This is a genomic window from Marivibrio halodurans (genome assembly GCF_017963645.1).
GTDB classification, from domain to species: domain Bacteria; phylum Pseudomonadota; class Alphaproteobacteria; order UBA8366; family Aestuariispiraceae; genus Marivibrio; species Marivibrio halodurans.
Window position 1 is genome coordinate 746502 of the sequence record NZ_JAGMWN010000001.1, and the last position, 114474, is coordinate 860975.

At 65.3% G+C, this 114474-nt stretch carries 101 protein-coding genes (1 of these 101 cut by a window edge); 46 read left to right on the forward strand and 55 right to left on the reverse strand.

The window, feature by feature from the left end; all coding sequences use genetic code 11:
- A protein-coding gene (locus KAJ83_RS03355) for an MMPL family transporter (protein ID WP_210680582.1) crosses the window boundary here: on the reverse strand, nucleotides 1-1155 show its beginning. It extends 1431 nt beyond the left edge of the window; only the first 1155 of its 2586 coding nucleotides appear in the window; it begins with the start codon at nucleotides 1153-1155; the stop codon falls past the left edge of the window.
- 236 nt (nucleotides 1156-1391) lie between these two features.
- On the opposite strand from KAJ83_RS03355, the gene KAJ83_RS03360 reads away from it, so the two are divergent.
- The 4 genes from KAJ83_RS03360 (at nucleotide 1392) to KAJ83_RS03375 (ending at nucleotide 4812) form a co-directional block, all read left to right on the forward strand.
- Complete coding sequence (locus tag KAJ83_RS03360) at nucleotides 1392-2054, forward strand: MlaC/ttg2D family ABC transporter substrate-binding protein (RefSeq protein ID WP_210680583.1); 663 nt, start codon at nucleotides 1392-1394, stop codon at nucleotides 2052-2054.
- A gap of 47 nt (nucleotides 2055-2101) precedes the next feature.
- On the forward strand, nucleotides 2102-2953 hold the full coding sequence (locus KAJ83_RS03365; RefSeq protein ID WP_210680584.1) for a hypothetical protein: 852 nt from the start codon (nucleotides 2102-2104) through the stop codon (nucleotides 2951-2953).
- A gap of 74 nt (nucleotides 2954-3027) precedes the next feature.
- A complete protein-coding gene (locus KAJ83_RS03370) occupies nucleotides 3028-4320 on the forward strand; it encodes an MFS transporter (RefSeq protein ID WP_210680585.1) in 1293 nt (430 codons plus the stop codon).
- A 3-nt stretch (nucleotides 4321-4323) separates the two neighbouring features.
- Nucleotides 4324-4812, forward strand: a complete 489-nt coding sequence (locus KAJ83_RS03375) for a GNAT family N-acetyltransferase (protein ID WP_246484172.1) — start codon at nucleotides 4324-4326, stop codon at nucleotides 4810-4812.
- A gap of 8 nt (nucleotides 4813-4820) precedes the next feature.
- On the opposite strand, the gene KAJ83_RS03380 is transcribed toward KAJ83_RS03375, so the two are convergent.
- Together KAJ83_RS03380 and KAJ83_RS03385 are read right to left on the reverse strand one after the other, a co-directional pair.
- Nucleotides 4821-5315: a GNAT family N-acetyltransferase gene (locus KAJ83_RS03380; protein WP_210680586.1), complete on the reverse strand. Its 495-nt coding sequence runs from the start codon at nucleotides 5313-5315 to the stop codon at nucleotides 4821-4823.
- Nucleotides 5312-6166, reverse strand: a complete 855-nt coding sequence (locus tag KAJ83_RS03385; protein WP_210680587.1) for an AAA family ATPase — start codon at nucleotides 6164-6166, stop codon at nucleotides 5312-5314. Before KAJ83_RS03385 ends, KAJ83_RS03380 begins: the two co-directional genes overlap by 4 nt.
- Before the next feature lie 225 nt (nucleotides 6167-6391).
- Between KAJ83_RS03385 and KAJ83_RS03390 the strand changes: the two genes are divergently transcribed.
- Nucleotides 6392-6991 (forward strand): tetratricopeptide repeat protein, encoded by a 600-nt coding sequence (locus tag KAJ83_RS03390; RefSeq protein ID WP_210680588.1) that lies wholly within the window; start codon nucleotides 6392-6394, stop codon nucleotides 6989-6991.
- Here the strand turns inward: KAJ83_RS03390 and KAJ83_RS03395 are convergent.
- From KAJ83_RS03395 to KAJ83_RS03430, 8 genes are all read right to left on the reverse strand, one after another.
- On the reverse strand, nucleotides 6961-7677 hold the full coding sequence (locus tag KAJ83_RS03395) for a hypothetical protein (protein WP_210680589.1): 717 nt from the start codon (nucleotides 7675-7677) through the stop codon (nucleotides 6961-6963). The two genes, KAJ83_RS03390 and KAJ83_RS03395, sit on opposite strands and share 31 nt — an antisense overlap.
- Nucleotides 7678-7721: 44 nt before the next feature.
- Nucleotides 7722-8537 (reverse strand): ABC transporter permease, encoded by an 816-nt coding sequence (locus KAJ83_RS03400; protein WP_210680590.1) that lies wholly within the window; start codon nucleotides 8535-8537, stop codon nucleotides 7722-7724.
- A gap of 55 nt (nucleotides 8538-8592) precedes the next feature.
- Complete coding sequence (locus KAJ83_RS03405; protein ID WP_210680591.1) at nucleotides 8593-9630, reverse strand: ABC transporter permease; 1038 nt, start codon at nucleotides 9628-9630, stop codon at nucleotides 8593-8595.
- Nucleotides 9623-10717, reverse strand: coding sequence for an ABC transporter ATP-binding protein (locus KAJ83_RS03410; RefSeq protein ID WP_210680592.1), 1095 nt, complete (start codon nucleotides 10715-10717; stop codon nucleotides 9623-9625). The genes KAJ83_RS03405 and KAJ83_RS03410 overlap by 8 nt, the downstream gene beginning before the upstream one ends.
- Before the next feature lie 88 nt (nucleotides 10718-10805).
- On the reverse strand, nucleotides 10806-11921 hold the full coding sequence (locus KAJ83_RS03415; RefSeq protein ID WP_210680593.1) for an extracellular solute-binding protein: 1116 nt from the start codon (nucleotides 11919-11921) through the stop codon (nucleotides 10806-10808).
- A 245-nt stretch (nucleotides 11922-12166) separates the two neighbouring features.
- Nucleotides 12167-12700, reverse strand: a complete 534-nt coding sequence (locus KAJ83_RS03420; RefSeq protein WP_210680594.1) for a hypothetical protein — start codon at nucleotides 12698-12700, stop codon at nucleotides 12167-12169.
- Nucleotides 12701-12750: 50 nt separating this feature from the next.
- The gene (gene mobA / locus KAJ83_RS03425; protein WP_246484173.1) at nucleotides 12751-13392 is read right to left on the reverse strand and encodes a molybdenum cofactor guanylyltransferase MobA; all 642 of its coding nucleotides are present in this window, start codon (nucleotides 13390-13392) and stop codon (nucleotides 12751-12753) included.
- 53 nt (nucleotides 13393-13445) lie between these two features.
- Nucleotides 13446-14432, reverse strand: a complete 987-nt coding sequence (locus KAJ83_RS03430; protein WP_210680595.1) for a diguanylate cyclase — start codon at nucleotides 14430-14432, stop codon at nucleotides 13446-13448.
- Nucleotides 14433-14890: 458 nt separating this feature from the next.
- Between KAJ83_RS03430 and moaA the strand changes: the two genes are divergently transcribed.
- The 3 genes from moaA to KAJ83_RS03445 all read left to right on the forward strand — a co-directional run bounded on the left by moaA (nucleotide 14891) and on the right by KAJ83_RS03445 (nucleotide 17588).
- The gene (gene moaA, locus KAJ83_RS03435; protein ID WP_246484233.1) at nucleotides 14891-15883 is read left to right on the forward strand and encodes a GTP 3',8-cyclase MoaA; all 993 of its coding nucleotides are present in this window, start codon (nucleotides 14891-14893) and stop codon (nucleotides 15881-15883) included.
- Nucleotides 15884-16002: 119 nt separating this feature from the next.
- On the forward strand, nucleotides 16003-16647 hold the full coding sequence (locus KAJ83_RS03440) for a pyridoxamine 5'-phosphate oxidase family protein (RefSeq protein ID WP_210680597.1): 645 nt from the start codon (nucleotides 16003-16005) through the stop codon (nucleotides 16645-16647).
- A gap of 14 nt (nucleotides 16648-16661) precedes the next feature.
- Nucleotides 16662-17588 carry a ketopantoate reductase family protein gene (locus KAJ83_RS03445; RefSeq protein WP_210680598.1) on the forward strand — a complete coding sequence of 309 codons (927 nt, stop codon included), beginning with the start codon at nucleotides 16662-16664 and terminating at the stop codon, nucleotides 17586-17588.
- Between the two features lie 6 nt (nucleotides 17589-17594).
- On the opposite strand, the gene KAJ83_RS03450 is transcribed toward KAJ83_RS03445, so the two are convergent.
- Nucleotides 17595-18470: a phytoene/squalene synthase family protein gene (locus KAJ83_RS03450; RefSeq protein ID WP_210680599.1), complete on the reverse strand. Its 876-nt coding sequence runs from the start codon at nucleotides 18468-18470 to the stop codon at nucleotides 17595-17597.
- The gene (locus KAJ83_RS03455; RefSeq protein WP_210680600.1) at nucleotides 18467-19444 is read right to left on the reverse strand and encodes a squalene/phytoene synthase family protein; all 978 of its coding nucleotides are present in this window, start codon (nucleotides 19442-19444) and stop codon (nucleotides 18467-18469) included. The genes KAJ83_RS03450 and KAJ83_RS03455 overlap by 4 nt, the downstream gene beginning before the upstream one ends.
- Before the next feature lie 259 nt (nucleotides 19445-19703).
- On the opposite strand from KAJ83_RS03455, the gene KAJ83_RS19595 reads away from it, so the two are divergent.
- Nucleotides 19704-21212, forward strand: a complete 1509-nt coding sequence (locus KAJ83_RS19595) for a PAS domain-containing sensor histidine kinase (RefSeq protein ID WP_210680601.1) — start codon at nucleotides 19704-19706, stop codon at nucleotides 21210-21212.
- A gap of 62 nt (nucleotides 21213-21274) precedes the next feature.
- On the opposite strand, the gene KAJ83_RS03465 is transcribed toward KAJ83_RS19595, so the two are convergent.
- The 4 genes from KAJ83_RS03465 to yajC all read right to left on the reverse strand — a co-directional run bounded on the left by KAJ83_RS03465 (nucleotide 21275) and on the right by yajC (nucleotide 24840).
- Nucleotides 21275-21649 (reverse strand): Mth938-like domain-containing protein, encoded by a 375-nt coding sequence (locus KAJ83_RS03465; protein ID WP_210680602.1) that lies wholly within the window; start codon nucleotides 21647-21649, stop codon nucleotides 21275-21277.
- Nucleotides 21650-21724: 75 nt separating this feature from the next.
- Nucleotides 21725-22675, reverse strand: a complete 951-nt coding sequence (gene secF / locus KAJ83_RS03470) for a protein translocase subunit SecF (protein WP_210680603.1) — start codon at nucleotides 22673-22675, stop codon at nucleotides 21725-21727.
- Nucleotides 22676-22712: 37 nt separating this feature from the next.
- Entirely contained in the window at nucleotides 22713-24287 is a 1575-nt protein-coding gene (secD, locus tag KAJ83_RS03475) for a protein translocase subunit SecD (protein ID WP_210680604.1), read from the reverse strand.
- A 67-nt stretch (nucleotides 24288-24354) separates the two neighbouring features.
- Nucleotides 24355-24840 carry a preprotein translocase subunit YajC gene (gene yajC / locus KAJ83_RS03480; protein ID WP_210680605.1) on the reverse strand — a complete coding sequence of 162 codons (486 nt, stop codon included), beginning with the start codon at nucleotides 24838-24840 and terminating at the stop codon, nucleotides 24355-24357.
- Between the two features lie 338 nt (nucleotides 24841-25178).
- Between yajC and KAJ83_RS03485 the strand changes: the two genes are divergently transcribed.
- Nucleotides 25179-26060, forward strand: coding sequence for an ATP-binding protein (locus tag KAJ83_RS03485; RefSeq protein WP_246484177.1), 882 nt, complete (start codon nucleotides 25179-25181; stop codon nucleotides 26058-26060).
- A 22-nt stretch (nucleotides 26061-26082) separates the two neighbouring features.
- Here the strand turns inward: KAJ83_RS03485 and KAJ83_RS03490 are convergent, their stop codons facing one another.
- Both KAJ83_RS03490 and KAJ83_RS03495 read right to left on the reverse strand, forming a co-directional pair.
- Nucleotides 26083-26487 (reverse strand): hypothetical protein, encoded by a 405-nt coding sequence (locus KAJ83_RS03490; protein ID WP_210680606.1) that lies wholly within the window; start codon nucleotides 26485-26487, stop codon nucleotides 26083-26085.
- 120 nt (nucleotides 26488-26607) lie between these two features.
- Nucleotides 26608-27183 carry a tetratricopeptide repeat protein gene (locus KAJ83_RS03495; protein WP_210680607.1) on the reverse strand — a complete coding sequence of 192 codons (576 nt, stop codon included), beginning with the start codon at nucleotides 27181-27183 and terminating at the stop codon, nucleotides 26608-26610.
- A gap of 145 nt (nucleotides 27184-27328) precedes the next feature.
- On the opposite strand from KAJ83_RS03495, the gene KAJ83_RS03500 reads away from it, so the two are divergent.
- From KAJ83_RS03500 to KAJ83_RS03510, 3 genes are all read left to right on the forward strand, one after another.
- Nucleotides 27329-28336 carry a DUF2817 domain-containing protein gene (locus KAJ83_RS03500; protein ID WP_210680608.1) on the forward strand — a complete coding sequence of 336 codons (1008 nt, stop codon included), beginning with the start codon at nucleotides 27329-27331 and terminating at the stop codon, nucleotides 28334-28336.
- A gap of 127 nt (nucleotides 28337-28463) precedes the next feature.
- Nucleotides 28464-29375 carry a bifunctional 5,10-methylenetetrahydrofolate dehydrogenase/5,10-methenyltetrahydrofolate cyclohydrolase gene (locus KAJ83_RS03505; protein ID WP_210680609.1) on the forward strand — a complete coding sequence of 304 codons (912 nt, stop codon included), beginning with the start codon at nucleotides 28464-28466 and terminating at the stop codon, nucleotides 29373-29375.
- A 44-nt stretch (nucleotides 29376-29419) separates the two neighbouring features.
- Nucleotides 29420-30121 (forward strand): SDR family NAD(P)-dependent oxidoreductase, encoded by a 702-nt coding sequence (locus tag KAJ83_RS03510; protein ID WP_210680610.1) that lies wholly within the window; start codon nucleotides 29420-29422, stop codon nucleotides 30119-30121.
- Nucleotides 30122-30163: 42 nt separating this feature from the next.
- On the opposite strand, the gene KAJ83_RS03515 is transcribed toward KAJ83_RS03510, so the two are convergent.
- The 3 genes from KAJ83_RS03515 to fliI all read right to left on the reverse strand — a co-directional run bounded on the left by KAJ83_RS03515 (nucleotide 30164) and on the right by fliI (nucleotide 33369).
- The gene (locus KAJ83_RS03515; protein ID WP_210680611.1) at nucleotides 30164-31417 is read right to left on the reverse strand and encodes a M24 family metallopeptidase; all 1254 of its coding nucleotides are present in this window, start codon (nucleotides 31415-31417) and stop codon (nucleotides 30164-30166) included.
- 124 nt (nucleotides 31418-31541) lie between these two features.
- Nucleotides 31542-31967 carry a flagellar FliJ family protein gene (locus KAJ83_RS03520; protein ID WP_210680612.1) on the reverse strand — a complete coding sequence of 142 codons (426 nt, stop codon included), beginning with the start codon at nucleotides 31965-31967 and terminating at the stop codon, nucleotides 31542-31544.
- A 13-nt stretch (nucleotides 31968-31980) separates the two neighbouring features.
- Nucleotides 31981-33369 (reverse strand): flagellar protein export ATPase FliI, encoded by a 1389-nt coding sequence (gene fliI, locus KAJ83_RS03525; RefSeq protein WP_210680613.1) that lies wholly within the window; start codon nucleotides 33367-33369, stop codon nucleotides 31981-31983.
- A gap of 179 nt (nucleotides 33370-33548) precedes the next feature.
- Between fliI and ctrA the strand changes: the two genes are divergently transcribed.
- Nucleotides 33549-34262 carry a response regulator transcription factor CtrA gene (gene ctrA / locus KAJ83_RS03530; protein WP_210680614.1) on the forward strand — a complete coding sequence of 238 codons (714 nt, stop codon included), beginning with the start codon at nucleotides 33549-33551 and terminating at the stop codon, nucleotides 34260-34262.
- Nucleotides 34263-34355: 93 nt separating this feature from the next.
- Here the strand turns inward: ctrA and KAJ83_RS03535 are convergent, their stop codons facing one another.
- The 5 genes from KAJ83_RS03535 to KAJ83_RS03555 all read right to left on the reverse strand — a co-directional run bounded on the left by KAJ83_RS03535 (nucleotide 34356) and on the right by KAJ83_RS03555 (nucleotide 40712).
- On the reverse strand, nucleotides 34356-35195 hold the full coding sequence (locus KAJ83_RS03535; protein ID WP_210680615.1) for a CheR family methyltransferase: 840 nt from the start codon (nucleotides 35193-35195) through the stop codon (nucleotides 34356-34358).
- Nucleotides 35192-36379, reverse strand: a complete 1188-nt coding sequence (locus KAJ83_RS03540; RefSeq protein WP_210680616.1) for a protein-glutamate methylesterase/protein-glutamine glutaminase — start codon at nucleotides 36377-36379, stop codon at nucleotides 35192-35194. The genes KAJ83_RS03535 and KAJ83_RS03540 overlap by 4 nt, the downstream gene beginning before the upstream one ends.
- Nucleotides 36376-36744: a response regulator gene (locus KAJ83_RS03545; protein WP_210680617.1), complete on the reverse strand. Its 369-nt coding sequence runs from the start codon at nucleotides 36742-36744 to the stop codon at nucleotides 36376-36378. The genes KAJ83_RS03540 and KAJ83_RS03545 overlap by 4 nt, the downstream gene beginning before the upstream one ends.
- A 255-nt stretch (nucleotides 36745-36999) precedes the next feature.
- Entirely contained in the window at nucleotides 37000-39885 is a 2886-nt protein-coding gene (locus KAJ83_RS03550) for a hybrid sensor histidine kinase/response regulator (protein ID WP_210680618.1), read from the reverse strand.
- Nucleotides 39886-40049: 164 nt separating this feature from the next.
- Complete coding sequence (locus tag KAJ83_RS03555) at nucleotides 40050-40712, reverse strand: histidine phosphotransferase family protein (protein WP_210680619.1); 663 nt, start codon at nucleotides 40710-40712, stop codon at nucleotides 40050-40052.
- Nucleotides 40713-40822: 110 nt separating this feature from the next.
- Between KAJ83_RS03555 and KAJ83_RS03560 the strand changes: the two genes are divergently transcribed.
- Complete coding sequence (locus KAJ83_RS03560; RefSeq protein WP_343221928.1) at nucleotides 40823-41035, forward strand: DUF3553 domain-containing protein; 213 nt, start codon at nucleotides 40823-40825, stop codon at nucleotides 41033-41035.
- Nucleotides 41036-41199: 164 nt separating this feature from the next.
- Nucleotides 41200-42681 (forward strand): sensor histidine kinase, encoded by a 1482-nt coding sequence (locus tag KAJ83_RS03565; protein ID WP_210680620.1) that lies wholly within the window; start codon nucleotides 41200-41202, stop codon nucleotides 42679-42681.
- A gap of 35 nt (nucleotides 42682-42716) precedes the next feature.
- Here KAJ83_RS03565 and recJ read toward each other — a convergent pair whose 3' ends face one another.
- The 4 genes from recJ to KAJ83_RS03585 all read right to left on the reverse strand — a co-directional run bounded on the left by recJ (nucleotide 42717) and on the right by KAJ83_RS03585 (nucleotide 48345).
- Nucleotides 42717-44552: a single-stranded-DNA-specific exonuclease RecJ gene (gene recJ / locus KAJ83_RS03570; RefSeq protein WP_246484178.1), complete on the reverse strand. Its 1836-nt coding sequence runs from the start codon at nucleotides 44550-44552 to the stop codon at nucleotides 42717-42719.
- Nucleotides 44545-45504 carry a class II fructose-bisphosphatase gene (glpX, locus tag KAJ83_RS03575; protein WP_210680828.1) on the reverse strand — a complete coding sequence of 320 codons (960 nt, stop codon included), beginning with the start codon at nucleotides 45502-45504 and terminating at the stop codon, nucleotides 44545-44547. The genes recJ and glpX overlap by 8 nt, the downstream gene beginning before the upstream one ends.
- Nucleotides 45505-45631: 127 nt before the next feature.
- Entirely contained in the window at nucleotides 45632-46930 is a 1299-nt protein-coding gene (locus KAJ83_RS03580; protein ID WP_210680621.1) for a homoserine dehydrogenase, read from the reverse strand.
- Nucleotides 46931-47097: 167 nt separating this feature from the next.
- Nucleotides 47098-48345, reverse strand: a complete 1248-nt coding sequence (locus tag KAJ83_RS03585) for an LL-diaminopimelate aminotransferase (RefSeq protein WP_210680622.1) — start codon at nucleotides 48343-48345, stop codon at nucleotides 47098-47100.
- A gap of 350 nt (nucleotides 48346-48695) precedes the next feature.
- Here KAJ83_RS03585 and KAJ83_RS03590 point away from each other — a divergent pair, with 350 nt between their 5' ends.
- The 3 genes from KAJ83_RS03590 (at nucleotide 48696) to KAJ83_RS03600 (ending at nucleotide 52888) form a co-directional block, all read left to right on the forward strand.
- The gene (locus tag KAJ83_RS03590; RefSeq protein ID WP_210680623.1) at nucleotides 48696-48989 is read left to right on the forward strand and encodes a circadian clock KaiB family protein; all 294 of its coding nucleotides are present in this window, start codon (nucleotides 48696-48698) and stop codon (nucleotides 48987-48989) included.
- 62 nt (nucleotides 48990-49051) lie between these two features.
- Nucleotides 49052-50797 carry a circadian clock protein KaiC gene (kaiC, locus tag KAJ83_RS03595; protein ID WP_246484181.1) on the forward strand — a complete coding sequence of 582 codons (1746 nt, stop codon included), beginning with the start codon at nucleotides 49052-49054 and terminating at the stop codon, nucleotides 50795-50797.
- A 90-nt stretch (nucleotides 50798-50887) separates the two neighbouring features.
- Complete coding sequence (locus KAJ83_RS03600) at nucleotides 50888-52888, forward strand: adenylate/guanylate cyclase domain-containing protein (protein ID WP_246484235.1); 2001 nt, start codon at nucleotides 50888-50890, stop codon at nucleotides 52886-52888.
- Nucleotides 52889-53122: 234 nt separating this feature from the next.
- On the opposite strand, the gene KAJ83_RS03605 is transcribed toward KAJ83_RS03600, so the two are convergent.
- Entirely contained in the window at nucleotides 53123-54286 is a 1164-nt protein-coding gene (locus KAJ83_RS03605) for an OmpA family protein (protein WP_210680626.1), read from the reverse strand.
- A 313-nt stretch (nucleotides 54287-54599) separates the two neighbouring features.
- Between KAJ83_RS03605 and KAJ83_RS03610 the strand changes: the two genes are divergently transcribed.
- From KAJ83_RS03610 to KAJ83_RS03620, 3 genes are all read left to right on the forward strand, one after another.
- Nucleotides 54600-56429 carry a PHA/PHB synthase family protein gene (locus KAJ83_RS03610; RefSeq protein WP_246484182.1) on the forward strand — a complete coding sequence of 610 codons (1830 nt, stop codon included), beginning with the start codon at nucleotides 54600-54602 and terminating at the stop codon, nucleotides 56427-56429.
- Nucleotides 56430-56849: 420 nt separating this feature from the next.
- Nucleotides 56850-57869, forward strand: coding sequence for a hypothetical protein (locus KAJ83_RS03615; protein ID WP_210680627.1), 1020 nt, complete (start codon nucleotides 56850-56852; stop codon nucleotides 57867-57869).
- Nucleotides 57870-57878: 9 nt separating this feature from the next.
- Nucleotides 57879-58451 carry a hypothetical protein gene (locus KAJ83_RS03620; RefSeq protein ID WP_210680628.1) on the forward strand — a complete coding sequence of 191 codons (573 nt, stop codon included), beginning with the start codon at nucleotides 57879-57881 and terminating at the stop codon, nucleotides 58449-58451.
- Between the two features lie 332 nt (nucleotides 58452-58783).
- On the opposite strand, the gene KAJ83_RS03625 is transcribed toward KAJ83_RS03620, so the two are convergent.
- The 14 genes from KAJ83_RS03625 to KAJ83_RS03690 all read right to left on the reverse strand — a co-directional run bounded on the left by KAJ83_RS03625 (nucleotide 58784) and on the right by KAJ83_RS03690 (nucleotide 74306).
- On the reverse strand, nucleotides 58784-59323 hold the full coding sequence (locus tag KAJ83_RS03625; RefSeq protein ID WP_210680629.1) for a gamma carbonic anhydrase family protein: 540 nt from the start codon (nucleotides 59321-59323) through the stop codon (nucleotides 58784-58786).
- A gap of 72 nt (nucleotides 59324-59395) precedes the next feature.
- Nucleotides 59396-60322 carry a glutamate racemase gene (locus KAJ83_RS03630; protein WP_210680630.1) on the reverse strand — a complete coding sequence of 309 codons (927 nt, stop codon included), beginning with the start codon at nucleotides 60320-60322 and terminating at the stop codon, nucleotides 59396-59398.
- Nucleotides 60323-60334: 12 nt separating this feature from the next.
- Entirely contained in the window at nucleotides 60335-61318 is a 984-nt protein-coding gene (argC, locus tag KAJ83_RS03635; protein ID WP_210680631.1) for an N-acetyl-gamma-glutamyl-phosphate reductase, read from the reverse strand.
- An 88-nt stretch (nucleotides 61319-61406) separates the two neighbouring features.
- Nucleotides 61407-61904, reverse strand: a complete 498-nt coding sequence (locus KAJ83_RS03640; RefSeq protein ID WP_210680632.1) for a GNAT family N-acetyltransferase — start codon at nucleotides 61902-61904, stop codon at nucleotides 61407-61409.
- A 143-nt stretch (nucleotides 61905-62047) separates the two neighbouring features.
- A complete protein-coding gene (locus tag KAJ83_RS03645) occupies nucleotides 62048-62365 on the reverse strand; it encodes a DUF2061 domain-containing protein (protein WP_210680633.1) in 318 nt (105 codons plus the stop codon).
- A 102-nt stretch (nucleotides 62366-62467) separates the two neighbouring features.
- Nucleotides 62468-63175, reverse strand: a complete 708-nt coding sequence (locus tag KAJ83_RS03650) for a GNAT family N-acetyltransferase (RefSeq protein ID WP_210680634.1) — start codon at nucleotides 63173-63175, stop codon at nucleotides 62468-62470.
- Nucleotides 63172-64032: a class I SAM-dependent methyltransferase gene (locus tag KAJ83_RS03655; protein ID WP_210680635.1), complete on the reverse strand. Its 861-nt coding sequence runs from the start codon at nucleotides 64030-64032 to the stop codon at nucleotides 63172-63174. Before KAJ83_RS03655 ends, KAJ83_RS03650 begins: the two co-directional genes overlap by 4 nt.
- Nucleotides 64033-64321: 289 nt before the next feature.
- On the reverse strand, nucleotides 64322-65077 hold the full coding sequence (locus KAJ83_RS03660; RefSeq protein ID WP_210680636.1) for a formyltransferase family protein: 756 nt from the start codon (nucleotides 65075-65077) through the stop codon (nucleotides 64322-64324).
- Entirely contained in the window at nucleotides 65068-66189 is a 1122-nt protein-coding gene (locus KAJ83_RS03665) for an N-acetyl sugar amidotransferase (protein WP_210680637.1), read from the reverse strand. The genes KAJ83_RS03660 and KAJ83_RS03665 overlap by 10 nt, the downstream gene beginning before the upstream one ends.
- A gap of 22 nt (nucleotides 66190-66211) precedes the next feature.
- A complete protein-coding gene (gene asnB, locus KAJ83_RS03670; RefSeq protein WP_210680638.1) occupies nucleotides 66212-68050 on the reverse strand; it encodes an asparagine synthase (glutamine-hydrolyzing) in 1839 nt (612 codons plus the stop codon).
- A 40-nt stretch (nucleotides 68051-68090) separates the two neighbouring features.
- Nucleotides 68091-69107, reverse strand: a complete 1017-nt coding sequence (locus KAJ83_RS03675; protein WP_210680639.1) for an N-acetylneuraminate synthase family protein — start codon at nucleotides 69105-69107, stop codon at nucleotides 68091-68093.
- Between the two features lie 14 nt (nucleotides 69108-69121).
- Nucleotides 69122-71110 (reverse strand): motility associated factor glycosyltransferase family protein, encoded by a 1989-nt coding sequence (locus tag KAJ83_RS03680; protein WP_210680640.1) that lies wholly within the window; start codon nucleotides 71108-71110, stop codon nucleotides 69122-69124.
- On the reverse strand, nucleotides 71107-73068 hold the full coding sequence (locus KAJ83_RS03685) for an O-linked N-acetylglucosamine transferase family protein (RefSeq protein ID WP_210680641.1): 1962 nt from the start codon (nucleotides 73066-73068) through the stop codon (nucleotides 71107-71109). Before KAJ83_RS03685 ends, KAJ83_RS03680 begins: the two co-directional genes overlap by 4 nt.
- 323 nt (nucleotides 73069-73391) lie before the next feature.
- The gene (locus tag KAJ83_RS03690) at nucleotides 73392-74306 is read right to left on the reverse strand and encodes a flagellin N-terminal helical domain-containing protein (protein ID WP_210680642.1); all 915 of its coding nucleotides are present in this window, start codon (nucleotides 74304-74306) and stop codon (nucleotides 73392-73394) included.
- A gap of 287 nt (nucleotides 74307-74593) precedes the next feature.
- On the opposite strand from KAJ83_RS03690, the gene KAJ83_RS03695 reads away from it, so the two are divergent.
- From KAJ83_RS03695 to KAJ83_RS03705, 3 genes are all read left to right on the forward strand, one after another.
- The gene (locus KAJ83_RS03695; protein WP_210680643.1) at nucleotides 74594-75646 is read left to right on the forward strand and encodes a flagellin; all 1053 of its coding nucleotides are present in this window, start codon (nucleotides 74594-74596) and stop codon (nucleotides 75644-75646) included.
- 245 nt (nucleotides 75647-75891) lie between these two features.
- Nucleotides 75892-76431 (forward strand): flagellar biosynthesis regulator FlaF, encoded by a 540-nt coding sequence (locus KAJ83_RS03700; protein ID WP_210680644.1) that lies wholly within the window; start codon nucleotides 75892-75894, stop codon nucleotides 76429-76431.
- Nucleotides 76432-76440: 9 nt separating this feature from the next.
- Nucleotides 76441-77109 carry a formyltransferase family protein gene (locus tag KAJ83_RS03705; RefSeq protein ID WP_210680645.1) on the forward strand — a complete coding sequence of 223 codons (669 nt, stop codon included), beginning with the start codon at nucleotides 76441-76443 and terminating at the stop codon, nucleotides 77107-77109.
- Here the strand turns inward: KAJ83_RS03705 and KAJ83_RS03710 are convergent.
- Complete coding sequence (locus tag KAJ83_RS03710; RefSeq protein ID WP_210680646.1) at nucleotides 77106-77525, reverse strand: flagellar biosynthesis repressor FlbT; 420 nt, start codon at nucleotides 77523-77525, stop codon at nucleotides 77106-77108. The two genes, KAJ83_RS03705 and KAJ83_RS03710, sit on opposite strands and share 4 nt — an antisense overlap.
- A 320-nt stretch (nucleotides 77526-77845) precedes the next feature.
- Between KAJ83_RS03710 and KAJ83_RS03715 the strand changes: the two genes are divergently transcribed.
- From KAJ83_RS03715 to KAJ83_RS03790, 16 genes are all read left to right on the forward strand, one after another.
- A complete protein-coding gene (locus tag KAJ83_RS03715) occupies nucleotides 77846-78274 on the forward strand; it encodes a hypothetical protein (RefSeq protein ID WP_210680647.1) in 429 nt (142 codons plus the stop codon).
- A 125-nt stretch (nucleotides 78275-78399) separates the two neighbouring features.
- On the forward strand, nucleotides 78400-80292 hold the full coding sequence (locus tag KAJ83_RS19600; RefSeq protein WP_210680648.1) for a flagellar hook-length control protein FliK: 1893 nt from the start codon (nucleotides 78400-78402) through the stop codon (nucleotides 80290-80292).
- Nucleotides 80293-80311: 19 nt separating this feature from the next.
- The gene (locus KAJ83_RS03725; RefSeq protein ID WP_210680649.1) at nucleotides 80312-80989 is read left to right on the forward strand and encodes a flagellar hook assembly protein FlgD; all 678 of its coding nucleotides are present in this window, start codon (nucleotides 80312-80314) and stop codon (nucleotides 80987-80989) included.
- Nucleotides 80990-81129: 140 nt separating this feature from the next.
- Nucleotides 81130-82629, forward strand: coding sequence for a flagellar hook protein FlgE (locus KAJ83_RS03730; RefSeq protein WP_210680650.1), 1500 nt, complete (start codon nucleotides 81130-81132; stop codon nucleotides 82627-82629).
- Between the two features lie 720 nt (nucleotides 82630-83349).
- Nucleotides 83350-84993 carry a flagellar basal-body MS-ring/collar protein FliF gene (fliF, locus tag KAJ83_RS03735; RefSeq protein WP_210680651.1) on the forward strand — a complete coding sequence of 548 codons (1644 nt, stop codon included), beginning with the start codon at nucleotides 83350-83352 and terminating at the stop codon, nucleotides 84991-84993.
- Between the two features lie 220 nt (nucleotides 84994-85213).
- Nucleotides 85214-86230, forward strand: a complete 1017-nt coding sequence (gene fliG, locus KAJ83_RS03740) for a flagellar motor switch protein FliG (RefSeq protein ID WP_210680652.1) — start codon at nucleotides 85214-85216, stop codon at nucleotides 86228-86230.
- A gap of 153 nt (nucleotides 86231-86383) precedes the next feature.
- Nucleotides 86384-87325 carry a FliH/SctL family protein gene (locus KAJ83_RS03745; RefSeq protein ID WP_210680653.1) on the forward strand — a complete coding sequence of 314 codons (942 nt, stop codon included), beginning with the start codon at nucleotides 86384-86386 and terminating at the stop codon, nucleotides 87323-87325.
- A gap of 180 nt (nucleotides 87326-87505) precedes the next feature.
- Nucleotides 87506-87775, forward strand: a complete 270-nt coding sequence (gene fliN, locus KAJ83_RS03750) for a flagellar motor switch protein FliN (RefSeq protein ID WP_210680830.1) — start codon at nucleotides 87506-87508, stop codon at nucleotides 87773-87775.
- Nucleotides 87776-87824: 49 nt separating this feature from the next.
- Nucleotides 87825-88655 (forward strand): motility protein A, encoded by an 831-nt coding sequence (locus KAJ83_RS03755; protein WP_210680654.1) that lies wholly within the window; start codon nucleotides 87825-87827, stop codon nucleotides 88653-88655.
- Between the two features lie 23 nt (nucleotides 88656-88678).
- Nucleotides 88679-90079 (forward strand): sigma-54-dependent transcriptional regulator FlbD, encoded by a 1401-nt coding sequence (flbD, locus tag KAJ83_RS03760; RefSeq protein WP_210680655.1) that lies wholly within the window; start codon nucleotides 88679-88681, stop codon nucleotides 90077-90079.
- Between the two features lie 26 nt (nucleotides 90080-90105).
- On the forward strand, nucleotides 90106-92250 hold the full coding sequence (gene flhA / locus KAJ83_RS03765) for a flagellar biosynthesis protein FlhA (RefSeq protein WP_210680656.1): 2145 nt from the start codon (nucleotides 90106-90108) through the stop codon (nucleotides 92248-92250).
- Between the two features lie 59 nt (nucleotides 92251-92309).
- Nucleotides 92310-93497, forward strand: coding sequence for a flagellar biosynthesis protein FlhF (locus tag KAJ83_RS03770; protein ID WP_210680657.1), 1188 nt, complete (start codon nucleotides 92310-92312; stop codon nucleotides 93495-93497).
- 39 nt (nucleotides 93498-93536) lie between these two features.
- Nucleotides 93537-94322: a MinD/ParA family protein gene (locus KAJ83_RS03775; protein ID WP_210680658.1), complete on the forward strand. Its 786-nt coding sequence runs from the start codon at nucleotides 93537-93539 to the stop codon at nucleotides 94320-94322.
- Between the two features lie 186 nt (nucleotides 94323-94508).
- Entirely contained in the window at nucleotides 94509-96179 is a 1671-nt protein-coding gene (locus tag KAJ83_RS03780) for a hypothetical protein (RefSeq protein ID WP_210680659.1), read from the forward strand.
- Nucleotides 96176-96592, forward strand: coding sequence for a hypothetical protein (locus tag KAJ83_RS03785; protein ID WP_210680660.1), 417 nt, complete (start codon nucleotides 96176-96178; stop codon nucleotides 96590-96592). The genes KAJ83_RS03780 and KAJ83_RS03785 overlap by 4 nt, the downstream gene beginning before the upstream one ends.
- Before the next feature lie 159 nt (nucleotides 96593-96751).
- A complete protein-coding gene (locus KAJ83_RS03790; protein WP_210680661.1) occupies nucleotides 96752-97552 on the forward strand; it encodes a GGDEF domain-containing protein in 801 nt (266 codons plus the stop codon).
- Between the two features lie 96 nt (nucleotides 97553-97648).
- Here the strand turns inward: KAJ83_RS03790 and KAJ83_RS03795 are convergent, their stop codons facing one another.
- Nucleotides 97649-98245, reverse strand: a complete 597-nt coding sequence (locus KAJ83_RS03795) for a superoxide dismutase (RefSeq protein WP_210680662.1) — start codon at nucleotides 98243-98245, stop codon at nucleotides 97649-97651.
- A gap of 190 nt (nucleotides 98246-98435) precedes the next feature.
- A complete protein-coding gene (gene aspS, locus KAJ83_RS03800) occupies nucleotides 98436-100223 on the reverse strand; it encodes an aspartate--tRNA ligase (RefSeq protein WP_210680663.1) in 1788 nt (595 codons plus the stop codon).
- A gap of 169 nt (nucleotides 100224-100392) precedes the next feature.
- Between aspS and rnd the strand changes: the two genes are divergently transcribed.
- Together rnd and KAJ83_RS03810 are read left to right on the forward strand one after the other, a co-directional pair.
- On the forward strand, nucleotides 100393-101589 hold the full coding sequence (gene rnd / locus KAJ83_RS03805) for a ribonuclease D (protein WP_210680664.1): 1197 nt from the start codon (nucleotides 100393-100395) through the stop codon (nucleotides 101587-101589).
- A gap of 107 nt (nucleotides 101590-101696) precedes the next feature.
- The gene (locus tag KAJ83_RS03810; RefSeq protein ID WP_210680665.1) at nucleotides 101697-103073 is read left to right on the forward strand and encodes a M23 family metallopeptidase; all 1377 of its coding nucleotides are present in this window, start codon (nucleotides 101697-101699) and stop codon (nucleotides 103071-103073) included.
- Nucleotides 103074-103122: 49 nt separating this feature from the next.
- On the opposite strand, the gene KAJ83_RS03815 is transcribed toward KAJ83_RS03810, so the two are convergent.
- Both KAJ83_RS03815 and KAJ83_RS03820 read right to left on the reverse strand, forming a co-directional pair.
- Nucleotides 103123-104652, reverse strand: a complete 1530-nt coding sequence (locus KAJ83_RS03815) for a Ppx/GppA family phosphatase (protein ID WP_210680666.1) — start codon at nucleotides 104650-104652, stop codon at nucleotides 103123-103125.
- A gap of 52 nt (nucleotides 104653-104704) precedes the next feature.
- Nucleotides 104705-107101: an RNA degradosome polyphosphate kinase gene (locus tag KAJ83_RS03820; RefSeq protein ID WP_210680667.1), complete on the reverse strand. Its 2397-nt coding sequence runs from the start codon at nucleotides 107099-107101 to the stop codon at nucleotides 104705-104707.
- Between the two features lie 196 nt (nucleotides 107102-107297).
- Here KAJ83_RS03820 and KAJ83_RS03825 point away from each other — a divergent pair, with 196 nt between their 5' ends.
- The gene (locus tag KAJ83_RS03825; RefSeq protein ID WP_210680668.1) at nucleotides 107298-107846 is read left to right on the forward strand and encodes a SixA phosphatase family protein; all 549 of its coding nucleotides are present in this window, start codon (nucleotides 107298-107300) and stop codon (nucleotides 107844-107846) included.
- A 20-nt stretch (nucleotides 107847-107866) separates the two neighbouring features.
- Here KAJ83_RS03825 and KAJ83_RS03830 read toward each other — a convergent pair whose 3' ends face one another.
- From KAJ83_RS03830 to KAJ83_RS03845, 4 genes are all read right to left on the reverse strand, one after another.
- Nucleotides 107867-109456, reverse strand: coding sequence for a CYTH and CHAD domain-containing protein (locus tag KAJ83_RS03830; RefSeq protein WP_210680669.1), 1590 nt, complete (start codon nucleotides 109454-109456; stop codon nucleotides 107867-107869).
- Nucleotides 109457-109543: 87 nt separating this feature from the next.
- Nucleotides 109544-110323 (reverse strand): SDR family oxidoreductase, encoded by a 780-nt coding sequence (locus KAJ83_RS03835; RefSeq protein ID WP_210680670.1) that lies wholly within the window; start codon nucleotides 110321-110323, stop codon nucleotides 109544-109546.
- A gap of 79 nt (nucleotides 110324-110402) precedes the next feature.
- Nucleotides 110403-111116: an HdaA/DnaA family protein gene (locus KAJ83_RS03840; protein WP_210680831.1), complete on the reverse strand. Its 714-nt coding sequence runs from the start codon at nucleotides 111114-111116 to the stop codon at nucleotides 110403-110405.
- 11 nt (nucleotides 111117-111127) lie between these two features.
- Nucleotides 111128-112483: a DUF2066 domain-containing protein gene (locus tag KAJ83_RS03845; RefSeq protein ID WP_210680671.1), complete on the reverse strand. Its 1356-nt coding sequence runs from the start codon at nucleotides 112481-112483 to the stop codon at nucleotides 111128-111130.
- A 76-nt stretch (nucleotides 112484-112559) separates the two neighbouring features.
- On the opposite strand from KAJ83_RS03845, the gene purM reads away from it, so the two are divergent.
- Together purM and purN are read left to right on the forward strand one after the other, a co-directional pair.
- A complete protein-coding gene (gene purM / locus KAJ83_RS03850) occupies nucleotides 112560-113693 on the forward strand; it encodes a phosphoribosylformylglycinamidine cyclo-ligase (protein WP_379786871.1) in 1134 nt (377 codons plus the stop codon).
- A gap of 11 nt (nucleotides 113694-113704) precedes the next feature.
- Nucleotides 113705-114376: a phosphoribosylglycinamide formyltransferase gene (gene purN, locus KAJ83_RS03855; protein WP_210680673.1), complete on the forward strand. Its 672-nt coding sequence runs from the start codon at nucleotides 113705-113707 to the stop codon at nucleotides 114374-114376.
- The last annotated feature ends 98 nt before the right edge of the window (nucleotides 114377-114474 follow it).

Consider the following 114474-nt stretch of genomic DNA (forward strand, 5'->3'; position numbering starts at 1 on the left):
CCCGACCGCCGAGGTGACCGCGCATAGGCCGAGCGCCGAAAGGCACGCCCCTCCCGTCCGCGACAGCGCCCGAACGGCGCCGTCGCCGAACGCCGCTTCCTCGCGGAACCGCAAGGCGAAGTGGATCGCGAAGTCGATACCGAGCCCGATGAACAATACCGCGAAAACCGCGGACAGAAGGTTGAGGCTGCCGACGGCCAAGGCCGCGAACCCGGCGGTCCAGGCAAGGCCCGTCAACAATGTCGCGACCCCGATCGCGATCAACCGGAACGACCGGAAGCCGAGCCACATCACGACGGCGACGAGCGCGAGCGAGATCAGCCCCGCGCGTTGAAGGTCCGCGGTAAGACCGTCCACCTCCTCGGCCGAGAGCGGCCCCCTGCCGGTCAATCGCACGCGATAGCCGTTCTCCGCCGTCAGGCCGAGGCCGCGCGCTTCCTCGCGGATCACGCGGCTGGTATCGCCACCGACCGCCTGCTCGTCGCCATCGAGCCGCCCCTGTACCAAAATCAGGCGCCGCGAGGGCGCCGCCTCCGGCCCCAGAAGCAGACCGGACCATGAAGCCGCCGGCGGCGCGCCGTCCCGGGCCCGCACCGCGCTCTCCGCGAGGAAATCGGCGAGCGACCTGGCGGCTTCCGGGTCATTCTGAACGGCGAGGAGATAGACCTCCGCCACGCCGCGCAGACTCGGATCGCGGGCAAGCTCTGCGATCGCGGGTTGCGCGGCGAGCAAGCGTCCGCTTACCGCCTCCAGCCGTTCGACGGATAGATAGAGCAACCCGTTACGCCGCATGAAGGCGGTGTCATCAGGGGTACGGACCGCGTTGAAGAAACGCTCGTGTCCCGCCAATGCCCGCGCCAGCGCACGTTGCGCATCCGCCGCCTGGTCCGCGCCCGGGGCATCGATCACGACGATGTTGACGCGACGATCATAGGGAAAAAGCCGCTTGTACCGCTCATAGGTTTGGAGAAACCCCGTATCCGCCGGTATCAGGGCGGTCGCGTCGGTTTCGAAAGTGAGGCGTGCGTCGGCTACCGCCAGCGATCCCGCCGCCAGGGCCAGCGCCAACCCCAGACATGCGACCGGCCGCCGCGCGCAGGACCGGACCCAGGCGGCACCAAATCGCTTCAAGGGGGTCGCCAGACGGTCGAGCACGCGAAACATCGCTCCAAGCCGGGAAAATTCGGCGAATTCGTGTAACAGAGGGCTTTAAGATAGCGTCTGGTTGAGCTAAATCCCACAGTTAGCGTCGGTGATGGGACGCGATAAAGCGCAATTCGTCACATCAAGCGGGGGATAACGGTCCGGCATCGCGGTCGCCGATTGGCGATGGCGCCGGAACCGTCTGTTCATGGACGATGCCCTGTGCGCGGCATCAAGGAGGATTGGAAATGTTGACCCTCGTCCGGTCGAGCCTGACCCGGTCGATCCTGGCCGGCCTCGCGATCGCCATGGCGATGTCCTTGACCCTGGGCTTGGAAGCGCGCGCCGCGACCGACACGGAACGATCGGCCGCGCGCGCCCGGGTCGAAAGCCTGGGCGCGGATCTGGCGCGGCTATCGGAACGCGCCCCCACGCTATCCAACGAGGAAGCGGTCAAGGCCGGCGCGGAAATCGTCCGCGAGAATTTCGACCTGCCCGCGATCGCCGCCGCGACGGTCGGCCATGGCGTCTATGAGAAATGGACACCGGACCAGCGGGAGGAATATGTCGATGTCTTCATCCGCTACACGATCGCCTCGCAATCGGACGCGCTGACGATGTATGAGGGCGACAAGCTGGAAATCACCGGCGTGGAGGACGCGCCGAGCGACCTCGTCATGGTCCGCACACGCTACGAAGGCGATAGTGGTGAGCCGTCCAGCGTCGATTTCATGCTCTCGAACGATTCCGGAGACGGCTACAAGATTGTCGATCTGATCGTCGACGGCTCGGTCAGCCAATTGAAATTGCGGCGCGCCGAATTCTCCTCGGTCCTGAAATCCAAGGGCTATGAAGGGCTGATCGAGATCCTGCGCGACAAGGCGGATCAACTCATGGCCCGCAACGACTGACCCTCGGGCGGCGGGAAGCCAGCCATGACGCCCAGGGCCTGAAGCCGATGCCGCTCGATCCATGCTACCGAACGATGCTGTGGGGCGGGTTCGTGCTCATCCTCGTTGCATCGGCCGGCATCGTCCTGCCGGTCGAGGACGCCGCGATCGGGCGCCTGATCGACTGGATCCGGCCGACCAATCGCTATTACGATCCGCTACGGCTCGAAATCTCGCTGGCGATCGCGGGGCTGTTCCTGATCTGGGGCGCGCATGAACTTTCGACGCGCTTCCCGAACCCGGCCAACCTGCCACCTTTCCACTGGTACGGGCATTTCACCGCCGGCGCGGCGATCGTTCCCTTCTTCCTGATCGGCCACCATGAATTGTTAGGCATTCCGCCAGGAATCTGGGCGGAGGACGGGCCGATGGAGTATCTGACGGTCCTGCTCCTGGTCCTGTCGGCGGCGCTGGCGATCCGCGCCACCTCGCGGCCCGGGAAGGCCTTCGGGCGGGAAGAACGTCTTGTGCTTTGGCTTTTCGCAATCGGCCTCCTGTTCCTGGCCGGCGAGGAAATCAGTTGGGGCCAACGCATCCTGGGAATCGAAACCCCCGCGGCGCTGAAGGCAAACAATGTCCAGGGCGAACTCAATCTGCACAATCTGACCGTCGGCTGGAACGAGGTGGCGCGGATGATCATCGCCTGCCTGCTCTCGGCGCTGATCTGGCTGAACGAAAGTGACCGCCTCCCCCTACCGCGCGGCTGGCTGGACGGGCTGCGGCCGCCGCCGGCCCTTTTCTTCTGGCTGCCGCTATTGCTGATCCCCGGCCATCTTTACGACGAGTTGTTCGAGCAAATCGTCTCCTTCGCGATCCTTGCCTATGCCCTGACGATCGACCGGCGCGCACGGGGTGATTAGTGACTGATGGTCAAAGCTATTCCGAGAAAAACGCCCCTGCACGCTCCCGCGACGAGCCACTAGACTGCCGTTTCATGAGCCTGCGTTCCCCCGCCTATGACCAGACGAACGGCGCGTCCACCTTGCGCCCGCCGAGGCGGGCGGTCTTCGCCTTCGCGCTCGGATGCTTGGTCTTCGGCTATGCCTTTCTGCAACGGGTGGCGCCAAGCGTGATGACGGAGGAGTTGATGCGCGCCTTCTCCGTCGGCGGGGCGGCGCTGGGCTCGGTTTCCGCCTTCTATTTCTACGCCTATGCCGGCATGCAACTACCCGTGGGGCTGCTGATCGACCGGTTCGGACCGCGCCGCATGATGGCCGGCGCCATGGCGACCTGCATGATCGGCAGCGTGCTCTTCGCAACCAGCGAATCGCTCGCCATCGCCGCGATCGGGCGGGCATTGATCGGCGGGGCCGTCGCCTTCGGCTATGTCGGCACCATGACCATCGCCGCGCACTGGTTCCCGGCCGGCCGCTTCTCGCTCCTCGTCGGTATCCTGCAGGCGGTCGGCATGACGGGCGCGATCAGCGGGCAGGCGCCGCTTCGCCTCGTCGTCGACGGCACCGGGTGGCGGGACGCGATGATCATGGTGGGGGCGCTCGCCGCGCTGCTGGCATTGGCGATTTTCCTGGTCGTGCGCGACCGGCAGGACATGCGCAAGACGTCTGGCGGCATGCTGTCCGGCATGGGACGGATGCTGCGCCGCGCGGACAGTTGGGGCAATGCGGTTTGCGGCCTGACCCTGAGCGCGCCGATGCTGGCCTTCGCCGGCCTCTGGGCCGTGCCCTGGCTCGTCCAGGTGCATGGCTATAGCAAGGCCGAGGCGGGCGCGACCACCTCCATAATCTTCATCGGCTGGGGCATCTCGGCCCCGGTCTATGGCTGGTTGACCGACCGGATCGGACGACGCAAGCCTTTGCTCTATTCGGGTTACGCCTTCGCGGTCATGGGGCTGGTCGGGGTGGTCTACATCCCGGAACTCTCGCCGCCGGCGATATCCTTCCTGCTGGCCCTGATCGGAATTGGCGGCTGCTCGATGGTGCTGAACTTCACGTTGGCGCGCGAGACCAATAGTCCAAGCGACACCGGCGTGGCCCTCAGTTTCGTCAATATGTGCGTCGTCGGCGCGGGCGCGATCTTTCAGCCCCTGATCGGCTATCTGCTTGATCTCGGCTGGGATGGGACCGAGATCGAGGGCGTGCGGATTTATTCCGAGGCCGCCTACCGCATCGCCTTCAGCGCGATGATCGTCGGCTATGCCATTGGGCTGGCGGCATGTTTTTTCGCGGTGCGCGAGACGCACTGCCGTCAACTGGTGGAGGATCGATAAAGGATGGGAACCGCGCGTTGCTCGGCCGATGCCGTGACGATCCAGGTGGAGCCGCCCGACCAGGGCACGATCCAATGCATGATGGCGGACAGCGACCGCGTCTATGCCGACCTCTATCCAGTGGAGGAGAACCATCTGCTCGACCCCGCCGCTTTGATCGATCCCGATATAACCTTCCTCGTCGCGCGGTGCGACGGGGTGGTGGCGGGCTTCGGCGCACTCGCCATTCGGCGGGACGAGAATGCGGCCTATGGCGAATTGAAGAGGATGTATGTCGCCCCGTCCCTGCGCGGCATCGGCCTCGGACGCCGGCTCCTCCAGGCGCTGGAGGATCGCGCGCGCGCGGACGGCATGGCGCTGCTGCGCCTGGAAACCGGCAACCGCCAGCCGGAGGCCATCGGCCTCTATCGCGCCGCCGGCTTCACCGAGCGCGGCCCCTTCGGCCCCTATGCCGAGTCCGAGCACAGCCTCTACATGGAAAAGCGGCTATAGGGGCCGGCCTACAAATCCCGTCGCAACAGGACCACGGCCTTCTTGCCGCCCTCGGTACGCTGTTCGCCCACCGGCTTGAAGCCGAGGCGCTCGTGGAAGCGCATGGAATGGGGATTGGGCGGCTCGCTATTGACCTCGCAGCCGACGAAGGGAAAGCGACCCTCCATCGCCTCGAACAGGTCGCCATAGAGCAACGCGCCGACGCCGCGCCCGCGCGCGCTCTCGCTTACCATGACGCGGTCCATATAGACGAAATCCGTGAAGTTCTGCCGGAACCACAGGAAATTCAGGCTGTCGTAATCGGCCGGCGGCCCGAAGGCGATCATCACGCCGACCGGATCACCGTCGATGCAGGCGACGCGGGCATAGGCGCTCTCCGCGATCAGGTCGGCCAAGCGCGTCTTGGGCAATGAGTTGACCGCCGGCACGCAGGCCTCGTTCAGCGCGTAATACCAGTCGATATCATGCTCGGGGTCGAGCGGGCGGATGTCGATCGCGCTCATTGCCCCCGCCCCGCCTCGCGCCGGGCCATGAAGGCCAGCCGCTCGAACATGTGCACGTCCTGCTCGTTCTTCAGCAATGCCCCGTGAAGCGGTGGGATCACCTTCGACGGGTCGCTTTCCCGCAGCATTTGCGGGTCGATATCCTCCACCATCAGCAACTTGATCCAATCCAGCAATTCGGAGGTCGAGGGCCGCTTCTTGAGCCCGCGGACCTCGCGCAGCTGGAAGAACAGCGTCAGGGCCTCCTTTAAAAGCCGTGGCTTCAGGTCCGGGAAGTGCACCTTGACGATAGCCTCCATCACCTCCGGATCGGGGAAGCGGATGAAGTGGAAGAAACAGCGGCGCAGGAAAGCGTCCGGCAGTTCCTTCTCGTTGTTCGAGGTGATGATGACGACGGGTCGGTTGACGGCGCGCACCACCTCCCCCGTCTCATAGACGTGGAACTCCATGCGGTCGAGTTCGAGCAACAGATCGTTCGGGAACTCGATATCCGCCTTATCGATCTCGTCGATCAGAAGAACGGGCGCGGGATCGGTCGTGAAGGCCTGCCAAAGCTTTCCCTTCACGATATAGTTGGAGATGTCGTGCACCCGCTCGTCACCAAGCTGGCTGTCCCGCAGCCGGCTGACCGCGTCATACTCATAGAGGCCCTGCTGCGCCTTCGTCGTCGATTTGATGTGCCAGGGGATCAGCGGCCGGTCGAGCGCGCGGGCCACCTCCTCGGCGAGTTGCGTCTTGCCCGTGCCCGGTTCGCCCTTGACCAGCAGGGGCCGCTCCAGCGTCACGGCCGCGTTGACCGCGGCCGATAGATCGTCGGAGGCGACATAGCTCTCGGTTCCGGTGAAACGCATGGGCTCGGCGTCCTCTCGCAACTGTTCAAAGGGTCGTCATGGGCGAGTGCCCGGGACGATAGGGGGTCGCGCGGACGGCGGCAAGGTCGGCTTCCCGATGGCGCCCGCCCGGGCTATGATCCGACCATGATGGCTTCCCGACGCGCCCCCGATCCCCCTACACCCCCTGTTCCCTCCGCGCCCCCTGTTCCCTCCGCGAAGGTGAAGCGCCTGATCGCGGAAGCGATGGCCGCCTATGGCGCCGGCGACGCGCGCAAGGCGGAGGCGGGCCTGCGTCAGGCGGCGCGCCTGAAGCCCTTCTTCCCGCCCGCCGCCTATAATCTGGCCGTCCTGCTGCGGCGCGAGGGGCGCGCGGCGGATGCCGTCCGCGCGCTGGAGACGGTGGTCGAGCGGGCGCCGGACTATCTCGCCGCGTGGATCGAACTCGCCCTCGCCCGGCAGGAGACGCGCGCGACGGCCGGGGCCCGAGCGGCTGCGGACCGCGCCCTCGCGCTCGCGCCGTCGGACGGGGACGCGCGACGGGCGGCCGCGGGCGCCGCCTTCGCCGATGGCGACTGGCGCGCGGCGGCGGATCATTCGGCCGCGCTCGCCGCGCCCGGGCCGGAAGACCGACTGCTGCACGCCCGGGCGCTGCTGGAATGCGGGGAGAAACAGGCGGCCCAGGAAGAGCTGCACGCGCTGGCCACGTCAGAGCCCGCACGCATCCCCGATATTTTGAAGGTGCTGACCCATCGCGGGTCCGGCGGCTTTCCCCTCGACGAGCGACGCTTGATGGCGGCGTTGGGGCTGGACACTCAGTCGGCCGAGCGGCCGCCGACGCGATAATGCTTGCGATAGCCGCCGGGGGCCTCGGCGATCGCCTCCTGCGTTTCCTCGAACCGCGCGCCGTCGCCGCCGTCGAGCGTGCCGAACCTGGCGCCGACGCCGCGCGGCACCGGGATCAGTTGCGCGACCGGCGTGCCGGCGGGCAGGCGGCCCACGAACCCCTCCCCCGTCCAGATCGCCGGGAAATGCACCAGCCCATGGCTGAACCGGTCGCAATCGACCAGCCCGCTCAGGGTGCGGAAAGGCAGGTCCGTCCGGCTCGCCGGGTGGGTGAAGAGCACGGACCAGCCGGGCGGCGTCTCCACCGTCCAGAAATTCATGAATTTGAGGAAGAGCTGGCCCGGCTTGCCGATCGGGCTTCCGGCCGCCTGGGCCGAGACATGAAGGCCGAGCGGCGCGCGCGTCAACCGCTCGAACCGGGTCGGCGGCGGCGACCAGTTCCAGTCGAAACGGCCGTCGGCCGAGACCTCGACATCCGCGGCCAGCGGCATCAACCATCCCGCCCCCATGGCGTCGATCAAGGGCGGGCAGTGCTTCAACGTGCGCACCGGCGCGCCGAGCAGGTCGCTGTCCGCCGTCGCCGGCATGGTGCGAAGCCATTCCGGCAGCGCTTCCGTCCCGCGCACCGGCCGGGGCAGGATATCGACCCATTCGGGGGGGCAGCGAAAGGTGATCTCGATGCTCAACGCGGGGCGGCCTTAAAGCGGATTGACGGGGAATCGGACCGGGATTACCGCGCGAGCTTGCGCTTACGCTCCCGTTCCTTCTGCAGGACATAGACGCTGGCCGCGATCACGGTAAAGACGACGAAGATGACGCCGATCACGTTGATGACCGGCGACAGACCGAAACGGAAGCGCGAGCCGATCTCCGTCACCAGGGTCCAATCGCCGCCGATCGCGAAGACGGTGGTGTTGTAATTCTCGATCGATTGCAGGAAGGCGATCACGGCGGCCGTCAGGATCGTCGGCATCAGGAAGGGCACGGTGATCCGCCGGAACATGAAGAAGCTGGAAGCGCCGAGATCGAGGGCCGCCTCCTCCAGCCCCCGATCCTGACGCTGCAGGCGCGCCATGAAAAGCAGCATGGAATAGGCCGCGATGAAGCTGCCTTGCGCCATCACCGTCAGGAACAGGCCGCCCGGCACGTCCACCCGCCCCCAGAAGATCAGAGTGGAGATACCGAGCACGATCCCCGGGATCAGCAAGGGCGATACCAGGATGGCGTAGAGCAGATTATTGTAGCGGCCGCGCAGGCGGGTCAGGATGAAGGCGCCCGAAAGCCCGAGCGGCAATGCCACCAGGATCACGCCCAGGGCGACGATCAGGGAGTTCACGACACCCTGCAGGATTCGGTCGTCCCGCGCCAATTCGCCGAACCATTGCAACGTCCAGCCGCGCCATTGCGTGACCGACGGATACTCATAGGCGTTGAAGGCCGCCAGCGACATCACCAGCAGCGGCGCGAAGAGATAGACGAAGAAGACCACGACATAGATGTCGAGGACGAGAGTGGACCAATCGCGGCCCTGGCGTTGCGTGCTCATCGATTCTCTCCGCTCAAGGCCCCGGTCGCCGCGCATCCCATGATTTTGCGCCCCGTCATTTCGCGATATCGCGGATGCCAACCTTGAAGACCTTCATCATGATCAGGATGAAGCCCAGGCAGACGAGCACGAGCGAGAAGCTGTAGGCGGCGCCGCTGTTCCAGTTCTGGCTTTCGAAGAATTGGCGATAGATCAATTGGCTGAACCAATCGCCGGATTTGCCCCGTGTCATGATCTGCGGCACCGAATAGGACCCGACGGACAACATGAAGGTCATGATGCACCCCACCGCGATGCCGGGCTTGGCATGCGGAATGACGACGCGCAGATGCGTGCGGATGACGCCCGCGCCCAGATCCTCGCTCGCCTCCAACTGATTGCGGTCCAACGTCTCGACCGTGTTGTAGATCGGGAAGATCATGAAGAGGACATAGGCGTAGATCAGCGCCACGAAGACGGAGCCGGAATATTCCAGGAAGGGAACCCAGCTCTTATCCTCGAACGAGACCAACCCCAGCCAAGCCAGCAGGCTGTTGATAACCCCCTGATAGTCCAGGATCATCAGCCAGGCATAGACGCGCAGCAACTCGTTGATCGCATAGGGCACGATCAGCCCCAGCATCAGCAACGCCGCCTTGTTCGGCGTCGACAGCTTGGCGATCGTGAAGGCGATCGGATAGCACACGATCAAAGCCAGAATCGTGACCGCCAGCGAATAGCCGATGCTCTTCAGGAATATCTCGAAATGCAGGGCCGACATCTTGGTGTAATTGTCGAAGCCGTAATGCTTCGGCGGCGCGGTCTCCTCCGCCTCCATAGCGGCGATGTCGGCCTTAAGTCCGTCGATCCGTTCCTGGATATCCGCCTTTCCCTCCGGCGTGTCAGCCTGCCCGAGATCGAATTCCAGGAGCCCCATGTCGGAATAGGCCCGGTCGATCCTCATGCCCAGTTGGTCGTCGCGATCGATCCACCAGAGCGAATGCTCGATCATGAAGGCCTGCGGCAGCAGGATCATGATCAACATCCAGAAGGCCGTCAGCGTGATGAAGACACCCGTCAGCGTGCGGCCGTAGCTGCGCAGAAGTTCATGCATCGTCCGCCTCGGCCTCGATCTCGCCGGCGCGCATGACGACCGCGTCGGCGGCGTTGAAACCAACCTTCACCGCGCCTTCGAGCCCGCCATGGCCGCCCCGGTTCGCCTCATGCACGATGAAGCTGTCCGCACCGGCCTTGAAGAACAGATTGACGAAGGACCCTTCGAGGTCGCGACGCTCGAACCGCGCGTCGAAGACGTTGTCGGGGGCCACGCCATTGACGCGCGCGCTGCGCTCCGGCCGCACGAAAAGCATCGCGCGCTCCCCGACCGACAGGCGGTCCTGATCGCGCCCGCGCAGCATGCCGTGCGGCGTCTCGACCGTGGCGAAGCCATCGCCCGTTGCCGTGACCCGCCCCTCGATCACATTGTTCTCGCCGACGAAGGTGGCCACGAACGGGGTGCGGGGATTGTCGTAGATGGTATCGACGTCGCCGACCTGCTCGACCACGCCGGCCTTCATCACGGCGATCCGGTCGGACATGGTCAGCGCCTCGCCCTGATCGTGGGTGATGAAGATGAAGGTAACGCCGGTCTTGCGTTGGATGTCCTTCAGTTCGGCCCGCATGTACTGGCGCAGCTTGAGGTCGAGCGCGGAGAGCGGCTCGTCCAGCAGCAGGACCGCCGGTTCGACGGCGAGCGCGCGGGCGATCGCCACGCGCTGCTTCTGGCCGCCGGACAGTTCGTTCGGGGATTTCTCCTCATGCCCTTGCAGCCCGACCAGGGCGAGCAGGTCGAAGGCCCGATCGCGCCGCGTCTTCCGGTCGACGCCGCGCGCCTCCAGCCCGAAGGCGACATTCTCCCAATTGGTCATCAGCGGGAACAACGCCAGATTCTGGAAGATCAGTGCCGTCGGCCGCCGCGCCGGGCCCAGGGCGCCCATGTCCTGGTCGCCGATCAGCACCTTGCCCTCGCTCGGCCGGATGAAGCCGGAGACCATGCGCAGGATCGTCGTCTTGCCGCATCCCGACGGCCCCAGAATGGAAAAGAACTCGCCCGCATTGATCGTGAGCGTCGTACGCTCTACCGCCGTGAACCCGCCGAAGCGCATCACGACATCCTGAAGCCGCACGTCCTTGCCGCGCATGGCCCGCCCCCTTTTTCGAACCCAGACGTCGCGATCGGCGTGAGCGGACGGGGAATTGCCCCGTCCGCCCCACCGTCACCCTCGCCGATCAGGCGTTGGTGATCTTCTCGACATATTCCTGGCGGAGTTGCGCGAAATAGGGCGTATCCGCCTGCCACCACCACAGATTCGCGAGGTTCTCCTCATTGTAGACCTCGTCGAACTGCTGCTTGTATTCGGTGCCGGCATGGTCGGCGGCGCCCTTCACGGCCGAGTTATAGCCGGTATTCTTGGAGAACATGCCGGCCATCCGGGGCTCGAGCATCGCGTTGATGAAGGCATAGGCCTGATCGATATTCTCCGCGCCCGCGGTGACACCCATCGAGTCCATCCAGGTGATGCCGCCTTCCTTGGGCATGCGGTATTTCCACTTCGCATTCTCGCGATTGAGCAGAAGACCGGTCGTGTCCCAGGTCTGGCCGATCGTCGCGCCGGCGTCGGTGAAGGCGGCGGTCGCCTCGGTCGCGTTGTTCCAGAAGGCCGCGATATTGTCCTTGCGCTCGATGATGAAGGCCGCGCAAGCATCCCACACGCGGCGCGCCTCGTCCTCGGACTTATAGATGTCGAGGGCGCGGTTCGACGGCACCTCGCCGGTCGCGTCGAGATAGAGCGCCACGCCCATGATGACCGACTTCTGACGGAAGGCGGCGGAACCCGAGGCCTCCGGCGCCCAGAGCGAGCCGAAGGAGACCGCCTCCGCGTCCATCGGCATGGCCTCGCTGTCATAGGTGATGGCTTCCGTGCCCCAGTCGAACGGCAGCAGATAGCGCTTGCCGCGATAGGTCGCGCCGAGATTGATCGAGTCGCGGACCATGGAGGGGATCAGGCGGTCCATCGCCACCTTGCTCTCGTCAAGCGGGGCGATCAGGTCGTACTGATAGTAGTTCGGCCCGTTGGTGATCGAGGGGAAGATAACGTCGAATCCCTTGCCGCCCGCGGCGCGCAGCTTGTTCTCCGCCTCGTCGTTGGAGCCGTAGGTCGACAGATTGACCGTGATGCCGGTATCGCCCTCGAACTTCTTGATCATGTTCTCTTGGATATAATCGCCCCAGGCATAGACATTGACCTGCCCGCTCGAGGCGAGCGCGTCATGGGCCTTCAGGATGACGGGCGCGACGGCGGCGGCGGCCACACCCTTCAGCATGGATCGACGGGAAAAGCGCATGGTCTCGAAACCCCTTGGTTGGCCGATCGGTTGGCACGATCGGTTGGCATGATGGGCCACGGCGGTTCCACCGGGTCGCATCGCACGGAGCGACCCGGCCGCATATCGCCGCGACCGGCAGGCCTATGCTGATAGGGAGAAAGCGAGACCGAACCGTTGCCGGCCGGTGAATATTTGATGGCCGTGACATTGCACCGGCATGACGTCGCCGCCGTGATGGTCACCCCCTGAAGAGGCATCGCGGCTCAGCGCGCGGACATCTCCCGGCAGCGCGCCTCGACCTCTTCCCGGGCGGCATCCTCGAGGTCCGAGGCGAGACGGGTTTCGAGCATGCCCAAAACATCGGCCTTGAAGCCGAGACCTTGCAGAAAATCGACGAGACTGGTGGCGATCCGCCCGCCAAGCTCGCTCACCCGCGCGTCGACCGACGTGACACGGCACCGGGCGAGATCGGCCGTCAGATCGATCGCGACACGGCCGCCGAGGTCGCCGCTCATCGAGGCGTCCGGCCCCGCCTCGCAATAGAGCGTCGCATCGATCGCGGCCGAAAGCGCATCGTTTTCCATGTTGAGCGCGACATCATGCACCGTCAGGCTCTTGAAGCGGTCGACGGCGATCGTCACCAACTTGAAATCGTCGATCCGAAGGGCGGAACACGGCTCGGCCTGTCGGATCGCGTTTTCCACCATGGCGTTCGCCCGCGCCTCGCCCGGCACCGTCAGGACCGCGACGAGGAGAAGAGCGACAAGGCGGAACCCGGTGAAGACATGATAACGCATGGATGATCGGTCCCTGGCTGGGGATCTCGACGGCCGATACGGCCGGCCGCCTATCTGCTGCGGCGTAGAAGGCGCTCCGCCGCCTCGATGTCGCCGGGGGCATTGGCGTTGAAGAAGGGGTCGACAGGCTCCGCCGCGAACTCGACCTGGATCAACTTGAAACGGCGGGTCCAGCGGTCGACCTTCCGGATATCCTCCTCCAGCATGGTCTGGCGCAGATCGTCGGCCAGCCGCACGGGCCAGAGGCCGACCACCGGATGCGCCCGGCCGTCGGAGGCGGCGCAGGCCATGTCCGCCTCCGCGCGCTCGACCGCCTGCATCAATCGCGGCACCAGATTGCGCGGCAGGAACGGTGCATCGCCCGGGAAGGTCGCGAGCCATTCGGCCCCGCGATGGTGGCGCCGCGCCCACTCCAACCCCGCCAACACGCCGGCCAGCGGGCCAGGCTGCCCATCCATCGTATCGGCCAGGACATCCATGCCGGTGACCTCGAAACGCTCCGGGTCGCCATTGGCATTGAGGGCAAGCTCGTCGACCTGGGGCCGGACGCGTTCGATGATATGATCCAGGATGGGACGGCCGCCCAGGAGGCGCAGGGATTTGTCCCCACCGCCCATGCGCGACGACAAGCCGCCCGCGAGCACGATGCCCACGACGCCCGTGGAGACCGGCGCCGTCTTGGTTACATCCAAGTTCTCGTTAACACTCAATGGCGTGCCTTGCTTCGTTTCTGGGTCCCTCACCATCATCTCATGCTTCTCCCGCCTTCCTTCGAGAATTCTGGCGACAGGTCGGACGACAAACCCGGTCTCCAACAGGTTATCCTGTTCCGTCCCGTATCCTTCGATCGGTATAGCGCTTCGTCCGCACGCTCAATCACGGTCTTCAACGGTGCCGCGCGATCCGCCACGGCGAGGCCGAAGGAGGCCCGAACCTCGATCGCCCCTCCCTTGTCCAAGCCGATTGGGCGTTCCTCCAGGGCGCGCCGCAAACGCTCCAGCACATCCCGTGCCGTTTCCTCGCCGGCATTGGGCAGACAAACGAGAAACTCCTCGCCGCCATAGCGATAGATAGTGTCCGTCGGCCGCAAACGCGAGACGAAGCGACCCGCGACGGCCCTCAAGACCTCATCCCCGACACCATGACCGTGGGCATCATTGATCGCCTTGAAATGATCGATGTCGCAGAGCCCGATCGCGAGCCCCTTGCCGCCATGCCCCGTGTCGGTACCCCGGCGGTACGCTGTCTCGACTTCCGCCATCATCCCGGCGCGCGTACTGAGGCCGGTCAGCGGGTCGAGGGTCGAAACCGCCTTTCCGAAGGCATCGCGCAACCGGCGCGCGCGCCCCCGGAACGCATCCGCGCGGGCGACCAGCTCGTCATATTCGCCGACAGGAACCGGACGGTCGGCGCGCGCGCGTTCCGCCAGGAGGCGCGCCAGTTCATGAAGGCTTCGATAGCTTTTCCAAAGTTCACTGACCGCCGATTGGCGCAACAGCGGGTCATCCGCATGCGCCAGATACCACATGCCGAAACGGCTGTAGAGAACCCGGTCCTCGTCCAGTAAATCCGGTTCCGGCTCGATACGGCAGACAAGCGCGCGATGCCATCGATTCAACCATCGCGCATGCTCGTCCAGCGCATCGTCGACCGCCGCAAGGACATCATTCGCGTCGAGATCCTCCGGCCGCGACTGATCGGCGGGCTGACAGCCCTGTTCGCGCTTATTCATCACCAAACGCTCGCTTCGCCGGACGCTCGTATCGCCGGAGTCCAACCCTTGCGCCATGCATACCCCTAAAATCGGGACAAACCCCCAGCAAGTGGGGCGACTTGGCCCTTATAGCCCATGCACGCGCCCTTACACGCCCCGAAAGTACTATGGATACTCCTCTCGAAGTGGGCAAGTCGTCGCCATGCCATGCATGGACCGGGGGTGTTGGTGCGTGCATCAAGAGCCTATATAGTCACGTGTTAGCCATCGGCAAATCGCGGCACGCGGCCGATGGGCCATGCCCGACGGCAACGCGAAAGCACGGTGAACCGTCGGTGCATGACGAGTGAACGCGGGCAACACGCGTGAACGATCACGGGATAGTGGGAAACGCATTCATGCATGGGTCGAAGGAACAGGAAGTCACGGCCGTCTTGGACGATGCCGCGCGAATCGCGAGCGACCAGCAGGCGCCGATGATCGACCCGTTCGGCCGGGCGATCAGCTATCTGCGCGTCTCGGTCACGGATCGCTGCGATTTCCGATGCGTCTATTGCATGTCGGAGGACATGACCTTCCTGCCGAAGAAGGACGTACTGTCGCTGGAGGAGCTGGACCGCGCCTGCTCCGCCTTCGTGCGCCTGGGCGTGCGAAAGCTCCGCCTCACGGGCGGGGAACCGCTGGTTCGCCGCAATATCATGTGGCTGATCGAACGGCTGGGCCGTCATCTGGATAGCGGCGCGCTGGAGGAATTGACCCTAACCACGAACGGCAGCCAGCTCGCCCGCTACGCGGAGGACCTCTATCGCTGCGGCGTTCGACGGGTGAACGTTTCGCTGGACACCCTCGATCCCGGGAAATTCCTGGAGATCACGCGCTGGGGCAAGTACGACAAGGTGATGGAGGGGCTGGAGGCCGCGAAGCGCGCGGGCCTGCAGGTCAAGATCAACTGTGTCGCGCTGAAGGGCGTCAATGACGACGAGATTCACCGCATCGTCGAATGGTGCGGCGAAGAGGGGTTCGACCTGACCTTCATCGAGGTCATGCCGATGGGCGATATCGGCAATGAGGAGCGGCTGGATCAGTACTGGCCGCTGACCATGGTGCGGGCGGAGCTTGCCCGGCGCTGGACCCTGACGGACAGCGACTACGTCACCGGCGGGCCGGCGCGTTACGTCCACGTCGCGGAGACGGGGCGGAAGATCGGCTTCATCACGCCGCTCACCCATAATTTCTGCGAAAGCTGCAATCGCGTGCGCTTCACCTGCACGGGCATGCTCTATATGTGCCTCGGCCAGGACGACTCCGCCGATCTCCGCCCCGCGCTGCGCGAGCGCGAGGATGACGGCGCCCTGGAAGACTCGATCCGCGAGGCCATCGGCCGCAAGCCCAAAGGGCATGATTTCGTTATCGACCGGCGCCGGGGCGCCAAATCGGTCGCCCGGCATATGAGCGTCACCGGCGGATAGCGCCCTCCTCGGACGGGTGGCCGCCTCCCCTCCTTCCCCGTCGCGCCGCAAGGCGATTGCCCGGTCGGCGTGGCGGGCGTACCGTCGCCCCGACGTCAATCGACGGAGCCCGAGATTCCATGCAGACGATCCGCAGCGAGGAGGAACTCGCCGCCCTTTACGACGCGCCGGGACGCGCGTCCCTGGTCAAGGAAGCCGTTAGGCTGACGCCGGAATATCGCGCGCTGCTCGCGGCGTCCCCCTTCTTCGCGCTGGCGACCGTCGGGCCGGAGGGCCTCGATTGCTCTCCGCGCGGCGACCGGGGTGCCGCCATCCATATCGAGGATGACGAAACCCTGATGCTGCCCGACCGGCGCGGCAATAATCGTATCGATTCCCTGCGAAATATCGTCCGCGACCCGCGCGTGGCGCTGCTGTTCCTGATTCCCGGTTCAGGCACGACGGTCCGGGTCAACGGGCATGCCTCGATCACGACCGATGCCGCGCTGCTTGAGCGTTTCGCGGTCGAGGGCAAGAAGCCGCGCAGCGTCCTCGTGATCGGCATCGACCGGGTCTATTTTCAATGCGCGCGCGCCGTGCTGCGCGCCGGTTTGTGGGACGAGGCCGCACGGGTCGATCCCGCCGACATCCCGACCCCCGGGAAACTGTTGCAGGCGATGACCGAGAAGCCGCAGATGCCCCGGAACGATTCCGGCGAGGCCCCCATCGACGGCGCCGCCTATGACGCCGACTGGTCGGGGCGAGCCAAGAAAAGCCTATGGTAGGGAGTGGACGTAGCATGAAGATGGCGGTAATGGGGGCCGGTGCGCTCGGTTGTTATTTTGGGGGCCGAATCGCGGCCGCAGGCGGCGATATCGCCTTCATCGCGCGCGGCGCGCATCTCGAAGCCATGCGGCGCGACGGCATTCGGATCGAGAGCCCGCTCGGCGACAGCCATATCGAAAAGGTGACGGCGAGCGACGATCCGGCCGAAATAGGCCCCGTCGATTGCGTCTTCTTCCTGGTAAAGCTTTTCGATATCGAGGCGGCCGCCCATCAAATGGCGCCCCTGATCGGCCCCGGGACCACGGTCGTCACCTTCCAGAACGGCGTCGAGGGCGCGGAGCGGATCGGCGCGATCGTCGGCGCGGAACGTGTCCTGGACGGAATCGCCTATATCCCCGCCCATATCAGCGCGCCGGGAACGGTCCATCATGGTGGCACGCTGGCACGCCTGCTGTTCGGGGAGACGGATGGCGGGCCGAGCACACGTACGGACGCGCTGCTCGACGTCATGAAGGCGGCCGGCATCGACGCCGAGATCGTCTCGGACATCCGGGTGCGCAAATGGCAGAAATTCGTGATGCTGAGCGCATTGAGCGCCACCACCGCGCTGACCCGGCTGCCGATCGGCCCCATCCTGGCCGATCCGGAGGGTGCGAAACTGTTCAAGGCGGCACTTGACGAAACCGTGGCCGTCGGCCGTGCCGAATGTTCCGGTCTCGCGGCCGATGCGGCGGATCAGGCGTTGGAGATCGCACGCGGCTTCGCGCCCGGCGTCCGCGCCTCCATGGCCGAGGATCTCAACCGCGGCAAGCGGATCGAGCTTCTCGATCTGAGCGGCGCGGTCGTGCGCCTGGGCGAGAAGCACGGCATCGACACACCGACACACCGGGTCGTGCTGCGGGCGCTGCACCCTTTCGTCGCGGGCTCACCCGCCGACTAGGCCCCTTTACCAGCGTCCCGTGCGCGCCGCCCAGGCGACCCGGAGCGCGCGGCTCACGGGCGGGTTGGCGAGCCGCCCGTCGAAGGGATCGCCGCCCGCCCGGCGAAGCTGCTTCAAATGCGCCGCCGCGATCGGCGCGGCAAGGAAGGCGGGCGTGGCCTCACCCGGCACGGACCGCCGCAGGGCGCGCGCCTCGCGCAGGTGCCCTTCCGCGCGCTCAAGCAAGGGCGCGACCGCCCTCGCGATGGCTTCATGCGGTTTCGCGGCGAAGAGGATGTCCTCCGTCGCGCCGGCCTCCTCCAGCACCGCCCGGGGCAGCATCATGTGCTTTCCCGCCAGGTGGAACGGCAGCGCGCGTACCTGCCCGACCAACGCGTGGGCAATGCCGAGCGCATCGGCGGCCGCCCGGCTCGCCGCCGTCTCCGGCACGCCCATCATCTGTTGGGCAAGGCGGATCAGCCCGCCGTTGGTCGCGCGGGCATAGTCCTCGAAATCCTCCAGCGTCTCGATCGTCCCTTCGTCCAGATCGCGGGCCCGGGCATCGATCAGCGCATCGAACAGGGCACGGTCCGGCCGCATGGCGTCGATCGCCCCGGCCAGCGGCAGGACCACCTCATGGCGGCGCGGATTTCCGTCCTCGATCCCGTCCAGCGCTTCCCGCCACCATTGCAGGCGAATCTCGCCCAGCATCGCCTCGCTTACCACCTCGCGGGTCTTCGCCACCTCCGCGTTGAAGGCGTAAAGCGCGAACAGCGCCGGCCGATGCACCGCCGGCGCGGCGATGGCCATCATGTAGCGATCCGCATCCTGCCGCCGGACGAGACGCGCGCAGGGGCCGTCGCCCGCACGCTCGGCCTCCGGATCGACGATATCCTCGCTCATTCCGTCCCGTGCTCCGGTCCGACGTCGCCCAGGGCATCCAGCCCACTTTCCGTGAAAGCCCCAGCCACCACGCCCTTCGCGATACGCTCGGGCGCGTCGATAACCGCCCCCGGGTCATCGGCCATCCGATCATGCAGACGTTCATAGACACCGATCAAGGTGGTCAGGATCGCACGTTCGCGCCGGCCGAGCGACGGCGCCACCCGGTCCCGGGCGGCGCGTATCGCCGCCCGATAGTCGCCCGCGCGCCGATGAATCTCAGCCGCGAGCGATAGGACACCCGGTTCCCGTGCCGCCATGGCCTCGGCCAGGCCGGCGCGGGTCAGCCCATGGACCGCCAGCCGATCCGCCGGCAGGGTCACGAGTTGTCCCCCGCGCGCCGTATCCTTGGCGAGATCGCGCTGGATATGGACAAGATAGCAGAAGAGGGCCATAGGCCGCGCCGCCGCGAAAAGTGTATCTTCCGACAAGGTCGGAACGAGGCGCCCCCTCTCCTCCCGCATCGTGAGCACATGCAGGAAGACGGCCGCCGGCGCGACCGTGGCCCCCTCGCAATAGGCATCGAAATCGGCCCAACCCGCGATCGCTCGCTCAGCGACATCGCGGGCCATCGCCTCGGCCAGCGCGCGCCAAGCACGCGATCCCGGCGCACCGGTAGAAGCCGCGGCCAGCAGCGCGTCATGCACCGGCGCGGCGCCGGCGGCGAGCAATGGATCGCCCATATCCTCCGCGTCGGCCGACCGCCAGTCCCGGCCCGCCAGCGCGGCCTCGCACCGCGCGCACCAACGAGCCACCGCGCGAATAGCCAAGGGCCGCGCGGCGGCACGTGCCGTTTCGTCCATTGCCAGAAAACCGTCGTCGACGAAATCATCGACGATGCGCATGCTGGCATAGCAGGCCTCGAACAAGGCGCGCTTGCGCCCCGGCAGGAAGCGCCCGACCGCATCCAAATTCGAACCGCTGTCCCGCGTCACCGCGCGCGCGGCCTCATGCGGGGCCTGATCCGACAGGCAAGCGACCCTAAACCCGGCGAAGAAATCCTTTCGGGGGGCGGCGGATCGGCGAAGATCGGATGAATCGCTATGCGCTGGCATGCGGGGAGTTGAAGGCTATCATATCCGGGAATGCAACCATTGGCTCGTTGATATCCCCTTAACCAATACGTATTAGCATTCTCCATGAGCACGGTCAGGATGGAAACCGGTGCCGCACGTCGATCTACGGGTAACTACAGTGTCTCAACTCGTTGCCAAGGCCAAGGGATGGACGATCGAGACCTATCGCGAGGTCATCGACAATGCCGGCGTGGGATTATTCCAAACCCGGCTGGACGGCACCTATGTGTTCGCGAACGATACGCTCGCCCGCATGCTGGGCTATTTGGATGCCGATGCGTTGTTTCGCGATAACCCGAAGGTGGGGGATCGCTTCTACGCCAACCGGACCCAACGGGACGAGTTCCAGGCCCTCATGGCGCAGGACGGCCATGTCCGCGACTATCTGATCCAATGCCGCAAGATCGACGGCACCGGGTTCTGGGTCAGCGAGACATCCAATGCCATGCATGACGTGCACGGAACGTTGATCGGCTATGTCGGGGCGCTGATCGATGTCACGGCACGTGTCCAGGCGGAGGACAGCTTCGCCCAACTATTCGACAACATGACCGAGGGCGTGTGCCGCACGACGCCCGACGGTCGGCTGGTACGGGCCAATCCCGCCCTGGTGCGCCTAATGGGCTTCGAGACGGAGCGGGCACTGATAGAAAGCATCTCCGATCTCGGTCAACAAGTCTATGTCGACCCGTCGCGACGGCAAACCCTCGTCCAACTCATGACCGCTCGCGGCGAGGTCGCCGGCTTCGAGAGCGAAGTTCACCGGGTCGGAACCGGCGAAACGATCTGGATCAGCGAGACCCTGAGGGTACTGCGCGACGAGCACGGCGTGATTCGCTATTACGAAGGGACCGTGCGCGATATCACGGAACAACGCGCGTCCTATGAGCAACTTCGCATCGCCAAGGAGGCCGCGGAGAACGGTCACCGGTCCAAGGCGCGATTCCTCGCCAATATCAGCCACGAACTGCGCACGCCGCTCAACAGCATCATCGGCTTCTCGGAGGTCATGCGCACGGAACTGTTCGGCGCGCTCGGTTCCGAGAAATATCGCGGCTATATCGAGGACATGCACAACAGCGCATCGATGCTGCTGAGGCTGATCGACGACATCCTCGAGATCGCCAAGCAGGAGGCGGGGCAGACCGCCCTTTCCCCGGAAAGCATCGAGCTGCCCGACGCCCTGGACCGGGCGATACGTGTCCTTCGGCCACGCGCCGAGGCACGCGGTGTCATCCTGGGCTATATGGCGCCGCCGCCTGCCGTTACCTTCAACGCGGACCCGAACCGCCTCAATCAGATCCTGGTGAATCTCGCCGGAAACGCCATCAAGTTCAACCAACCGGGCGGGCATGTCCGTTTCGCCGGCCATGTCCACGACGATCGGCTGGAGATCAAGGTCATCGACGATGGACCGGGCATCGACCCCCGTGACGTAGAGCGCCTGTTCCAACCGTTCGAACGCAGCCGCGACGCGCAGGCCCGCGCGGTCGAGGGCACGGGCCTCGGCCTTCCACTCGCGCGCGATTTGGCGCGGCTGCATGGCGGCGATGTCCTGTTGACGGGCGAATTGGGCAAGGGCACGACCGCGACGGTGATCCTCCCGCTCCCGAAACGAACCCTATAGCCTCCACAGGCGTGGCGGATCGGTTCACCCGCCTCGCTCGAAGCGCTTCACACGGGGATGCTTCACACGGGGATCAAGGCCGCCGCGACAGGGCGCGCCTCCGCCAGAAGCACATTGAAGGTTCGGCACGCCGCGCCCGTGGCCATGAAATCCACGGCCACCCCACGATCCTTCAAGGCCGCGCGAAGATCGGACGAAACCAGCCGCATCGACGGCCCGGTACCGATCAATAGCAGTTCGACCGGCTCCTCGGCGCTCAGAACCGGAGCAAGGGATTCGAGCGTCAAGACCTCGAGCCGATCGACGGTCCAGGCGGCGACCCGCATCGGAAAGACGATGACGGGTCCCTCATAAGGCGTCTTGGCGATCTTGAAGCGCCCCGGGCCGTAGCTGTCGATGACCTGCCGGTCCTCGGGGATGGCGGGCGTTATCTCCATCCGGATAGCCCTCCCTGAACGGTCCGCGCATATGCCGGTGGGCGGGGCCCCGCGCACATCGTCGATTGAGTGATCTCAGCCCTTGGCAGCTTGCGGGCCGGAACCGCTGCCCTCGCCCGGCGCGATCTCCTCGTCGCCGCGCCTCGGCCGGAGATAAAGCAGCAACGGCACCGCCACGAGGACCGAGGAATAAGTTCCGATCACGATGCCCCAGATCAAGGCGATCGAGAAGCCACGGATCACCTCGCCGCCGAAGAAGACGAGCGCGAACAGCGCGATCAACGTGGTCAAGCTGGTCATCACGGTACGCGACAATGTCTGATTCAACGCGCCGTCGAATAACTCCGCCAGCGGCATGCGCTTATACTTCCGGATGTTCTCGCGCACGCGGTCGAACACGACGACCGTATCGTTGATCGAATAGCCCGCGATGGTCAGCACCGCCGCGACGGTCGACAGGTTGAATTCCAGTTGCAGCAGCGCGAACAGCCCCATCGTCGCGATGACGTCATGGGTGAGCGCGACGATGGCGCCAAGGCCGAACTGCCATTCGAAGCGGAACCAGATATAGATCATGATCGCGGCCAGCGCGCTCAGCACCGCGTAGATCGCCGCTTCCTGCAGTTCGGAGCCGATCGTCGGGCCGACGAACTCCTGCCGACGATACTCGACCACCCGCTCGTCGATCGCGGCCTTCGCGACCTCCAGCGCCGCGCGCTGGGCCTCTTCCTCGCCGGGCTGGCGTTGGATGCGGATCAGAACGGTGTCCGGCGCGCCGAATTCCTGCAAGGCCACCTCGCCGAGCCCGAGGCCGTTCAGGTCCGCGCGCATTCCCGACAAATCGGCCGGACCATCCGTCTGAACCTCGATCAGCGTACCGCCCAGGAAATCGATACCGAGGTTGAGGCCGCGCCCCGCGACAAGCGCGATCGAACCAAGGATCAGCAAGGCCGAGAAGGCGAAGCCGATCTTGCGCCAGCGCATGAAGCCGATCGTCGTTTCGGCCGGGATCAGTTTGAGCAGCATGGGTCTCGCCTTCCCTTGGGCAGGATGCGGTCGGTCGTCAGATCGGCAGCGTCTGCGGCCGCTTCGCGCGCAACCAACTGACGACGAAGAAACGTGTCACCATGATCGCCGTGAACATCGAGGTCACGATGCCGATCGACAGCGTCACGGCGAAGCCCCGGATCGGCCCCGACCCGAAGGCAAAGAGTAGAACGGCCGCGATCAATGTCGTCAGATTGGCGTCGATGATGGTGGAAAGCGCGCCGCGATAGCCCGCGTCGACCGAGGATATCGGGTTGCGGCCATTGCGCGCCTCCTCCCGAATCCGCTCGAAGATCAGAACGTTCGCGTCGACCGCCATGCCGACGGTCAAGACGATGCCCGCGATACCGGGAAGTGTCAGCGTCGCCTGCAGCGCGCTCAACAAAGCCAGGATCAGGGCCAGATTAACGACCAGCGCCAATACCGTCATCAGCCCGAAGAGGCCGTAGCTCGCGGCCATGAAAGCCGCGACGGCGACGAAACCGATGATCGAGGCGAGCTTCCCGGCCTCGATCGAATCCTGGCCGAGGCCCGGTCCGACGCTGCGCTCCTCTATATAGGTCAGCGGCGCGGGCAAGGCGCCGGCGCGCAGCAGAATCGCCAGATCCTCCGTCTCCTGGAGCGAGAAGTCCCCGGTGATGATACCGTTGCCACCCAGGATCGGCTCGTTGATGCGCGGGGCGCTCACCACCTCGTTATCGAGCACGATGGCGAGTTGCTCGCCCGTATTCTCCGTCGTCGCCTCACCGAAGCGCTGGGCCCCCCGGCTGTCGAAGCTGAAGGAAACGACGGCACGGCCCTGCTGGAAGGTGGATTGCGCGTTGGTCAGATTCTCGCCGCTGACGATGACCCGGCGCTCGACCAGATAATATTGGACCGGCTCGCCATCCGGCCCGGTCTCGCGCGAGGGCATGAGGTCGAGGCCCGGCGGCACACGGCCCTGACGCGCCTCCTGCACCGACTCGGACCGGTCCACCAGATGGAAGGTCATCTTCGCCGTGGTGTTGAGGACCTCCTTCAGGCGCGCCGTATCCCCGATGCCCGGAACCTGGACCAGAATCCGATCCTCGCCCTGGCGTTGGATCGTGGGTTCGGTCGTCCCGAATTCGTCCACGCGGCGCCGAACGATCTCGATCGACTGATCGATCGCGTTGCTGATCAACTCCTCGCGCGCCGAGTCCGGCAAACCGAGACGGAACGAACCGGTCTCCGTCGCATCGACCGTGATTTCGTCATCGAGGTCGCGGACGATATCGCGAACCTCATCCACCTTGTCCGGATCGGCCAGCGTGAAGGTTACGGCCCCATTGGTGACGCCCAAGCCCCGGGCGCGCACCCGCGCCTCGCGCAGCGCGCCGCGCACCGCCTCCTCCGTCGATTGCAGCCGCTCCGCGATCACGGCTTCCGTCTCGACCTGCATCAGAAGATGCGCGCCGCCCTGGAGATCGAGGCCGAGATTGACCGTCTTGCTAGGCGCCCAACTCGGCAGATCCTTGAATGCGGAGGGCGCGAAGTTCGGCAGGGCATAAATCAGCCCCAGGGCGCAAACCGCCGCGATCAGGATCTTCTTCCAAAGCGGAAACTGAAGCATCTAATCCTCGAGGCAGACGACAGGGAAAAGGGTGGATCGGCGTGGGAACGAGCCGGACAGCGGGCGACTACTTCTCGTCGCCCTTCTTCGTATCGTCCTGTTCGGCGTCGCCCTTATTGTCGCCGTCCTTGTCGGCCGGCGCGGGCGAGGCCGCCGCCTTTTGCCCACCGAGCAGACCGCCGAGCAATCCGCCCTTCTTCTCCGTCGCGTCATTGGCCGCGGCCGCGCCGCCCTTGGCGGGCTCGGTCTTGTTGATCACATCCGCGACCATGGCGCGGGAAACGCGGACCTTCACGCCGTCCGCGATCTCGACCTGCAATTCCGTCTCGTCGATCACCTTGGAAACGGTGCCGAACACGCCGCCCCCGGTCAGGATCTTGTCGCCACGGCGGATCGCCTGCAGCTTCTGCTGATGCTGCTTCTGCCGCTTCTGCTGGGGACGGATCAGCAGGAAATAGAAGATCACGAAAATCAGGATCAGCGGCAGGAAGCCGACGAGCGCGCCCCCACCATCCGCGCCGCCACTCTGGGCCCAGGCGGTCGAAATCAGCATCGGAGTCTCCTCGGGGCCGCCGGTCCGATCCGCCCTTGTTCGGCGTTGGTCGGGCCCGGCCGGCCCGGCATTCGGTTGCTCGGGTCGGGGCGCCCATCGGCCCCCGGCGAAATCCGCGCGGGACTATACCTGCCAAAAGCGGGAATGCAACGCCGCACGGTGCCGCACGCGCGGCGATTCACGGCACGGGCGCGCACCTCCATCCGGGCGTCCCGGGATTGACCGGCAAGACCTCTCTGCTATCGTCCCGCTGATTTCCGGCACGCTGCCTTTCGCCCCGCCGGATTTTGGGACGCCCCCGCCAAACAGTACCCGCCAACAATAATGGACATGCACTCATGAGCGCGCCGACCGGCCCCGGCCAGCAGGAAGATATGACGGCCTATCTGGCCCGGATCGCCGATGCGCTGGAACGCCTCAGCCCCCCGCCCCCGCCGGCGCCGGACGCACATGCCGCCGATGCCTTCGTCTGGCAGCCCGGGGACGGCCAATTGGTGCCGATCGCGGCCGTCAACCGCGTGCCGATCGACCTGCTTCAAGGCGTGGAAAGCCAGCAACGCCAGCTTCACGACAATACCAAGCGCTTCGCCGACGGCCTACCGGCCAACAACGCGCTGCTCTGGGGCGCGCGCGGCACGGGCAAGAGTTCCCTGGTCAAGGCGGTGCACGCCGCGATCAACGAGGATCATCCGGGCGCGCTGGCGCTGGTCGAGATTCATCGCGAGGATATCCCGACCCTGCCGACGCTGCTCGGCCATCTGAAGGCGATGGAACGGCGTTTCGTGCTGTTCTGCGACGACCTCAGCTTCGACGGCCAGGACGCGGCCTATAAGTCGCTGAAGGCCGTGCTGGAAGGCGGGGTCGAGGGCCGGCCGGAGAATGTGGTGTTCTACGCCACCTCCAACCGGCGCCACCTGATGCCGCGCGACATGATCGAGAACGAGCGCGGCACCGCCATCAACCCCTCCGAGGCGGTGGAGGAGAAGGTCTCCCTCTCCGACCGCTTCGGCCTCTGGCTCGGCTTCCACAACACGGATCAGAAGACCTATCTCGCCATGATCCGGGGCTATGTCGCCGCCTATGAAATCCCGGCCGAGGAGGAGGAATGGAAGCCACAGGCGATCGAATGGTCGGTCACGCGCGGCGCGCGCTCCGGCCGCGTCGCCTGGCAGTTCATCCAGGATCTCGCCGGACGCCTCGGCGTCCCGCTATCGGGATAAAGCAACCGCGAGGCGGACGCCGTCAATCGCCGCCCCGCCCTTGCGCCTCTTCCTCTTCCTGGTTCGCTTTCCGCGTAGCCACCGCCTTGCGCGCGGCCGCGCGGCGGCGTCTGGTTTTGCCGGCCTTCTCACCCGCGTCCTTCATGCGTAGCGAATGATCGATTGGTTTGCCCGCGTCATTCCAGCGTTGCCAATTATCGCGCAGCAGCTTGACCGCGTCGATCGGGTAGAGACCGCAATCGACCATCCAGTGATGGGTCTTGCAGAGGAAGGCGAGATTGTCCGGCGCGTCGTTCGCCGAATCCTGATCCAGATGCGCGACATCCAGAACCGGACGCAAGGCGATCCCACAGACGGCGCAGCAGGCATAGGGATAGGCTTCCTCCGCCACCTTCACCGATTTCGAGGATCGTTTGCGCCGTGCCATGCCGCCCTCCCCTTCCCGTCTCGCACTTCGGGGTTCGGCCAAATCGTCGCAGCGCGCTATTTCAAAGGCAAGTTTGACGCCCCGCGTTCATCCGACGGCTATCGCGCCGCCGCTCCCCGTTCAGATCTTCTTCTCTTCCATCTGCTGGCGAAGGATACCGAGGCGCTGGGCGATACTCGGCATATAGGGGTTGAGTTCGAGCGCCTTGGCATAGGCGGCGGCCGCCGACTCCCGGTCACCGAGCGCGTCATGAACGAGACCAAGGCCCGACATCGCGCCGAAATGGCGTGGCTCCAGCGCCAGCGTACGCTCGATATCATCGAGCGAGGCGCCGTACTTGCCCATGTGATAGCGCACCGTCGCGCGCTTGTTCCACCCTTCCGCATAGTCGGGCAGAAGGCCGGTCAGGGCGGTGAAGCTCTCTTCCGCGCGGGCGAGGTCGTGCTCGCTCATCGCCTGCAGGCCGTCCTTCATCAGGATATCGCCGCCGGCGCTCTCCGCATCCATCCAGTGGCCCCAGATGCGCACCTCGATCCCCTTCGCTTCCCCGAAGGAAAGCTCTCCCGATTGCAGGGCGGTGAAGAGATCGTCAAGCTCCGGCGCGTCCTGATCCGCCCCGGCGATCACCGGCGCCGCCAGCAGCCCTATCAGGATGATCAACGGCGCCAAAACCCGGCGCGCCGCGGCATGGTGCATTGCCGGGCCGGCCGTGACTGCGATATGGAAAGCCGCGTTCCGCATGATCAGGAACTATGGGCGCGGTTGCTTGGCGCGGCAAGAGGCTCACCGTATCGTGACCGATCCGCCGGATGCCGCCTTATCTTGAGGGAAGAGACCTGTCATGGCCGAGGGGGCCAGTTTCTTCAGCGACGATGTCGCGACCGCGCGCGCCGGATTCCTGGCCGCCTGCGACCGCATCGGGCTGCGCGTCGATTCCTTCCCCGGCCATGATCCGGCGGATGGAAGGGCCGGCACGGGGGGCGCGTCCGCCCCCGTCCGCGCGCCCTTCTTCTGCGACGTCGCGCGTCTCGGCTCGCCCGAGGCAACGCGAATGCTGGTTCTGTTTCCCGCGGCCGGCGGCGGGGCCGGCTTCGCCGGGGCGGGCGTCGTGCGGGGCGTTCTGGCCGGGGGGCTGATCCGCGACCTGCCGCGCGAGGTGGCCTGCCTCCTGGTCCATGCGGTCAATCCGACCGGCCCGGCCTGGCCGCCGGCCGAGGATATGCCCGCCCAGCCTCAGCGGCCCGGGGGCGCGGCGCCACGCGCCGATTGGTCGGATGGGATGTTGAGCGCGGCGGAACGGCGCTTCGCCGCCTATGAACAGGCGCAACGCTTCGACCGGGAGCGGCTGGCGGGGCGCACGCTCGCCTCCCTCGCCCCGCCCGCCTGGGGCCGGGACGTGTTGGAGGCCATCGCGGCACGTCATCTGGCCGGGCGGGAGCGTCTGCTGTTCGTCGATGTGCGAACCGGTCCCGGCCCGTTCGGGGAGATCGAGCGGATCGCACCGCGCGGCGGCGGCAGCGCGGAAGCCGCATCGCGCTGGACCGGGCTGACCCTGCCGGGCGGCACGTCCGCCGCCTCGACCGCTGCCGCGCCGTCGGGCGGGCTTCCCGCCTATGTCGAGGGGCCGGGCCGCGAGAAGGCGACGGTGATGCTGGAGGCCGGTACCTATTCCATGGCCACTCTGTTGCAGGCGAGCGGTCCGATCTCGGAAGGACGCCCGCGCGATCTCGGCGCGGACGGGCCGGCCATCGCCGCCTATCCGCGCGAAATCGACTGGCGCGAGGGGCTGTGGCGGGCGGCGAGCGACCTGATCCGGCGCGGTTTCAAGGGCCTCGCCGAGGATAAATAGGTCGGACGGCGGATCGGTCGCGGATCGGCCGATCCTGGTCGCGCCCGCGACGGGGTGCTTGGGTCCATGCGCGCTACATCCCCGCGCGTGGAGTGGGAACCGGCGATCGAAACGAAGGAGCGAGCGAATGGGCGACCGGGATTTGCGTGGCAAGCCGGTGGCGGACCGGCTGATCGCCGAAACGAAGACCGAGATCGAGGCGATGGTGGAAGCGGGCTGGAGCCCGCGCCTCGTCTCCATGACCGTGGGCGACGTGGCGGCCGTCGACGTCTATGTCCGCAACCAGCGCCGCGTGGCGGAGCGTGCCGGCATCGCCTTCGAGGAACGGCACTACCCCCAGGACGTGACCCAGGCCGAACTGGAGGTCGCGATCGAGACCATGAATGTCGATCCCCGCGTGACCGGCATCATCATCCAGCGCCCGGTGCCGCCCCAGATCTCGATCAAGGCGTTGCAGACGGCCGTCCACCCCCATAAGGACGTGGAGGGGATGAACCCCACCTCGATCGGTAATATCGTCTATAATGAGCTCGATCTAGCACCCTGCACGGCCGCCGCCTCGGTCGAACTGCTGAAACATACGGGCCTGCCGCTCCAGGGGTTGGAGGTCGTCGTGATCGGCCATTCGGAGATCGTCGGGAAGCCCATCGCCTTCCTCGCCATGGCGGAGGGGGCGACGGTCACTGTGTGCCACCACATGACCCGTGCGGTCAGCGTCCATTCGCGCCGCGCCGACGCCATCTTCGTCGCGGTGGGAAAACCGAACCTGGTCACCGGCCAGATGATCAAGCCCGGCGCCGCCGTGATCGATATCGGCATCAACGCCGTCACCGACGCCGACGGGACGGAACGGATCGTCGGCGATGTCGATTACGACAGCGTCAGCGAGGTCGCGGGCTGGATCACCCCGGTGCCGGGCGGTGTCGGCCCGGTCACGGTCGCCATGCTGATGCGCAACACCCTGACCGCGCTGAAGCGCCAGAAACAGGTCTATGACGCCCAGTTCAGCCGGCGGGAGGTCGCCACGGACCAGCCGTGAACGGGCCCCTTGCCCCGGTCGCGGCTTTCGGCGACCCTCATGGTATGAGCGAGTCGGAGACAGCCCTTATCGTCGGTGCCGGACCGGGCCTGAGCGCGGCCTGCGCCCGGCGCTTCGCCGCCGACGGCATGGCGGTGCATCTGGCCGCGCGGGCTCCCGGCAAGCTCGACGAGCTATGCGCGGAAATCGGGGCTAAGGCGCATCGCTGCGATGCGACCGATCCGGCCCAGGTGGCCGATCTGTTCGCGGCCCTGCCCCGCGCCCCGGACCTCGTCGTCTATAACGCCAGTTACCGGGTTCGGAAGCCCTTCGTCGAGGTCACGGCGGAGGAGGCCGCCCAGGCGATCGCCGTTTCCTGCACCGCCGGCTTCCACGTGGCGAGCGAGGCGGCGAAGCGCATGGTCGATCGCGGCAGCGGCACCATCCTCTTCACCGGCGCCTCGGCCAGCGTGAAGGGCTTCCCCCAATCCGCGACATTCGCCATGGGGAAATTCGGGCTGCGCGGCCTGGCGCAATCCATGGCGCGCGAACTGGCGCCGCGGAATATCCATGTCGCGCATTTCGTGATCGACGGCGCGATCAGCGATCCGGAGAACGCGCGCAAGGCCGCGCTGGAGGCGGAATGGGGGCCGGACAGCATGCTGAACCCGGACGAGATCGCGCGGACCTACCTCTTCACCCACCGCCAGCACCGAAGCGCCTGGACCTGGGAGATCGAGTTGCGGCCCTGGGTCGAGCGATTCTGAGGGCCGTGCCCTCATCCTCCTCTCCGCGCCGCGAGGGCGCGATCAGACCTCCCGGCCCAGCATGTCCTCGTCGAAGGGGAAGCGGCTCATCAGGCGCCAGCCGGTCTCCGTGATCTCGATCTGCTGTTCGAGCTTCACGCCCTCGCCGCCGTCCTCCGCGCCGATGAAGCTCTCGACGCAGAGCACCATGCCGGGTTCGATCACGCCGTCGTACCCGCCGGCCTCGAAATCCTTGCGATAGAGGATATAGGGATATTCCCCGGTCATCCCGATGCCGTGGGCGAGGAGATAGTAACGGTTCCTCTCGTACCGTTCCGGGATGACCCAGCCCTTTTCGCTGATTTCCCGGAAGCTCATGCCCGGGCGAATCAGGTCCATATTGGTGTGTACTTGCTCATGGGCGAGCTTATAGAGGGTTCGTTGATGGGCGCTCGGCCGGCCGTCGCCGACGATCCAACTACGGGAGAAATCGGCGTAATAGCCATGCCGCCCGACGACGTCGGTATCCAGGCAGACCATATCCCCGGCGCGCAGCACGCGCTCCCCGCTCTCCTGATACCAGGGGTTGGTGCGCGGGCCGGAATTCAGCAGCCGGGTTTCCACGTAATCCGCGTCATGCGCCATCACATGGGACCATAGCTCCGTCCAGACCGCGTTCTCCGTGACACCGGGGCGGATCGCGGCGCGCAACTTCGCCACCCCTTCCTCCACCGCCGCGATGGAGGACCGCATCATGCGGATTTCATGCGGCACCTTGATGGCGCGCGCCCGTTCCACCGGGGCCTGGGCATCCACCACCTCGACCCCCCGGGCGCGGAGGGCGAAGGCCACCTCGGGCGCGAAACGCTCGATCCCGACGCGCCGGGAACCGCCGCCATGGGCGCGCATCAAATCCGCGATCTCCGCCGCCCAGGCGTCGACCACGCCCTCCTGCAGATGGGCTTGCGAGACATAGGAGGTGCTCTTGGCGGTGCGTATCTCGTCGATCGTCTCCAGGCCGACCGTCAGATGCTCCGCGCCCGCGAAATCGAACATGATCGCCGGACCGTCGGCCGCGATGAAGACATAGCGGGCCGGATTGCGCGCGGTGAATATCTGCATGTTCCGCGCGTCGCAGGCATAGCGCACATTGACCGGGTCGGTCAGCACGAGTCCCCCGATATCGTGCGCCACCATCTGCGCGCGCACCCGGGCGAGCCGGCCGAGGCGCACGGCGGAAAGTTCCGCCACGCTCAAGCTCAGATCGGCCTCGGAGAAAGGCTCCGCTTGCCGTCCCCCCGTCTCTATCCCTTCCATGCGCCCGTCCCCTGGGATGGCTTGATCGACGCATCATGATGCGCGTTTTCGTCTTCCGGGCCCTGGAACACGACCCATTCCCGCCGATCCGCGTCACGATCCCACGGGCACCATGGGCAGGGGCTTATTCCCGGCGACGATGCGCGCTCAACCCCAATTCGTCGAGGTCCTGGGTTTCTTGGCGGTTTTCCGCCGCCGCCTCCGCCTCGGCGCGATTGGCGGCCGCGATCTCGTATTTCTTAAGGGCGCCGAAGGCATCGGCGAGCGCGGCGCGCGCCTGCTCGATCTCGGGATAAAGCTCGGCGAGCTTGTCCAGTTGCGCGACCTTCCGCTGCTTCACCGCGGCCGCGAAGGCACCATAGGACTGACCGGGCAATTGGTCGCGCATGGTGGCGGCCACCGATTGCTCCTCGCGCAACTCCTCGTTGAGGCGGCGGATCGTCTCCTTCATCTCCGCCTCCCGGTCGAGCAGACGGCCGAGGTCCCGGCGCTTCTCGTCCACCTCGAACCGGCCGAGGCGGATCAGGGTCTCAAGCGTTCGGCGCGCCATGGCTCACCCCCGCCTAATCCGGTTCCTCGCCGCCGTCGTCCACGTCCTCCGACGGGTCGCTCGGCGCGCCATAGTCCATATCCAGCACCTCGGCGAGCGCGCGATATCCCTCCTCCAAGCTCGCGCGTTCGTTCTTGCCCTGGGCGATGAAGCCCTCGATCGCGCCGTTATACTTGATGGCCTCGTCCACCTGCGGGTCGGACCCCCGACGATAGGCGCCAAGCCGGATCAGCTCCGCCATGTCGTCATGGGCGGAGAGCAGTTGGCGCGCGCGATCGACGATCCGGTTCTGCGCCGCATCGTTGCAGTCCGGCATGGTGCGCGAGACGCTGCGCAGCACATTGACCGCCGGGTAGCGGTTGCGATGGGCGATCGTCCGGTCGAGCACGATATGCCCGTCGAGGATACCGCGCACCGCGTCCGAGACCGGCTCGTTATGGTCGTCGCCTTCCACCAGAACGGTGAAAAGGCCGGTGATCGATCCGCTGTCCGGCCCCGCGCCCGGGCCCGCGCGCTCCAGCAGGCGCGGCAATTCGGCGAAGACGGTCGGCGTATAGCCCTTGGTCGCCGGCGGCTCGCCCGCGCTCAACCCGATCTCGCGCTGGGCCATGGCGAAGCGGGTGACGCTGTCCATCAGGCAGAGCACATCGAGCCCCCGGTCGCGGTAATATTCCGCCACCGCCAGCGTCAGATGCGCGGCCTCGCGGCGCATCAGGGCGCTTTCGTCGGAGGTCGCGACCACGACGACGGAACGCGCCAGGCCTTCCTCGCCCAATTCGTCCTGGATGAACTCCTGCACCTCGCGACCGCGCTCGCCGATCAGGCCGATGACAATCACCTGCGCCTCGGAGAAGCGCGCCATCATCGACATCAGGATCGATTTACCGACACCGGAACCGGCGAAGATGCCCATGCGCTGCCCACGGCAACAGGTGGTGAAGGTATTGAGGACACGGACGCCCAGGTCGATCTTCCCCTCGATCCGATTGCGCGCATGGGCCGAGGGAGGCGCGCTGCGGATCGGCACCGCCTCGTCCCCCTGCGGCAACGGCGCGCCGCCGTCCACCGGCTCCCCGAAGGCATTCACGACACGGCCGAGCCAGGCATCGGTCGGCCGCACCGCCGGCTCCGCCGGCAGGGCCTCCGCCCGCGCGCCCAACGCCACCCCCTCCAACGCCTGATAAGGCATGACGAGCGCGCGGCGATCGCGGAACCCGATGCACTCGCAGACCACCAGCCGCTGTCCGCGCGCCGCGATACGACAGCGGTCACCGATCGAGAGATGCCCTTGCAGCCCCTCGACCTCCACCAGCATGCCTTGTACCGCCGCCACGCGTCCATGAACACGGCGGTTTGAAATCCGTCGTAAATTTCCGTGAAGATGATCCAGGACGTCGGACATGATTCCATAATCTAGCCGAGGATTCGCACGCCGTGCAGGGCAAATTCCCAAGTCGGCGCTACACGCTCTCTTTTTCTTGAACCCATGGACGCAACCGCGCAAGATGTTAACCATTGTGGCAAGGTCGGCTTCCGGGTGATTACGGGGTGGGGACGCCGTTCCACGAAGGAGCATCAGCCATGCGCGTACTGCTTGTTGAAGACGACGATTTGACCGCGCGTAGCGTCGAGATGATGCTACAGTCGGAAGGCTTCGTCGTCGACACCTCGGATATGGGCGAGGACGGGCTGGAGATCGGCAAGATCTACGAGTACGACCTCATCATTCTCGACATCATGCTGCCGGATATCGACGGCTACGAGGTTTTGCGACGCCTGCGCGATAGCCGGGTCGAGACACCGGTGCTCATCCTTTCCGGCCTCAGCCAGATGGACGACAAGATCAAGGGGCTCGGCTATGGGGCGGACGATTATCTGACCAAGCCGTTCGACAAACGCGAACTGGTGGCGCGTATCCAGGCGATCGTGCGCCGATCGCGCGGACATTCCCAATCGAAGATCCAGGTCGGGCGCCTCGGCGTCAATCTGGAAAGCCGCACGGTCGAGATCGACGAGCGGCCGGTCCACCTCACCGGCAAGGAATATGGAATCCTCGAACTGCTGGCTCTGCGCAAGGGAACGACCCTGACCAAGGAGATGTTCCTCAATCATCTCTATGGCGGCATGGACGAGCCCGAGGCGAAGATCATCGACGTTTTCGTCTGCAAGCTGCGCAAGAAACTGGCCGCCGCCGCCGACGGCTCCAATTTCATCGAGACTGTCTGGGGCCGCGGCTATGTGCTTCAGGACCCGGAGGCGGCATCGGCGAAACCGCCGCGCAAGAAGGCCAGCTAGCTTCGCCTCATATCGGGAAAGCCGCATATCGGGAAAGCTGACGAACCGAAAGACCGTGAGGGGCCGGCGGCGCGGAGTAATCAGCCGTCCGCGCTATGCCATTTTCACCGCCGGCTCCCCATCGCTGCGCTGATAGATACCGCGCAGCCCCGGGATCGGCTTGAATCGATCGGTGACGCCGAGCACGGTTTCCGCACCGCCGAGATAGAGCACACCGTCCTTCGGCATGATGTCGGCAATCCCCTCCAGCACCTTTTTCTTGGTCGGTTGATCGAAATAGATCAGAACGTTACGGCAGAAGACGATATCGAACTGACCGAGCGAACGGGGATGGGTCAACAGGTTGAATTCCCCGAACTGAACCATCGAGCGCAACCCCGCGTCGATCTGCCATTTGTCGCCCGTCTGGCGGAAATATTTCACCAGAAGCTGAATCGGCAGGCCGCGCTGTACCTCGAACTGGGTATAGAGACCGGCCTTGCCCTTATCGACGATCTCCTTCGACAGATCGGTCGCGACAATGTCGAAGCGCCAGCCGGAAACCTTCGCCTGATTCTCCTTCAACAGGATGGCGAGCGAATAAGGCTCCTGGCCGCTGGAGCAGGCAGCGCTCCAAATTCGGATTTTCCGCTGACCGCCCCTGGCCTGCATCATGCCCGGCAGGACATGATCGCGAAACAGGTCGAACGGGCGCGTGTCACGGAAGAACAGCGATTCGTTCGTCGTCATCGCCTCGGTCACGTCGACCATGAGCTTCTCGCCGCCGCTGCCGCTGCGCAACTTCGGGATCAACTCGTCCAGCCCCTTGAGGCCGTGACGCCGCGCGACCGGCATCAGCCGGGTTTCCAGCAAATAGACCTTGTCCTTGCCGACGATAAGACCAGACCGGTCCTTCAGCAGCTTCGCCAGATACTCGAAATCCTCGACCCTCATGGCCGCCCTCCGACGGCGACCTGCCTAAGGCTCTTGCCGATCGTTCCGACGGGAAGAACCTGCATCGCGGCGCCGCGATGCGCGGTCGCCCCCGGCATACCCCAGACCACGCTGCTCGCCTCGTCCTGCGCCAGCACGACGCCACCGGAATCGGCCACGAACTCGGCACCCTTCGACCCGTCGGCCCCCATGCCGGTCAGGATGGCGCACAACACCTTCCCGCCATAGGCCTTGACCAGACTGCGCAACATCGGATCGACCGCCGGCTTACAGAAATTTTCCGGCGGGCCGTCATCGAGTCTGAGGATCTTGGACGCGCCCTTGGCCTCGATCAGCATATGCTTGCCGCCGGCCGCGACATAGAGGTGCCCTGGCCGGACCGTCTCGCCATCGCGTGCCTCGGTGCAATCGCGTCCGGTCGCGCGCGCGATATGCTCGGCCAGGATACGGGTGAAGGTCGCCGGCATGTGCTGGGTGATGAAAATCGGAACATCGACCGCCCCGACGTCCTTCAACACCGTGAAAAGCGCTTGGGGACCGCCGGTCGAGCTGCCGACAGCGATGCAATGCGGCCGAAAGGCGGCCGGAAAGCGCCGCAGCGTGATCTCCCTCGTCGAGGGCTGCGCCGCCGCGCGGACGCCCCCCTGCGCGCCGCCCTGATTCTGGGGCGCCGGAGTGCTCGCGCGTCCGACACGGCGCTTGGCTACCCGGCCAAGCGCGCGCACCTTGGCCACCAGATCATGCTTGAAATCGTCGGCGGAGCGCAATTCGGTGCTGCTGCTGGGTTTCGCGACATAATCCGCCGCACCCAACTCCATCGCCTTCAAGGATATCTCGGCATTGCGCTGGGTCAGGGTGGAAGCCATGACCACCTGCACGCGCGGATGTTTGGCGACGATCTGAGGCAGCGCCTCCAACCCGTCCATCACCGGCATCTCGACATCCAGAACCACGACATCGACCACGTTGCGGTCCAACAAATCCAAGGCTCGGCGACCATCGGCGGCGGTGGAGACCACCTCGATGCCACCAGCGGATTCGAGCATCCGCCCGATCAGCCCGCGAATCACCAGCGCGTCATCAACGACCAGAACACGAATGGGATCGCCGGAATCCTGGCCGCCGCCCCTCGATGCCGAGGTTGTCGAGCCCGATGCGGCCGAATGCGGCGCGCTCTCGATCATGCGGTCAGTCCCAGCATCTCGAATTTGGTCTTCACGATCTCGGCGTCGAAGGGCTTCATGATGTATTCGTCCGCGCCGGCGGCCAGCGCCTCCTGGATATGCCGCATATCGTTCTCGGTGGTGCAGAAGACCACCGACACCTTATCGCCGCCGGGAAGCTGCCGCAGCGCGCGCAGATATTCGAGGCCGTCCATATTGGGCATGTTCCAATCGAGCAGGACGCCGTCAGGCAGCCTCTCCTCGCTTTTTTCGAGTGCGACCTTGCCGTCCTCGGCCTCAATCACCTCGAACCCCAATTCCTCGATGATCTTGCGCGCAACCGTGCGGATGACACGGGAATCATCGACAACGAGACAGGTTTTCATCGGAAGCTACCCTCGAAGCTATTCTTCGGCGTCCGCCCATGTCGCGACGGCCCCCCATGAGCCGTCCGGCCGGCGGGGTCGCCCCCTTGATCACGACCCATTCGGAACCGACCCGCGGGCCGTCTCGAATGCTCGGAGCGAGCTTACTCCCCGCGATATCGCCCTGCAACGTATAGGCGTTCCCGCCTCGGGGCGATGGAAGCGAGAATCTCCATCACCGATCCGGAACGACCTCCGAACCGACAGCGGCGCATCTCAACCGTGGCGTGAACCGCTATCATAACCCGATCCGGCCGCGCTTTCCTCCAACGCCGCCAGCAGACCATCGCGATCATGCTTGGCGACATAATCGGTGAAGCCCACGGCATGGCCCCGCTCCAGATCCTCCCGCTCGGTGTGGGAAGAGACGGCGACGATCGGCACATTGGCCCAGCGGCCGCCGGCGCGCAGCTTCTCCACGAGGTCGAAACCGCTCATGCCCGGCATCTCGATGTCGGAGACGATGGCGTCGAACATATCGCCCCGCTCATAGAGTTCCAGCGCCTGCTCGGCGCTCTCCACCGAAGTCACCGCATAGCCGGCGACCGACAACATCGGCGTCAACAGATTGCGGAAGAAAGCGCTGTCATCGACCAACAGCAACCGTGAGCGCTTCGCCTTGCCGGACTCGATCGCCTTGCGGTCGGCCGCGAACCAATCCGGGAAAGCCTTGGTGAGGAAGAAGGTCGTATCCAGTATCTCGGTCGCCTTGCCGGCCACGATCGCGCTGCCCAGCATACCGTCGGTCTTGTCGCTGAGTTCGACCGACAGACGATCCTCGACGATATCCAGGATTTCGTCCACGACGAGACCCATCGAGCGCTCGCGGTCCGTGAAGACGAGCGTCGGGCGCTTACCCTCCTTGGGAAACTCGATCCCGTCCCGGATCGGCACCAGAGGCATCAGTACGCCGCGATACTGGATCATGGCCCGGCCGTTGGAATACTCGACGGAGCCGAAATCGACCTCCTCCAAGCGGGCGACGAGGCCGAGCGGCACCGCCTTCGGCGCCGCGCCGCCGGCCCGGAACAGCAGCAACGCCACGCGATCCTCCTCGACCAGATCCATGTGCTCGTCACGAGCCTCGCCACGCTGGTCCGCGACCGCGATCTCGCCCGTCGTCTGGGCGATGCCGTTGGGGTCGAGGATCATGATCACGCTGCCGTCGCCCAGGATCGTGTTGCCGCCGAAGATCGGCAGGTTACGCAGGATACTCGCGGTCGGCTTCACCACGATCTCCTCGGCGTCGTATATGCGATCGACGATAATGCCGAACGTATAGGCACCGACCTGGCTGACCACGATATAGGCTTCGCGGGCATAGGCGCCGTCGTCACCTTCCATGTCCAGGAGCTTGCGCAGCGTCACCAACGGCAACAGCTTATCTCGCAGGCGCAGAACGGGTGTGCCGTGAATCCGCTCGATCTTGTGCTCGCCGTCGTTCGAGGCACGGACGAGTTCCACGACGCTGATCTGCGGGATCGCGAAGCGCTCGTTCGAGCATTCGACGATCAACGCGTTCACGATCGCCAGCGTCAGCGGAATCTTGATGGTGAAGGTGGTGCCCTGCCCTTCGACCGAGGTCAGTTCGACCGTGCCGCCGATCTTGTCGATATTGCTCTTCACCACGTCCATGCCGACGCCGCGTCCGGAAACGGAAGTAACGGAAGCGGCGGTGGAGAAGCCGGCGGCGAAGATGAACTGCTGAACCTGATGCTCGGTCATCCCCTCCAGTTCGGATTCGGTCGTCAGCCCATTGTTGAGCGCCTTCTCCTTGATCTTGGAGAGTGCCAGACCCTTACCGTCATCCTTGATCTGGATCAGGATGTGCCCGCCTTCGTGATAGGCGTTGAGGGTGATGGTGCCGGTCTCGGACTTGCCGGCGGCGGCGCGCACATCCGGCGTCTCGATCCCATGATCGGCGGAATTGCGCACCATGTGGGTCAGTGGATCGCGGATGATCTCCAGCACCTGACGGTCCAACTCCGTCTCGGCGCCGATCATCTGCAGGTCGATCTTCTTATGCAGTTCGACCGACAGATCGCGCACGATGCGCGGCAGCTTCGCCCAGGCATTGCCGATCGGCTGCATGCGCGTCTTCATGACGCCTTCCTGCAACTCCGACGTGACGTGGCTGAGACGCTGCAGCGGCGCGCCGAACTCGCTCTCCGACTGGCTGCGCAGGATCTGCAGAAGCTGGTTACGGGTGAGCACCAGTTCCGAGACCATGGTCATCAGGTTTTCGAGCAGATCCACATTGACGCGGATCGTCTGAATGACGCCGCCGCCTTCCTTGCGCTCGACCGGGTGGTCGTCCCGCTTATCCGTCTCGGCGGGTGCCGGCGCATGATCGCCGGTCCTGGCGGGTAGGCCGGAAGCCGACGCGCGCGGGGCCGCTTTATGGGCCTCCGCGTGATCGGCGGACGCCGCCGCGTCGGCCTGCTTCTTCGCTGCCAACGGATCGCCCGGCCCCTTGTATTCCGTCGCGTCGAAAATGGCCTGCAGGGCGTCGTTATCCTCCGCCACGGGGCCATCGTCCGCGTCCGCGCCGGACGCCGCCGCGTCGGCTATCTTCTTGGCCGCCAGCGGATCGCCCGGCCCCTTGTATTCCGTCGCGTCGAAAATGGCCTGCAGGTCATCGCTGTCCTCGGCCGGCGCTTCTTCCTCCGCCCCCGTTTCCGGTTCCGGCTCGGCCGCGGGCGTGTCGGGCGCGCCCGGAACCTCGCCGGTTTCGGCCAGGTGATTCAAGCGCGCGATCAGATCGGTATCCTCGCCTTCCGGCTCCGCCTCCGTCGCCTCCAGCGCGGCCAACAGCGCCTTGATCTGGTCTAGCGATTCCAGGACCAGGGAAATCCGGTCCGCCGTCACCTCCAGCTCGCCGTCCCGGATCTTGCCGAGCACGTTCTCGGAAGCGTGCGCCACGGATTCGAGCCGGGGCAGACCAAGGAACCCGCAGGTCCCCTTGATGGTATGAACCATCCGGAAGATGCTGCTCAGTATCTGCTGGTCGTTCGGATTCTGCTCAAGCTTGACCAGTTCGACGTCGAGCTGATCCATGCTCTCCGCGGTTTCGGTTAGAAACTCATTCAGCAAGTCGTCCATGGATCGTCCCTTGTCATGATCCGGCGCCGGGGATGTCGCGTGCCCCGTGCGACCCGTTTCCTCTCACGCGACCGATCTCCCGGCGCGACCGCACCCTCGCGCGTCGTACCATGATGGTCGCTCAACCGGGGCGCAACCTACAGAAACAATGGTTAAGAAACGTTTTATCGTAAGCGACCCCCGCTCGCCTCCCTCTCCGCGGCTACCGCCATCAGGGCGAGCCTGTCCGCCGACTGCCGTTGCAACACCGCGGAACGCCCGCTTTCCGCGCACAAGACGGCCGTCAGATAAGCATGCACGGTGCGCGGCGTCAGAGCCTCGACATCCATCTCGACGGTCATCGCGGCCGCCACTTCCTGCCGTAGAGCCATATCGGTCCCCTCGGCGGTGACAAGGAAGCACGCATCGTCCAAAGACACCGTGACGACGCCGCCACGCGGCAGGGTTTCGGCGGCGAGCGCGATGAGATTGAGGATGAGCTTCCCTTCCCCCCCCATCAGAACCGGCACGACCGGCGCCATCGGCCAGTCGAGCGTCACGCCGTCCACATGCTCGAGAAAGCCGACCGTCAAGGCGCGTAATTCCGGCAACCCGGCGGCCTCCCGCCCGGCACGGCCATAGGCCATGCGATAGAACTGGAGCCTGGCCTTGAGATTGGCGGCGCTTTCCGAGACCAGATTGGTAACGTCCTGACCGGCTTCTCCGCCCATTTCCTCGATCAGTTCCAACCCGTTGGAAATCGCGCCGGACGCTCCGACCAGTTCATGGGCGAACCGCGCGGTGACGAGTTCGCTCAACCGGAGAGCTTGATCGAAGGACTGTGACATAGGACGCTTTCCCTGGTCGCTACCGAACATCGAACACCATTCTTTCCGCGACCTTAGAGCGGTTCATCGCGATACGGAAGCATCCAGGTCGATCCGAAAGCGGGAATAGCATGAACAATGATGAAGGCGCGAAGCGGGCTCGCGCGGCGGCCGCGATGGAGCATGGGCTGGAACCGGGTGATTTCGTCCGTCATCCGCGCGAACCCGACTGGGGGCTCGGCCAAGTACAAAGCGTCGTCGGCGCCAATGTCACCGTCAATTTCGAGGATCGCGGCAAGGTCATGATCAATACTACCGTCGTGTCACTCGTCCTCGCGCGCTGATCGAAAACGGTCATTACGGACGCGCGCGCCGCCGCCTTTCGACCGGCCATTGAACGCACGTATTGCGACAGTGCCTGAAACCTCTCCACTATTTCCGTGCTTTACGGCTCCTTAAGGTTTCTGTCCTAAGGTTGGCGCCTCATATTCAACTGGAACCAACCGCCATGAGCGATACGCGATCAAACGCAGTCCGCGCGGCAATGCGGCATGCGCATTTCGCCGAGCACGACCCAACCGGGGCGTCTGCGCGTCGAATCGCCCAGATATTCGGACCGACGCGCCGTTTAATTCCGGTCTCCCTCGGCTATCTTCTATTTCTGATTCTCATCGTCGTTAGCACGAACTTCCTGCTCGACTTGCGCGCGCGGCAGTTGATCTCGGAACAGGCCGGGCGCTACTCCGTCGCCTGGGCCGAATTCGTCGGCGCGGGCCTCAAGAATCATCGGACCATCCTCTCGGGCGACTCGATCGACCCGGCCGATATCGAATTTCTTCGCGCCGCCCTGCACGTACGCGACATCTTCCGCTTCAAGCTCTTCGACGAAACCGGTCGACTGCTTCTCGATTCCCGTGATCTCGGCCGTCCGAACCCGTTGCGGCGCCGCGCGGATCATTCCGACACGGCACGCTGGGCCCTGACACTGAACGAGGCGGTCGCCACGATCAGCACGGACCACGATGATCCGTCCCGGCCAGCCGTCTATGTCGAAACATATGTTCCCTTGATCATCGACGGCATGCCGATCGGAGTGGCGGAAGTCTACATCGATCAGGTCGACGCCACCCAATCGATCGAGAGCAACTTCCTGGAACTCGGCCTCGTGACGGGCGCGGCGATGGCGGTCGCCCTGCTGTTCCCGACCGGCTGGCTCTTCGTCCTTCTCCGCCGGCTCGACCGTCAGAACGAACGGTTGACCCATCACAAACGCCGCGCCGAGGAAGCGGAGCGGATCAAGGCCGACTTCATCGCGCGAATGAGTCACGATCTCCGCACGCCGCTGAACTCGATCATCGGCTTCACCGACCTCATGCGGACCATACCGGAAATCGCGGCCTCGCCCGAAAAATGCCGGGAATATGCCTCCCTGATCCACCGAAGCGGGCATAACATGCTGGCCTTGGTGAACGATATTCTCGAACTATCCGCCATTGAGTCCGGGAAACGCGCGCGCGTTCCCGTGCCGATCGACCTCGCCACCGCGCTCGCCGATTGCGCGAAGGAACTGCGCCCCATGGCCGATCGCAAGAATGTCGCGCTTACGATCGCCATCGATCCCGACTGCGCGGCGCCAATCATGGACGACCAGTCTTTCAACCGTGCCCTGGGAAACCTTCTCTCCAACGCGGTCAAGTTCTCGCCGGCGGGTGAATCGATCGAGATTCACGCGACACCCGCCGACGATCGCGTTTCCATCGCGGTGCGCGATCACGGGCCGGGCATCCGGCCGGCCTTGCTGCAAACGATCACGGACCCTTTCACCCAGGGCGAACAGGATCCGTTCGTCGCCCGCAACGGCGTCGGCCTCGGGCTTTCGATCGTCAAGGCCCTGCTCGAGGAGAATCAAGGTGAACTCCGTATCGAAAACGCGACGGGAGGAAGCGGGACCATCGCGACAATAATTCTGCCGAGCGCGCTGGATGCTTAAATAAGCGGCGGAACATCATAGCCCGCGACGTCTTCTCAACCGGCCGCCGCCGCATCATCGATGAGAAGCTGCGGTTCCTCCCGCCCTTGCCAGTTATCGACCCGCACCTTGCCGGCGAGGTGGACGGGCGCGCCGCCCCGGGCGCGCAACAGCAATTCGCCCAGCGGCTGGTCCGCCGCGCGGAAGGCGATGCCCTTCACGCGCCCACCATCGCCGCCGGCGACGATCACCCGCACATGATCGCGTCCGACCACGTCCGCCTTCACGATACGGGCGTCGGTAACGGCGAAGCGCGGTTCCGCGTTGCCCGGGCCGAAGGGCTGCAACCGTTCCAGCGCGCGCGCCAGATCGACGGACGCGCCCGCCACATGCAAGGCGCCGTCGAGCGTCAGCGTCGGCACGATACCGTCGGCGCCGACCTGATCCGCGATTCGCTCCGCCAGGAAATCCCGGAAAGCCTCCCCGCCCCCCGGCGGCACGGTGAAGCCGGCAGCCATGCGGTGCCCGCCACCGTTGGCGAGCAGCCCGGATTGTCGTGCCGCGATAACCGCCGCCCCCAGATCGACACCCTCGACCGACCGGCCCGACCCCTTGCCGACCCCCGCATCGTCCAGGGCGACGACACAGGCCGGGCGGTTGTACCGTTCCTTGAGACGACCCGCGACGATGCCGATGACGCCCGGATGCCACCCGGGCGCGCCGGCATAGACGAGGCTCTCGCTCACCCCTTCGCCGGCCTCCACGGCCGCGATCGCCTGATCGAGGCATTCGCGCTCGATCTCCTGACGTTCCTGATTGTAGACATCGAGGCGCCGGGCCAGTTCGGCAGCCAGCCGCTCGTCCTCCGTCGCAAGGAGACGAACGCCCAGATCCGATTCCCCCACGCGCCCACCGGCATTGACCCGGGGCCCCATGAGGAAGCCCGCGTGATAGGTGCCGGGCACGCTGTCGACCCGCGCCACGTCGGCAAGCGCCCGCAGCCCCGGATTGCGACGGCCCGCCATGACCTTCAGCCCCTGCGCCACCAGCGCCCGATTGACGCCGGTCAGCGCCACCACGTCGCACACGGTGCCGAGCGCCACGATATCGAGCCATTGCATCAGGTTCGGCTCGCCCCGGCCGGCACGCTCGTACCACCCGGCCTCCCGCAATGCCTTGTTGAGGGCGACGACCAGCAGGAAGGCGACACCGACCGCCGCCATGTGTCCGTGCGGGCTGGTCTCGTCCAACCGGTTCGGATTGACGACGGCGACGGCCGGGGGAAGCGTCGGTTCCGCCACATGATGGTCGACCACGATCATGTCGAGGCCGACCGACGCCGCGTGCCCCAGCGCATCGAAGGCCGTGATGCCGCAATCGACGGTGATCGCGACATCGACGCGATGGTCCCGCCGCAGACGCTCCAACGCCGCCGCGTTCGGGCCATACCCCTCCTTCAGCCGATCCGGAATATAGGGAAACAGTTCGACGCCCAGCGCCCGGAAGAACCGGATCAGCAACGCCGAGGAGGTGGCGCCATCCACGTCGTAATCGCCGAAGACCGCGATCCGTTCCCCGTCCCGCACCGCGCGGACGAGACGATCGACAGCCTTGTCCATGTCGAGAAGATGGAACGGATCGGGCAGGTCCCGACGCAATGTCGGCTCAAGAAAGGCCTCGGCCTCCTCCGGCCCGATGCCGCGCGCCGCGAGCGCGCGACCCACGCTCTCCGGCAGGTCGAGGCGCTGGGACAGGGCAAGCGCACGACGCCCATCGACCGCCCGGCCTTCCCAGCGTTTGCCCGAGGCGGAGCGTTCGACGCCGAGAAAGGCGTCGCCCCGTCTTCCGGTCGGCGATTCCGACCGATCCAGCGTGAGCGCTCCGTCAGCCAATCCAGTCCTTCCGGTCGAAATTATGCAGGCTTTCGATCTTACGCACCGTGCCGCTGCCCGAGCGCATCACGATCGTGTTGGTGGACGCGCCATTTCCATGAATCCGCACGCCATGGACGAGCGAGCCATCGGTGACGCCGGTCGCGGCGAAAATCACATCGCCGCTGGCCAATTCATCGAGGTTATATTTGCGGTCGAAATCGGTGATGCCGAGACGCGACGCGCGTTCGCGCTCCTCGTCCTTACGGAACAGCAGGCGCCCCTGGAACTGCCCGCCGATGCAGCGCAGCGCAGCGCAGGCCAGCACGCCTTCCGGCGCGCCGCCGGAGCCCATATAGATATCGACGCCGTTCTCTCCCTCGGTCGTCTGGATGACGCCATAGACGTCGCCGTCGCCGATCAACTGAATGCTGGCCCCGGCCTCCCGCACCGCCTTGATCAAATCGGCGTGACGCGGCCGGTCCAGGATGCAGACGGTCAGATCCTTGACCTGCTTGCCCTTGGCGTCGGCGACGTTCTTCAGGTTTTCCGCCGGGCTGTTGTCGAGATCGACGATACCGTCCGGCAATCCGCCACCCACCGCGATCTTGTCCATATAGACGTCCGGCGCGTTCAGGAATTTACCCTTCTCCGCCAGCGCGATGACGGCGAGCGAATTCGGCAGGCCCTTGGCGCAGATCGTCGTGCCTTCCAGCGGGTCGAGGGCGATATCGACCTCCGGCCCCTCGCCGGTGCCAACCTCCTCGCCGATGAAAAGCATTGGCGCCTCGTCGCGCTCGCCCTCGCCGATGACGACGGTGCCCCGAATATTCAACCGATTGAGGGCCGAACGCATGGCGTCGACCGCCGCCTGGTCGGCCGCCTTCTCGTCGCCGTGACCGCGCCACTTAAGGGCTCCGATCGCCGCCGCCTCGGTCACGCGGGCCGCGTCCAGCACCAGATTACGATGCATCAACATGTTGGTTCTTCCTCCCGAAACGCCCCTGTGGCCACCCACCGCGTTTAACGGGAGTCGGCCCGATTCGACAATCCCCGACCGGACCCGCCATTCACCGGGCGACGGACGGGACCAAACGATCCTAGTCCCGCTCGATCCGAATGAGGGTCGGCGGTTCGACCACCGCATCCAAACCGTCGATGGCGACCAGTACCTGCTGCATCGCGGCCTCGGTGGTCTCATGCGTCGTCATGACGACATCCACCGGCTCTTCCGGGTCCCGGCCGCGTTGAATGATGGATTCCATCGAGACCGCGTTGTCCCGCAACACCGCCGTCACGTCCGCGATGACACCCGGCCGGTCGATCACGCGCAATCGAACGTAATAGGGCCCGACATGGCCGGTCATCGGCAGGCTGGCCGCCGGGGTCAAGCGCTCCGCCGGAACGCCGAAGACGGGCGCGCGCCGGCCGGCCGCGACATCCAGCACATCGGACATCACCGCCGAAGCCGTCGGCCCCGCACCGGCGCCGGCGCCTTGCAGCACGGTCGCGCCGACGAAATCGCCGAAGGTCTCGACCGCGTTGGTGACCCCCTCGATCGCGGCGATCGGCGCCTGGACCGGAACCATGGTCGGATGGACGCGCTGGTAGATGCCGTCCTCCGTCCGTTCCGCGATGCCGAGCAACTTGATCTTGAACCCCAATTCCCGCGCGAATTCGAGGTCGAGCGGCGCGATCCGCCGAATGCCCTCGACATGGACATTCCCGAAATCGACCGCCGCGCCGAAGGCGAGGCTGGCCAGGATCGCGAGCTTGTGTGCCGCGTCGATGCCATCGACATCGAAACTCGGATCAGCCTCCGCATATCCCAATGACTGCGCTTCCTCCAGCACGTCGTCGAAGGCGCGGCCGGTCTCGCGCATCTCGGTCAGGATATAGTTGCAGGTGCCGTTCAGGATGCCGTGCACCCGGGTAAAGCGGTTGCCGGCCAGCCCCTCGCGGATCGCCTTGATGATGGGGATGCCCCCGGCGACCGCCGCCTCGTAGCCGAGCGCGACCCCCTTCTCCTCCGCCAGCCGGCCGAGCGCGGTGCCATGATGGGCGATCAACGCCTTGTTGGCGGTGACGACATGACGTCCCGCCTCCATCGCGGCCTCGCAAACGGCCTTGGCCACGCCGTCCGAACCGCCGATCAACTCGACCACCAGATCGCATTCGGCCTCCCTGGCCATGGCGACCGGATCGTCCCACCATTCGAAGGCGGACAGATCGACACCCCGGTCGCGCCCGCGATCGCGCGCCGAGACGGCGACGACCTCGACGCCAGCGCCCGCGCGATCCGTGAGAAGGCGGCCCTGGGCCGCGATCAGCGCGATCGTCCCGGCACCGACGGTCCCCAGGCCCGCGATCGCCAATTTGATGGTGCGCTCAGCGGTCATACCCTGTCCCCTCTCCCGATCCGATCCAACATTTCGCCATGCCGCCCCGCGTGGCGCGCGACGAGCGGCCTTCCGTTACCCGGCACCACGGGCCGTGACAAGGGCTGTCTGGCCCGCGCACGGACTGAACACAGCCCTGCCCCATAATCGACGCACGGGTTATGCTATCAGCCCGCCGTCCCGCCGGCACGGGCGGGGGCGTCCCGTTCCGTGTCCCGCGCCCCTCCGGCCAGGAAACCCTTGATGCCGCGCAGTGCCTGCCGGGTGCGGTGCGTATTCTCGACCAGGCCGAGACGGACATAGCCCTCGCCATACTCCCCGAAACCGATACCGGGCGCCACCGCGACCTTGGCGGCATCCAGCAATTGCTTCGAGAAGGCGAGCGACCCCATCGCCTCGAAGCCCGGCGGCAAGGGAGCCCACACGAACATCGTCGCCTCCGGTACCGGTACGGGCCAACCGGCCTTGGCGAGGCCCTGGCACAGGACGTCGCGACGTTCCTTATAGAGCGCGCGCACCTGATCGACGCAATCCTGCGGGCCGTTCATCGCCGCCGTCGCCGCCACCTGGATCGGCGTGAAGGCGCCATAATCGACATAGGACTTGATGCGGGCCAGCGCCGCGACCAATGCCTTGTTGCCCGCCGCGAAGCCGATCCGCCAGCCGGGCATGGAATAGGTCTTGCTCAGCGACGTGAACTCGACCGCGATCTCCTTCGCGCCCGGAATTTGCAGCACGGAAGGCGGCGGCATGTCGCCGAAATAGATCTCCGCATAGGCGATGTCGGAGAGAATATAAATGCCATGGTGTCGGCAGAACGCGACGACCTCTCCATAGAAATCGAGATCGACGCATTGCGCCGTCGGATTCTGGGGAAAATTCAGGACGACAGCCAACGGCTTCGGTATCGAATGCGCGACCGCGCGCTCCAGCGCGGCCATGAAATTCTCGCGAAAGCTCATCGACGGATCGCCGCCCGCCGGCAGGCTGCGGATCGCGCCGCCCGCGATGATGAAGCCGAAACTATGGATCGGATAGCAGGGATTGGGCACCAGGACGACATCGCCCGGGCTGGTGATCGCCTGGGCGAGATTGGCAAGCCCCTCCTTGGAGCCGAGGGTGACGATCGCCTCGCTCTCCGGGTCGATATCGACGCCGAAGCGACGCTCGTAATAGGCGGCGAGTGCCCGGCGTAGCCCGGGGATGCCCCGGCTCTGCGAATAGCGGTGGGTCTTGGGGTCCCGCACCGCCTCCACCAGTTTCTCGACGATATGTGGCGGTGTCGGGCTATCCGGATTGCCCATGCCGAAATCGATGATGTCGTCACCCGCCTGGCGCATGCGCTGCTTGTGCGCGTTCACCTCCGCGAAGACATAGGGGGGAAGCCGTTTGATTCGATGAAACTGCTCGGTCATCGTCGTTCCGCCTCTTGGCCACAATCGCTGGCCGCTCCTATCCGAAAATCACCCTATGCACAATGCGCCGACATGGACCAATGCCGAATGCCGAAGGTTCGGTGCCTCGCCTTCGGATACCGCTTCGGACAAGCACCGCCGTGACGCATGGAAATTCCGGATTCCTAAGCTTTTTCAACGCCAAGGTTGCTTTTTTCAATGAATTCAAAGGAAAAATCGAACCTTCGGTTGTATTGCCCCTTAATTTCCTATAGGTATATAGGGTCATTTTCAGACTAATCCGAAAGGGTCGTGACACACGTCCAGGCTCCTCTCTCACCCCCTCGCGCACTCGGTTCAAGGAGACGGTGATGGTCGATTCACCCGCCCCAGAAATGGAGTTGCGGCTTTTCCTCGACGGGCACAATGCGCGGGCTCGCGTGACCGAGGAGACCTTGCGCGAATTGCTCGGCCACAATTTCCCCGATCAATACCGGCTGGAGGTGATCGATATCCGCCAGAACCCCGCCGCGTTGGAAGAGGACGACGTTCTGGCGACCCCGACGCTCGTCAAGCGAACGCCACCGCCGCCTTCGCGCCTCATCGGTGATTTCTCGGACGAGCTGGCGGTGCTGCAAGTGCTGCGTCCGTCCCTGATGCGATAGAGGCGTGCCGTACCGGCCGCGCCTATTCCGTCCCTCATGGCCCCATGGGGCCGTCCGAAACGATGGAGGCGACCTTGCCCCCCAATCCCGCTTCGAGCGCACCGGAAGGTGACCCACCGACCGAGGTTCAGCGAAACCGCGTTTCCGTGACACCTTTCGGTATCCCGGGGCTCGACCAAATTCTCGGCGGTGGCTTGCCGCGCCGGCGGGCGGTCCTTGCGACGGGTGGCGCAGGATCCGGCAAGACCATTCTCGGCCTTGAGTTCCTGATCCGCGGCGCGACGCAGTTCGACGAGGCGGGCGTGCTGGTTTCCTTCGAGGAATCACGTGACGAACTGGTCGAGAATGCCGCCGGCTTCGGTTGGGACATCGAGGCGCTGGAACGCGACGGAAGCCTGCGGGTCGTCTGTATCGACATCCAGGGGGCCGCCCAGGGGGTCGAGACCGGCAAATTCGATCTGGCCGCCCTTTCCATGCGCATCGACAATGCCGCGGCCGGCGTCAATGCCAAACGCATCGTGCTCGACGGCCTCAACAATCTGTTATCCGCCTTCCGGGACGAGCAGCAGGTGCGGACCGAATTGCTAGGGCTCTTCCGCCACTTGAAGAACGAGGGTCTGACCATCGTCGCGACCGGCGAACGCGGCATCAACGGCGAAACGCGCCTTGGCTTCGAGGAATATCTCGCCGACGGGCTGATCGTCCTCACCCATCGTATCGACGGGCGGATCGCGAAACGGACGCTGCGCGTCGCGAAATGCCGGGGCATCGCGCATGCCACGGACGAATTCCCGATCATGCTTGGTAATTCGGGTATCGTGCTGTTCCCGATCGGTGCCGTCGACGAAGCGGACGAGTTCGCCGCCTGCGAGGAGATCATTTCCACCGGCGTACCGGGCCTCGACGCGATGCTGGAGCCCGGCGGCTTCTACCGTGGGGGCTCGATCCTAATCGGAGGCGCCGCGGGGACCGGAAAATCCAGCCTTGGCGCGCGCTTCGTCGAAGCCGCCTGCGAGCGGGGGGAGCGGGCGATTCTCTTCTCCTTCGAGGAATCACCGGCGCAGATGGCGCGCAACATGCGCACGATAAGCATCGACCTCCAGCGCTGGATCGACAACGGGGCCCTGGAGTGCCGAATGATCCGTCCCCAATCGGACAGCCCCGAGGCCCATCTCGCGACGATGATGGATGCCGTCCGCCGGCACGATCCGGATGTCGCGGTCCTCGACCCGATCTCGGCCCTCACCACCGTCGGCCATGATGACGAAATCCGATCCATGCTGGCGCGCATGGTCGATTTCTTCCGCGCCTCGCGTCTGACGACGATGATGACGAACCTCGCCGCGGGGGGCCGGACGGGCGAGGCCGCCGAACTCGCCGTCTCCTCGCTGGCCGACGCCTGGATCCTGGTGCGGCGGATCGAGCAGAACGCCGAGCGCAACAACATCATCCAGGTGCTCAAATCGCGCGGTATGAGCCATTCCAACAGCCTGTGCGAGTTCGATTTCACGAAGGACGGGATCGCCGTTCGCGAAGCCTATATCGGGGTCGACGGCGTCGTGCTGGGCAGCGCCCGCCATGCGGCGGAAGCGAAGGACCGGATGCGCGCGGCCCAGCGACAAACGACGATCGACGCGAGCAAGGCGGAGCTTCAACTCCGGGAGCAGGAACTGGAGAGTCGCATCGCCGAGTTACGCCTATCGCATGAGGCGCAGACACGTCGCCTCGAAGCGGCGATCCGCGAGGCGGAGGACGCCGACGGAGCAGAGCGTGCCGCGCGCGACAAGATCGCCGACGAACGGAGCTGACCGCCAAGCGCGGCGCCACACGCCGGCTTCGGCACGGGGGGAGATTGAAAAGCGGGGGATGGAGGAATATCCGGTGGAGGACATATCGTGATGCCCTGGCCGCGCCGTCCCCAGGGCCGGCCGAGCGGCACCCGGCAAGGCGTTCCGCCCCGTCATTACGTCCCCCAGACAGGATGGACGACATCCCACTTCGCCGTCCTCGGCGGGGCGGCCGTGCTGACGGTGGCGCTATGCTTCCTGATTGTTGCCGGTCTTTTCTGGCGTACCGGTTCCGAGAACACGCGCCAACTCCTTCGCGAGGACGCGGCGCGCCAGTTGACGATTCTGGAGAATACGCTCGACGGTCATTTTCGTCGCGCCCATTTTCTGGCCGGGAGCCTTGCCCGTGGCGCGATCGGCGATATCGGCGAGACGACCGCGGACACGGCGCGTACGATCCTGATCACCGCCGTGTCTTCGACGCAAGGAATAACGGACGTCGCTTATCTCGCGCCCGACATGCGCGAACGCCGTGCCCGCATCGAAAAGAACGGGGCCGTTCGCTACCTCCTGCGCGACCGCTCCGACGCTGCGGGTTTCAAGCAGTTCACGGCCAATCTGAAGGAAGCGACGGGGACGGTTTGGCGTGGCCCTTATCTGTCCGAGACCGCAGGCACCGCGAATTTCGAGGTATGGCACCCGGTTCACCGCCGCGGCGCGTTCGTCGGGGCCTGGGGCGTCGCGATATCGCTCGCGGAGGTGTCCCGCTCGCTCGTCCGGTTCAAGCGGGCGACCGGCACCACGCCTTTCCTGCTACGCGGCCGCTACCAGGTGCTCGCGCATCCGTCCCTATCGGAACCCGCGCCGACACAAGCGCATGGCAGTCCGCTCCTATCCATCGACGCGCTGGCGGACCCGGTACTGCCATATCTCTGGGCCTCCGGTGAGCGGATTTTCGGCGATGAAACGCCGAATGATCGTGGCGGCGACCGACGAGCGGTCGCCAGAGAGGTCACGCTGGAGCGGTTCGACGGCGACACGACGCATCATCTGGCTTTGTATCGTTGGAACGATACATTGGGCCCCTCGCCATGGGTCGCGGGTCTCTGGTTCGAGGCCGATATCTACAGCCGCTTCGACACCGCGACGCTACGCGCCCTCGGGATCGGCTTGGGGGTTACCCTGATCGCCTGCCTGCTGCTGTTGGGGAAGATCTGGTACTTCGGAACGCGGCCGGTGGAACGTGTCGCGGGCGCCGCGCGCGGCCTCGCGGACAGGCGCTTCGAGACCGACGCCCCCCTGCCCCCGAGCCACATCGCGATCTTCGATCAGCTATCCCATGCCTTCGCGCGCATCAATCGCGCGCAACGGCTGATCGAAACCTATGTTCCACGAAAGCTGATCCGCGACCTTGTCCGTTCCGAAAGGGATGCCTCTCCCGTCCTGGAAGACGATATCGCGGTGATGTTCACCGACATCGTCGGATTCTCGCGGATGTCGGAAGGCATGTCGTCGCGCGAGATATCCCGCACATTGAACGAGCATTTCGCGCTCCTCGGACGCGCGGTCGAGGAGACGGGCGGCACGATCGACAAATATATCGGCGACGCCCTCATGGCCTTCTGGGGCGCGCCGGAGCGGGTGGAGAACGCAGCGGAAGCCGCCTGCCGCAGCGCCCTGCGCATCGCCGAGGTCCTGGAGGCGTCGAACCGGGAGCGCGCGAACGCCGGCAAACCCACGATAACCGTCCGCATCGGCATTCATATCGGACCCGCGATCGTCGGCGATATCGGTGCCGAGAACCGCGTGAACTACACCGTCGTCGGCGATTGCGTGAATGTCTGCAGCCGGCTCGAAAATCTGGCCTCCGACATCATCGCCAAGGGCGCCGCCACGACCCTGGTCAGCGAGGCCGTGCGGCATGACCTGCCGGACGGTTTCGAATGCAAGGAGGTCGGCACCGCCTCGATCAAGGGGCGTCGCGGCAACATCAAGGTGTTCCTCCTGCGGTCGGGCCTGTCCGGGCGCACCGGCCCCGCCGGGGAATTCGATGAAGAACGACAACGGTCGGATCGAACCGATGACAAGGCGACACCCCGCCGGGAAATGTAAAACCCATCCTGCCGGGGCATTCATCATGTGCCGAGGGGAACTCGACCATATCGCCTACGCCATGCAGGTGGCGAGCGTCGAGGTTTGGCGGTGCCCCCCTCCGATCCGGGCGAAAAGCGTGGGCGTGGGCCGGTCAGACCCGCCGAACGGCCCAGCGTGCTGCGGCCGAGTGGCTGCGGCCGAGTGGCTGCGGGGCCTCGGCCCCCGACCAGATCGGCGGGCACGCCGACCGGCCTAGAAACTCATGAAAATCTCGGCTCGGCGGTTGGCCGCGATGCCGGCATCGGTGCTCTCGTCATAGCGCGGTTGCTTGGCGCCCCGCGCATCGATGCTGAGCGCGTCGCGCGGCACGCCATAGTCGGCCAGCGCATCGGCAACCACGCTCGCCCGGTCGAGCGAGGCCTTGTAGGTGACGAGCGCGGCCTGCTGGCTCCCGTCCTCGGTACCGACGGAGGTGTGTCCGATGATCCGCACCGTCTGAGCCCCTTGCGAGAAGATCTGAGCCACCTGCCGTAGGATTTCGCGGTCATGCCCGGTCAGGCCGGCGCCACCACCGGGGAAATAGATGGTGGCGATAAGCCGCTCGCTCCCCGCCTGGGGCGCGTCCTGTTGCGCCGGCGGCGAGGTCGCATCGGCCGACCGCGCCATGCCGGCCGCCGAGTCCGGCGGCTGGGCCGGGCGCATGGGCTCGTCCGACGCCCGAGCGGATCCGCCCAGAGGTTCCGGCGCGGGAGCCTGTTCCGCCACCTGGGGTGCCGCCTGGGATTCCTGGGACGCGGATGCGGGGGAAGAAGAGGCCGGTTCGGGCGGGGCCGGTTGGGGCTGCGCGGGTTCGGAACCGGGGGCAGGAGCGGGCGCGGGCGTGGCGCTCGACGCTTGGCTCGGCGCGGGCGCGACCGTCGGCACGGAAGTATCCTTCTCGGCCGCACCAGAATTCGGGGCGGCGCCGTCCCCAGCCATGCCTGTGTTATCGAGGTTGGCGGTGGGCGGCTCTCCGGGTTGTTGCTCCAGGGCCTGCATCGCGGCTTCGGCGCGATTCTGCTCCGGCGGCGGCGCGCGACGGATCACCTCGTCGGAATATTGCGCGTTCTGACGATCGGCGACCAACCCGGCGCGCAGATCCTCGAAGCGGCTCTTGATCTCCGGTTCGGGCGGACGCTCCGGCACGGTGGCGAGCTTGGGATAATCCTCGTCCGCGCCGGGCACGGGCTTCGACGGGCGCGGCGCCCCCTCGGGCGGCTCCGGATCATCGTCGGAGAACCATTCCGTCGGATCGGCCGCGTCCACCACGTCGCGGGTCGTGTCGCAGGCCTGGAGGACAACGGCCCCCAACAGCAACAGCATCGGCAGCCCGAGCCCTTTGAGAAGACGGCCGAGACGGAAGGTGCGGAGGGTCATGAGGATCGATCCATCGTGCTTTCGCAAGTGACGCCACGCCGGTCGCCGGCCACCGGCCAGCCCAGGGCGCGCATAGTATGGCCGCCGCCCGCGCGGAGCAACCGCGAGAAGCCGATCGCGCCCAGCCCCCGGCGGCCGCCTTGGCGCCACCGGGGGGGCTGCGGTATAAGGCGGGACGTTGAAAATCTCGCGCGCGCTCTAAGATGAAGAACGTGCAAGCGATAGGAAAAGCAGCCGGCGGGTATCATCATCGCCTTCCCGTCACGTCCCGGCCCGGGACGGCGGCATGCCACCCAAGGGAACGGAACGCACCATGAGCGAGGACAAGCAGCGCGAAGCGGAGCAGGAGCACGGCCAAGCCCTCGACCCGGTCGAGTGGTCGCGCAGCATGACCCACATCGCCGAGCGCAGCCAACGGCTCGTCGGCGACTTCCTATCGCGGCAGGCCGAGACGGGCGGCGCCGACACGATGGACAGGGCCGATCCGCTCAATCTCGGCGGCGCCTTCTTCGAGATGACCAAGGCCATGATGAACAACCCGGCCGCGGTCATGCAGGCGAGCGTCGATCTCTGGTCGGACTATATCAATCTCTGGCAGGCGACGACGCGCCGGATGCTGGGCGAGGAGGCCGATCCGGTGATCGAACCGGAGCGGGAGGATCGGCGCTTCCGGGACGAGACCTGGTCGGAGAACGCGATCTTCGACTATATCAAGCAGTCCTATCTGCTGTCCGCGCGCTGGATGCAGAACACGGTACGCGATGTCGACGGCGTGCTGGACGACCACACCGCGCGCAAGGTCGATTTCTATACCAAGCAGTTCGCGGACGCGCTGGCGCCGACAAACTTCCTGATGACCAATCCGGAGGTGATCCGCGCGACGCTGGACAGCCGGGGCGAGAACCTCGTCCACGGGCTGGAGAACCTGTTGGACGATCTGGAGCGCGGCAAGGGGCGCCTTAAGATCGCGATGACCGATGCCGACGCCTTCGAGGTCGGCGCCAACCTTGCCTGCACCGAGGGGCAGGTGGTCTTTCAGAACGATCTGATCCAGCTCATCCAATACGAGCCGAAGACGGAGCAGGTGCATAAGCGCCCGCTGCTGATCGTCCCGCCCTGGATCAACAAATATTACATCCTCGACCTGCGGCAGAAGAATAGCTTCATCAAATGGGCGGTGGAGCAGGGCTTCACCATCTTCACGATTTCCTGGGTCAATCCGGACGAGAAGCTCGCGGACAAGAGCTTCGAGGATTACATGCTCGAAGGGCCGCTCGCCGCGATGGACGCGGTGGAGCAGGCGACGGGCGAGAAGGACCTGAACCTGATCGGCTATTGCCTCGGCGGCACGCTGACGGCCGCGACGCTCGCCTATCTGACGGCCAAGGGCGACAATCGGGTGAAGGCGGTGACCTACCTCACCACCATGATCGATTTCGAGGAATCGGGCGAGCTCAGCGTCTTCATCGACGAGGAACAGTTGGCCGCGCTCGAGGATCAGATGAACAAGCGCGGCTATCTCGAAGGCTCGGAGATGGCGACCACCTTCAACATGCTGCGGGCCAACGATCTGATCTGGTCTTTCGTGGTCAACAACTACCTGCTGGGCAAGGACCCCTTCCCCTTCGACCTGCTCTATTGGAACAGCGATTCGACGCGCATGCCCGCGCGCATGCACAGTTTCTATCTCCGACAGATGTATCTGGAGAACAAGCTGATCGAGCCGGGCGGGATCGAACTCGCGGGCGTGCCGATCGACCTGACGACGATCAAGACGCCCAGCTATGTCCTCTCCACCCGGGAGGACCACATCGCGCCCTGGAAGCCGACCTTCGCCGCCTACAACACCTATTCGGGACCGGTGAAGTTCGTCCTTTCCGGCTCCGGCCATATCGCCGGCGTCATCAACCCGCCGAACCCGGACAAGGTGAAATACGGCTACTGGACCAACAGCCGCAAGGCAAAGACGCCGGAGACCTGGCTCAAGAACGCGACGCAGCATGAAGGCTCCTGGTGGCCGGACTGGAAGACCTGGATCACCAAGAAGGCCGGGCCGATGGTTCCCGCCCGTAAACCGGGCGACGGCAAGCTGTCGGTAATCGAACCGGCGCCGGGCTCCTATGTGAAGATGCGGGTCAATTGACCACGTGCCCCCAAAAGCGCTCTAACCTCAGCCACCATTCGCCCCCCTAGACGCGGCTTGATCGAGTTCACTAAGCCTGCCCGTGCCTAGGGAGATACGGCCTCTATAATTAGGTTGTGTTTCAAAATAAAACCATTTTCCCGTAATAGGGGACAAGGATAGGGGTTGAGGTTACCTTTGGAATGATCCAAGTAATACTAAAACGCTTTAAGGTCATAGACACATTAATATCGTAACGGAATTCATTTCTTCTAAAATAGAAAACATTATAGACGGCAATGAATTATATGAAATTTTTCATGGAATCAAATATAAGAGTGTATCTCCTTAGCATACGTTGTTGACGATTTTCCTATAGCGGCGTAACCTTCCCCATATTGCATGGGGGAGGACTTCCCCATATTGCATGGGGGAGGATTTATGAGTTCGGCGAATGAACGTATGTTTTATCTCATGCGTCTAGCGATGGGGCGATACCCAGCGGTGGACGCAAGTGTAACCATTCAAATCCTGATCGAAGCTTGCGAGCATGCGCGAAAAAAGGCGACAGACGTCGCGTGGGTTGTTGGTAACCAAGTCCACGGAGACGAACCAGGCATCAATAGCTCTAACGCTATATATCTTGCCGATTTCCGACAGGATGAGAAGTACGTCTACATTTTGCTAGTGCGAGGCGACCCGACAGTCGGGCGACCCACGTTTGCGAACATGAAGAAAAAGAGTGTAACGCCCGCAACGTCTGATGATCCGGACGCGGTGCCAGCTGTCTCAGCGTTGCTGGTTATTGAGCGAGGTGTCTTGGTCAGCGACAAAGGGCAACATAGATCGATTCTTGAACGTGCGTCCGGCCTCGGCAAAGTCATGGTTAGAGATTACTTGGCAGTTCTTCTTCGACGGTATGCCAAGGAACATCCAGACAAGTTTGAAGCCCAGAAGAAAGTTAGCAAGAAGGGCGAGAAGCCTGAAACCATCCAATATTCGCCGACCGTCAAGCTGCATCCACAACAGAATGCCAGCTTGAAGAACGATATGGAGCAGGGTCAGATTGGAGGCTTCCGCCTGATGCGAGGGGAGGCCAAATACAATGGTCCAGCCGATGAAGCAAAGATCGTGGGGACAAATGTCCAGCTTAAAGTGAAGCTCGCGCCAACAGGAAATGTTCAAGACGTTTTCAAAACCTTGAAGAATGTCAAAGAGGCAATGAGCGATGCGGTGAACTTCGACAGCTACAAGCTTGATCTTCTCGATACTGATGATGGCGACAATCACAGCACGCAGCTGTTGCCACTTGAGACAATCGATAACGCTGACATGCGTTATTGCCGAACGGTGAAAGCTTCGGGTTTTTCATCGGAACTGGAGCAATGCTACGCAAGGTTTCATGAAGAGATCGTAGACAAAGCGAAAAAATTTTTCGATTTGGGCGATTACTGGAAATAGGAGAACGGTATGTGGTGGGCAAGATACCTGTTCTCCGGCTTCGCTTTTCTTAGTGTATCGGAAGATGCTCCGTTTCATCATTCCAAGCGCGTACTGGAGTTCGCGCTGCCGATTGTGCTTACGATATTGACGCTGTGGGCATACATATGCCTCCGATCATATTTCGTAGTCGGGATTCCCGGAACACTCGATGGCAAATTGTTTCAGCTCGTCGTATTCATGGTCCCATTCCACTTAGCTGCACTCGCAGCTTTGGCAACTTTTCAAAGCCCGGCATTAGATAAGCCACCGGCTGGTGCAGCGGCTTCTATTCGCAGGTGGAGCAATGAAGACAACGGCTGGTTTCGCCATCTCCTGACCATGAGGGAGTATGCCTGCCGTTTGTTTGGCTATCTATGCGCGCTGGGGATCATCTATCTCGTCGTGTCGATCTCTGCGTCACTGATAAACTTTTCGGCAATCCCATGGACGTCGAACGATCTGGTGCACATGGCCATGGTTGCCGCGATAGTTGGTTTCTTTTGGCACTACATCGTAATGTCGCTTTATGCGATCTATTTTCTGATAGCGAAGACCGTATAGATAGACGGTCAGGTTGGATACAGAATCTCATGGTGTACAAAGAAACGCTAACACTAAAAAAGGCTGTCGAGACTCGTCAGGTGGAACGGTTCATTCGGGAACATGAAGAAGACTGTACAGAGACGGTAATCACCTGACACCTCCCGCTCCAGCATACGCATTTCGACCTGGCTCCTGAAAATCGAAAGCCCCGCTCTCGGAGCGGGGCTTCATATGTTTCGGCTTCCGTTTGTAAGCCTTTGCCGAAGGTTCGACCCGGAGGCCGCGCACCCATGCGGCGACGGCCTCCGGATTTCGGCGTTTCGGTGGCGCCGATGCCTTTCTCCGCTTGGTCATGACAGGCTCTCCGCGTGCTGCTTCGCCAGATCGGTATAGTGCGTGTGGGTCCAGGTGATCATCTTGCGGTCGTCCTCGGTCACGTCCCGCATGCGTTTCGCCGGCCAGCCGGCCCATAGCTCGCCCGCGCGCACGATCTTTCCCGGCGTGATCAGCGCGCCGGCGGCAACCATGCCGCCGCCTTCCACCTTCGCGCCGTCCATCACGACCGCCTTCATGCCGACGAAGCCGCCCGCCTCCACCGTGCAGGCATGCAGCAACGCCATATGCCCGACGGAAACCTCGTCGCCGACATAGCAACCCTGCCCATGTGTCGCGACATGGATGACGGTACCGTCCTGGATATTGACCCGATCGCCGATGCGAATCTCGTTCACATCGCCGCGCAGGATGCAGCCGTACCAGATGCCGCAATCGGCGCCGATCGCGACATCGCCGATCACGCTCGCCCCGGGCGCGAGGAAGCTTCGCGCGCCGATGCGCGGGCGCGCATCGCCGAAAGGCAGGATATTTCCATGATCGTAACGGATGCTCATCTCAAGCGCGCCTCGTTCCACCGACCCCATTCCCGGATGACGCGCGGCTGATAGCATAGGCGGCGGGCCGGGTCACTCGGACCGTTCGGCCGCACTCGCCTCCTCCGTCCCCGAGGAGCGTGCCGGGCTGGGGGCATTGCCCGGCGGCGGCGCGCTGATATGGGTGAAGGTGACGGGCTCGCCATAGAAGCGCGCCGCGTTCCCGGATATCCCTTCCGGGTCGCCGGAGGTCGTCAGGTGGACGCCCGGCGCCTCCTCCGTCGCACGGGCGAAGCGCTTGTGCCGGACGAGATAGTCCGCCAGCCCCTGCGCGCACAATTCGGCCTGATCGACGAACCGCACGTCATGCGGCAAATGGCGGGCGAAGATCGGCTGGACCAGCGGGAAATGGGTGCAACCCAGCAACACCAGGTCGACGCGCTTGCCCCCCGCCTTCGACATCAACGATCCGACATAGCGCGCGATGCCTCGGTCCAGGTCGCTTTCGTCCCAGCCCTCCTCGATCGCCTGGGCGAGACGCGGGCAGGCCTGTTGCAAGACGTGCAGATGACGCGCGCGCCGCCGCAACTCCCGGCCGAAGGCATCGCTATCGATCGTCGTTCGGGTGGCGAAGACCGCGACCGTCCTGGCCGGCCGGTCGGCGCTGTAGCGGCTCACGCCGGGCGCGGTCCAATTGGTCCCGCTCAGACTCTCTATCGCGGGCACGAAGACGCCCAGGATATTGCGGTCGGGCCAATGCGCGGGCAGCCATTCCTGTTGCAGGCGGCGCAGGGCCACCGCGCTCGCCGTGTTGCAGGCCAGCACGACCAGCCCGCAGCCCGCGCGGAACAGACGATCGACGCCGCGCCGCGTCAGCATGTAGATCTCGTCCGCCGGCCGCTTGCCATAGGGGGCGTAGGCGTGATCCCCGAAATAGAGGAATCGCTCCTCCGGCAGGCGCGCGACCAGCGCGCGCAGAACCGTCAGCCCCCCGATGCCGGAATCGAAAACCCCGATCATCGATCGGCGTCGCTAAAGCACGAGCGGCGTGTCGAGGCCGGTTTCCTCCGGCGCGCCCAGCATCAGATTAAGATTCTGCAGCGCCTGCCCGGAAGCTCCCTTGCCCAGATTGTCGATCAGGCCGACGACGAGCGCCTGCCCCGCCCCCTCGTTCGCGAAAACATGGAGATGCAGGTCGTTGGTGCCATTGAGGGCCTCCGGCTCCAGCTTGGAGAGCGCGGCCGTCTCCGCGCGCGGCAGCACGCGAACATGCCGCTCACCCTCATAGCGTTCAGTCAACGCGCGGTGGATGTCGTCCGCCCCCGGCTTGCCCGGCAGGGCGTCGAGTTGAAGCGGCAGGCTGACCAGCATGCCCTGGCGATAATGCCCGACGCTGGGCACGAACAGCGGCCGATGGACGAGGCCGGAGCGATGCTGGATTTCCGGCACATGCTTGTGATCGAGGCCGAGTGCATAGAGCCGGAACGGCGCGTCGGTGTGATCCGGCGCGCTATCGTCCTCGAAGGCGCGGATCAGCCCCTTGCCCCCGCCGGAATAGCCGGAGATCGCATTGATCGTCACCGGCCAGTCGGTGGCGATCAGGCCCGCCTCGACTAGCGGATGCAGCATCGCGACCGAGGTGATGGCGTAGCAGCCGGGATTCGTCACCCGTTTCGCCGCCGCGATCGCCGCGCGCTGACCGGGCGCATATTCCGGGAAGCCATAGATCCAGCCATCGGCCGTCCGATGCGCGCTGGAGGCGTCGATCACCCGCACCGCGTCGTTCTCGATCATGGCGACCGCTTCCCGCGCCGCATCGTCGGGCAGGCAGAGGACGACGATATCCGCCTCGTTAAGGCGCGCGCGACGGCGCTCGACATCCTTGCGCTCGGCATCGCCGAGGCTCATCAGCCGAATGTCGTCGCGGCCTTCCAGCCGCTTGCGGATTTGGAGGCCGGTCGTCCCCGCCTCCCCGTCGATGAAGATCGTCGCCGCCATGATATCCCGTCGCGTCATCCAGAAACCAGTATGGGAAGAGGTTCTATCGAATGCCGGCACCTCGGGAAACCCGCTTCAAGCCCCCGTGCTTCACGTCCCCCATGCCTCACGTCCCGTTACCCGAAGCGAGGTCGTCGATCACCTTCCGCCCGCCACGCCACACCGCGCGCGACGGATCGAGGGCCAATCCGATCCGGCCATAGAACCCCTGCCCCTGCTTGTTCCCGGTATCCACCGGACAGACAAGGGCATGGCAATTCTGCGCCCGCGCCCGCTTGGCGACCGCCCGCATCAAGGCGCCGGCCACGCCCAGTCCCCGTGCCGATGCCATCACATAGAGATCGCCGATCCAGAGACTGCGCGCGCCATCATGAGGGGTGAAGAGACGGGAAAAGGTAACATAGCCGAGCGCCCGGTTATCCCGGTCGACGGCCAGCAACGCGTCCGCCCAGCGATCCATGCCGAACAGCAAGCCGGCGATGGCATCCTTGTCGATCCGCGTGGGGTCTTCGCCGAAACTCTCCGCCAATGCGCGGGCCATGCCGGTCAGGACCGATATGTCGCGATGCAGGGCCGCCCGGACCGCGATATCCGCCGGGGCCATCTTCCGCCTCCCCCTGTTCGAAGATATCGGAGCGGTCAGGCTATTCTTCGCCCAGGCGGGGAAGCAAGATATCGCGATTCATCCCCGCCCGGCGCGGCGCCGACGAACCGCCCGGCGATGCCGCGCCAGTCGACGAAGCATGCTCATCCAGTGGCCGGCCGGATATCCCCGGAAAGGTCCGCGGGTAAAGGGCGGGGGGCTTCCCCCTGGCTGCCTTCATCCAATTGGCCACGCCGCGCCGCCGCGCGTTTCCATACCCGTTCATGGAGCGTGTAGGCGACCGTTTGCACCGCCGGTTCGATCAGCCCGATGCCGAGCGCGATCTTCCAACTGCCGCTCAACGCATAGGCCACGGCCATGGCCACGACCAGATGCATCACCGCGTAGGTCGCGGTCTTCAGCGCCTGCGTCCGTGCCTCGGAATCGAACCCGAATTTTTCCTCAAGCTGCTTCGCCATCATCGATCTCCATCGGTTCTGTAGAAGAGATAGTGCGAACCAGTCGCAATTGCAAGTTAGAACCATTCAAATTTTAATGGCGAAGCAACCGCCCGGCACCCGATTCTATTCCCGGGGCGTCCAGTGCCAGGTGATCTTTCGATCCACGAGGCGCCAGCCGCACCGTTCATAAAGACGAATGGCGTCCAGATTGGTTTCCTGCGTGCCGGCCCGGCCGATCGCGCAGCGCCCACCACAGGCGGCGGAAAGCGCGGTCATCAACCGCCGCCCGACCCCCCTGCCCTGCATCCTGGGCGCGACGGCGATCAGATCGATGATCGCGACCCCGCGCCGCTCCAGCACCAGCAGGAAACCTTGCACCATGCGCGCATCGTCCGGATCGGTCGCGATCAGCACCGTATCCGCCCGGCCGCGCAGATCGTTCTCGACCCAGGCACCCTTGAAGGCGACGGCGGCACGGTCCGGAATCTCCGGATCGGCGTGCCAACGATCATGGGTAAAGGCCGCGCCCGCGATCTCCCGGCAGGCATTGGCGTCCGCCGGATCGCCCGGCCGAATACCCGACGGCATCCCGACGGCCGGGTCGAGCGGGCCTTCATAGGTGACGAGCGTCTCGATCCGCCGAAACCCGAGACCGGAGAGATCGACCACCGGGTCGAACCGCCCATGGATCAATTGAATACCGATCGGACGGGCGGTCGCGACCGCCTCCACGGCCTGCCCGGGGTCCTCCAGGCGCCAGACCGGCCCCTTCATGAATTGGGCATCGAAGGGTTGATCGCTGACGCCGTTCGGCGGTCTAAACGCCATCATCCCTCGCCCGACGCACGCAGCATGCCGCGCAGCGTATATTTACCGCTGGGCTCCACCAGCCGCTCCAGCAACAGAACACGGAAGCCCGCCCGTTGCGCCAGCATCGCATAGGATATGGTGGAGAAGGCGCAATAATGCTCGATCGCGAATTCCTCCCGCGCGGGCCCTTCCGGATCGTCGAGGGCGCCTTCCGCGTCCGGCAGTTCGACATGGACGAGCCCGCCCGGCATCAGCACGTCATGGGCACGGGCCAGCATCGCCACCGGGTCGGGCACATGCTCCAGCACCTTGTTGAAGGTGACGAGGCCGAACCGCCGGTCGAACCGGTCGGTCATGAAATCCGCCACGATCCCCTCGACCTCCGCCACATCGCGCGCATGCTCGGCCGCCCGCGCGTCCGGGTCGAGGGCCGAGGCGACCCAGCCCATCGCCCGCATCGCGGCCGGAAAGACCGCGAGGCCGGAGCCGATATCGAGCAGCGTGCGCTCCCCGTGCGGGTCGAGGCGTCGCGCGGCGATATCGACGAAGGCGACGCGCCCACGATTGTCCGAGCGCTCCGGCGGCAATCCCATGATCTTCTCATAGATCGCCCGGACCCCACCCTCGCCATAGGTACGGTCCCAATAATCCCCGCCATAGAGCGCGGATAGATCCATATCGTGCCGGTTCACCACATGGCCGGTGGAGGGGCTGCGCCACACTTCGCGCCGATAGGGAGTGAAGCCGAAATCGGTCTCCGACGGCGGCGGCTCCTCGAAGACGGCGACCCGCCGCCAATCGACGGCACCGGTCACCGGACAATCGATCTCCGACGTCTCGCCGGTCATGCGACCACCATCCGGCGCGGCGATAGCCATTGCTTCCCTGAACGGACCCCGGCAAGGGCCGGATAGCCGATCGCCCCCCACGTCCGTCCCGGCCCACCCCATGAGGCGCGCACGGACACGAGACGCCTCATTACACGCATCATGTGATGAATGATATCCTCCCCCTCATGCGATGCATGGCGTGTCTTCCAAGCCATCCTGCGCGAAGCCTGCGCGTCCGTGGCCCCGCCCACCCCTCCGCGAAGGGGCGATCCACCATCGGGACGGTAAGCCAAGTCGGATCGTGGCGAAAGGCCCGGTGCCGGCATGGGCCGCCGCCTCACAAGGCCGCCGTAAACGCCTCGAACTGACGAACGCACCGTGATTTGAGAACCGCCGGCATGAAGGAATAATATCGCCCGATATAAAGTTGCGGTTGGCTGATGAATTGACCGTAATTCGCCAGCATCTCCAGCCCCTGGAGGCTGATATCGATGCAGACGTCGGTATTCGCCTTGCGAAGCTGATGCAGTTTCATACCCCGGTGGATCGGGATCGGCATTCGCATCACGACGCCGCCCCGGTCCAATTCCGGCGCGACGCGGTGCAGCGTCGTCACCAATCCTCGGAAATCCCCGTGATAGACGGCCCAGAGATGAGTATCGAGACCACGATATTTCTCCGGATTGGCGCCGTGCAGATTGACGATCCGCTCCGGCGCCACGTCGATTACATTCTGGTTGAGGCGGCCGGTCCCGAACACCAGCAACGCGTCCAACCCGGCGGCCTTCATGCTAGCCACGGCTTTCGGATCGTTCAGGTCGCGGTGCGTCTCCACCTCCGCCACGTCGCTCAGGCCGGGATCGGCGCCGTCGAACCAGGTCGCGCGTTCGAAGACCGCGCGCTCATCCTCGAACGGATGATGCGTCTCGAAATCGGCCGAAATCTCCCGCCGTTCCTCGAACACCCGCACGACATCGTGCCGCGCCGCGATGGCCTGTACGAACCGCACGTGATGCGGGGTTTCCGTCGTAAGGATGCCGACCCGCAGGCGCCCCCCCTTGGCCGCCGTGCCGGCGTCGAATGTCACTGCCACCGCCACCCCTCAATCAGGAAACCGGGTATCTTCCAAGCACCGTTCTCCCGAACCCAAATATCGCGGTTCCTGAACCCCTCCGCGACCTCCCAGAACCATTCCACCGGCCGCCTGGCAAAGGCGCAGAAGCGTCGGATATCCTCCTCCGGCACCTGCATTCCGGTTTCGGCGAGGTGCCGGATCGCCTCGGCGCGACTCATGTCCCCGCGCCTGATCTGGACGGAAAGATTGTCGAAGCTTCGCGTTATCCCGAATTTGTACCACTTCAAAAAATGATGCAACGAGATGAAGTGGCAATCGATATCGGCGAAGGCCCAACTTCCGGTCTTCAGGTCGCCTTCGTCATGGGCGAAGCCGCGCGAGGCGGCGATCCGTGTATTCTCGAAACTGTCCCATTTGAAGAAGGCGCCAAGGAAGATGGAACGTGGCTGAAAATCCGGGTCGCGGGGGAAGCGGTAGGGGACGAGATCGGACTCCGTCAGCCCCTCGCGCCCGACCCAGTAATCCGCGTCGGTCGATTGCAGGCAGCCGTGCCTCGCCAGCCAGTCCGCGTCGAGCGTATCGGCGAGACGCTCCACCTCGTTCCCGCCATATTCAAGTTGCGGATTCTCTCCCCATACGATGAGCGGAATGCGCAGCCGAACCGCCAGCGTGATCGGAATCGCGAAAAGCGCCATATGCATCGGCAGGCCCGTCGCGCCCTTGTCCTCATAGGCGGCGATCATGAACTTGCGCTCGACCTCCGGGTCGATCGTGAAGTCGATGTGATCGATGCCGAGCTTGCGGACCATGTGGTCCAGGTTGCGCTGGCCGATCTCCGTCCGCGCCGGGGTGCGCCAGGTGACGCCCAGCGGCTTCAGGCCGTATTCCTGCGCCTTGATGATCTGATACCAGCTATCCTTCCCGCCCGAGACCGGCACGATACAGTCATAGCCACCGGCCGAGCGCGCCTTGGTCTCCGCCACCAGTTGCTCGAAGGCGGCGGCGCGGGCGGTCCAATCGATCCGTTCCTCCTTGTCGCGATGGCCGTGACAGGCGGTGCAGACGCCCTCCGCATCGATCTCGATGCCGGGGCGGGTGTCGGGCAGGATGCAGACTTGGCAATAGCGCATGATCCTCGTCGCCTCTCCGCGCTCAGGGTGTCCAGGCGGCGTGCCGATCCAGGAACAGCTTCGCCGCCACCAGGGAGAACAGGAACTTGCTGTCGCTGTTGAGGGTCACCTCGTGATCGAGCAGTTCGGCGAAGCGATCCCGGTTCACGATATCGAACAACGGCCCCTCCTCCAGCAACCGCTCCCGCACGTCCGGCCGCGTGAAATCGACGAAGCTCGTCACCGGGGCATTGATGCCCTGCTTACGCGGATTGTCGAGGATCGAATCATCCACCAGCCCACGTCCCGCCTCCCGCAGCAGGATCTTCGGCAGGTGCTTCTGGATCAGATGCCGGTCGGGCACGGTGAACAGGAATTCCGCCAGATCGCGGTCGAGATAGGGGGCGCGATTCTCCACCGACCAGCGCATGGACGCCAGATCATCGTCATGCAGCATGACCGGCACGGTCTCATGGAAAATCTCGTTCAGCATACGCCGCCGGATCGGGGAGCCCGGATAGGGTACTTCCCGGTGCGGCTCGTCGAACGGCTCCGTCAGAAAGGTGGAAAATCGTTCCCGGCCGAGGAAGATATGCTCCCGCCGGTCCGGCGCCTCGATGAAGGCATGGGGATTCTGAAGCTCGGGATTGCGGACGAAGCGTCCATAGGTCTCGCGCCATCCGGCGACGCGGTCCTCGAAACCGGGCGCGTCCTTCATGCTGGCGAGCCAGAAGAGATAATGGTCGTAATAGCCGGTGAAGAGTTCGTCCGCGCCCGTGCCCCCGAGCGCGACCTTGAAGCCCGCCTCGTGTATCGCCTCGCTGACCAGCCAATGGAGATAATAGGAGATCGTCAGCGGCGGGCCGTCGAAATAGCCGATAAGATCGTCCAATCGTTCCAGGAAATTCCCGCGCGGGATCGGAATCCGCACGTTGGGCAGGTCGAGCCGCGCGAGCGTCGCGCGGATCGCCGCCGTCTCGTCATAGCGCGGGTCGTCCTCGACGATGGAAAAACAGGTGATCGGATGATCGTGCACCGTCCGCGCGACGCCGGCGATCACGTTGGAATCGATCCCGCCCGACAGCCGCACCGCGATTGGAACGTCCGCCCGAAGACGCCGCGCGATGGCCCGGTGGACACGCTCCCGCGCGCCCTCCAGCGCCTGCTCCGCCGTCATCCCCTCGTCCGGCCGCGCCTCCAGCATCCAATAGCGGCGCGGCGCCGGGTCCTCCGGCCGGTCGAGGATGGCGAGGCTGGCGGCCGGGAAATCCGCGACATCGGTATAGAAGGTCCGGCGCTCGCTCAGCAGCGCCTTATAACCATTGACCAGATAGCGGCGCAGTTGGTCGCGATCGACGCTCGGCTTGCGACCGGCGAGCGCCGCCAGAACCTTGATCTCGGAGGCGAACAGAAATCCTCCCTCGCCATCGCGCATCCAATAAAGCGGCTTCTCCCCGAAGCGATCGCGGGCCAGGGTCAGCCGGCCGCTCTGCGCATCGAAAAGCGCGAGCGCGAACATCCCCTCGAACCGATCCAGGGCATCCGGGCCCCAGACCCGGAAGGCCTCCAGCACCACTTCCGTATCACCTTCGGTTCGGAAGGACCGGCCGGCCGCGCGCAGTTCCGCGCGCAGTTCGGGGTAATTGTAGATCTCGCCGTTATAGACGAGCGTCAGGCCGTCCTTCGTGAAGGGCTGGTCCGAACGCGCATCGAGATCGACGATCGAAAGACGCGTATGAAGAAGGGTGAGGTTCCCGCCCGGCGCCGCGGCATGGAAGGCCCCCCGGCCGTCCGGTCCCCGGTTCGCCATCAGGGCGAGCGCGCGCCCCTCCCGCTCCGGGGAAAGCGGCGTGGCGGCAAGGCGTCCGGCTATTCCGCACATGGGGTCGTTCCGCGCGTCGCGCCCCTCACGTCGCGCCCCTTCACTCCGCCAAATCCGATCGGCGCAGGATGGCGCCCTTGGCAAGTGCCCGGTTCAGACGTTTGCCGATGACCCGGTCGATTTCCATCGCCGGAATCTCGCTGCCCGGGCGCGCGAACATCAGGTCCTCCCGCGCGAGGCGCCGGCCGTCCGGCAGATCCCGCGCCGCGACGACGCCCTTGCGGATCGCGGCGATGGCCTCGCGCTCGCAGGGCTGCGGCGTCTTCTCCCACTCTCCGCGCGCGTCGACGATGGCCGGGATCGTCCGGGCGAGATAGGCCATGTCCGCCGGATCCGCCGAGAGGGCGTGATCGCGAAATTCCCGGCCGTGCTTCCGGTCGGTGAAATGCACCTCCACCACCCGCGCGCCCAGGGCGACGGCGGCCAGCACGGCCTCCGGCCCGATCACATGGTTGGAATATCCCACCGTGACGGGCGCATACCGCGCCGTCATGAAGGGAATGGAAAGCAGGTTGGCCTCCTCCATCGGCGTCGGATAGGCGCTGACGCAATGCAGGACCGCCAAGCGCCCGGCCAGCGCGGCCTCCCCTACCTCCTCGCGCATCCAACCGACCGCGCGGTCCACCTCATCGATCCGGCCGCCGCCGGTTGAGAGCAAGACCGGCAAACCGGTGCGCGCCGCCGCCCGGATCGTCGCGGGCGAGGTCAGGTCCCCCGACATGATCTTGATCGCGGTGCCGAGTTCCGCCAGCAGAGGAACCCAATCTTCCGTCACCGGGGTGGACAGGAAGGCGACACCGGCCTTGTCCGCCTCCGCCTTCAGGTGGCGATGCGCCGCTTCGTCCAGGGCGAAGCGCCCCACCCGTTCCAGCCGCGCGGCATCCTCGGAAGTCACGAAACGCTCCGGCGTATAGCTCTGGAACTTGACCGCGTCGGCGCCGGCCCGCGCGGCGAGGTGAAGCAGGTCGACCGCCTTTTCCGGATCGCCCTCGTGGTTCACGCCTATTTCCGCGATGAGGACGACCTCTCGCGCCGTATCCTTGCCGAAAAGGCGCATTACGGGATGTGCTCCTATAATTCCGCGATCAGGGTGTCGGCAAGTTCGGCGAAAACCGTGTCCAAACGCTCGATCTCCGCCGCGCTCCGTTCCGCCGCCATATCCATGAAGGCTTCCCGCCCTTCCTCCGGCAAGCGGCGGACGGTGATATAGAGGAACTGATAGAACATCAGGGTCGTTCCCCAGAGATAGGCATAGACCGTCCGGTCGATCGGGTCCTCGCTCATCGCCCAGAACAGGTCCTTGATCGCGTCGAACAATTCGACCGGATCGCGGATATCGCGGAACAGCGCCGCGATGTCCCCGAGCATCCGGGACATCTCGCGCTTCAGGGCCTCGATCTCGCCGCTATCGAAGCCATGATAATCACCGCCATCCTCCAGCGTATTGGCGACAAGTTGCAGATCGCGGGCCTTGATGGCCGCGTCGCTCGTCAAGGTTACCGCGCGCGGCAAGCGCGGAATCGTACCATGGATGCGCGTTCCATCGCTCAGATTATAGACCGTCGTGCCGGGGAAGACCCGCAACAGGTTCGACATGTACATGGCGGCATAAAGAAAGCTCGTATTCGCGAACACGGTGCCGCCCAGACTACCGGGGCGGCGGATGCCGTACTTGCTCGCCGCCGCGTGCTCCGGGTGCGTCTCCAGAAATTTGTCGTCGGCGATGTAGATCGACTTGCGCGAATGATGCTGGTTCTTGTCGCGGCTTCCGAGATCGACGCCGACCAGATATATCTCGCGAAAGCCGAGGGCTAGCATCGCGCGCACCGCCGCGTTCGAAACCGTCGGCGCCGCCAGGAAAAGCGGCCGGTGGTCGCGCCCGAAGAAATGCGTCGCGGAGACGGAATCCCGGAAATAGAGGTAATTCTCGCCGAACAGCGCCGGCACCCCCGGATCGACCGTGTTGCAGGCGATCAGGGTAATACCGCTCAGATCGTATTTTTCCGAAAGGCCGCTCAGAATCTCCAGCGGACCCGGCGTGTTCTCGGTGTCGACATGGAAGTCCGGCTTGATGCCGTAACCGAGGAGCGCGCCCAGCCCCGTGCCGCAGGTGATAAGGACGGCCTTCTCCTTGTTCTCGCGGATGAAGTCGATGGCGCCATCGACCGACGGACCGGAGGCCACCACGATCACCGGCGCCGTCAACATCAGCCGTCGGCGGTCCTGAAGCAGCTTGTGGCGATGGCGCCGCAGATTGCGGAAACCATTGCGCAGCATCACGATTTCATCCTCGAAGAAACCGGGATTGGCCGCGATGACCGGTAGGCGGCTCACCAATTCGTCGAGGGCGCCGCGCGTGAAGCTCGACTGATAGTGAAGCAACAGGTAGCTGCCGTCGATCAGACCGAAATGATGGTGGCGCACATAGATATAGAGATCGTTGGCCGCCTGATAGGTATCCTGGGCCAGAATGAACCGCATACTGCCGCCCCGTTCCTCGAGGATTTCCTGCCAGCGGGTCCAATCGACGGTTTCCATGGAATGGCGGATGAATTCCGGGAACTGCTCGACAATGACGAGATTGCGGACGGGTAGATTCTCCAGCAGCCGTTCCACACCCAGGCCGAGCCCGAGGCCAAGCAGGATCAGATAGCCACCATCCGCGTCCGGTTCCGATTCCGGTTCGCATTCCTTCTCGTCCAGCCAATCCAGCGCCTCGTTGACCACGCGTTGATTACAGAGTTGCGTGTCCGACGCGCGTTTATAGAACGGGATCTTGATCCGTCGCGGCTTGGCGAGGAAGGCTTCGACCTGCTCGTCGGTATAGGCGACCGCCCCACCTTCATAGAAGGCGGTATGGCCAAGATCGATATTGATCGTCCCATCCTCGAGCGATCCGATCATCCGGCTGATGGGGGAATCGATCGCCTCCACCTGTTCCGCGATCGCGGGCGAAACATCGCGCAGGACGCCCAGATTCCGTTCGAACAGCGTATCCGCCTCTCCGTCCGGATCATCGGGGATATCGAACAGCGACGCGCCGAAATCGAAGTCGCTCATACCGCGTCTCCTTTCTGGGCCAACGCGCGATAGGCGGACATGAGGGTCTCCGTCATGGCTTCCCCCCAACCGGACAGGAAATCGGGCGCGCGGCTGCGGGTCCCCGCCTCGGAGAGCCGCGCCCGCGCCTCGGCCGCGGCCGCCCCGTCGCCGGCCGCGCGCGCCGCCATCGCCACGGCGTCCGTCGGTGTCTCCGCGATCATGCCCGAAAGGCCGAGGGCGATCAGCAGGCTGTCCGTCATCCGCTCTCCCGGGACGCGCCCGCGCGCGGTGAAGACCGGACGTCCCGCCGTCAGCGCCTCCGCGACGCCCGCGCTCCAACAGGGGCCGAGTTGCAGGACGGCGTCCGCTTCGGCCAGGGCTTTCGCCGCCTCCGACGTCCCTTCCCCGGTAAACACAAACCGGCCTTCCGCTCCGGTGCCCGCGAAAGCCGCCTCGACGGAAGAGCAAGCATCCTTGCCGCCCACCAAATCCGCCGGCACGAGAAGCCTGAGCGCCGCGTTCTCCGCACAGGCCGCGCCGAGCGCCGCTATCAACGCATCGTCGATTTGTGCCTGATCGATGCTGAGGGCCAACAGGCCACCGGGGGAATCGCCCCCCCCGTCCCCTTCGGGCGCCGTCGTCGCCCCGTCGACTGCTTCACCTTCCGCCATCAGGATGGGCAAACGGTAAATCCCCCCATCGACACGCAGAATGGCGATATCCTCGGCGAGCGCATCCTCCGCCTCCGGATAGATCGCCGCATCACCGAGAACCGCGTCGAAGCCCTGTGACGCGGCGGATTCCGGCAAGCCGCCCAAACGAATGGCCGCGGGCGCCGGACGGCGCATGAAAAGCTGGGGTCTGCCGCCCGGCATATGGCCATCCAAATCGATCAGAAGGTGGATACCGTCGTTCCGAATGATGGTATCCAGCGTCAGGTCGTCGATCTCCCGCGCGTCGATCCAGGAAGCGACCGTCCCCTGAACGCGTCGTGCGATAGAATCCTCGACGATATCGTTGGCATAGACATAGATCAGGATGTTGGCGAAGCCGTGCGCGCTGAGCAACGGCCAGAGGAAATCCAATCCGCCGCGCAGGCTGAAACGCGAGGTCACGAGACCAACCTTCAGCGCACCCTTCTCGATCGCGCGTGATGGCAGGTTATCGTCAGGAGCGACCGGAAATATCTCGGCATAGATACGTTCGGCCTGGGCGATATAGGCCCGGTCCGCGCCGGGGTCCCGGGCGATATCGGCGAGCATCTGAGACAAGGCCTCGGGCGTCACGCGGCCGTCGGTCAGCATCGCCTCGTGGATATCGCGCATGTCGGCAAGCCGTCCGGCGCGGCCCAGGCATCCGGCGGTGCGCGCTTCGTCTATCGGGGTCGTGGCGCCCATCTCGCTGATCTTGCGCAAGGCCATCAGGGCCGGCACCACGCGCCCCAAGTCCATCAACCGCATCGCATATGTCCGCCACGCGCCCGGGTCCTTGCCCCGCGCCTCGGCCTCCCGGCGATACATCTCCACCGCGCGATCGGCATTGCCGAGGCCGAGGAGTTCGTCGCCCACGCGCGCATATTGCGGCTCGGAGATATTGAGGAACGCCTCCTCGAAGCTTCCGAACCATTCCGGCAACAGGCTCCGGATGGTCGGATGCGGCGCGAGTGTCGCCGCGATCTTGCCGTAGAACAGACTATCGCCGAGCCGACCGAGCTTCGCATAGGCGATCGCAAGGGCATCGGCGAATTCCTGGCAATTCGGGCTGAGGTCATGCGCGAGCTTGAGCAGTTCCAGCGTACGCGCCGGCTCGTCCATCCTCGCGGCGACGAGACCGAGGACATAGACCGCCTCGGGCACATTGCCATGCTGCTTCAGGACCGATTCCGCGATGGAAATGGCGCGATCCGTCTCTCCCTTGGAAAGCCCGTCGATCGCCTCGGCGATATCGTCCTTGTAGGATTCGGAAACAGTTGCCATGAAAATCGCCCCAACATCCCCCAACGCCGGCCCCGACTTCCGGCCCGAGTCCGGGCTCGAACCGCGTGCGCCCGGAACACGGGCGGCCGATGTCATGCCGTGCCGCTCCGTGCCGCTTACCTCTGCTCGGCCGCGAGCCTAGACGGGATTCGTCCAAGCGTCCCGGATCATTAGCCCACAACCCCGCGATACGGCATGGATATAGCCGCTTTCGCCGCCCCTTCCGAAGACACAGGGTGACGCCCGCCCATGAAAAGAACAAGGCCCCGGCCGAAGCCAGGGCCTTGCCCGAAAACGCTATGGCTTTACCGGCGATGTTCCAATTACTGCAGGAGCGCCAGGATAGCCTGCTGCTGCTGCCCGGAGATCGCCAACGACTGAATACCGAGCTGCTGCCGGGTCTGGAGGGCCACCAGATTGGCGCCTTCCTCGTTCAGGTCGGCCAGCGTCAGCTTGTCGGAACCGATCTGCAGCTCGTTCACATAGGACTCGGTGAAGTCCAGGCGGGTCTGCAGAATGGCGACGTTGGAGCCGAGCTCGGCCGAGGTCGCGCGAAGACGGCTGATCGCGGAGTCGATGCGCGTGACCATCGTCGACGCGAACGAAACCTTCGAGTTGTTCTCGCCCATCGCGGTGAACACGCCACCGGACAGCCCGAGCGCCGACGCCTGCACCGCCGTACCGCTCGCCGAGAAGAAGGCGACCGTGAAGAGCGCACCGAGCGACAGCCCTTGGTCGGCGGCCGTGGCGATCAGGTTCTTACCGGAAATCTCGATCTCCGAAGCCGTGCGGACACCGAAGGTGATTTCCAGCTTGGAGCTCGTGTTGTTCAGGAGGTTCAGACCCTGATAGGACGCATCCTCGACCAGCTGGAAGACCTGCAGCGAGATCTCCTTGAACTGGCGGTCGGCGGCCTGACGTTCCTCGGTCGACTGAGACTTGGCGGCCTCGACGACACCCTTGAGCTGCTTGAGCAGGGAGTCGATGGCCTGGGTCGCGCCGAGGGCCGAGTTCAGGGAGCTGACGCCCTGGTCGATGCCGTCCTTGCGCAGGGTGAAGTCCGATGCGCGATCGCTGAGCGCCTTGGCGCGGAAATAGTTCACCGCGTCGTCGACCACGCTGTTGACTTCCTTACCGGTCGACAGACGGGTCTGGGTACGCTCGGAGAGCGACTGGGTGCGCTGAAGGGAGAGGAGCGACTGCCGTTGGGCGGAAGTCAGGGAAATATCATTCGCCATTGGTCCATCCTTTCTGGATAGGTGAGCGGTTATGTCGGACCCGCCTTCTGCGGATCACCCTTTCTGGGCAGCCATAGAAGGACGCAACGGACAAAGAAAGTCAAGCATCATTTTGGACGCTCGTTCGCCCCGGAAGGCGAAGCGGGCTGGCACGACAATTGCGTGACTTCGGCGCGGAATGAACCCGATGGCGCGCCCGGCCCGGCGGCCACGACAAGGCACCGCCAGGGCCGGCATGAAGCCGCAGAAGCGCGGCGCCATCACGATGGAACGAGGACGGACCCAGAATGGTCGACCGTGTCAGCACCTCCGGGCGATTGCTTAACGACCTCATGGTGATGCAGAGCAGCCAGCAATCGCTGGAACTGCTGCAGTATCGCGTCTCCACGGGCAAGAAGTTCCAGCAGCTCAAGCTCTACGGCAACGACGCGCCGCGCATCGTAGACCTCCGGAACGAGATCGCGACGCGTCAGGCCTATATGCGCTCCATGGACCTGACCGAGGGCATCACCCGGTCCTACGACGCGGTCCTGGATCGGTTGGCGGAGGCGGCAAGCGAGATCATCGATATCTCATCGCCGATCGACGCGGAGGACCCTTCCTTTCTGACCGACACCACCGTGCTGGCCGAGAATCTGATGTTGGAGATCGAGTCCAACCTGAATGTCCGAATCGGCGACCGATATATCTTCGCCGGCACGAACTACGGCACGGCCCCGGTCAACGACCTGCGCGACCTCGCCCTCTATAATGAAACCGACATCGGCACCGCCAACGCCGGCGAAACCGCCGACACGATCCCCGAATTCACCGTCGACGCGGGCGGCGCGGCGACGGTGCAAAGTTATCACTCAAGCTGGACGGCCAGCCCAACGACCGACGCGGCGGCTTGGAGAAAGTCCACGCTGACGATCAACGACCGGCAGACCGTGAGCTATGGCATCACGGCGACGGACCCGGCGTTCCAGAAGCTGATCGACGCGGTCGTGCGCCTGAAATCGGCCGTGACCAGTCCCGGCCCCGCCGACACCAACGGCAACGGCGAGACGGTCGACGAACGCAGAAGCATGCTGGGGCAGGCGATATCCGCCGCCGAGGAGGCGCGCGTCGCGCTCCGCCAGTTGCAGAGCGAGAACGGCGCGATCATCAACCAGTTCGACAAGACCCGGGTAGAGCACGAGAACTTCATCGCCATTTCGCAAGGCTCGCTCGAGGATATCGAAGGAGCGAGCAAGGAAGAAGCAGCGGTGCAGATATCAACGCTTCAGGCGCAACTCCAGGCATCCTACACCACCATTGCCCGGCGCGCGCAGCTCAGCCTCGTCAACTTCCTGGGATAACCGAAAGCATCCGCCGCCTCTTTGTCGTAGGTGCGGGGATTCATATCTATTTTCAATTAGATGACGGATAACTTAAGGCAATATCCGCGACATGTCGGCTTAACCGATACTTTACGAACCGACGGTAGACTGACACTATCCGGCCCAGGGTCGAGAGTGACCGGAAGCGAGGTTCGAGTCGCGACGCGATCGCCGGTCCCTCGTCGGAGATTTCTCGATAGGGGCCTCTCGATGGGGATCATGTTTTGACGACACCTTATGCCAGCCAGCAACGCCAGGCATTGAACAATGCCCCCCCGCAGGCGGCGGAGGCCTGGGCCATGATCGAGATGGCGCGGCGTCTTGACGATGCCACGAAGATGGAAGCCGGTCCCGAGCGGGACGAGGCGCTGCGCGACATGGTTCGGCGCAATTGGCGCATGTGGACTATCCTGCAGGCCTCCCTGGTCGACCCGGAAAACACCGCCCCGGCCGAAATTCGCCAGAACCTGCTGAGCCTGTCGAACTTCATCGACAAGCGTTCCGTCGAATGCCTGAGCGATATCGACCCCGCGAAGGTCGCGGTGCTGATCAACATCAACCGCCAAATCGGCGCGGGTTTGATGGGCAACCCTTCCGACGATCCGGAAGAGGCGAAACGCCTGCGCGAGGATGCCGCGGCCCGCGAGGCCGCATCGCAAGCGACCGGCGACAAGACCGCCGCCGATGATCGAACCGCCGCCTCCCCGGACGGTGCGGAGGGCGCGGCCACGCGCGCCAACGCCACCACCGATACCGAGGCCTGATCCCCGCCCATGAACGGGCGCGCCGGCCGCATCCTGCTCTTGATGAAGGAGCCGGAAGCGAATTTTTTCTCCGAAATTCTTTTACGCGCGAACCGGCATCTGGCGGCCGAGCATACCGACAATATCGGTCGCCTGCGCGCCGCCGTGGCTCGTCCCGCCGGAGGCCCCACGCGCCTAATCGCCTTCAGCACCCAGATCATCGCACCGCCCGACGTTCTGCGTGCGATCGCTTACAACGCCTATAACTTCCATCCCGGGCCCCCGAACTATCCCGGCAGCAAGCCGAGCGCCTTCGCCGTGCTTGGCGGGGCGTCCCAGTTCGGCGTCACGCTTCATCGGATGGCGGACCGGGTGGACAGCGGGCCGATCGTGACGACCCGCCTTTTCCCGGTGACACCCGACGCCCATGCCCGCGATCTTGCAACCGAGGCCTATGGCACCATGGCGCGGCTGGCGCTGGAACTGGCGGCGGAACTGGCGGCGGTCGATCGCCCCCTGCCGGAAAGCGGCGCGCGCTGGGCGGGTCCCACGCGCCGGATGGCGGAATACGAAGCGTTAAGACGCATCCCGCCCGGCCTCGACCAGGAGGAAACGGCCCGGCGCTTCCGGGCCTGCGAGGGAATCTATTCGATCGTACCGTCCGTACCCTCCCCCGCGGACGACATGGACGGCGGTTAACCGTCGTCCGGGGTACCCGTCGAACCGGCACCGATCGAGCTCATGCGCTCCGTCTCGTGGTCGACCAGATCCTGGGTCGCCCGCAGTGCGTTATAGAGCTTGCCGGCGTCGATCATGCCCTCGATCCGCGCCGCGATCTCCGCCGCGCTGGGAGCCGCTTCGATATATTGATGCAGGAACTGGCGCGCATGCTCGGCATAGCGGGGACGCTCCTCGTCGAACATATAGGCGCACTGAAGCGCGTAATAGACACGGCGCGCCGGCGTCGTCGCCTCCCCCTCGCTCATCACTTCCTTGCGACGCAGGACATCCGCCCGGTTGTGCAACACGATCGTCGTCGCATCGCCGGCATTCTCGATCACCGCGCCGTTGACGATGATCCGTTCCTTCGCGGGCAGTTTAATTCGAAGCGGCATGGCGGGATACTCCGAGAAAAGTGCCGATGGGAAAGCGCGATGGGCGAGGCACTATCGCCCTATATAGGCGCCGAACGATCCAAGCGCAAAGACCGGCACCCCTCTCATGCCATGGACCGCCACCCGCGCCGCCAGGCCGAGTCCGCCCGCGCCGCCGCCAAGCCTATCAGATGTTGCTTGAATTTTCGCGCGAAACGCGGCATATAAAGAAAAGGCACGCTAGGAAGGGTGTGCCGGGGCGCATCGCGGAACCTGAGCCCGCCACCGCACCCCCAACTCGATCGGTTCGGCAGAAGCTCAGACCGGAGAGGACCAAGACCATGGAAGTCAATCTTACCACGCAGGTTCCGCTGCAACAGCAACAGCAGCAATCGCAGCAGGGACCGAACGGCACCAACGCCTCGGGCGCGACCCAGACCGTGCAGAACGTGCCGGATCAGGTCGTCACCGCCGCCACCAATGCCGAGGACACCAATGTTCGCGACGACGACGCCCTGCGGCGTCAGGATCGCGGTGCCCGGGAAGCGGCGGTCGCCTCCATCGACGACCTCAAGATTCAGGGCCTCAAAACCCGCGTCGGCTTCGATACGGAAAACGATCTGGTTTTCCTGGAAATCCTGACGCCGAAGACGGAAGACGTGATTCAACGCATCCCGTCCGAGAGCCTCGTGGAATTCCTGGCTGATCAGTTCGAGCAGATTTCATCCTCGAACCGGGCCGCCGCGCAATCCTTCGATCGCTCGATCTAGGTCACCGTCCCGAATTCGGGGCGCGTAACGTCCCGACCCGACGATTTCCGAACGCCGGCTGGTGACCTCGCGCTTGGCGGGGTTTTCGCGTAGCCGCCTCCCGGTCCGGCCTTCGGGGCGCGACCGTGCGCCCCGGTTCGCCGCGCCGCCCTTCGGACAGCATTGCCGGGCAAAAGCTGCAAGGCACCGCCCTCACCGGACCGCCGCCTCGCCCCCGCCCCTATTCGTCACCATCGAACCGGACGAACAGGAAAAAAGTTTCTTTTATAATCAATAAATTATTCCCCACACTCGAATCTGGCCCGGCTTTTGCTCCATGCCTCTCGAACCAATCTCGGGAGACATGGCCCATGTCCGTTACAGGGCTCGACAATCGGCAGGAAGTTCTCAGCGCGGCGACCGCCGCGACGAAGGCGAGCAAGGCCGATCCCAAAGAGGAAAACGCCGTCGCGGCGTCCGGTGCGCCGGACTTCGCCGCGCTGCTGCAAGGGCGGCTCGGCCGGAACATGGCGTTGAGCCGCGCGGAATCGCAACTCTCCGTGCCGCAACGGGCCGACGCCTCCCAGGATGCCGGGGCGCTCACGGATCAGCGCCCCCGGGACGCGGGCTTCGACAGCACGGCGCGCGACGATGTCCGGGACTCGGCCGCGCGCGATTCGGCCCGTCATGACGGTCGGCAGGCCGAGGCCCGCCCACGCGCAGACCGCCCGGCGCATGATGCACCGCAAGCGCGCGCCGACCAACCGGCCCGCACCGCCGATGACGGCGTGTCCACGCAGGGCGCGCAGGGTTCCCAGAACACCCCGGCGAACACCAAGGCGACGCCGGCTGGATCGGGCGATGCGACTGCCGCCTCGCCCAAGTCCGAAGCCCGCCCGGCCGCCCCGGCCAAGGCCGATTCGACCGGGCAGGCTGCCCAGGCTCAAGCCAGTGCCGGTAAGGCGGCCGACACGGTGGCGCCGCGGCAAGCCGGCCAATCCACCGCCGATCTGCCGGGCCGCGTGCAGGTTACGCAAGCGCAAACGCAACCCGGCGGCGCGCCGCAGGGCACGCTGGATGCCGCCTCCGCGATCGCCGCGCAAAGCGCGCGCGCCAACGGCAAGGGCGCCGCCGCCAACCCGGCCGGCAACGGCTCCACACTCGCGAACGCCAACCCGGACGAGGCGCAAAATATCTTGACCGGCCTGCGTGCCCAGGGCCGGGATGGCGCCGTCGCCAGCGGCGGCGGCGAGGCAAACGCCAATGGCAAGGGTACCAGCAATGCCGCGCCCAGCGCGCAGGCCGCGAAGGCCAAGGCGGAGGCGAAGCTCGCCGCCAATCAGAACACTGGCGCGAAAGCGCCCGAGCAGCCGGCGGCGCAAGCGGCCCCTGGCCTCGGTGCCCAGCAGGCGCAACCGAAGTCGGGATCGTTCGGCACCCAACTCGCCGCGGAATCCGGTGCGCGCATGGGGGCGACAACCGGCAGCGGCAAACCCGCCGTCGCGACCGACGCTATGACCGGCACGACCAGCCTGACCGGCCAGAACAATTCGGTCCAGCAACGCAGCGCGCCCCCGCCGACCGCCCAAACCGCGCGCAACACCCCGCCCCCGCCGATCGCCGATCAATTGGCGGTTCAAATTCACAAGGCAGCCGGCACCGGCAGCGACCGGATACAGATCCAGTTGCGTCCCGCCGATCTTGGGCGCGTGGAAATCAAAATGGAAGTCAGCCACGATGGCCGGATGACCGCCGTGATCTCGGCCGACAAGCCGGAAACCCTGGACATGCTGCGCCAGGACCAGCGCCAGCTCCTGCAAACGCTAAACGATGCCGGCTTGAAGGCCGATCAGCAAAGCCTGAGCTTCAATTTGCGCGGCCAGCAGCAGGACGGCGACGGCCGCGGCAATGGCCCGATGCAAGCCGGCAATGAATTCGACGACGCGGGCGAGAGTGACCTCCCCGCGAGAGACCCCTTCGACGATTTGGGCGAAAGCGGCGGCTATTCCGCCGACGGCCGCCTGAACATGCGCGTCTAGAGGCTAAAGGACCAAAGAGATGGAAACCTCGGCCGTTAACCCCTTCGGAACCAGCGGATCGACCGCCAAGCAGGAAGCGGCGGTCACCGGCTTGACCGACAACTTCGACAACTTCCTGACGATTCTGACCACGCAGTTGCAGAACCAGGACCCGCTGTCGCCGATGGATACGCACGAATTCACCAACCAGCTCGTCGCGTTCGCCGGCGTCGAACAGTCGGTACGACAGAGCGGCCAGCTCGACCAGTTGATCTCCCTCAACCGGGGCAACGAGGCGATGGGCGCCGTCTCCTATATCGGCCAGACGGTGACCGCCGACTATAACGAATTCAACTTCAACGGAACCGACCCGGTCGAGCTTTCCTACACCCTGCCGAAGGACGCCAAGAGCGCCGCCATGCAGGTCTATACCAGCGAGGGGGACCTCGTGACCGTGATCCCGGCGGATAAGACCGCCGGCAACCATAAGGTCACCTGGGACGGTAAGACGCTGTTGGGCGAGGACATGCCGGAAGGGGTCTATAGTTTCCAGTTGGGCGCGATCGACGAAAACGAGGAAGCGGTCGAGGCCAGCTACCAGACCACCGGCAAGATCACCGGTGTCGAATACACGCCCAACGAAACGATCCTGAAGGCCGGTGACGTACCGATCCCGCTCAGCCGCGTGCTGAGCGTCGAGGAGACCGCCGGCACCTGACCGGGAGCCGGAATTGATCACCCGCCCGGTCCGGCCGATTCCGCGCCGCCCGAGGCAGAGACGAGGACGATCGCGGCCCGCGCCCATGGGGCGGACCGGCGACATGACGGTGAACCCGCCGTCGAACGGAGGATGAGAGCATGAGTATCTTCGGTGGCTTGCGGTCCGGCGTATCCGGCTTGTTCGTGCAAAGCCAGTCGATGGCGATGATCTCGGACAATATCGCCAACGTGAACACGGTCGGCTATAAGGTAAACCGTCCGCAGTTCTCGACCCTGGTCACGACCAGCGGGTCGGAAACGCTGTTCTCCGCCGGCGGCGTGCAATCGACCGTTGCCCGCGACATCGATCAGCAGGGATTGCTCCAGGCCTCGACTGTCTCGACCGATATCGCGATTTCCGGCGACGGCTTCTTCGCGGTCACCGATCAGGTCACCCTGAACCCGGTGACGAACGAGTACGAGCCGACCGGCGATATCTTCTATACCCGCGCGGGCGAATTCCGCCCGGACAAGAACGGCAACCTCGTGAACGCCGCCGGCTTCACGCTGCTGGGCTTCGCACGGAACTCCGCCGATACCGCCTTCAACACGACGAACGTGTTGAGCGCGATGGACGGTGTCAACGTCGCCTCCCAATCCGCGAAACCGCAACCGACCAGCCTCGTCGACCTGTCCGCCAACCTGCAGAACTCGACCGGCACGGGCGGCAGTTTCGATATCGCGGTCCAGGTTTTCGACCGCCAGGGTACCCAGCGCACCATGACGCTGACCTTCACGAAGGTCGACCCGGGCGTGGCGGCGGATGCCTGGGACGTCACGGCGGAACTGACGGCCGGCCAGTTCGTCAACACCGACGCCTCCAACAACGACGGCGGCACGGGCAGCGCGATCGATGCCGGCGGGGGATCCGACACGGCCGACGACAACTATCTCGGTTCCGATGAACTGGAGGCCTTCCAAGGGACGGAAACCGACTACTCCGGCTTCGCGGAGGATGTGATCGGTACCGGCGGCATCGCCAATCTTGGTCGTGTCACCTTCAATACGAACGGGACACTGTCCAGCGTCACCGACGATTTCGGCGGCGTGGCCAATAGCGGCGTGGCCCTGACCGGCAACAACTCCTTCCAGGTGCTGGTCGATTACGACGGCAACAACACGACGTCCACCGACACGGTCGCGATCGACATCAATCTCGGCTCGATCGGCGGATCGGACGGCCTCAGCCAGTTCTCCGGCAACAGCGTGATCAATGACCTGACCCAGAACGGCAAGCAGTTCGGCTCGCTCTCCAGCGTCTCGGTCAACGAGGATGGCGTCGTTACCGCGCTCTTCGACAATGGCGAGCAGCGGCAGCTCTTCCAGGTGCCGATCGTCACCTTCAACGCCCCCAACGCCCTTCGGCCCGAGAGCGGCAACGTCTTCTCCCAGACCGATGATTCCGGCCAACCGGTGGTGAAGACGGCGGGCAATGGCGGTGCGGGCTCGATCGCTTCCTCCTCGCTCGAGCAATCGACCGTGGATCTGGCGGACGAGTTCACCAAGCTGATCGTCACCCAGCGCGCCTTCTCGGCCAACACGCGGATCATTACCACGGCCGATGAAATGCTGGAGGAATTGGTGCGAATCAAGCGATAAGCCGCTTAATCGAAATTCGCCCGGCGCGTCCGGGTGCAACACGAGGGGGCCGCCCGACCATGGGATGGCCCCCTCGCCGCATTCGCGGCGTGAACCGGTGTGGGAGAGTTTTAATTTATTTTTTCATAAAATTTTATTTATTTTCATCGACCGTTAAGCTTTACTCGATACCGTGAGGATCGGGGGAAGCGAGCATGGCCTACCGGGGTCCGGAGAGGGAACCGATCGGAATCGGTAAGAGTCTGAAATGACTCCATGACTCCGCCACGGAAACGAATTGGAATCTTCGCGGAGGGTCGATGAACTCTTGCCTTTATTGAAAATGCAAGGGATTCATCGCGGCGATTCCTTAACACATGGCGTAACGGCTCGAAAGGTGGGCAATTTTTGCCCAGTTTTTTCTTCACCTATACTGAATCCTAGGATATCCTCCTAAGGGATTCGGCGGATTCCGAACGATTCCCGTGGCCGTCAACCGCCACGACATCACGGAACCGCGCGCTCCCGGGCAGAAGGTCCGAATGGGGCGCTGGCTGGCAGAACGCCACGCGACCAGCACCGGTCTTGAGGGGCGACGCGCCCGGCGACGCGGCCATTGCCGCATGCCGGGAGAGCCGTCCGGGGAGGTCGGGCCTCCTTCCCAATCCCGGGTGAGCGGGAGCGGGACGGGACCCGTCCGACGGCTTTAAGCATCGATGAGGCAGTGGCGTGAATAATTTCATGGATATGGTCAAGAACCTGGGGGCCGCCCGGCTGAGCGTGATCGCCGGCACGGCGGTCCTGGTGCTCGGCTTCTTCATCTTCCTGGCAACGCGCGTGACCACGCCGGAAATGGCGATGTTGTATGGCGAGTTGTCCGAAGCGGATTCCAACCGCATCGTCACCCAGCTCTCGCAACAGAACACTCCCTTCGAGCTACGCCAAAGCGGCCAGCAGATCTGGGTCCCGCGCGAACAGGTGGGGGAACTGCGGCTCGCGATGGCCGGTCAGGGTGTCGGTGGCTCGCTCGTCGGCTACGAGATTTTCGACCGCGACCAATCTCTCGGCCAATCCAGTTTCGTGCAGGAGGTCAATCGATTGCGTGCCTTGGAAGGCGAGTTGGCGCGCACCATCACCTCCCTCGCCTCCGTGCGGGGATCGCGCGTTCATCTGGTCCTGCCCCGGCGCGAACTCTTCAGCCGGGATACACAGGAGCCGACGGCCTCCATCGTCTTGAAGATGGCCGGCGCCCAGCGCCTGGACAACGACCAGATCGCCGCGATCCAGCATCTCGTCGCCACCGCCGTTCCCCGTCTGCGGCCGACCAACATCTCGATCGTCGACGATCGGGGCACCCTGCTCCACGGGGGCGGGGAGGAAGAAGGCGGTCCCGGTCTGTCCGCCGACAATGCCGCTGAAATGCGTCAGCATTACGAAACCCGTCTGGCGCGGCGCGTGACGGAACTTCTGGAACGAACGGTGGGCTTCGGCAAGGTCCGGGTCGAGGTCCGCGCCGACATGGATTTCAGTCAGGTCGTCAGCAATTCCGAGACCTTCGATCCGACCGGCCAGGTGCTTCGGTCGTCCGAGACGGTCGAGGAAAGCTCCAGTTCCCAGGAAGCCGGCGAGGATACCGTTACCGTCGGCAACAATTTGCCGGATGCGGCCGCCCTCGACGGCGGCGCGGGCGGAGGGGCGAGCGAACAGCAGTCCCGTACCGAGGAACGCAGCAATTTCGAGATTTCGAAGACCCAGACCAACCGCGTCTCCGCGCCCGGGCGGGTCGAACGCCTTTCGGTCGCGGTTCTGGTGGACGGCCTCTATCCCGAGGGAGAAGACGGCCAGACGCAATATGAACAGCGCCCGGATCAACAGATGCAGCAGTTGGAATCCCTGGTACGCTCCGCCGTCGGCTTCGATGCCGCGCGCGGCGACGCGCTGGAATTGGTGAACATGCAGTTCGCCGAATTGCCGGTCGACGTCACCGACGATTCCGACAGGACCTTCTTCGGTTTCACCACGTCCGACATGCGCCGGATCGTGGAGTTGCTTGTCCTCGGCGTCCTCGGCATCCTGATCGTGCTGCTGGTGGTCCGGCCGCTCTTGACCAAGGTGTTCGAGGCCGCGCCGAGCAGCGCCACGGCCGACGCCGAAAGCGACACCCATATGATCACCGATCAATCCGGCGGCGGTGGTCATGGCGAGGTCGGGCTGCCGGCCACGTTGGGCGAGGATCATGAAGGGTTCGACTCGATGATCGACATCGCCCATATCGAAGGGCGGGTAAAGGCGTCCTCGATGAAGAAGATCGGCGAGATCATCGAGAAGCATCCGGAGGAGGCGGTCGCCATCCTCCGGAACTGGATGTATCAGGACGCCAACTGACGCCGGCCGCGATCCGATCGGCGGTGGTTAGCGACGACGGCGAATGCCGGTGGGGCGCCCGGCGGGCGGCATTGAGCTTCCCGCCGGAATCGTGGCTTGGTTGCGCGTCCCGCTCCCGGCATTGTCCGGTCGGTGAACTTTGGGAGCGTTATCCCGGATCGGTCACCGGATAGGCCGGGCCGACCGGAATCGCGCTTTGGAATGGCGCACGGATGAGATCATGCGGGTACGCGACGATTTCAGAAGCCTGACCGGCCCGGAGAAGGCCTCGATCATGATTCTCGCCATCGGCGAGGATAACGCCGTGAAGCTGTTCAGCCATATGGACGACGAGGAGATCAAGGAAATCTCCCAGACCATGGCGAACCTCGGCAATGTCAGCTCTAACCTCGTCGAGCGGCTGTTCGTCGAATTCGCGGAACAGATTTCCTCGACCGGCTCCCTGGTCGGCTCCTACGAATCAACCGAACGCTTGCTGGCCAAGGCGCTCGATCCGGACAAGGTTTCCTCCATCATGGAGGAAATCCGCGGTCCCGCCGGCCGGACCATGTGGGACAAGCTGGCGAACGTGAACGAGGTGGTGCTCGCCAACTATCTGAAGAACGAATACCCGCAAACGGTCGCGGTGGTCCTGTCCAAGATCAAGCCGGACCATGCGAGCCGGGTGCTCGGCGCGTTGCCCGAAAGCTTCGCGATGGAAGTCATCATGCGCATGCTGCGCATGGAGGCGGTGCAGAAGGAGGTTCTCGACGATGTCGAGCGCACGTTGCGCAACGAGTTCATGACTAACCTCGCCCGCACCGCGCGCCGCGACAGCCATGAGATGATGGCGGACATCTTCAACAGCCTCGACCGCAACACCGAGAACCGCTTCATGACCCTGCTGGAGGAGCGCAACCGGGACTCGGCGGAGAAGATCAAGGCGCTGATGTTCACCTTCGAGGACTTGCAGAAACTCGACCCAGGCGGGGTGCAGACGCTGCTGCGCAACGTGGACAAGGACAAGCTCGGCATCGCGCTAAAGGGCGCGTCGGAACAGATCAAGGACCTGTTCTTCTCGAACATGTCGGAGCGCGCGGCGAAGATCCTGAAGGAGGATATGTCGGCGATGGGCGCGGTGCGCCTGCGCGACGTGGACGAAGCGCAAATGGACATGGTCAATCTCGCCAAGGACCTGGCGGCGAAGGGCGAGATCATAATTTCCGAGGGCGGCGCCGAGGACGAGCTTATCTACTAGCCGCCCCTGGATGTAGCGCCCCGGGATGTAACGCCCCTGGGGCGTACGCCCCCTGGGTGATCATGGGCGGCCACGGGAGAACCCATGGCGCCCTGTTTCAGGTTTCAGGAACGCGCCCCGGAACGGCGGCGCGAGACGAGGATCGGATAAAGCGTGGCGACGAAGTACAAGCCCTTCCTGTTCGACCGCGACTTCGACGAGATCGATGCCGCGCGCGCGCGGCGCCCCCATCCGGCGAATACGGACGGCGGCGCGAACGCGGATGCGACCTCGGCCGAGACCGATGCGGCCGAGACCGAGGAGCCGGAAGAGCCACCCGCCCCGACCTATAGCGAGGAGGAACTGGAGTCCGCCAAGACCTTCGCCTTCGAGGACGGTCGGCGCGAGGGGTTGGAAGCCGGCCGCAAGGAAGTTCAGGACGATGTCGAGGCCCAGGCCGTCGAGGCGCTGGAAACGCTGGCCGAAGGGCTGACTCCGCTGTTCGAGCAGCAGCGCTTGGCGCATGAACGTGCCAGCGCGCTGATGGCCCGGATCGCGCGGGACATCTTCGCGCATCTGATGCCCGCCTATGTCGAGCGTCACGGCGAGGAGGAAGTCGTCGCCCTGGTGCGCGACGCGGTCGCGACGCTGCAGGATGTCGGCAAGCTGACCGTGCGGGTCGACGAGACCGTGCGCGACCGTCTCGCCGAACGGTTGGAGCCGCTGGTGCGGCAGGCCGGCTTCGACGGCAAGCTCGCCGTCATCGGCGACCCCGCCATGGGCCGATCCGACGCGGCCGTCGATTGGGGCACCGGCGGAGCCGAACGGCGCTATCCCGCGATATGGGCCGATATTGAAACCGCCATCGCCCGCGCGATCGAAGGGTTGGAGCCCGACGACAGCGGGGATGAGCCGGACTCGCCCGAAGAGCGCGACGAAAGCGGTGAGAAGGATGAAGATGTCGGAACCAGCCGCGCGGCGACGCACGACGGGCCCGAGGCCGGCGCAGCGGACGAAGGCGGCGATCGAATGACGGACACGGACACACGGGCGCCGGACGGCGCGCCCCCCACGGACGAACGCGCCGGCGATGGGCCGGCGGACGACGAGCGCTGATCAGGAGGGCGCGACATGGCCGATGAGAACGATACCGGCGAGGACGAAGCGGCACCCGAAGGGGGCGGCGACGGTAATGCCGCCGCCGGCGGCGAGCGGGAACCGCGCGGCAATGCGGGCGGCGGGTTCAATCTCCAGGAACTCGACAGCCAGGAGCAGGCCAGCGACTATCCCACCGATTTGAGCGGACCCACGGGCGCGCGCGATTTGGAAGCGGTCTACGAGATTCCGGTTCAGGTGTCCGCCGTGCTGGGCAAGTCGAGCATGCAGGTGAGCAATCTCCTGAAACTTGGACGCGGCGCGGTGGTGGAACTCGACCGCAAGGTCGGCGAGGCGATCGACATCTATGTCAACAACCGCCTTGTCGCGCGCGGGGAAGTGGTCGTGGTGGACGACAAGCTGGGCGTCACCATGACGGAAATCATCAAGTCGGATAAGTCCCCGACCTGAGGCGACGGCGCGGCCGAACCGGCGGCAGAGGGAAAGACGACGCGAAACGATGGCGAGCGAAGCAGAGGATGGGCCGCGGCGGCCCCTGACCCAGCCGACGACCCGCACGGCGATCGATGTCGCGACCCTGGGCGGCATGATCGCGGCCGCGGGCCTAATCGGCATGGCGATCCTGCTCGGCGGGTCGCCGACGGCCTTCCTCGACCTGCCCTCGGTCCTGATCGTGATCGGCGGGACGTTGGGCGTGACCACGGCCTGCTACTCGCTCAAGGACATGGGCGGGGCGGGCAAGACGGTGATGCGCACGATCCTGCGCGCGCACGACAATCCAAGCGAGGCGGCGGTCCAGTTGCTCCAACTCTCCCAAATCGGGCGCCACAAGGGCACGCTCGCGCTGCAGAACTATCTGGTGGCGCTGGAGGACAGCCCCATGCTGCATCAGGGCCTGCAGATGGCAATCGACGGCACGCCGGCCGAGGAGGTGGAACGGATCATGCGCCGGGAGGTGCAATCGATCGCCCAGCGCCAGAGCCGCAGCGTCGCGATCCTGCGCAAGGCGGCCGAGATTTCACCGGCGATGGGCTTGATCGGCACGCTGGTGGGGTTGATCCAGATGCTGGGCAATCTGGACGACCCCAGTACCATCGGCCCCTCGATGGCGGTGGCGCTGCTGACGACCTTCTACGGCGCGCTGCTGGCGAACGTGGTCTTCACGCCGCTCGCCTCCAAGATGGAGCGCAACGCGGCCGAGGACATGCTGGTGAACCACATGCACGTCATGGCCACCGCCTCCATCGCGCGGCAGGAGAACCCACGCCGGCTGGAGATGCTACTGAATACCATCCTGCCTCCGTCGGAGCGGGTGGACTATTTCGGATAATCGGTACACGGAACCTTTAAACGATGAGACTGCTGATTATCGGAACCCTGGAAGGCCATCTGACCGAGGCCAGCCAGATCGCGCTGAAACGCGGCGCGAAGGTTCAGACGGTCGATGCCGTCGATGCGGGCCTGGATCTATTGCGCCAGGGCAAGGGCGCCGATCTCTGCCTGATCGACGTGCGCCTCAATATCGAAAGGCTGGTGAAGGCCCTGAACGCGGAGCGCATCAGCGTTCCCGTGGTCGCCTGCGGGATCGAGGGCACGGAGGCAGAGGCCGCCGTCAAGGCGATCGAGGCGGGCGCCAAGGAATATATCCCCCTGCCCCCCGACCCCGACATGATCGCCGCCGTGCTGGAGGCCGTGGCGGAGGAAAGCAGCACCGTCATCCACCGCGACCCCGCGACGATCAAGGTGCTGAAACTGGCGGAGCAGATCGCGCCCAGCGACGCTTCCGTGCTGATCACGGGCGAATCCGGCACCGGCAAGGAGGTGATGGCCCGTCATCTGCACGCGCGCAGCAAGCGCGCCTCGGCCGCCTTCGTCGCGCTGAACTGCGCCGCCATCCCGGAGAACCTGCTGGAAAGCGAACTGTTCGGCCATGAGAAGGGTGCCTTCTCCGGCGCCGTCGCGCGACGCATCGGCAAGTTCGAGGAGGCGCACGGCGGAACCCTTCTCCTCGACGAGGTGAGCGAGATGGACCCGCGCCTGCAGGCGAAGCTGCTGCGCGCGTTGCAGGAGCGCGAGATAGACCGCGTCGGCGGCTCCAAGCCGGTAAAGGTGGATGTGCGCATCCTGGCGACGTCGAACCGCAATCTCCAGAAGGCGGTGAAGGACGGCGATTTCCGGGAGGACCTCTATTTCCGCCTAAACGTCGTCAATCTCCGCCTGCCCTCCTTGCGGGAGCGGCGCCAGGACATCCCCGTCCTGGCCCGGCATTTCGCGAAGAAGTACAGTGAGAGCAACGGCCTGCCCGACCGCCCTCTCGGCGCGGAGGCGATGCGCCGGCTGGAGGCCTATGACTGGCCCGGCAATGTGCGCGAACTGGAGAACGCCATGCACCGCGCCGTCCTGCTGGCGGGGGGCGAGGAGATCGGCGAGGAAGCGATTCTGCTGACCGAGGACGAGACGCTGGACGCCGTCATGCCGGAGAGCGGCGGCGGGACGCGCGCGGCCGCCCCGGATGAGCATGATGGGATCGAGGACGAAGCCGGGCCGGCGGGCGAGAAGCTGGTGGGCAAGACGGTGGCGGAAGTCGAACGCGCGTTGATCATCGACACGCTCGACCATTGCCTGGGCAATCGGACGCACGCGGCGAACATCCTCGGTATCTCGATCCGCACGCTGCGCAACAAGCTGAAGCAGTACACCGAGGAAGGCTTCTCCGTGCCCTTGCCCCGCGAATCGGAGCATCGTAGCGCCTGACCGGCGGGGGAGCGTTCGGAAACGCCATGGCGAACACGGAATCCGAGGAAGGCCAAGGCGGATCGGTCCGCCAAGTGAGCGGAGGCGGCGTCAATGCCGCCTTCGGTCGTTTCCGTTCGGCCCTGACCTCGGCGGAGTTGCTGCTACCGCTCGGCATCGTCGCCATCCTGGCGATGCTGCTGATCCCGCTGCCGACATGGCTTCTCGATATGTCGCTGGCGATCTCGATCACCTTCTCGGTCGTGATCCTGCTGACGGTGATCTTCATCGCCAGCCCGCTGGAACTGACCAGTTTCCCGACCATCCTGCTGATCGCGACGATGCTGCGCCTCGGCCTCAACGTGGCCTCGACACGTCTGATCCTGTCGGAAGGCCATACCGGTACCGACGCCGCCGGCCGGGTGATCGAGGCTTTCGGCAGTTTCGTCGCGGGCGGCAATTACGTCATCGGCATTATCGTCTTCGGTATTCTGGTGATCATCAACTTCATCGTTATCACCAAGGGCGCGGGCCGTATCGCGGAGGTCGCCGCGCGCTTCACCCTGGACGCCATGCCGGGCAAGCAGATGGCGATCGATGCCGATCTTTCCTCCGGCTTGATCGACGAGGATCAGGCGCGCACGCGACGCAAGGAGTTGGAGACCGAAAGCTCCTTCTTCGGTGCCATGGACGGTGCCTCGAAATTCGTACGCGGCGACGCCGTCGCCGGCCTGTTGATCACCTTCATCAACATCATCGGCGGCATGATCATCGGCGTGGCCCAGCGCGACATGAGCTTCGGCGCGGCGGCGGAGAATTATACGCTCCTGACCATCGGCGACGGGCTGGTCAGCCAGATTCCGGCGCTCATCGTCTCGACCGGCGCCGGCATGCTGGTGACCAAGGCCGGTGTCTCCGGCCAGACCGACAAGGCGCTATTCAGTCAGCTATCCGGCTATCCGGCGGCGATGGGGATCGCGGCCTTCCTGCTGCTGATGATGGCGGCGATCCCGGGGTTGCCGGCCTGGCCGTTCCTGATCATGGCGGTCGCGGCCGGGGCGCTGGCCATCTATGTCAGCCGCAACGCGGCGATCGAGAGCGCCGAGCGCGAGGCCCGCGCCTTGGAAGCGGAGGATCAGGAGGCCACGGCCCCTGTGGACGAGCCGATCTCCTCCGCCCTGCAGATGGACCTGATCCGGCTGGAACTCGGCTACGGCCTCCTGCCGCTGATCAACGCCAACGCCGATCACCGCCTGACCGACCAGATCAAGGCGCTGCGCCGTCAGATCGCGGGCGACATGGGCTTCGTCATGCCGGCCGTGCGCATCCAGGACAATCTGCAACTGCCCGCCAGCACCTATGTCATCCGCATCAAGGAGATCGAGGCCGGGCGCGGCGACCTGCGCCCCAACATGCTGATGTGCATGGACCCGAGGGGGCAGAAGATATCGCTGCCCGGCGAGGCGACGACGGAGCCCACCTTCGGCCTGCCCGCCGTTTGGGTGCAGGAGAACCAGCGCGAGGAGGCGATGTTCCGCGGCTATACCGTCGTGGACAGCGCGACCGTTATCACCACCCACCTGACCGAGTTGGTGAAGGACAACATGTCCGAGCTTCTGTCCTATGCCGAGACGCAGAAGCTCTTGGACGAACTGCCGCAATCGCAGCAGAAACTGGTAAGCGACCTGATCCCCAGCCAGTTCACCCTGGGTTCCGTGCAGCGGGTGCTCCAGAACCTGCTGTCCGAGCGCATCTCGATCCGCGACCTGCCGACGATCCTGGAAGGGCTGGCGGAGGCCGTCGGCTATACCCGCAACATGACCCAGATCACCGAGCATGTCCGCGCGCGGCTGTCCCGCCAGATATCCGACGCGAACACCAACGATTCCGGAATCGTGCCGCTCGTCACCCTCTCCCCCGCCTGGGAACAGGCATTCGTCGAGAGCATCATCGGCCAGGGCGACGACAAGCAACTCGCCATGGCGCCCTCGAAGCTCCAGGACTTCATCACCAAGGTGCGCCAGACCTTCGAGCAGCAGGCGATGGCGGGCGAGACGCCCGCCCTGCTGGTCAGCCCGCAGATCCGGCCCTATGTTCGCTCCGTGATCGAGCGATTCCGGCCGGTGACCGTGGTGCTTTCGCAGAACGAGATTCACCCGAAGGCCCGGATCAAGACGGTGGCGAGCATCTGATGACCTTTCCGACCCCCCTTCCGCGTTCCATCACGGACCCTGTCGGGGACCGCTGATCCATGCGGCTCAAGACCTTCCATGCCGACAGCCTCAGTGCCGCCTTCGCGCTGGTGCGCGAGGCGCTGGGCGAGGACGCCATCATCGTGGCGACCCAGGAGGACGACGAGATCGAGCGCGGCGCGCGTGTCACGGCCGCGGTGGAGGAATCGGAGGAGGACGGCCTCGACCAATGGGACGGCGCGGAGGATCAGGCGGACGCGCTGGAGCGGATCACGGCATTGCTTGAGCATCATGGTTGCCCGCGCGCCCTCACCGACCGGCTGGTCCTGGCCGCCGCCGACACGGAGGAAACCGACCCCACGCTGGCCCTGGCCGGCGCGCTCGACCAGCTATTCGCCTTCCGTCCCCTGCCGGAGGAACCTGGCGGCAAGCCCCTGCTTCTGATCGGCCCGCCCGGCGTCGGCAAGACCGTCACCTGCGCCAAGATCGCCGCCCGCGTCGCCATTAGCTATGACGAGCGGCAGGAACAGGCACCCGTCGTCCTGATCGCGGCCGACCCGATGCGCGTCGGGGCGGTGGAGCAGTTGCGCGCCTATGCCGACCGGCTGGGCGCGACATTGCGTATCGCCGAGGACGCCTCCGTCCTCTCCCATGTATTGGGCAGTTGTGGGCGCCGCGATCTGGTCATCATCGATACGCCCGGAACCAACCCCTACGACCTGCAGGAACTCGCTTTCCTGATCGAACTCGCCGAAGCGGGGGAAATGGAACCTGTCCTGCTGCTCGGCGCCGGCCGCGACGCGGAGGAGGCCATCGACCTCGCCAAGGCATTCCGTCCGGTGGAGGCGCGGCGTCTGCTGGCAACCGGCCTCGATCTCTCGCATCGGTTGGGTGCCCTGCTGGCGGCGGCGGACGCGGGTCGCCTCGCCTTCAGCGATGTCAGCCGCAGTCCCCGGATCGCGGACGGGTTGAAGCCCCTCAATCCCCTGACATTGGCCCGACTCTTGCTGCCGGACGAGGACGCGGCGAATGATTTCGCCATGAATGGTTTTTCATCCGAGGGGGAAACGCCGCGCGATATGGCGGCGGACGATACGACGGACGGGCGCGACGCGCTCGCCGAACTGGATGCCTATGCGCGCGAGGCGATCGCCGCCGCCCGGGCGGAGAGCGGCGGCTCCCCGCGTTTCGGGCGGAACGATCCGAACCGGCATCGTGGCGATGATGGTGACGGTAACGAGTCGTGACGGCCCGCACGAAAGGTCATGCCGACGGATGATGAGACAATGAGCAACCAATCCCCTCCCCCTCCCCCCTCCCGGCCGGCCGCCGCCGATCCCCGCGCGCGGATCATCGCCGTCGCCTCCGGGAAGGGCGGCGTCGGAAAGACATGGTTCGCGGTGACCCTGAGCCATGCACTCGCACGGGCCGGACGCAAGACGCTGCTGTTCGATGGCGATCTCGGTCTCGCCAATGTCGATATCCAATTGGGGTTGATGCCGAAGCGCGATCTTTCGACCGCGCTCGACGGCAAGGGCACGCTGAAATCCTGCATCACCCGCCATCAAGAGGCCGGGTTCGACATCATCGCCGGACGCTCCGGCTCGGGCTCGCTGGCGAGCCTGCCTGCTCCCCGGATAGAACGGTTGCAGAAGGATCTGATCGCGCTCGCCGCCGATTACGACCGGGTGGTGATCGACCTCGGTGCCGGGGTCGACCGGACGGTGCGCCAACTCGCGACGCGGACGGGGCGGGTCCTGCTCGTCGTCAACGAGGAACCGACCTCCCTTACCGACGCCTATGCCTTCATGAAGCTGCTCTGGGCCAAGCATCCGGACACCGACATCCGCATCGTCGTCAACGCGGCCGAGGGCGAGGTGAAAGGCCGCAAGACCTATGAGACGCTCGCCAAGGCGTGTCGCAATTTCCTGAAGCGGGAGCCGGAACTCGCCGGAATCGTACGCCGGGATACCCGTGTGCGCGAGGCGATCCGGAATCAAATGTCGCTTCTTTCCCGCTCACCCGGCAGCGACGCGGGCGCGGACGTCGAACGGATCGCCGGCACGCTATAAGGGCGCGTCGTCCCCGGCTCGCGCCCGAAACGCGACTACGGTACACTCCTTGCAACGCGCGACCTTCGGGCGGAGTCCCCTCGGGGCCGGACAGGATGCCCGGGGACGGCAGAAAACCGTTTCCCCGCCCGGCCGGTATCGCGAAGCTATCAAGGCGGTCGGAGAACCGACCGGAAGGGCGAGCCCATGAACCAACCGATCCCACCGGGCACGACAGGTGGCGCGGAGGCCGCCGCGACGCAACCATCCGGCCGCGCGATCGGCCTGACCCCGCATCTAATCCGCCAGTTCGTGGGCGGGGGTGAACTGACCGGCCGTGTCAGTGCCACGGGCGGCGAGGGACGGCTGCAGATCACCACGCCGCACGGCACACTCACCCTCCAGACATCGTCGAACCTGCCCCCCGGCACGCCGGTCACCTTGCAAATGACGAGCCTGGGACCGCCGGCGCAACTCGCCATAACCCCGCAGGTCCGGCCCGGCGCCCAAGCCGGTGCCGCCGGCGCGCGAACCGGCCCCGCAGCGCCGTCCCCCCCATTGCCAACGCTGACCGCCACGATTTCCACCGCCACCCAAACCACCAGTCAAGCCACGGGCCAAACCACGGGCCCGACCATGGGCCAAGCACCCGCCTCTCCCCAAGGCGCCCAGGGCAGCAATACCGCCGCCACGCCCACCGCGTCGGGCCACACGCAAGCCACCACGGCCGGTGCCGCCGTTCGTACCACCCTGACCACCGGAACGGTCTTGCAGGCCACCGTGACCGGCGGCGCCGGAACCACGGCCCAAGCCAATGCCGGTGGGGGAAATACGGTCGGAACCGTGACCCCCGCCGGGTTGCAAGCCACATTCGCCAATGGGCAGGCCTTGCCGGCCGGAACGGGGCTGGCCGTGCGATTGGTCGCGGTCTCGCCGCAAGGGCAGGCGGGCACCGCCCCGCCCCCACCCACGCTCAACCCGGCGAGCGGGGCCCTCCAATTCACCGGGACGGTAACGGGCCAGAACGCGGCGGGGCAGACGATGGTCGCCACATCGGCCGGGACGCTGACCGTCGCCACCGGCGGGGCGCCGCCCCCCGGCACGCAACTTACCCTGGAACTCGCGGGCGACCTGCGCCCGCCCCTCATGGGGGCGCCGGGTAGTGCCGGCAGCACCTCCGCCACCCGCTTCGCCGGGGTCGAGGAAGCGCTGCGACTGCTTGCCGGGACCACCGGCCAGGCGGGTGGCGGGGCCCAAGCCTCGAGCCAACAGGCACTCCAGATGTTGCAGAACGTGCTGCCGCAGCAGAACGCGCAGATGGCGCCCGCAATGCTGTTCTTTCTCTCGGCCCTACGCTCCGGGGGCCTGGACCGACTTATCGGCGCGGACAGGACGAACGCGATCGACCGCCTCCAGAAAGGGCTGGGAGAGCGGATCGAGGGCGATCTGCGCGGCGCCGCCAGCGGCCGGGCGCGCGACGGCGCGGGTGGGGAGTGGCGCGCGCTCAGCCTACCGATGCTGAATGACGGCGAATTGGAACGCATCCGTCTCTACATGCGTGACCGGCGCGGCGGCGAGGACGAAGCGGCGGGGGACGGCGAGCGCGGTCCGCGCGCCACCCGTTTCATCCTCGAGGCCAGCTTCACCCGCCTCGGCCAGATGCAATTCGACGGGCTTGTGCGCGACAAGAGCTTCGACCTCGTCGTTCGCACGCATCAGCCCTTCCAGGAAGACCTGCGCGACGGTATCCGCGGGATTTTCACCGATCAATTGAGTGCCCATGGCTGGGCCGGTTCCGTGACCTACCAGGTGGTGCGCGCCTTCGACGTCGTGCCGATCGATTCGGACACCGACGCCGAAAACGGGGTCACGGTATGACGGATACGCCCGATCTCGGCGCCGCCGCGCGCGAAGCAGCCCACGCGGCGGCCGGGACCACGCGGATCGAGACACTGGCCAATCCCAACCCGCGCGCCGACTATCTCGTCCGGATCGAGGGGGGGCTGGCCAACGGCGCGATCCGATTGGTGCTGCATTATGTACCGCACCGCCTGATTCTGCGGGACAGGGCATTTCACACCTATCTGGGCACACTCGAGAAAGAGTGGACGAACGGGCCACCGGAACCGGAACGCCTCGCCCTCTCCATGTTGGCGGACCTCAATGACGAACTCGTCCCCCGCTGGCTGCAAATCGTGATCCTTGCCGGAGACGGCCACCGGGTCCTGGTCGAGGACAAGCAGCCGAAATGGGACAAGCCGACCCTGACCGCGCGCGCCGGCGGAATCTGATTCCCCCCGCACCCGGCAAGAATCGTCCCACCCCTTACGCTCCAACACACCTTTCATTTAATTTCAGATACTTACAGGTTGGCATGCGGTTTGATACCGAGTTTCCGCACGGATCGGAATCCTGCCCAGGCCTTGGGCGGAACCGCCAAGGAGACCGCCATGACCGAAGTTCTGCCCGCCCGCCGACTGGTGGAGGAGGCGATCAGAGCCTCCTGCACCGAAACCGCGCGCACCGCCGACCGTCTGGCGGACGAACTGATGTGCCGTATCGCGATGGACGAACCGCGCGACGGCGACGAGGAAGCAACGCAAGGCAGTGGCTATCACCGCCTGTTGCGCGAGGCGCTGGCCGCGGCGGCGGAGGCGCGCGGCGCCCTGGCCGCGCGAACCCGTGAGATCGAACGTCTGCGTAATCTCAGCATCACGGATGAAACGACGGGCGTGTTGAACCGGCGCGGTTTCGACCATGCATTGGAGCGGGCCATCGCGCGGTTGCAGCGCACGGGGGAGAGTGGGCTGCTCCTCGTCATCGACCTGAATGGTTTCAAGGCGATCAATGACCAATATGGTCATCGCGCGGGCGATCTTACGCTCACCGCGGTGGCAACGCTTCTTTCCCGCCAAACGCGCGCGACCGACGCGGTCGCCCGGCTCGGCGGGGATGAGTTCGCGGTGATCCTGGGCGGCGCCGATCCGATCGACGGCCGGATCAAGGCGAGCCGGCTCGAGGCCCATCTGAACGCCCTGACGGTTCCCTGGCAGGGCGAAAGAATCGCCGTATCCGCTTCCGTCGGCGTGGTCGATTACGCCGACGGGGACGAGGCGATCGATGTCGTGCACCGGGCCGACCTCGACATGTACCGCCAGAAACGTCTGGTCGCCGCCGGCACCGTGCAGCAAGCGAACGAGGGCGAGACCCAAGGCCCCCATTCCCCCATGATCGTCCTTCCCGGCCATTGATACGGCCCCCGGCGCAACGGGACCGCACGAAAAACGGGGCGGCGCCTTACCGGCGGCCGCCCCGTTTTCTTGACCGGGTGGAACCCGTCGGCCGGATCAGGCGGCCTTCAGGTTCTTGTTGGCGAAGTCCCAGTTGATCAGATGCTCCAGGAACGCGCCCATATAGTCCGGGCGGCGGTTCTGGTAATCGAGATAATAGGCGTGCTCCCACACATCCATGGTGATCAGCGGCGTCTTGCCGTGCACCAGAGGCGTGTCGGCGTTCAGCGTCTTCTCGACCGTGAGCTTGCCGCCGTCGAGGACGAGCCACGCCCAGCCCGAGCCGAACTGCGTCGCGCCCGCGTTCTTGAAGGCGTTCGCGAATTCCTCGAAGGACCCGAAATCCTCCTTGATCTTGTCGGCGATATCGCCGGTCGGCGCGCCGCCGCCGTTCGGGCTCATCGAATTCCAGTAGAAGGTATGGTTCCAGACCTGGGCGGACTGGTTGAACAGACCCTGGTCGCCCTTGTCGTGGGCCGCCTGGGCGATCTCCTCGATCGAGGCGTCCGAGAGCTCCGTGCCCGTGATCAGCTCGTTCGTCTTCGTGACATAGGCATTGTGGTGCTTGTCATGGTGAAAGGTCAGCGTATCGGCCGAGATATGCGGCGCGAGCGCGCTTTTGTCGTAAGGCAGATCGGGCAGTTCGATAGCCATGGGTCCCTCGCTTTCCCTATTGCGCATGCCGGCGGCCTCGGGCCGGTCACCGGCGTTAATCGGATGAACGGCGCGATCGACCTACAGACCGTCACGTCGCCCTTCCCTCGAAATGTAAGCAATGGCGCGGATCGATCAACCCACGGGACGGAAAGGGTCATTTCGCCGCACGGAACAAGACGCGACGCGCTCAGTCCTTCTTCACCTCCGGCGGCAGCTGCACCTTGATATGCACGTCGCGCAATTGCTGCTCCGACACGTCGGAGGGCGCGCCCATCATCAGGTCCTGCGCCATCTGGTTCATTGGGAAGGCGATGACCTCGCGAATATTGGTGGCACCGGCCAGCAGCATGACGATACGGTCGATGCCCGGGGCCGAACCGCCATGCGGCGGGGCGCCCAGCTTCAGCGCATTGATCATGCCGCCGAACCGGCCGTCCACGACCTCCGGCCCATAGCCGGCGATCTCGAAGGCCTTGTACATCACCTCCGGCAGATGGTTCCGGATAGCGCCGGAGGACAGTTCGATTCCGTTGCAGACGATATCGTACTGAAAAGCCTTGATCTCCAGCGGGTCCTTGGTCTCCAACGCCTCCAGACCACCCTGCGGCATGGAAAAGGGATTGTGGGAGAAATCCACCTTGCCCTGCTGCTCGTCGAATTCGAACATCGGGAAATCCACGACCCAGCAGAACTTGAACTCCCCTTCCGGGATCAGCTCCAACTCCTCGGCGATCCTGGTGCGCGCCACGCCGGCGAAGGCGGCGGCCGCCGCCTCCTTGCCGCAGACGAAGAAGCAGGCGTCGCCCTGCTCGATCCCGGCGGCCTTGGCAATCGCCTCTATGCGGCCCTCGTCCAGGTTCTTGGCGATCGGTCCGGCGGGCCCGTCCTCCTTCCAGACGATATAGCCGAGGCCCGCCTGCCCCTCCTTCTGCGCCCAGCTATTGAGCTTGTCGAAGAAGCTGCGGGGCTTGTCGGCCACCTTCGGCGCGGGGATCGCGCGCACGACGGCACCTTCCGAGACGAGCTTGGCGAAAATCTTGAAGTCGGAACCGGCGAAGGCTTCCGACACATCCGCGATCTCGATCGGATTGCGCAGGTCCGGCTTGTCGGAGCCGTATTTCAGCATGGCCTCGTCATAGGCGATGCGCGGGAACGGCGGCGCGGTCACCGCGCGGCCGTTCGCGAATTCCTCGAAAACACCGTGCAGCACCGGCTCGATCGCGGCGAAGACGTCGTCCTGGGTAACGAAGCTCATCTCGAAATCGAGCTGATAGAACTCGCCCGGGCTGCGGTCGGCGCGCGCATCCTCGTCGCGGAAGCAGGGCGCGATCTGGAAATAGCGGTCATAGCCCGCCATCATCAGCAACTGCTTGAACTGCTGCGGCGCCTGGGGCAGCGCATAGAACTTGCCCGGATGCAGGCGGCTCGGCACCAGGAAGTCGCGCGCGCCCTCGGGGCTGGAGGCGGTCAGGATCGGCGTCTGGAACTCGCGGAACCCCTGCTCCACCATCCGCCGCCGGATGGAGGAAATGATATCCGCGCGCAGCTTGATGTTCTCGTGCATCACCTCCCGGCGGAGATCGAGAAAACGATTCTTGAGGCGGATTTCCTCCGGATAGCCCGCGTCCTGATTGACCGGCATCGGCAATGGCGCGGCCTTGGAGAGGGTGTCCAGGCTGCGGATTTGCAATTCCACCGCGCCGGTCGGTACCTTGGCGTTCACCGTCTCCTCGGAGCGCTTCACCACCTTGCCGAAGACGGAGATGACCGATTCCAACGGCAGGCTTTCCAGGGCCGGGAACAGCTCGCTGGAGGTATCGATCACGCACTGGGTGATGCCGTAATCGTCGCGCAGGTCGACGAACAGCAGATTCCCGTGATCGCGCTTGCGGTGAATCCAGCCGGCGAGGCGGACTTCCGCGTCCGCGTCCGCCAGACGCAGTTGGCCACAGGTGTGCGTGCGATAGGGATGCATCGATCGCTCCGATCTCGAGAAGGGCCCAAAAAAGCGGGCGCGAATCCGGCGGGAAAGGGCCTTGTCGAGGGCAACTTGTCAAGGGGCCGGAGACCACCTCGCATCCCGGCACGCCGCCGAGGCCGTTCGAATCTTCCAATAACGCGCGAAACCGGGTAAACCGCGTTTCATGGAACCTTCCGACCTCGACGATCCTATCACCGACAGCGCGACCCTCGCCGACTTCTGCGCGGAACTGGCGCGGCATCCCTATATCTGCGTCGATACGGAGTTCATCCGGGACAAGACCTATTGGCCGCAGCTTTGCCTGATTCAGCTTTCGGCGCCGAACGGCGACGATCCGGACGCCGGCCCCGTGGCTTGCGTCGACGCGCTGGCCGAGGGGCTCGATCTACAGCCGGTCTATGACCTCCTCGCCGATCCGAAACTGCTCAAGGTCTTCCATGCCGCGCGGCAGGATTTGGAAATCTTCTACATTCGCATGGGCAGCGTGCCCGCGCCGATATTCGATACCCAGGTCGCCGCCATGGTCTGCGGCTATGGCGATCAGGTCGGCTATGAGGCGCTGGTGCGCAAGATCTGCAAGGCGGAACTCGACAAGAGTTCCCGTTTCACCGATTGGGCGGCCCGGCCGTTGGAGCCGAAGCAACTGCGCTATGCACGTGCCGACGTGACCCATCTGCGGCGCATCTATCAAAGCTTGTCGGATCAGTTGGAACGCAACGCCCGCACCGATTGGCTGAGCGAGGAGATGGCGATCCTCTCCAGCGCGGAAACCTACCGGAACGAGCCGGAGGAGGCCTGGCGGCGCCTGAAAGCGCGCAACGCCAAGCCACGCATGCTGGCCGTCCTGAAGGAAATCGCCGCCTGGCGGGAACGCGAGGCCCAGAACCGCGACGTGCCGCGTAGCCGTATCCTGCGCGATGACTCCCTGATGGATATCGCCGCCAGCGCCCCCCGCGACACCAAGGCCATGCGCCGTATCCGGGGGCTCCCCAACGGCTTCGCGGAAGGCAAGTTCGGGCAGGCGCTTCTGGACGCGGTGGAACGTGGGGTGGAACTTCCCCACGAGGAACGCCCCGTCCCGCCGAAGAGCGAACCGCTGCCGCCCGGGTTGCAACCGCTTGTCGATCTGCTCAAGGTCCTCTTGAAAGCAAACGCGGCGGAGGCTGGGGTCGCCAGCCGGCTGGTCGCCAACGCGGAGGAATTGGAACGCATCGCCGCCGATGACGGCGCCGACGTACCCGCGTTGAAAGGATGGCGGCGGAAGCTCTTCGGTGAGCAGGCCTTGGCCCTCAAGCACGGACGGATCGCGCTCACGGCCGGGCCGGAGGGTGTCGAACTGATCGAGCGCGAACAATCGTGACCCGCCCATCCCCGGCATATCGCGCCGAATGCGCGGGACTGGCGAGATGGCCGGGGCGTGATACTATCCCGCCAGCGTTTTTAACGGTTTAACCGACTGGGAGGGCCATGATGCGGCTGTTGGCGGCCATCGGTTTCGCGCTGTTCATCGCGGTTGCGGGCGTTGGCACCCATCTGGCTGGGGGCGGTAAGCTGGACCTCTCCGTGATTCCCGGTCTGGAGGATGTCGCGCTGGAATTCGGCTGGATCGACAGGCGCGGACCGGACGCGCGCGACGATACCCCCAGCCCGGCGATCGACCAGGACGTCGTCGCCGGGTCCGAGTCAGGTGCCGATCCCAACACGACCGCCCCAGCTTCGCCCTCCGTGTCGGACAGCGCCCCGGCGCCAGACCCCAGGGCCGATGCGCTGGCCGCGATCGAAGAGGCGCTCAACGGCGTGGAAACCGCCGCCGGTCCGGATGACGGCCAAATGGCGCAAGCCTCCACATCCGGCGCGGTGTTGAACGTCATCGGCCGGTCGGCGGCGGCACGCGCGGGCGCGGACGGCACGCCGCCGGTCTTCGCCATGCCGGTCGCCTGCCGGCCCGGCGTGGATTGCCTCGTCTCCAGTTTCGTCGACATGACCGAGGGCGAGAGCTATCGCGACTATAGCTGCGGGGCGCTCAGCTATAACGACCACAAGGGCACCGATATCCGTCTGCCCAGCCAAGTCGAGATGATGCGCGGCTATCCCGTCGTGGCGGCCGCGCCGGGCCGTGTCGTGATCGTGCGCGACGGCATGCCGGACGCGAACTTCAATCTGTTCGGTCGCGACGCCGTCACCGACCGCGGGCTGGGCAATGTGGTCGGAATCGATCACGGAAACGGCTGGCGCACCTATTACGGTCATATGCGCCAGAACAGCCTGAAGGTGGAACAGGGCGATGAGGTGGAAGCGGGCCAGCCGCTCGGCCTCGTCGGCCTGTCCGGTCTCACCGAATTCCCGCATGTGCATTTTCAGGTGATGCAGGACAGCACGCCGATCGACCCCTTCACCGGCCTGCGCCTGGAAGGCGGCTGCGGTATCGAAGGCTCCTCGCTCTGGGCGCCGGAAACGGCGGCGGTCCTTAAATATCCGCGCACGCTATTGCTCCGCTTCGGCTTCTCGGACCGGGTGCTGAACGAACCCGCGGTGGAATACATGCTGTTCAAGGACGAGATCGATGCCAGCAAGGGTGCGATCGTCCTGCACGCGCATCTCTCCGGTCTGCAGGAACGCGACCGGGTGGAGATCCGAATCTACCGGCCGAACGGAGAGATATTCGCGGATGCCGGAATCGATATCAACGAGTTGTCGCAGAGCCGGACCTTCCCGGTCGGCAAGAAGGATCTTGTGGAACCGCCGGAGACCGGCACCTATCGCGGCGAACTGCGCTATTTCCGCCAAACCGAGGACGGCCCCCAGCAATTGTTCGAGGATAGCGTGACGGTCGAGGTGCGCTGAACCACGCCGCCCGGCACGGCCACGATATCGGGGCTCTATAGGCGGGGCTCTACAAGGACGACCGGACTACCATCGGTTTCCGATTGAGTGCCTTGGCGAGCACGCCGAAGCGGCGCTCCACGACCTCCCCCACCAGGTGGTCCTGATCGGCCGGAACTTCGAGACGCACCGTCTCCGCGTCGCTCGACAAGGTGAAACGGTCCAGTAATGCCGTAATCCCGCCGGAGACCGTATAGGCAAGCCGCGTCGCCAGGCCAATCGCCCGCGCATGCTCGATCGCTTCCTCCGACAACAAACGGCGCACGATCCGGAAGATTTCCGATTCGGTGTCCGGCTGACTGTGCCGGCTGGCGACCGCCATGCCGACGAAGGCACGGCCCGGATGGTCGATCCCGACGACCGGCAGACGCATTACCCGCATCAGCGCATGCTCCGCGCGATAATCCGGATGCTCCCACCGCGCCACATCCGACAACAGGCAGGCGGCATGACGCAGGCGCTCCCCCTCCGGCGACTCATCCGGGAACAGCGGCGTCAGCCAGCGAAACAGGTCGTGCCCGCCGACCGCGAGCGCGCGTTCGTGATGCACCACATGCCGGCAGGCGCTAAATAACGGGTCCTGCCGCCGCTGCTCCGGCGATAGCCGGTCGAACAAACAGCCCTCGCGCAGGCCGTGGGCGGAGAAGACGATCTCCTTCGGCTGCAAGGTCGCGATCACCCGGTTCAGCAGCATCGCGGCATAGGGCAGCGTGTCGATCCGCCGCTTGCTGACGCCGTGCACCTTCTGAAGCGTCCCGGGGGACAGCTTCGAGACGAAGTCCGAGAACTCCGCCGCGCGGTCCGCGCGCATCGCGTAATGATGGATGATATGCAGCGGATAGCCGACATGGGTCATGTGCAGGCGCGCGAAGCTGCGCCACGCGCCGCCGACGACATAGAAGCTCTTGCCGCGCACGCGCGACAGCCAATCGACCCCCGCCAAGCGCTGATCGATCAGATCCTTCGCCTTGGTCGGCTTCTGGACGAGCTTGGTGTCGAGCCGCAAGGGGCCGAGCGGCAGGGTCGCCTGCGCCCCCGTCTCGCCGCCGGAAAGCTCCACCAATTCGACGCTGCCGCCGCCAAGGTCGCCCATCACGCCCTCGGCCTCCGGCGTTCCGGACAGGACGCCGAGACCGGAAAGCCGCGCCTCCTCCTCGCCGGATAGGATCTCGATGTCGTGCGCGCACCGCGCCCGCGCGCGGTCGACGAAATCACGCCCGTTCGACGCCTCCCGCACCGCCGCCGTGGCCAGCATGTCGATCCGCGACACGCCCATGGAGCGCGCGATATCGATGAAGCGCGGCAGGGCATGCAGCGCCTGCTCCACCCCCTCCTCCGAAAGCTTGCCGGTCGCGTCCAGGTCCCGCCCCAGGCCACAGAGAAGCTTCTCGTTGAAGACCGGCAAGGGCGCGCGGTCGGATGATTCATAAACGACGAGACGGATCGAGTTCGAGCCGATATCGACCACCGCGGACGGCGGGGTCTTCGGAACATCGAAGCGATCGCGGGAATCGCTTGCCGAGGGAGCGGTAATACTCATGAGCCGGTCAGATCGCTATCGCATTTCCAGGGTCAGGCGCCGCGCCGGATCGCTAGCCGGACTTGGCGACGGCCCCTTTCGACTTGGCCTTGGCGGCCTTCCGGGGGTGTCCCCCCTTGGCGGTGGCGGAAGCCCCCTTCGCGCCTTTGTCGATCTTCGCCTTCCGCGTCTTGCGGATCGCCTTGCCGCGGCCCGAAAGGCTGGGGTTCGTCATGAAGAAGACATGGCAGTTGAAGCCCTCGCCGACGGGTTGGTGACGGGTATATTCCCCGCTGGGCTCCAGGTCCCAGGTCTGCGCCTCGTCGTTCAGATTGGCGAACATCACCTGTTCCAGGATCTGACGCTTCACCGTCTGATTCTGGATCGGCACCAGCGATTCGACGCGCCGGTCGAGATTGCGCGGCATCCAGTCGGCGGAGGATATGAAAACCTCTGCATCAAGCGACGGCAGGCCGTGTCCGCCGCCAAAACAGACGATGCGGCTATGCTCCAGGAAACGGCCGACGATGCTCTTCACCCGGATATTCTCGCTCAAGCCCTCGATACCGGCGCGCAGGCAACAGATGCCGCGCGTCACCAGATCGATCTGCACGCCGGCCCAACTCGCCTCGTAAAGCGCGTCGATCAATTCCCCGTCGACGACATTGTTGACCTTCACCCAGATCTGCGCGGGCCGGCCGGCCTTGGCATGCTCGATCTCCGCCTTGATACCGTCGATCAAGCGCTTGCGCAGGGAGATCGGGGCCAGCGAAATGCGCTCCATCTCCTCCGGCGTGGCATAGCCGGTCATGTAATTGAAGGTACGCGCCGCATCGCGGCCCAGCGCCGGATCGCAGGTGAAATAGCTGAGGTCGGTATAGATCTTCGCCGTGATCGGATGATAGTTACCGGTGCCGTAATGAACATAGGTTCGCAGGCCCGCGCCCTCGCGCCGCACCACCATGGAGACCTTGGCATGGGTCTTCAGGTCGACGAAACCATAGACCACCTGAACGCCCGCGCGTTCCAGGTCGCGCGCCCACTGGATGTTCGCCGCCTCGTCGAAACGGGCCTTGAGCTCGACCAGCGCGGTCACCGATTTGCCGGCGTCCGCCGCCTCGCTCAAGGCCGCGATGATCGGCGAATCCTTGGAGGTACGATAGAGCGTCTGCTTGATCGCGATCACCGCCGGGTCCTGGGCCGCCTGGCGCAGGAACTGGACCACCACGTCGAAGCTCTCATAAGGATGGTGGACGATGATGTCCTTCGCCCGGATCGCGGCGAAGCAATCGCCGCCATAATCGCGGATGCGCTCCGGGAAGCGCGCGTTGAAGGGTTCGAACAGCAGGTCGCGCCGCTCCCCCACGATCAACTGGCTGGCATCGGAAAGACCGAGGATGCCGTCGAGGGCGAAGACGTCCTCCGCGTCGGCGTCGAGCTGATCGACGACGAAATCGCGCAGATCCTCCGGCATCGCCGCCTCTATCTTCAGGCGGATGACATGGCCCCGACGACGGCGGCGCAACATGCTTTCGAAGGTGCGGACCAGATCCTCGGCTTCCTCGTCGATCTCGACATCGCTGTCGCGGATGACGCGGAACATGCCCTTGCCCGACACCTCGAAGCCGGGGAAGAGCCGGTCCAGATAGAGGCCGATGACACGCTCCAGCGCGATGAAGCGGATCGCGCTGCGTCCCGGAAGGCGCACGAAACGCTCGAGATTGCTCGGAATCGGCAGCAGGCCGTTCATCTGCTTATCATCGTCCGGACGCAGCAGTTCGAGCGCCAGCACCAATCCCTTGTTCGGAATGAAGGGGAACGGATGCGCCGGATCGACGGCGAGCGGCGTCAAAGCCGGGAAAATCTGCTCCAGGAACCACCCGTCGAGCCAGGTCCGCTCCCGCGCCGTCAACTCGGCCGTATCCAGTACGTGAATGCCGGTCTTGCGCATCTCGCCGGTGACCACGCGCCAGATTTCCTGCTGTTGATTCATCAGCGTGCCCGCCTCCTCGGCGATGGCGGCAAGCTGCTGGGCGGGCGTCAGCCCGTCCTGGCTGGGCGTGGAGATACCGGCGGCCACCTGCCCCTTCAGGCCGGCGGCGCGAACCATGTAGAATTCGTCCAGATTGCTGGCGGAAATCGAGAGGAAACGCAGGCGCTCCAACAGCGGATGCTGCTGGTTCATCGCCTCCTCCAGCACGCGCGTATTGAAGGAGAGCCAGGAGAGTTCCCGGTTGATGAAACGCTTCGGTCCGAAATCCCGTGCCTTGCTGGCTCCCTTCGCGACCCTCCCGATCGCCTCCACCGCCTCGCCGGGCTCCGGCACGGGCCCGTCGACGATTTCGGCCGGCGTCGGGCGCAGGGCGGCCACATGCGCGCGGTTCGATGCCGTGCCGCTGGGCGCGCCGTCGGTAGCGTTGGGGGCGTTCCCCTTGGTCGGGTCGTCGGATGTCACGGTTTCGCCTTTCATCTGCGCTATGCTTAGAAGTCGCCTCCCCCTTCGTAAAGGGGAACTATGACAGCTTCATGAGCCGCCCGCCCGCGTCGAACCGCCCTCTCCATGGCTGTTCCCCGTGAAAGCACGGCACCATGAAAGCACGGGGCGCGGGCGGTCCGCTACCGCCGGACACCCGCCGACCCCGGGAACGACAAGGACGCGACCTCCCATGTTGACCCTTTTCCTGTTGCGCCACGCCAAGTCGAGCTGGAGTGACCAGAACCTGCCCGATTTCGACCGGCCACTCGCGCCGCGCGGGCACAAGGCCGCCCCCCGGATCGGGGCCTACATGGCCGATCGCGGTTTCGCGCCGGGACGCATCCTGTGTTCCTCCGCCCAACGCACGCGGGAGACACTGGCGCTCGTCCTGCCCCATCTCGACGGGGATTGCGATGTCACGCTGACCCGATCCGTCTATGAATCGAATGACGAGCACGACCTGCTGGCCCTGATTGCCGCCCAGTCCGCACCCCCCTTCACACCGCGCCCCGTCACCGGGGCGCATCGATTGATGCTGATCGGACACAATCCGGCCATGCAGGACCTCGCGCTCGCGCTGGCCGGGAACGGCGCGCCGGACGACCGGGCGGCGCTGGCGGAAAAATTCCCGACCGCGGCGCTGGCCGTGCTGACCTTCGACGGGACGGACGGTTGGGCGGGTCTCGCCCCCGGCAGCGGCCTCCTCACCCATTTCATCCGGCCAAGGGATCTCGACTGACCCCGGTCTCGCACGCCCCCTCACGCTGCACCCGGGGGGGCGCCCGTCTTCCAGAAGGGGCGCTCGCCCAACAATCTTTCCCAGGCCGCCGACAACTTGGCGAGGCCCGCCTGTATCTGCTCCGACTGCACCTCGCGGATAACGGAGAGCGCCTCCTCGATACGCGCCTGCTCCTCCGTCTCGACTTCGATATCCGGGTCCGCCGCTTCGGGGACGAGTTCCGCCAGCAGCCTTTCCGCGACCACCGCGTCATTGAGCGCGCCCAGGCAATCCTGGAGCTTCTTGGTCGCCTGCAGGAAGGACGCCACGGCCTTCGGATCGTAGAGCCCTTTGAAGAACTCCACCGCGTAACGCAGCTTCTTGATCTCGATACGCAGGGCGTGCAGCGCCTCGGTCTCCAGGTCGCGGGGATCGGCGCCGCCATCGGCGCGTACCCTGTCATAGCGCTGTTGCAGCAGTTCCCAGGCGAACCGGCCGACGGGCAGGGCCTCCGCCAAGGGATTGCGGCTGTACTCGAACCCTTCGAGACGTAGGATCATCCGCTGATAGCGCTTGGCGAACAGCGCCTTTTCCGCCTGGCGATAGGCTTTCTCGCGCTTCCTGGCGGCGTGTTTCTCGATCAGCGTCAGCCCCGGATGCGCGCCGGCGCGCGCGCGGACGGGCGCCAACGTCTCCGACAGAAAGACATCCCAATCCCGCGCCGGACCCAGCGCCTGCTGAACCCAGCGCAGGGGCTTGGCGAGATGCTTGCGGTTGGCGGTGTCGAGCACGGGCGTGAACGCGCTCAGGGCCGCGCGCATGCGGCGCACCGCGACGCGCGCCTGATGCACCCCTTCCGGATCGGTGCCTTCGAGCACCATCGCCTCGTTCGCGAGAAGCTGCGATATGCCGTCCGCCAGAATGGCGGAGAGCGCCTGCTGCGCCGACATGGCCGGGTCCAGCGCGGGCTCGCCCGCCTTGGCGATAGCGGTCGACGCCTCCAGGAACAGGGCATAGCCGCGGGCCGCCTTGCTCTCCCCACCGATGCGGAAGGGAACGCGCTCACGCAAGTCCTCGGCGAAGGCCAGCAGGGCCGTCGGCGACCCGGCCTTCAACTCCAACTCCGCCTCGCGCACGATGACGCGGCCGCCGGACTTGCCCTCGGCCCCGGCGCTCGCGATCTCCCCCTCGTCGAGGGCGAGTTCGATCGTCCCCTCCGCCTGGTCGATCATCCAGATCGTGCGCTTCACGTCGGTGGAGAACACGGGCTTCAGCGTCTTATCGCCGACCGCCGCGCGCACCCGCTCGGCGACCGACGGATCATCGATCAGGGAAAGATCCGGCTCCGTGCCGGTGATCGGGGCTTCGACTTCCAGACGTTTCTGAACACCGCCACCGGGCGCGCCGATCGGGCATTTCACCGTTTGAACCCGTCTGCGCCCCTCCTGCCGCAGGCGCAACGCGATGCCCGCGGCCTTGAGGTCGAGCGCGTCGGTATCGAAATAAACCGCGATCAGACGTTGGTTGCGCGCGCGTCCCCGCTTCACGGCATGAAGATACCGATCGCGGCGCAGCCGAAGGGCCGACGCCGCGTCGATGGTCAGCTTCAGTTCGATTTCCGCGCTCGCCATGACCTTTCTGGTAAAAGGTTGAGACAATCGCAATCAAATCGAAAAACGTTAGTCACTCAAACTTCACCATTCGGTAAAAATACACATCTATAACGTGCCGGGAAAGGCGCCCCCATCAACCAAAAGGTTCTGCCCCGTCATAAATCCGGAATGCGCGCTACATAGAAAGGCGCAGGCATGGCCGAATTCCGCCGGGGTGCCGACTCGGCCCGAGGGGTTGGAAGCACCGGCCTCGCGCAGCACCTCCTCCACCGGCCGGCCCTCCTTCTCCGCCCGCGCGGCCATGGTGTTGCGCAGCCGATCCGTGTCGAAGGGCCCCGGCAGGAGACCGTTGATGGTCACATTGTGGCGCACCGTCTCGCGCGCGAGGCCCGCGACGAAACCGGTCAACCCCGCCCGCGCGCCGTTGGAAAGCCCCAGAATAGGAATCGGCGCCTTGACCGCCGCCGAGGTGATATTGACCACCCGGCCGAAGCGCCGCTCAATCATGCCGTCCACCACCGATTTGATCAGCAGGATCGGGGTCAGCATGTTGGCGTCCAACGCCGCGATCCAATCGTCCCGGTCCCAATCGCGGAAATCGCCCGGTGGCGGGCCGCCCGCGTTGTTGACAAGGATGTCAGGCTCCGGACAGGCTTCGAGCACGCGGGCGCGCCCGGCCTCCGTCGTGATATCGCAGGCAACCGGCGTGACGGAGACGCCGCACCGCGCCGCGATCTCCTCGGCCGTGCGCACCAGTGTATCCTCCGTGCGCGCATTGATGACGAGGTCGACCCCCTCGGCGGCGAGCGCTTCCGCGCAGCCACGCCCGAGTCCCTTCGACGCCGCGCAGACAATGGCCTTCCGTCCCCTGAGGCCCAGATCCATGGCGTAAGCTCCCTTCTTCTTCCCGTGCCGATCGGCATTGGTTCCAGCGGACGTTCGAGAAACGCCTCATGGAAGCGGATCACTCCGTCCGCCGGTCCTCCTCGTCCAGCACCCGCCGCGCGAGCGCCGTCGTAACCCGCCGCCGTTCCGCCAACGCCAGCCGGTCCAGATCGGCGACGATCGTGCCGGCGGCAGCGAAGGTGCGCGGCATGCGGGCCGTCAGATAGCGGATCACCTCCGGCCCGACCGGCAATTGCCGATCGCCGAACAGCTTCGTTAGCACCGCCGCCAAAAGCGCGTCATCCGGCGCGCCCAACCCGACGGCCGGCGCGGCGGCGAGGCGAGAGCGCAGATCGGCACGCCCGAAAGCCCAGCGCGCCGGTGCCTCCCGCGCGGCGAGAAGCAGGTGACCGCCCCGCTCACGCATCATGTTGTAGAGATGGAAGAGCGCATCGCCCGCTTCCGCTCGATCTTCCGAGGCGAGCGTGTCGGCATGATCCACCGCGACCGCCATCGCCGCGCCGAGCCGCCGGTCCAGATCCTCGACGGCCAGTTCGCCCGCTTCCCAGACCGGAGCGTCGGCACGCGTCGCCCAGACATTGAGCAGATGGGTCTTGCCACATCCACCCGGCCCGTGAAGGACAAGCGCCGGCGCCGGCCAACTCGGCCACAGGTCGATCCAACGCACCGCCTCGTCGTTGCATGGCGCCAACAGGAAGTCATCGCGGCCGCGCGCGGGCCGATGCGGCAGGTCGAGAGGGAGTTGTCGCGGCGTGCGGGCCCGATCGTCCATCACGGAAACGGTCATTGGGTGGCGGGTGCCCGCGACGGGTCGATGGGCTGATCCACCCGGGACCCGCTTGGCGCCGCCGAGGAATTATCCATACCCGACGCCCCCTCATCCGAAGAGGGCATTTCCCCCACATCCTCGACAAGGGGACGCACGAGCCAAGTGGTGGCATCCTCCGACAGGTCGAGCGTCAGCCCCGCCTGCACCAGCGCCGTTTGCAATTGATAGATGTCACCCACGAATTCCACGGCGAATTCGGCCTCCGTCGTCGTCAGGCGGTCCAGCGTCACGGATCTGACCGGCGCGGCCCCATCCAGGGCGCGACGCACCATCACCAGATCGCCCAGTTGGTCGAGCGGCGCGCGAACCGCGAGCACCGTCCCCGCCTGATCATATCGAATCAAATTCTCGCGGGACCATGCCTCCTCCAGCAGCGCGACGGTGCCGTCGACGGCGGCGCCCAACAGCCGCCCCTCCGTCTCGCCCGGTGCTTCCGCCTCAACGGCGTTCGCGCCCCCCGTGGCGGCGCCATCGGGGGACCCGTCGGGGGAGCCAGCCGTTGCCTCGCCCCCTTCCGGCGGCGGGGCCGTGAAGCGGGCCTCGGTCCGGTAATCCGGCCAACCGTCCGCCCGCACGCGGATCGCGACGGTGACGGAATCGTTTGCCGCGTCCGGTCTGGCATGAACGACAACGGCGCCGCCAGCGGAATAGGCGTCCTCGATCGCCTCCAACGCCCGCGCGTCACCCGCCAGGGCCGCGCTCGCATCGATCGCGGAGATATCGTTCAAATCGCCGAGAGGCGCGATGATCGGCACCAACCCCTGCGGCGAGGGCGCCCCGAGCCAAGCATCCAGCCATGTATTGCCGCCGAGCCAGAGTACCGGCGCCTCGCCCGGGCGCTCCAGGACCGGGACGACGACGAGCGGCCGGCTCTCCGTCTCGGCATAGGCGATGCCCTCCCGTTCCAGCAACTCGCCCACGGCGTCCGCGTTGAAGCGAACCGAAAGCTCCGCCAGATACCGGCCGCCGCCGAACTTCTCCTGCTCGTAGGTGACGTCGCGGATCAGGAATTCGAGCCGATCCGGATCCGGCACCGAGACACGCCGCGAATCACCGTCGACGGTCAGCCGCTCGATCAATGTCCGGAAGGCGCGCGCTTTCGCCTCCGCGACACCCGCGCGCTTCGCGGCCAGATCGTTCTCGCCGGTCGTGTCGACCTCGATGCCGGTAACGGCGAAGAGGTCGCCCGACTGCGCACGCGCCGTCCCGGTGGCCGAAACGATACCGATCGCGACGACCATCGTCAGGACAGACATCAGAAGCTTCGCCAGCCCATCGGACCCTGGCGTGACGCGAGCCCGCTCCGGCATTGCAAATCGCTCCCTTTCGACTATGGTCCCCGCGCCTCTCACCCAAGTGTGCGCACGACAGCGCGAGGTTGCCAGAGTGGACCCTAACGAACCAAGCTCCCAAGACAAGCCCGAACGTGGCCCCGGTGACGCCCGCGGTCCAGCGACCGGCGGTGGAAACGACCGTCTGACCTACGCGGATGCCGGGGTCGATATCGATGCGGGCAACCGCCTTGTCGATCGCATCAAGCCCTTGGCCAAGGCAACGGCCCGGGCCGGCGCGGCCGGCGGGCTTGGCGGGTTCGGCGCGCTGTTCGACACCAAGGCGGCGGGTTTCGTCGACCCCGTTCTGGTCGCCGGGACGGACGGCGTGGGCACCAAGCTCAAATTGGCCATAGAGGCGAACAAGCACGACACGGTCGGCATCGACCTTGTCGCCATGTGCGTCAACGACCTCGTCGTGCAAGGGGCGGAACCGCTTTTCTTCCTCGACTATTTCGCGACCGGAAAGCTCGCCGTCGATACCGCCGCCGATGTGGTCGCCGGGATCGCCGAGGGCTGCAAGCAGGCGAATTGCGCGCTGATCGGCGGCGAGACGGCCGAGATGCCGGGCATGTATGCCGACGGGCACTACGATCTCGCCGGTTTCTCCGTCGGCGCGGTGGAACGCGACCGCCTGATCGATGGCGGGCGCACGGCCGCGGGCGATATCCTGCTGGGCCTGGAATCGAGCGGCCCGCATTCCAACGGGTACAGTCTGGTTCGCCGGATCGTGGAACGTAGCCACCTGACACTCGACGACGAGGCGCCGTTCCAGCCGGGATCGAGCCTGGGCGCCGCGCTGCTGACCCCGACCCGGATCTATGTCCGCGCCTGCCTGGAGGCGATCGCCGCCAGCGGCACCGGGGTGCATGCGCTTTGCCATATCACCGGCGGGGGGTTCTACGAGAACCTGCCGCGCGTCATGGGCGACACCCTGGCCTGCCGGGTGGCGCGGCGCTGGACGCCGCCGCCCGTCTTCGACTGGCTGGCCGAAACCGGCCGGGTCGAGGCGCACGAGATGCACCGTACCTTCAATTGCGGCATCGGCATGGTGCTGGCCGTCGCGCCGGACAGCGTGGCGCCGGTTACCGCCGCGCTGGAAGCCGCCGGGGAACGGGTGCATGCGATCGGCGAACTCGCCCCACGGGGCGACGGTCCGGCCGTCACCATCGCCGGCATCGACGATTGACGGCGGGCGGGGTGAGGAACGGCGGGCGCCTCAAGGTCGGCGTCCTGCTCTCGGGCGGGGGGACGAACCTTCAAGCCCTGATAGACGCCTGCGCGGCGCCGGGCTTTCCGGCCGAAATCGCGCTCGTCCTCTCCAATAAGGCCGAGGCTTATGGGCTGGAGCGCGCGCGCCGCGCCGGCATTCCGACCACCGTCGTCGACCACCGCCCCTTTCCCGACCGCCCCAGCTTCGAGCGTGAAATCGACCGCGCGCTGGCGGATGCGGGCGTGGAATGCGTGTGTCTGGCCGGCTTCCTGCGCGTACTGACGGAGGGCTTCGTCGAGAGATGGCATGACCGGATGCTGAACATCCACCCCTCCCTGCTGCCGGCCTACAAGGGGTTGGAAACCCATGCGCGCGCATTGGCCGACGGCGTGGCGATTCATGGCTGCACGGTGCATTTCGTGCGGCCCGCGCTCGATGACGGCCCATTGATCGCGCAGGCGGAGGTGCCGGTGCATCCCGGCGACGATCCGGCCATGCTCGCCGCCCGGGTACTGACCCGCGAGCATGAAATCTATCCGCTGGCGCTCCGGCTGATGGGCGAGGGGCGGCTTTCGGTCGAAGGCGAAACGTGCCTAATCGACGGACACCCCGGTCCGATGCGTCTGCGCTGGAACGATGCGCCGCCGATCGGCGGATAACGGCGTTTCCCCTCTTGAGGCTCGGGCTCGCCTGGGTACAATCGCACCGACAAGACGAGGGGCGCCGCGCGCATGCGGGTCGCCCAGGGATTACGCGG

Excerpts from the sequence above, each read along its gene's own strand:
- KAJ83_RS03360 (WP_210680583.1), top strand. The coding sequence starts at position 1,392 with ATGTTGACCCTCGTCCGGTCGAGCCTGACCCGGTCGATCCTGGCCGGC.
- KAJ83_RS03365 (WP_210680584.1), top strand. The coding sequence starts at position 2,102 with ATGCCGCTCGATCCATGCTACCGAACGATGCTGTGGGGCGGGTTCGTG.
- KAJ83_RS03370 (WP_210680585.1), top strand. The coding sequence starts at position 3,028 with ATGAGCCTGCGTTCCCCCGCCTATGACCAGACGAACGGCGCGTCCACC.
- KAJ83_RS03375 (WP_246484172.1), top strand. The coding sequence starts at position 4,324 with ATGGGAACCGCGCGTTGCTCGGCCGATGCCGTGACGATCCAGGTGGAG.
- KAJ83_RS03380 (WP_210680586.1), bottom strand. The coding sequence starts at position 5,315 with ATGAGCGCGATCGACATCCGCCCGCTCGACCCCGAGCATGATATCGAC.
- KAJ83_RS03385 (WP_210680587.1), bottom strand. The coding sequence starts at position 6,166 with ATGCGTTTCACCGGAACCGAGAGCTATGTCGCCTCCGACGATCTATCG.
- KAJ83_RS03390 (WP_210680588.1), top strand. The coding sequence starts at position 6,392 with ATGGCCGCCTATGGCGCCGGCGACGCGCGCAAGGCGGAGGCGGGCCTG.
- KAJ83_RS03400 (WP_210680590.1), bottom strand. The coding sequence starts at position 8,537 with ATGAGCACGCAACGCCAGGGCCGCGATTGGTCCACTCTCGTCCTCGAC.
- KAJ83_RS03405 (WP_210680591.1), bottom strand. The coding sequence starts at position 9,630 with ATGCATGAACTTCTGCGCAGCTACGGCCGCACGCTGACGGGTGTCTTC.
- KAJ83_RS03410 (WP_210680592.1), bottom strand. The coding sequence starts at position 10,717 with ATGCGCGGCAAGGACGTGCGGCTTCAGGATGTCGTGATGCGCTTCGGC.
- KAJ83_RS03415 (WP_210680593.1), bottom strand. The coding sequence starts at position 11,921 with ATGCGCTTTTCCCGTCGATCCATGCTGAAGGGTGTGGCCGCCGCCGCC.
- KAJ83_RS03420 (WP_210680594.1), bottom strand. The coding sequence starts at position 12,700 with ATGCGTTATCATGTCTTCACCGGGTTCCGCCTTGTCGCTCTTCTCCTC.
- KAJ83_RS03430 (WP_210680595.1), bottom strand. The coding sequence starts at position 14,432 with ATGAATAAGCGCGAACAGGGCTGTCAGCCCGCCGATCAGTCGCGGCCG.
- moaA (WP_246484233.1), top strand. The coding sequence starts at position 14,891 with ATGATCGACCCGTTCGGCCGGGCGATCAGCTATCTGCGCGTCTCGGTC.
- KAJ83_RS03440 (WP_210680597.1), top strand. The coding sequence starts at position 16,003 with ATGCAGACGATCCGCAGCGAGGAGGAACTCGCCGCCCTTTACGACGCG.
- KAJ83_RS03445 (WP_210680598.1), top strand. The coding sequence starts at position 16,662 with ATGAAGATGGCGGTAATGGGGGCCGGTGCGCTCGGTTGTTATTTTGGG.
- KAJ83_RS03450 (WP_210680599.1), bottom strand. The coding sequence starts at position 18,470 with ATGAGCGAGGATATCGTCGATCCGGAGGCCGAGCGTGCGGGCGACGGC.
- KAJ83_RS03465 (WP_210680602.1), bottom strand. The coding sequence starts at position 21,649 with ATGGAGATAACGCCCGCCATCCCCGAGGACCGGCAGGTCATCGACAGC.
- secF (WP_210680603.1), bottom strand. The coding sequence starts at position 22,675 with ATGCTGCTCAAACTGATCCCGGCCGAAACGACGATCGGCTTCATGCGC.
- secD (WP_210680604.1), bottom strand. The coding sequence starts at position 24,287 with ATGCTTCAGTTTCCGCTTTGGAAGAAGATCCTGATCGCGGCGGTTTGC.
- yajC (WP_210680605.1), bottom strand. The coding sequence starts at position 24,840 with ATGCTGATTTCGACCGCCTGGGCCCAGAGTGGCGGCGCGGATGGTGGG.
- KAJ83_RS03485 (WP_246484177.1), top strand. The coding sequence starts at position 25,179 with ATGAGCGCGCCGACCGGCCCCGGCCAGCAGGAAGATATGACGGCCTAT.
- KAJ83_RS03490 (WP_210680606.1), bottom strand. The coding sequence starts at position 26,487 with ATGGCACGGCGCAAACGATCCTCGAAATCGGTGAAGGTGGCGGAGGAA.
- KAJ83_RS03495 (WP_210680607.1), bottom strand. The coding sequence starts at position 27,183 with ATGCACCATGCCGCGGCGCGCCGGGTTTTGGCGCCGTTGATCATCCTG.
- KAJ83_RS03500 (WP_210680608.1), top strand. The coding sequence starts at position 27,329 with ATGGCCGAGGGGGCCAGTTTCTTCAGCGACGATGTCGCGACCGCGCGC.
- KAJ83_RS03505 (WP_210680609.1), top strand. The coding sequence starts at position 28,464 with ATGGGCGACCGGGATTTGCGTGGCAAGCCGGTGGCGGACCGGCTGATC.
- KAJ83_RS03510 (WP_210680610.1), top strand. The coding sequence starts at position 29,420 with ATGAGCGAGTCGGAGACAGCCCTTATCGTCGGTGCCGGACCGGGCCTG.
- KAJ83_RS03515 (WP_210680611.1), bottom strand. The coding sequence starts at position 31,417 with ATGGAAGGGATAGAGACGGGGGGACGGCAAGCGGAGCCTTTCTCCGAG.
- KAJ83_RS03520 (WP_210680612.1), bottom strand. The coding sequence starts at position 31,967 with ATGGCGCGCCGAACGCTTGAGACCCTGATCCGCCTCGGCCGGTTCGAG.
- fliI (WP_210680613.1), bottom strand. The coding sequence starts at position 33,369 with ATGTCCGACGTCCTGGATCATCTTCACGGAAATTTACGACGGATTTCA.
- ctrA (WP_210680614.1), top strand. The coding sequence starts at position 33,549 with ATGCGCGTACTGCTTGTTGAAGACGACGATTTGACCGCGCGTAGCGTC.
- KAJ83_RS03535 (WP_210680615.1), bottom strand. The coding sequence starts at position 35,195 with ATGAGGGTCGAGGATTTCGAGTATCTGGCGAAGCTGCTGAAGGACCGG.
- KAJ83_RS03540 (WP_210680616.1), bottom strand. The coding sequence starts at position 36,379 with ATGATCGAGAGCGCGCCGCATTCGGCCGCATCGGGCTCGACAACCTCG.
- KAJ83_RS03545 (WP_210680617.1), bottom strand. The coding sequence starts at position 36,744 with ATGAAAACCTGTCTCGTTGTCGATGATTCCCGTGTCATCCGCACGGTT.
- KAJ83_RS03550 (WP_210680618.1), bottom strand. The coding sequence starts at position 39,885 with ATGGACGACTTGCTGAATGAGTTTCTAACCGAAACCGCGGAGAGCATG.
- KAJ83_RS03555 (WP_210680619.1), bottom strand. The coding sequence starts at position 40,712 with ATGTCACAGTCCTTCGATCAAGCTCTCCGGTTGAGCGAACTCGTCACC.
- KAJ83_RS03560 (WP_343221928.1), top strand. The coding sequence starts at position 40,823 with ATGAACAATGATGAAGGCGCGAAGCGGGCTCGCGCGGCGGCCGCGATG.
- KAJ83_RS03565 (WP_210680620.1), top strand. The coding sequence starts at position 41,200 with ATGAGCGATACGCGATCAAACGCAGTCCGCGCGGCAATGCGGCATGCG.
- glpX (WP_210680828.1), bottom strand. The coding sequence starts at position 45,504 with ATGCATCGTAATCTGGTGCTGGACGCGGCCCGCGTGACCGAGGCGGCG.
- KAJ83_RS03580 (WP_210680621.1), bottom strand. The coding sequence starts at position 46,930 with ATGACCGCTGAGCGCACCATCAAATTGGCGATCGCGGGCCTGGGGACC.
- KAJ83_RS03585 (WP_210680622.1), bottom strand. The coding sequence starts at position 48,345 with ATGACCGAGCAGTTTCATCGAATCAAACGGCTTCCCCCCTATGTCTTC.
- KAJ83_RS03590 (WP_210680623.1), top strand. The coding sequence starts at position 48,696 with ATGGTCGATTCACCCGCCCCAGAAATGGAGTTGCGGCTTTTCCTCGAC.
- kaiC (WP_246484181.1), top strand. The coding sequence starts at position 49,052 with ATGGAGGCGACCTTGCCCCCCAATCCCGCTTCGAGCGCACCGGAAGGT.
- KAJ83_RS03600 (WP_246484235.1), top strand. The coding sequence starts at position 50,888 with ATGCCCTGGCCGCGCCGTCCCCAGGGCCGGCCGAGCGGCACCCGGCAA.
- KAJ83_RS03605 (WP_210680626.1), bottom strand. The coding sequence starts at position 54,286 with ATGACCCTCCGCACCTTCCGTCTCGGCCGTCTTCTCAAAGGGCTCGGG.
- KAJ83_RS03610 (WP_246484182.1), top strand. The coding sequence starts at position 54,600 with ATGAGCGAGGACAAGCAGCGCGAAGCGGAGCAGGAGCACGGCCAAGCC.
- KAJ83_RS03615 (WP_210680627.1), top strand. The coding sequence starts at position 56,850 with ATGAGTTCGGCGAATGAACGTATGTTTTATCTCATGCGTCTAGCGATG.
- KAJ83_RS03620 (WP_210680628.1), top strand. The coding sequence starts at position 57,879 with ATGTGGTGGGCAAGATACCTGTTCTCCGGCTTCGCTTTTCTTAGTGTA.
- KAJ83_RS03625 (WP_210680629.1), bottom strand. The coding sequence starts at position 59,323 with ATGAGCATCCGTTACGATCATGGAAATATCCTGCCTTTCGGCGATGCG.
- KAJ83_RS03630 (WP_210680630.1), bottom strand. The coding sequence starts at position 60,322 with ATGATCGGGGTTTTCGATTCCGGCATCGGGGGGCTGACGGTTCTGCGC.
- argC (WP_210680631.1), bottom strand. The coding sequence starts at position 61,318 with ATGACGCGACGGGATATCATGGCGGCGACGATCTTCATCGACGGGGAG.
- KAJ83_RS03640 (WP_210680632.1), bottom strand. The coding sequence starts at position 61,904 with ATGGCCCCGGCGGATATCGCGGTCCGGGCGGCCCTGCATCGCGACATA.
- KAJ83_RS03645 (WP_210680633.1), bottom strand. The coding sequence starts at position 62,365 with ATGATGGCGAAGCAGCTTGAGGAAAAATTCGGGTTCGATTCCGAGGCA.
- KAJ83_RS03650 (WP_210680634.1), bottom strand. The coding sequence starts at position 63,175 with ATGATGGCGTTTAGACCGCCGAACGGCGTCAGCGATCAACCCTTCGAT.
- KAJ83_RS03655 (WP_210680635.1), bottom strand. The coding sequence starts at position 64,032 with ATGGCTATCGCCGCGCCGGATGGTGGTCGCATGACCGGCGAGACGTCG.
- KAJ83_RS03665 (WP_210680637.1), bottom strand. The coding sequence starts at position 66,189 with ATGCGCTATTGCCAAGTCTGCATCCTGCCCGACACCCGCCCCGGCATC.
- asnB (WP_210680638.1), bottom strand. The coding sequence starts at position 68,050 with ATGTGCGGAATAGCCGGACGCCTTGCCGCCACGCCGCTTTCCCCGGAG.
- KAJ83_RS03675 (WP_210680639.1), bottom strand. The coding sequence starts at position 69,107 with ATGCGCCTTTTCGGCAAGGATACGGCGCGAGAGGTCGTCCTCATCGCG.
- KAJ83_RS03680 (WP_210680640.1), bottom strand. The coding sequence starts at position 71,110 with ATGAGCGACTTCGATTTCGGCGCGTCGCTGTTCGATATCCCCGATGAT.
- KAJ83_RS03685 (WP_210680641.1), bottom strand. The coding sequence starts at position 73,068 with ATGGCAACTGTTTCCGAATCCTACAAGGACGATATCGCCGAGGCGATC.
- KAJ83_RS03690 (WP_210680642.1), bottom strand. The coding sequence starts at position 74,306 with ATGGCGAATGATATTTCCCTGACTTCCGCCCAACGGCAGTCGCTCCTC.
- KAJ83_RS03695 (WP_210680643.1), top strand. The coding sequence starts at position 74,594 with ATGGTCGACCGTGTCAGCACCTCCGGGCGATTGCTTAACGACCTCATG.
- KAJ83_RS03705 (WP_210680645.1), top strand. The coding sequence starts at position 76,441 with ATGAACGGGCGCGCCGGCCGCATCCTGCTCTTGATGAAGGAGCCGGAA.
- KAJ83_RS03710 (WP_210680646.1), bottom strand. The coding sequence starts at position 77,525 with ATGCCGCTTCGAATTAAACTGCCCGCGAAGGAACGGATCATCGTCAAC.
- KAJ83_RS03715 (WP_210680647.1), top strand. The coding sequence starts at position 77,846 with ATGGAAGTCAATCTTACCACGCAGGTTCCGCTGCAACAGCAACAGCAG.
- KAJ83_RS03725 (WP_210680649.1), top strand. The coding sequence starts at position 80,312 with ATGGAAACCTCGGCCGTTAACCCCTTCGGAACCAGCGGATCGACCGCC.
- KAJ83_RS03730 (WP_210680650.1), top strand. The coding sequence starts at position 81,130 with ATGAGTATCTTCGGTGGCTTGCGGTCCGGCGTATCCGGCTTGTTCGTG.
- fliF (WP_210680651.1), top strand. The coding sequence starts at position 83,350 with ATGGATATGGTCAAGAACCTGGGGGCCGCCCGGCTGAGCGTGATCGCC.
- fliG (WP_210680652.1), top strand. The coding sequence starts at position 85,214 with ATGCGGGTACGCGACGATTTCAGAAGCCTGACCGGCCCGGAGAAGGCC.
- KAJ83_RS03755 (WP_210680654.1), top strand. The coding sequence starts at position 87,825 with ATGGCGAGCGAAGCAGAGGATGGGCCGCGGCGGCCCCTGACCCAGCCG.
- flbD (WP_210680655.1), top strand. The coding sequence starts at position 88,679 with ATGAGACTGCTGATTATCGGAACCCTGGAAGGCCATCTGACCGAGGCC.
- flhA (WP_210680656.1), top strand. The coding sequence starts at position 90,106 with ATGGCGAACACGGAATCCGAGGAAGGCCAAGGCGGATCGGTCCGCCAA.
- KAJ83_RS03770 (WP_210680657.1), top strand. The coding sequence starts at position 92,310 with ATGCGGCTCAAGACCTTCCATGCCGACAGCCTCAGTGCCGCCTTCGCG.
- KAJ83_RS03775 (WP_210680658.1), top strand. The coding sequence starts at position 93,537 with ATGAGCAACCAATCCCCTCCCCCTCCCCCCTCCCGGCCGGCCGCCGCC.
- KAJ83_RS03780 (WP_210680659.1), top strand. The coding sequence starts at position 94,509 with ATGAACCAACCGATCCCACCGGGCACGACAGGTGGCGCGGAGGCCGCC.
- KAJ83_RS03785 (WP_210680660.1), top strand. The coding sequence starts at position 96,176 with ATGACGGATACGCCCGATCTCGGCGCCGCCGCGCGCGAAGCAGCCCAC.
- KAJ83_RS03790 (WP_210680661.1), top strand. The coding sequence starts at position 96,752 with ATGACCGAAGTTCTGCCCGCCCGCCGACTGGTGGAGGAGGCGATCAGA.
- KAJ83_RS03795 (WP_210680662.1), bottom strand. The coding sequence starts at position 98,245 with ATGGCTATCGAACTGCCCGATCTGCCTTACGACAAAAGCGCGCTCGCG.
- aspS (WP_210680663.1), bottom strand. The coding sequence starts at position 100,223 with ATGCATCCCTATCGCACGCACACCTGTGGCCAACTGCGTCTGGCGGAC.
- rnd (WP_210680664.1), top strand. The coding sequence starts at position 100,393 with ATGGAACCTTCCGACCTCGACGATCCTATCACCGACAGCGCGACCCTC.
- KAJ83_RS03810 (WP_210680665.1), top strand. The coding sequence starts at position 101,697 with ATGATGCGGCTGTTGGCGGCCATCGGTTTCGCGCTGTTCATCGCGGTT.
- KAJ83_RS03815 (WP_210680666.1), bottom strand. The coding sequence starts at position 104,652 with ATGAGTATTACCGCTCCCTCGGCAAGCGATTCCCGCGATCGCTTCGAT.
- KAJ83_RS03820 (WP_210680667.1), bottom strand. The coding sequence starts at position 107,101 with ATGAAAGGCGAAACCGTGACATCCGACGACCCGACCAAGGGGAACGCC.
- KAJ83_RS03825 (WP_210680668.1), top strand. The coding sequence starts at position 107,298 with ATGTTGACCCTTTTCCTGTTGCGCCACGCCAAGTCGAGCTGGAGTGAC.
- KAJ83_RS03830 (WP_210680669.1), bottom strand. The coding sequence starts at position 109,456 with ATGGCGAGCGCGGAAATCGAACTGAAGCTGACCATCGACGCGGCGTCG.
- KAJ83_RS03835 (WP_210680670.1), bottom strand. The coding sequence starts at position 110,323 with ATGGATCTGGGCCTCAGGGGACGGAAGGCCATTGTCTGCGCGGCGTCG.
- KAJ83_RS03840 (WP_210680831.1), bottom strand. The coding sequence starts at position 111,116 with ATGGACGATCGGGCCCGCACGCCGCGACAACTCCCTCTCGACCTGCCG.
- KAJ83_RS03845 (WP_210680671.1), bottom strand. The coding sequence starts at position 112,483 with ATGCCGGAGCGGGCTCGCGTCACGCCAGGGTCCGATGGGCTGGCGAAG.